This is a genomic window from Thermus sp. KWY1 (assembly GCF_057547025.1).
This window is the reverse complement of record NZ_BAAJPG010000023.1, coordinates 94,299-194,572: the sequence shown is the minus strand read 5'-3', so window position 1 is coordinate 194,572 and position 100,274 is coordinate 94,299. Positions and strand designations below refer to the sequence as shown.

The following is a 100,274-nucleotide window of genomic DNA, read 5'->3' as shown; positions in this document are numbered from 1 at the left end:
GGACCTCGTGGGCCAGGCGCACCCCCTCCCGCAAGGTGGCCACCTTGCCCGCCGCGTAGAAGCCCGCCCCCGCCGCTAGGGCCACCCCTTGGGCGTGAGGGCCTTTCTCCTCCCCCTTTAGGATCCTTTTGGCCAGCTCGGCGTTCTCCACTGGGGAGCCGCCCTTTAGGGCCTCGAGGGGATACGCCTCCAGCCCCACCTCCTCGGGGACCAGGGTGTAGGCTCCCTTCCCCACCTCCACCACCTGGTTCTCCCCCAGGATGAGCTCGTCCGCCCCCTCCCCGTGGACCACCAGCCCCTTGGCCCCCAGGTGCCCCAGGGCCTCGGCCATGGGGGCAAGCCACCGGGGGCTGAAGACCCCAAGGACATACCGGTCGGCCCCCGCAGGGTTGGTGAGGGGGCCCAGGAGGTTGAACACGGTGCGAATACCCAGCTCGGCCCTCACGGGGGCCACATGGCGCATGGCGGGGTGGAAAACCCGGGCGAAGAGGAAACCAAAGCCCAGCGCCTCAATGGCCTCCCCCACCCGCTCGGGGGGAGCCTCCAGGTTGACCCCCAGGGCCTCGAGGAGGTCCGCCGAGCCCGCCCTTGAGCTGGCCGCCCGGTTTCCGTGCTTGGCCACCGCCACCCCTCCCGCCGCCGCCACCAGGGCACCCAGGGTGGAGAGGTTCAAAAGCCCCTTGTGGTCCCCCCCGGTGCCCACGATGTCCAAAAGCGGCCTGCGGCTTACGGGAATGCGCCGGGCCGCCTCCCGCATGGCCCGGGCCATGGCGGCGATCTCCGAGGGGGTCTCCCCCCTCAGGGCCATGGCGGTGAGCACCCCCGCCACCTGCACGGGGGAAAGCTCCCCGGCCATCATGGCCTGCATGAGGCCGTGGGCCTCCTCCTCGGTGAGCACCTCGCCCAAAAGCGCCTTCTTCACTGCCTCCATGGGTCCTCCAGAAAGTTCTTAAGGATGATCTTACCCGCTTCCGTCAGGTAGCTTTCCGGGTGGAACTGCACCCCGTGGGTGGGGTACTGGCGGTGGCGGAAGCCCATCACCGTCCTCTTCCCCGCCTCCTCCACCCAGGCGTTGACCAAGAGGTCTTCCGGCACCTCCTCCACCACCAGGGAGTGGTAGCGGGTGGCGGGGAAGGGATTGGGAAGACCCCGGAAGATGCCGGTGCCGTCGTGGTGGATCTCGCTCACCTTTCCGTGCATGATCACCGGGGCGGGCACCACCCTGCCCCCGAAGGCCATGCCGATGGCCTGGTGCCCCAGGCAGACCCCCAGGATGGGGTAGCGGGGGGCGTAGCGGCCGATCAAGGGCAGGGAAAGCCCAGCCTCCAAGGGGGTGCAGGGACCCGGGCTTATGAGGATGCGGTCGGGATTTAAGGCCTCCACCTCCTCGAGGGCGAACCGGTCGTTCCGCCAGACCACGGGGCTTGCCCCAAGCTCCCCCAGGTACTGGACCAGGTTGTAGGTGAAGCTATCGTAGTTGTCGATCACCAAAACCTTCATAGCCCCTCCTCCGCCATCTCCACCGCCTTCAAAAGGGCCTTCGCCTTGTTCCAGCACTCCTCGTACTCCCTTTCCGGCACCGAGTCCGCCACGATGCCCGCCCCCGCCTGCACGTGCATCCAACCCTTGGCGATCACGAAGGTGCGCAGGGTCAAGGCCACGTCCATGGCCCCGTCGTAGGCCAGATACCCAAAGCTTCCCCCATAGGGTCCCCGGCGGTGGGGCTCCAGCTCCTCGATGATCTCCATGGCCCGGATCTTGGGGGCTCCCGAAACCGTGCCCATGGGGAGGACGCTGGCCAGGGCATCCAAGGGGGTCTTGCCCTCCGCCAACATCCCTTCCACCGTGGACACCAGGTGCATCACATGGGAGTAGTACTCTACGTGCAAGGGCTCCAGGACCCGCACCGTGCCGAAGGCGGAAACCCGGCCGATGTCGTTGCGGGAAAGGTCCAGGAGCATCACGTGCTCGGCCCTTTCCTTCTCGTCCTTTAGAAGCTCCTCCGCAAGCCTTCTATCCTCCTCCTCGTCTCTCCCCCGGGGCCGGGTGCCGGCGATGGGCCTGGTGACCACCTTGCGGCCATCGGAGCGGAGGAGGCTTTCGGGGCTCGCCGAAACCAAGACCACCTCCCCTAGGTCCAGGTAGCCCATGTAAGGGCTAGGGTTCACGCTCCTCAGGGCCCGGTATAGGGCAAAGGGATGCACGGTAAGGGGGGAGGAAAGCCGTAAGGAGAGGACCACCTGGAAGATGTCCCCGGCGCGGATGTACTCCAAAGCCCTTTCCACCGCCCTTAAGTACTCCTCCCGGCTCATGTCGGGCTCAAAGCGGGCCCTCCCCCCCGGCCTTTCCCCCGGCACCCCCGGCAAGGGACCCTTAAGCTTTCTCTCGGCCCAAAGAAGGCGGGCTTCGGCCTCCTCGAGGCCCCGCCCCGGGGCCACCAGGTGCAGGAGGTTTTTCAAGTGGTCAAAGACCGCCACCACCTCAGGCTCCACGAAGAGGAGGTCGGGGAGGCCCAGGTCGTCGGGCTTGAGGGAGGGCAGGCGCTCGTAGTAGCGGATGAGGTCGTAGGCGGCGTACCCCACCACCCCCCCGAAGAAGGGGGGCAGGTCGGGATGCCGCTCCATGGGAGCGTGAACCGCCTCATAAAGGGTGCGCAGGGGATCCCGGGTTTCCACCCTTTCCCCGTTTACGGTGAAAATCCCGTCCTTCAGGCGGAAGGTGCGCCGGGCCCCCACCCCGATGATGGAAAAGCGGCTTTGCCTTCCCCGCTCCACCGACTCCAGAAGAAAGCTCACCGGGGCCTTCTCCGAAAGCTTCAGGTAAGCGGTCACCGGGGTTTCCAGGTCCGCCAAGAGGGTTTTGCGAAAAGGCCTTATGGTTTCCATGCCGCTCCTTACAAAAACCCCGGGGCCTAGCCCCGGGGAAACACGCCCATCCGCCCCCGGGGACCTAACCGGGCCACCAAAGGGCGGGAAGCGGGCTCATGTTCCCAGAATAGCCCAAGCCCCCCCTGGCGTCCAGGGGGAGCCGGGCATCAAGGAAGCCTCAGAACCTTTCGGCCACCGTCTTCATCTGCAGGAAGTGCAGGAGGTAATCAGGCCCCCCGGCCTTGGTGTCGGTGCCGGAAAGGTTGAAGCCGCCGAAGGGCTGTACCCCTACTAGGGCCCCGGTGATCTTGCGGTTGAAGTAGAGGTTCCCCACGTGGAACTCCCGCCTGGCCCTTTCCAGGTGCTCCCGCTTGCGGGAGTAAACCCCACCCGTGAGGCCGTAGACCGTGTTGTTGGCCACCTCGAGGGCCTCCCCGAAGTCCTTTACCCGGATCACGGAAAGCACCGGGCCGAAGATCTCCTCCTGGGCGATTTTGGCCGTGGGGGACACCTCGGTGAAGATGGTGGGAGCGATGAAGTAGCCCTCCCCTTCCAGGCGCTCTCCCCCAAGGACCAGCTGGCCTTCCCCCTTGCCGATCTCGATGTAAGAAAGGATCTTTTTCTCCTGGGCCTTGCTGGCCACAGGGCCCAGGTCGGGGTTCTCCTCGGCCGGGCCCACCACCAGGCGCTCGGCCCGCTTCAGAACCCTTTCCATCAAGGGCTCAAAGGCCTTCTCCGTGACGATGAGCCGGCTTGCTGCCGAGCACTTCTGCCCCTGGAAGCCGTAGGCGGAGATGAGGATGCCCTCGGTGGCCGCGTCAAAATCGGCGGTTTCATCCACGATGATGGCGTCCTTGCCACCGAGCTCCAGGAATACCCGCTTGATCCAGCGCTGGCCCTGGGCCAGCCTGGCGGCTCTTTCGTGGATCCAAAGCCCCACCTCGAGGCTCCCGGTGAAGTTGATGAACCGGGTCCTGGGATGCTCCACCAGATAGGCCCCCACCTCGCTTCCCTTGCCGGGCAGGAAGTTCACCACCCCTGGGGGGAAGCCTGCCTCGTGAAGGATCTCAAAGACCTTGGCGGCGATGACCACCGTGTCCTCCGCGGGCTTGGCCACCACGGTGTTCCCCACCGCCACGGGCCCAGCCAGCATGCCGGTGAAGATGGCGATGGGAAAGTTCCAGGGGGCGATGACCACCCCAGCCCCCAAGGGTATGTAGAAGCTTTCGTTATCCTCCCCGGGGTAGGGCACCACCTCCACGGAGGGGTACTTGTACTTGAGGGCCTGGCGGGCATAGTACTCCAGAAAGTCAATGGCCTCGGCCACCTCGGCGCTGGCCTCGAGCCAGTTCTTGCCGATCTCGTAGACCAAGGTGGCCTCCAGCTCCCGCCGCCTTCTTTTCATGAGGGCCGCCGCCTTTAGGAGGAGGCGGCTCCGGTCCTCCTGGGGCCAGTCCTTCCAGGTTTTAAAGGCCCTCCAGGCCGCCTCCAGGGCGGATTCCGCCTCGGAAGGCCCCGCCTTGGCGGTGCTCCCCACCACCTCGCTCGGGGCCGAGGGGTTTAGGGACTGGATCTTCTCCTGGGTATCCACCCAGGCCCCATCGATGTAGAGGCCATAATGGCGGCCAAACTCGGCCCTGACCCGCCTTAAGGCCTCCCGCATCTCCCGCTTGGCCTCCTCCGTCTGGAAGGTTTCTATGGGCTGGTTGCGGAAAGGTTCCACCGTCATGCCTTACCTCCTTTTTCTTTAGCCTCCTAGGAGGCTCCTTAGCACCAAAAACAGGTTTTCGGGCCGTTCGGCGATGCGCCGGCTTAGGTAGGGGTACCAGTGGTCGCCGTAGGGCACGTAGGCCCGCACGGTATAGCCCTCCTGGGCCAGGCGCCTTTGTTCCTCGGGGCGCACCCCGTAGAGGAGCTGGAACTCAAAGCGGTCCTTGGGGATGCCCATGGCCCCGATGTACCGCTTTACCTCAGCGATGAGCCTGGGATCGTGGGTGGCGAAGGCCACGTAAAGCCCTTCCTTCAGGGCTAGCTTCCCCAGGTGCAAAAACTCGGCGTCGATGAGGCGCTTATCCTGGAAGGCCACCTCCTTGGGCTCCCGGTAGGCTCCCTTCACCAGGCGCAGGTTGGGCCGGTAAGGGAGTAGTTCCCAGAAGTCCTTTTCCGTGCGGAACAGGTAGCTTTGCAAAACCACCCCCACCCCGCTGAAGCCCTCCTCCCGCAAGGCCTTGTAGATGCGCAGGGTGGCCTCCACCCGGGGAGAGTCCTCCATGTCTATCCGCACGAAGACCCCCTTGGGCTCCGCCTCCTTAAGGATTTCCCGAAGAAGTTCTAAAGCCAGGGCCTCGGAGAGGTCCAGCCCAAGCTGGGTAAGCTTTAAGGACACGTATTTGGGCCAGGGGCGCCCGGCCACCGCCCGGATGAGCTCCAGGATCCCCTTCTGGAAAGCGTGGGCCTCCTCCCCGCTTCTCACCATTTCTCCCAGGAGGTCCAAGATGGCGTGGACCCCCTGGGCCTCGAGTCTTTCCGCTACCAAGAGGGCTTCTTCCAAGGTCTCCCCCGCCACATAGCGCCGCACCAGGCTCCTGGCCCGGGTCTTGATGAGGGCCTCCACCTTGGGGTTCCCGGCCACGGAAAGCACCGCCTGCCGATAGAACAAATCCAGGTTCATACCCCTCCTTTCCTAAGCCTGGCCACCACCAGGTCGCGGAACCGGTACACGTGGGCCTCCACCGCCCTCTTAGCCCCTTCGGGGTCCCGCCTCCTCAGGGCCTCGAGGATGGCCTGGTGCTCCTTGCGGGTGGCCTCCTCCTGGGAAAGGGTGGGCAGGGTGCTCCGGACCAGGGCCAGGCTGGAAAGGAGGTCCTCGTAGAGGCGGTAGAGGGTCTTGTTCCCGGAAAGCCGCACCAAGGCCCGGTGGAACTCCAAGTCCCGGCGCATCTGCTCGGGGTAGTCCTCAGGGGGAGCTTCGTCAATGGCTTTAAGGCGGGCCTCGAGGTCGGCAAGCTCCCAAGGGGTGGCCCTAAGGGCTGCCTCCCGTGCCGCCTCCCCTTCCAGAAGGGCCCGCACCCCGTAGACCTCCTCCACCTCCTCCGGGCTGAAGATCCGCACCCTGGCCCCCCGGCCCGGCACCAGCTCCACCAAGCCCTCCTCGGCAAGGCGCATGAGGGCTTCCCGCACGGGGGTGCGGGAAACCCCGAGCTCCTGGGCCAAGAGGGGCTCGGAAAGCCTTTCCCCAGGGGCGAACCGCCCGGAGAGGAGAAGGTCCTTGAGGTGCCGGTACACGGCCTCCCGCACCTGGTTGGGCCGGCGAAAGCCTAGCGTCTGCATCCTGTATACAGGATGCTCCGGCCTGTTCCCGTTGTCAAGAAGGGAGATGGCGGCCAAGGGTGGCCGCCATCCCCGCGAAGATGGGTCTTCCTAGCCCTTTTGGGGCAGGGGCTGGCCGTCCGGACCGTACTTAAAGTAGGAGGGGGGTATGCGCCGGATGAGCTCCTCCACCGCTTTGCTCACCATGACCGCAAGGGCCTTACCCATGGGGGTCTTTTGATACTGGCTTAGGGCCCCGCCCAGGGCAGCCCCGGGTACCAGGGCGCCGAGCAGGCCGCCAAAGTCGGTATCGGAAGCCTCCCCTTCCACGCGGAAAGCGGCCACCACGGCCCCCGTGCGAACATCAACCGCTCGGAAATCCACGGCTACATAGGCCTTCTTCTGGCCGCCCGCCACCGCACCTAATAAACCCCCCAAGAGTCCACCACCCCCACCCCGTGTACCACTAGCATCGGGCTCAAAAGCGGTGATGGTTCCAGTAATCAGGATTTCCGCGCCCTGAAGTTGCTGAACTTGGTTGCCTATACCTGCTTCTTTCTGTAGTTGCTCGAGGACGGACCGTTCATACACGATAAAATGATTGGTGTTAATCAGCGCCGTGGTGAGCATATCAGAAATCCCAGCTCCCACGTCTCCTCGGCTCGTTGAAACCTCTATTCCAAACAGCTTACCCAAAACAGCCGCACCAACCTGAGAAGAATCCACACCGGGTCCACACTTCTCCGCTTTGCACGAAAACGAGGCAACCACGACCTTTGCCCTAGGACCCGTATAGGTGGCATAGGGATTATCCGGTGAAAGTCCCGAGTCTACCTTGGTCGTCACCTGAGGAGCACATGCAGCCAGAAAAAGGACAGCCAGAGAAAGCAAGCCCTTTCGCATAGCGGGGTCACCTCCCTCTCCACCCCCGCTTCTAAGGAGGGTGGCTTAGAAAACTTTAAGAGGCATCAGGTTTTCGCCTTGTTTATTTGCACTTGACAAATGGTACCTTTGTGAGAAAATGAGTGGTTCCATGCCTACCCCAAAATAGCCTTCTTCAGCCACCCCCCAAGCCGCTTCCACCAGGGCCCAAACCGAGCCTCGTACGAGCGGGCGGCCTCCTCGGGGCCAAGGTCCGCCCCCAGTTCCTGGGCCAGGAAGTAGCGGTGGTCCATCACCCATAGGTAAAGATCGGCCTCGGTGCGGCCGGGAAACTCCCGCAGCAAGCCCAGGCGGCGGATGGCCTCTGCTGTGGGCCGGTAAAGGTTTCGGTACCAATCCAACACCCCCTCCTCCCAGGGGATCTCCCTGTCCTCCTCCAAACCCTTGAAGTACCGCCGGGTAGCGATGTGGTCCAGAAGAAGGTCGTAGCGTCCCAAGGTGGTAAAGCGGATCTCGGAGAACTCCTCTGGAGGTATGAGCTCCTTCAGGCGGGTCCTCTCCAGGAAATGGGCGTACTCGGCCTTGAGGATAAGGTCCTTCAAGGTATCCCCGGGTTGCAAGGCCACCGGCACCTCGAGGGCGATCACGTAAGCATCGATGAATTTCTGGCCCGTAGCCTTGGCCAAGGCCACCCGGTGGTTGCCGTCCTTGACGAAGTAGGCCTCCCCCACCTGGTACACCTCGATAGGGGGAAACTCGACCCCTGAAAGCTGGAGAGCCCTGAGGCGCTTCCAGCGCTCCAGGGTATGGGGGGTTCGCGGAAGGAAGTGGCGGTGGAAATCCTCGTAGCGGTCCACCGAACCCACCACCCTGTCCACCTCGATGGATCTAAGCCCAAGGTGATGCTCCCCCCTGGGTCGTAAGGCCAAGACTTCATGGAAGGGAAGGAGGGTATCGGGCTCCCCCTTAAACCGGTGAACCAGCTCCAGGAGTCTAGCCCGCCACTCCAAGCGCTCTGCCTCGTACTCCGCCTGCCAGGATTCCCTCGGTGTGGATCGGTCCATGGTTATGGAAGCGCTCCCACCCCCTCACTCAGGTTAACCCCTCTCGATCAAGAGAAGGTAAGAAACACCCGCAAGTCCAGGTGCGGCTTGCCATGAACCCACCCCCCGGGGTTAGATAAGGCCATGAGTTTATCCCTGCGCGCCCGCGTGGAAAGCGAGCTGGAAAGGTTAAAGCAGGAGGGGCTGTACATCCGCCCCAAGGTCCTCGAGGCTCCCCAGGAACCCGTAACCCGGGTGGAGGGACGGGAAGTGGTGAACCTGGCCTCCAACAACTACCTGGGTTTCGCCAACCACCCCTACCTGAAGGAGAAAGCCCGCCAGTACCTGGAACGGTGGGGGGCGGGAAGCGGAGCCGTGCGCACCATCGCCGGCACCTTCACCTACCACCTTGAGCTGGAAGAAGCCCTGGCCCGCTTCAAGGGCACGGAAAGCGCCTTGGTCCTGCAGTCGGGTTTCACCGCCAACCAGGGGGTGCTGGGAGCCCTGCTCCAGGAGGGGGACCTGGTCTTCTCCGACGAGCTGAACCACGCCAGCATCATCGACGGCCTCCGCCTCACCAAGGCCACCCGTTTGGTCTTTCGCCACGCCGACGTGGCCCACCTGGAGGAACTCCTGAAGGCCCACGACACCGAAGGCCTCAAACTCATCGTCACCGACGGGGTCTTCTCCATGGACGGGGACATCGCTCCCTTGGACCGCATCGTGCCCCTGGCCAAGAAGTACGGGGCGGTGGTCTACGTGGACGATGCTCACGGAAGCGGCGTCCTGGGGGAAAAGGGCAAGGGCACGGTGCACCACTTTGGCTTCCACCAGGACCCCGACGTGATCCAGGTGGCCACCCTCTCCAAGGCCTGGGCGGTGGTTGGGGGATATGCCGCCGGGGCGTTAGAGCTCAAGGACCTCCTCATCAACAAGGCCCGGCCCTTCCTCTTCTCCACCAGCCACCCCCCGGCGGTGGTGGGGGCTTTGCTGGGTGCCTTAGAGCTCATCGAGAAGGAGCCCGAGCGGGTGGAAAGGCTTTGGGAAAACACCCGCTACTTCAAGCAGGAGCTTGCCCGTATGGGCTACGACACCCTAGGAAGCCAGACCCCCATCACCCCGGTACTCTTCGGGGAGGCCCCCTTGGCCTTTGAAGCGAGCCGCCTCCTCCTGGAAGAAGGGGTCTTCGCTGTGGGCATTGGCTTTCCCACGGTGCCCAGGGGGAAAGCCCGAATCCGCAACATTGTCACCGCCGCCCACACCAAGGAGATGCTGGACAAGGCCGTCGAGGCCTACGAGAAAGTCGGCCGTAAGCTTGGGGTGATCCGCTAGGCCGCTTCCCGAAGGACACACCTGGTGGCTTCCTTGCCCCCCCGTACCCTGGGCCGCATCCTCACCCCTCCCTCCTTGGTGGGCTTCATGGTCTCCCTGGCGGAAGCCCCCAAGGGGGGAAGGATCCTCGAGCCCGCCTCAGCCCACGCCCCCTTCCTGCGTGCCTTCCGGGAGGCGCACGGCTCAGGCTATCGCTTCCATGCGGTAGAGGTGGACCCCCTGGCCTTCGACCCTCCCCCCTGGGCGGAAGGCCATGTGGCGGACTTCCTCCTCTGGGAGCCCCACGAAACCTTCCACCTCATCCTGGGGAACCCTCCCTACGGGGCCCTGGGAGCGGGAGCCCGGCTGGACCCAAAGCAGCGGAGGCTTTACCGAAGTCGCTTCGCCACCTGGCACGGGCGCTACAACCTCTACGGGGCCTTCCTGGAGAAGGGGGTGAGGCTCCTCGCTCCCTCGGGGATGCTGGTCTTCGTGGTCCCCGCGGGGTGGATGGTCCTTTCGGAGTTCCGGAAGCTCAGGGCCTTCCTGGCCCGGGAGGGGGAGACGGAGGTCTACTACCTGGGCCGGGCCTTCCCCGGGGTCAAGGTGGTGGCCGCGGTGGTCCGCTTCCGTAAGGGGGGAAGGGGACTAAGGCTTTACGACGCCGAGGGCCCATGGTTCCATAGCCCCGTCCTCCTTCTGGAAGACCCCGCCTGGCAGGGGGAGATGATCCGCTTCCCCGACCCCAAGGCCCTGGAGATGGAAAAGAGAGGGGTGCCCCTGGGGGCGCTTTTCCACCTCCACTTCGCCGCCAGGAGCCCGGAGATCCGATCCCACCCCCTCACCCGCACCGCCCCGGGCCCCGGCCTGGTGCCGGTGCTCACGGGGAGGAACCTGAAGCCGGGGGAGATCGACTACGAAACCCCCTACTCTGGCCTCTACTTCCCCAAGGAGGCCGCGGGGCTCCTCAAGCCCTTCTACGCCACCCCCCACCTGGTGGTGGGGAACACCCGCCACTACCGGGTGGTGGCCGCCTGGGATAAGAGGGCTTATCCCTGGCGGGAGGAGTTCCACCTCCTGCCCAAGGCAGGGGTGAAGGTGGACCCGGAAGGCCTGGTGGCTTACCTGAACGGCCTCGAGGTCCAGGCCTACTACCGGGGGCTTTACCGGGAGGTGGTGCCCCACCTCACCCGGGAGATGCTCTTGCGGATTCCGGTGCCCAGGGATTTGGCCTTGAACCAGGCTCCCTTTGCCGCTAGCGCCCGGTGAGGTAAACGCGAAGGACAAGCCCCACGGCAAAGAGGAGGCCCAAGGCCACAAAGAGCTCCGGGCGCTTGGGAGGCTCCTTCAGGCCTTTGTAGAACCACCCTCCCGGCTCGAGGCCCCCCAGGTAGTGGAGCCCCGCCGCCAAAAGGAGACCGTAAAGGAGGTGCAGGCCATCCTTGGGCCTGAGGCCCGCCAGGAAAAGGGCAAACCCCAGGGCCACCTGCAGGATGGCCACCCAGGCCACCCCCCGCAGGGCCCGAAAGAAGCCCCCGGGCAGGGGCCGAAAAAAACCCTGCAAGCCCACCAAGGCCAAGGCGGGCACCGCCAGGAGGAGCAAAACCCCCAAGGAGGCATGTAGGAAAAGCAAAACCGGCATGGGGCCATGATAAGGCACCCTTCCGGTTCATTTGGGGCAGGGGCCCAAAGCGGAGGGCATCCCGGGCATTATTGGTAATAATACCAATCTCCTCCCCGGGAACACGCGCCCTCTTGGCCCATCCTTAAGGGAAAAGTGCCGCATTCCTTCTGTGGTATACTAAGGGGGTGAGTTACGACGCTTCCGCCATTAAGGTACTCAAAGGCCTAGAGGGGGTACGCCACCGCCCCGCCATGTACATCGGGGGCACGGGGGTGGAGGGGTACCACCACCTCTTCAAGGAAATCCTGGACAACGCCGTGGACGAGGCCCTGGCGGGCTACGCCACGGAGATCGTCACCACCCTCAATCCCGATGGCTCCCTCACCGTGGAGGACAACGGCCGGGGCATCCCCGTGGACCTGATGCCCGAGGAGGGCAAGCCCGCGGTGGAGGTGATCTACACCACCCTGCACTCCGGGGGCAAGTTTGACAGCAGCGCCTACAAGGTCTCAGGGGGCCTCCACGGGGTAGGGGCCAGCGTGGTGAACGCCCTTTCCGAGTGGACGGTGGTGGAGGTGTTCCGGGAGGGAAAGCACCACCGGATCGCCTTCAGCCGGGGCGAGGTCACCGAACCCCTTGCCGTGGTGGGGCCCGCTCCCAAGGGCAAGACCGGCACCCGGGTCACCTTCAAGCCCGATCCCCTCATCTTCGGGAACCAGGCCTTTGACCCCAGCAAGATCAGGGCCCGCCTGCGGGAGGTGAGCTACCTGGTGGCGGGGCTTAGGCTGGTCTTCAAGGACCTAATCCACGGGCGGGAGGACGTCTACCTGGACAAAGGGGGGGTGGCCTCCTTCGCCAAGGCCCTGGCGGAAGGGGAGGAGCTTCTTTACGAAAAGCCCTTCCTCCTCAAGGGGCAGGAGGGGGAGGTGGAGGTGGAGGTGGGCCTCATCCACACCAAGGGGTACAACGCCGAGATCCTCACCTACGCCAACATGATCCCCACCCGGGACGGCGGTACCCACCTCACCGCCTTTAAGAGCGCCTACAGCCGGGCCCTGAACCAGTACGCCAAGAAGGCGGGCCTAAACAAGGAAAAAGGCCCCCAGCCCACCGGGGACGACCTTCTGGAGGGGCTTTATGCCGTGGTAAGCGTGAAGCTACCCCAACCCCAGTTCGAAGGTCAGACCAAGGGGAAGCTTTTAAACCCCGAGGCGGGGAGCGCCGTAAGCCAGGTGGTCTACGAGAAGTTTTTGGAAATCCTCGAGGAGAACCCCCGCATCGCCAAGACCATCTACGAGAAGGCCCTGCGGGCCGCCCAAGCCCGGGAGGCCGCCCGGAAGGCCCGGGAGCTGGTGCGTCGGCAAAACCCCCTGGAGTCCGACGACCTTCCCGGGAAGCTGGCCGACTGCCAGACGGAAAACCCGGAGGAAGCGGAGCTTTTCATCGTGGAGGGGGATTCGGCCGGGGGAAGCGCCAAGCAGGGCCGCGACCGGCGCTTCCAGGCCATCCTGCCCCTTAGGGGCAAGATTCTCAACGTGGAAAAGGCGGGGCTTTCCAAGGCCCTGAAAAACGCCGAGGTGCGGGCCATGGTGGCGGCCATCGGGGTGGGGATCGGGGGTACGGGCGACGAAGCCCACTTTGACCTCGAGGGCCTCCGCTACCACAAGATCATCATCATGACCGACGCCGACGTGGATGGAAGCCACATCCGCACCCTCCTCCTCACCTTCTTCTACCGCTACATGCGGCCCCTGATCGAAAGGGGGCACGTGTACATTGCCCAGCCGCCCCTTTACCGCCTGCAGGTGGGGAAAAAGGTGGAATACCTCTACTCCGACGAGGAGCTTGCCGCCCGCCTGAAGGAGCTGGAGGGGAAAAGCTACGAGGTGCAGCGCTTTAAGGGTCTCGGGGAGATGAACCCCGAGCAGCTTTGGGAAACCACCATGAACCCGGAGAAGCGGGTTTTGAAGAAGGTGGAGCTCCAGGACGCCCTCGAGGCCAGCGAGCTCTTCGAGAAGCTCATGGGACAGGAAGTAGCCCCCAGGAGGGAGTTCATCGAGGAGCACGCCCGCTACGCGGAGCTGGACATCTGACGATGAGGGAAGAATCCCTGGCTCCTTAGCCGAGACCCATTCCGCTCCATGCCCTACCCGCCCGACCACCCCGGGGATTGGCTGGAGAAAGCCACGGCCCTCCTCCTCCAGGAAGGCTGCCTTCTGCTGAAGGCCTACCCTGGGGCCGGAAAGAGCACCCTCTTCCCTCTCCGGCTCTTAAAGGCCTTGCCGGGCAGGATCCTCCTCTTTGAACCCCGGCGGGTGGCGGCCCGGGCCGTGGCGGCCAGGCTTGCGGAAAACCTGGGGGAGCCCCTGGGAAAAACCGTGGGCTACCGTGTGCGGCTGGAGGGCAAGGAAAGCCAGGAAACCCGCCTTTTGGTGATGACGGAGGGCCTGCTTCTCCGTTATCTCCTGGAAAGCCCCCACCTTCCTGGGGTTTCGGCGGTACTCCTGGACGAGGCCCACGAGCGCCATCTGGAGAGCGATCTGGCCCTAGCCCTACTCCTTCGGGTCCAGGCCACCCTAAGGCCCGACCTCAAGATCGCCTTGCTTTCCGCCACCCCCGACGAGGCCTTGGCCGCCTTAGCAGGAAGGGTCCTCGAGGTGGAGGGAGAAAGCCACCCGGTGGAGGTCTTTCACCTGGAAAGGCCTTGGGAAGGCCCGCTGGAACCCCTGGCCGCCCGCTATGCCCGCAAAGCCTTTCTGGAGGGAGAAGGGGATGTTCTGGTCTTCCTTCCGGGGAAAGGGGAGATAGAGCGCACGCAAAGGCTTCTTTCGGATCTTCCCGCCTTCCCCCTCCACGGGGGGTTACCCCTCCAGGAACAGGCCGCCCTGCTCCGGCCTGGACCCAGGAAGATCGTCCTGGCCACGGATGTGGCGGAAACCAGCCTCACCCTTCCCCAGGTGCGTGCCGTGGTGGACTCCGGCCTGGCCAGAAAACCCCGCTTTGACCCCAGAACCGGCCTCACCCGCCTGGCCCTCGTGCGCATCCCCGAGGAATCCGCCAGGCAACGGGCGGGCCGGGCTGGACGCACCGGACCCGGGCGGGTTTACCGCCTTTACCCCAAAGGCCCTTTTCCCCCAAAAAGGCCGGAGATCCTGGAGGCCGACCTCTCCCGGGCCCTCCTGGTGGCCCTGGCCCTGGGCGAGAAGCTGGAAGACCTCCCCCTGCCCACTAAGCCTCCCCGAGGGGCCTTGCAAAGCGCTTGGAACCTCCTGGAACTCCTGGGAGCGGTCCAAGGGCATGGGCTAAGCCCCCTGGGAAGGCGGATCCTCTCCCTCCCCACCCACCCCCGCCTGGCCCGCATGGTGCTGGAAGCGGAAAGGCTGGGCCTTCTCCCCCTGGCGGCCGATCTCTTGGCCCTCCTGGAGGAACGGAATCCCCTGGAGGGGGAGCCGGACCTGATGCTTCATCTAGAAGGCCTCCTCGAGGCCCGGAGGGAAAGGCGGGGTGCCTTTTGGCCCCACGAGCAGGTTTCCGCCCTCTGGCGGGGACGCTTTGGCCTGCTCTTTCCCGAGAGCAACCCCCCTGGCACGATAAAACCCCAGCAAAGCCTTCCGGCTCCGGAAGAAGTGGGCCGGCTCCTCCTGGCCGCCTATCCCGACCGGGTGGCCAAGCGGGTAGCCCCAAAGCGGTACAAGCTCTCCTCCGGGCCCCTTATCCAGCTATCCGGTGACGGCCCCGCCTACCTGGTGGCCCCCTGGGCCGACCTGGGCACCCAGGGAGGAAGGGTTCTTCTTTACGCCCCCCTGGCCGAGGAGGATCTCCTCAAGCGGGCCGAACTGGTCCTTTGGACCGGGTGGGAGGAAGGAAGGCTCCGGGGCTATCTGGAGCAGCGCTACGGTGCCCTGGTGCTGGAACGGGTGGCGGTGGACCCAGGCCCCCCCACGGCCAAGCACCTCGAGGAGGCCTTAAACGGCCAGCTACCCCTCCCCGAGGAGGCCCGGCAGGTCCTCCTGCGCCTCTCCTTCCTCCGAGCCCACGGGATAGAGGTGCCCGAACTCTCGGAGCAAGCCTTGCTTCGCGATCTTTCCTGGCTCCTCCCCTGGACCCAGGGGGTGCGGAAGGTGGAAGACCTCCTGGCCCTGCCCTGGAAGGAGATCCTTTTAAGCCTCCTGGGGGAAAAGCGGGAGCTTCTGGAGAGGCTGGCGCCGGAAAGCCTAGTCCTGCCCTCGGGCAAGCGCAGGCGCCTCACCTACCGGGAAGGGGCCCCACCCCTTCTTTCCCTGCGCATCCAGGAAGCCTTTGGCCTTCGGGAAACCCCCAGGGTGCTGGAAGGCCGGGTAGCGGTGGCGGTGGAGCTCCTTTCCCCCGCGGGCCGTCCGGTCCAGGTGACCCAGGACCTAAAAAGCTTCTGGGAAAACCGCTACCCCGAGGTGCGCCGGGAACTCATGCGCCGCTACCCCAAACACGCCTGGCCGGAGACTCCCTGAAACACCCCCTACCCAAGGTCTCGGGGCTAGGTTTATACTCGGTTTAAGCAAAGGGGGGAAGCCATGGAGCTTTTTCAGGAAGCTTGGGCCCAAGCCTACTGCCGGAAGCTGAACGAAAGCGAGGCCTACAGAAAGGCCGCCGCCACCTGGGAAGGAAGCCTGGCCCTGGCGGTGCGCCCTGACCCCGCCCTGGGGTTCCCCAAGGGGGTGGCCGTGGTGCTGGACCTGTGGCACGGGGCGTGCCGGGGGGTGCAGGTGGTGGAGGGGGAGGCCGAGGCCGACTTCGTCATAGAGGCCGACTTGGCCACCTGGCAGGAGGTGTTGGAGGGCCGCCTCGAGCCCCTCACCGCCTTGATGCGGGGCCTTTTGGAGTTGAAGAAGGGGAGCATCGCCGCCTTGGCCCCTTACGCCCAGGCGGCCCAGGAGCTGGTCAAGGTGGCCCGGGAGGTGGCATGAAGGCCCTGGTCTACCGCGGGCCCTTCCAGGTGGCGGTGGAAGAGGTGCCGGAGCCCAAGCTGGAGGCGGAAACCGACGCCATCGTCCAGGTGGAGCTGGCCGCCATCTGTGGCTCGGACCTGCACATCTACCACGGCAAGATCGCCGGGGTGCTGCCGGGCACCGTCTTGGGCCACGAGTTCGTGGGGCGGGTTGTGGAAAAGGGCCCCCTGGTGCCCTTCCCCCTGGGGGAAAGGGTGGTGGGGAGCTTCCAGGTGGCCTGCGGGGACTGCCCAGCCTGCCGCAAGGGGCAGTACTTCGCCTGCCTGAAAGGAGGGGTCTTTGGCTTCGGCTTGGCCCTGGGCAACCTCCAGGGAGCCCAGGCGGAAAGGGTGCGGGTTCCCTTCGCCCGGCAAAGCCTTTTTGCCATCGGGGACCTGCCCGCGGAGGAAGCCATCCTGGCGGGGGATATCCTCACCACCGCCTACGGGGGCGTAAGGCCCTTCCTCTCCCCTGGGATGAGCGTGGCGGTGGTGGGCTCGGGGCCCGTGGGCCTCATGGCCCAGATGGTGGCCCATGCTCTGGGAGCTGGACAGGTCTACGCCATAGACCCGGAGGAAACCCGCCTGGAAAAGGCCGCGGCCCTGGGAAGCCTGCCCGTCAACCCCAAGGCGGAAGACCCCGTGGCCCGGGTGCGCAAGGAAACCCAGGGCCTGGGGGCGGATCTGGTGGTGGAGGCGGTGGGCGGGGATGGGGAGGCCTTGAAGCTGGCCCTCCGCCTGGCGGGGCCCGGGGGCACCGTGTCCAGCCTCGGGGTGCCCACCGCCGAGAAGCTGGAATACCCTTGGCTGGCTGCTTTCAGCCGGGGCATCACCTTGAAAAGCGCCTTGGCCAACATCCCCCGCTGGATCGAGGAGGTTCTGGCCCTGCAACGAGCGGGAAGGCTTAGGGGTAGCTGGGTGTTCAGCCACCGCCTGCCCCTCGAGGAAGCCCCTGAGGGCTACCGCCTCTTCCACGAGCGGCAGGCCACCAAGGTGGCCCTGGTGCCCTAAAACAAAACCGCCGCCCGCAGGCGGCTTCTTCCTCTGACTTCTTCATTATACCACGGTTTGCCGGTATGTAAAGGGGTATGCAGGAAAACCCGTCCCCAACAGGGCAAAAGACCCCCAGTCACCCTTCCTCATGACCCCAAGGCCAGGGAGTCTAGGGAGCCTTTGGAGTTCCCCTGGAAGAAATCCGTATTAGGGCACAGGCCAGGACAATGTAACCTCGCTCCCGGCCCTCCCCGAAAACTGGGGCTAACCTCGAGGCAAGGCAAAGGAGGTAAAGGCCATGGCCCGGTATCTGGTGGTGGCCCATCGCACGGCCAAAAGCCCCGAGCTGGCCAGGAAGCTGGCCGAGCTTCGAAGCCAAGACCCCGAGGCCCGCTTTGTCCTTCTGGTACCCGCTGTGCCCCCGGCGGGCTGGGTCTATGAGGAGGGCGAGATCCAAAGGCGGGCCAAGGAGGAGGCGGAGGCCGCCAAGGCGGCCCTCGAGGCCCAAGGAATCGCCATAGAGGAGGCCAAGCCCGGGGATGTTTCCCCCATCCTGGCCCTGGAGGAGGAGCTCATGGCCCATCCCGGGGAGTACCAGGCCATCGTCCTGGCCACCCTGCCCCCGGGGCTTTCCCGCTGGCTCCGCCTGGACGTGCACAGCCAGGCGGAGCGCTTCGGCCTGCCCGTGATCCACGTGATCGCCCACTGAGCTCCCGCCTCCTGCGCTTGTTTCTCATCCTGGCCCCGTATACTCGGCCTGGTGCTGGGCCGGTATGTCCTCAAGGAGGTCCTGGTCCCCTACCTGGTGGGGGTCCTGCTTTTCGTGGCCCTCCTCACCTTTGACCTCCTCTCCAGCCTCTCCGGGGTGCTCCTAAGCCGGGGAGCCGGCGTGGAAGCCATCGCCAAGCTCATCCTCTACCGCCTGCCCTGGACCCTAAGCCTGGCCCTTCCCTTGGGCCTGGTCTTCGCCATCTTGGTGGGCCTCGCCCGCCTCATCCGCCAATCGGAGCTGAAGGCCGCTTACGCCGCCGGCGTACCCCCCTGGGCCCTTTTGAAACCCCTGGCGCTTCTGGCCCTTCTGGTGAGCTTCTTCAACCTCCTCAACCTGGCCGAGCTTCGCCCCAAGGCCCTCGAGGCCTACGACCAGCACCTGGCCCGGCTCCTCTACGGGGAAGGAGGCCTAAGCGGGGTGTTGCGCAAGCAGCTTTACGCCGCGGAGGGCCTCGGGGTCTACTACGCAGAGGAGGTGCGGCCCGAGGTGGGGCAAAACCGCCTCTACGGCATCCGGGTGGTGGACGAAAGGGGCCGGATCTACAGCGGCCAGGAAGGAGTCTGGGACAAGGAGGGGTGGCACTTCCGGGGGTACGTCCTGGAGGGGGGAAAACCCAAGCCCTTTGCCGGCACCCTTCCCTTCCCCACCCAGTTCCGCCCCAAGGAAAGCCTGGGCTCCCGCGATCCCTACGACTCCACCACCCTGCGGGAGCTTTGGGAAAGGAGCCGGGTGGAGCCCAGCGCCCGCTTCGCCCTGTACCGCCGGCTTTCGGATGCCCTCGGGGGCTTCTTCCTGGGCTTGGTGGCGGCCGCCTTGGGGCTTTCCTTCCGGGAGGCTGCCTGGGCCTTCCTCAGCATCGTCCTCCTCATCTTCGGCTACTACGTGCTCTGGACCCTGAGCGCCCAGCTGGCCCGCTACGACGTGAACCCCCTCCTGGCCTTCCTCCCCAACGCCTTCTTCGCCGCCTTGGCCCTTTACCTCACCTGGAGGCTCAGATGAAGACCCTGGACCGCTACCTCCTGCGCGAGGTCCTGGCCCACTTCAGCCTGGGGCTTGCGGTCATCGTCCTCCTCTTCCTGGCCGGGGCGGTCTACGAGGTCCTGGCCCCTTTGGTGGCCAAGGGCGCGGATCCCTACACCCTTCTCCTCTACCTCTTCTACCGCACCCCCGAGGCCCTGGTGCGGGGAGCTCCCGTGGCCTACCTCTTCGCTCTACTCTTCCTCCTCTCCCGCCTGGGCGAGGACTCGGAGCTCAAGGCCCTCCTGGCCCTGGGGATAAGGCGGGAACGCGTGCTTTTACCCCTTTTGGGCCTCGGGGCGCTCCTGGCCCTTTTGGGCTTCCTTTTGGGGGAAAGCCTGGTGCCCAAAGCCCTGGCCCAGGGGCAGGACCTCCTTCGCAGGCAGGTGCTGGAACGACCCAGGGCCCTTCTCACCCCGGGCACCACCTTCCAGGACGCCAGGGGCAGGGTGGTCTACGTGGGGGAGGTGGCCCGGGACAGGATCGGAAAGCTTAGAATCCTTTCGCAGGAGGAGGTGGTCCTGGCGGAGGAGGGGAGGTTCCAAGGAGGGGTCTTGCAGGTGGAAAAGGGCTTGAGGGTCACCTACGAGGGGGATAGGCCCAGGACCCTGACCCGCTTTCAAGAGGGGGAGCTGGTCCTCAGGGACCTCACCTTTGAGCCCTGGCAGAACCCGGCCAACCGCATGACCCTAAAGGAGCTCAAGGAGGAGGTGGAAAGGCTGAGGAAAAGCGGGGTTAAGGCGGGCCTCGAGGCCACCACCTACTACCGCCGCTACGCCGAGCCGGCGGCCAGCCTGGTCTTCGCCCTCTTCGCCACGGGACTGGCCTTCTACCTCCTGGGAGGGTCCCGGAGCCTGGGGCTTGTGGGGGTGGCGGTCCTCACCTTCTTCTACTACGCCACCTGGAGCGTGGGGCGGATCATGGGGGAGCAAAACGCCTTGGATCCCATCCTGGCCGCCTGGGGGCCCAACCTGTTCTACGGGATCCTGGGCCTCCTCCTCTTCCTGGGAGGGCGGAGGTGAGCCGGCCCTGGCCTGGAGCTATCCGAAAAGCCACTTTTGGGCTGGCCGCGGTCCTGCTCCTCTTCTCCCTGGCCCTGGCCCAGGAGAAGGTGTTGAGGATCCTGGAGGCGGAAAAGCTGGAGCTAAGGCAGGAAGGAGGGGAGGAGGTCTACGTGCTCACGGGGAACCCCGTGCGCCTGGAGCGGGATGGGGAGGCCATCGAGGCGGGAAGGGCCACCTACTTTCGCACCCGTAAGCTCCTTTTCCTCTCGGAAGGGGTGCGCTACCGGGACCGGGAGGGAAGGCTTGTGGAGGCGGAGGAACTTCAGATCGACCTCTCTGACGAAAGCTTTGACGCCCTCGAGGTGCGCATCGAGGCCAAGGACCTCCTGCTCACCGGCCCCCTTTGCCAGCGGGTGGCAGGGGCCATCCTCCTGGAAAACGGCTACGCCACCCCTTGCGCCTCGTGCGGCCAGGAGGTACCCGACTACGCCTTCCGCGCCCGGGAGATCGTCCTGTACCCAGGGGACCGGGTGGTGGCCCGGGGGGTGGTGGTGCTGGTGCAGGAGAAACCGGTTCTGGAGCTTCCCGTTCTCCTCCTCTTCCTCTCCGAGCGCCGGCCCCGGTTCGAGGTGGGCCAGGACGAAGGGGGCTTTTACCTGAAGGCCGCTTTGCCCTACGTGGCCGACTTCGGCCTGGGATTCACCCTCCTCTCCTACTACCAGGGCCGGGGCTACGGCTTCGGCTTTGACCACTACGGCACCGGGGAGGCCAAGGAGCGCTACTTTTTCCTCCACACTCCCCCGGACACCCTCCAGTACCGGGGGGAGTACGCCCTAAAGCGGCAGGAGTTTTCCCTCAGCGCCCTGGTGGAGCGGGACGATACCCGGGAAAAACTGACCCGCTTCCGCCTCGAGGCCCTCTCCCCCGGCACCCCCACGCCCCAGGACTGGCGCTACACCCTGAGGGTGGAGGGGTTTTTGGACCACGACCCCACCACCCCACCCCCCCGCATCCTCCAGCGCCTGCCCGAGGTGGAGGTCCAAAGCCCCGTGTTCCGGGAAGGTCCTTTTAGCCTGCAGGCAGGCTTCATCCTGGGGCGCTACCTGGCGGAAACCAACCCCCTAAACCGCTCCGCCCGGGCCCTTGGACCCTACGCGGAGGCGGGAAGGGCCCTCCTTTCCCACAGCGAAAGCCTTGCCCTCTCCCCCTGGCCCGGGGCCACCTTCCGGGCCGAGAACCGCTTCCGGGGGTTTTACTACACCACGCAAAACCCCGATGGGGAGCGCGAGCGGCAGGTGGACTGGACCACCTCGGCCAGCCTGCGGCAAAGCCTGGGAGGGTTCAGCGTGGAGGCGGGCTATGCCCGAAGCGTCCAGGAGGGGGAAACCCCCTTTCGGTTTGACGCCTTACCCCAGAGGCGAAGCCACCAGGCCACCTTGGCCCTGGGTTTCCAGGAAAGACCCCTTTCCTTGAGCCTGAAGGCGGGCAGGAACCTGGAGGAGGGAAGGTACCTTCCCCTGGAGGCCCAGGTCCTCCTGCAGGACCAGGGCTACAGCCTCACGGTGGGGCACAAGCGGGGCCTCGAGGGGGAAGGCCCCTTGGAAACCCGCCTCGAGGCGGGCTTCACCCCCTATCCCTTCTCCCTCAAAGCCAGCCTCCGCTTCGACCACCCGAAGGCCCTCTTTGACCCCCTCCTTCTGCAAGCAGGCTACGCCCTTCCCGGAGGAAGCCTCAACCTCACCCACCGTCACGACCTGAACGGCAAGGGAGCCCTCACCACCGACCTCACCTATGCCCTGCGGGAGGGAGTTACAGCCTACACCCTGCAAGGCCGGCGGGACTGGCAGGCGGACACCCTGGCCCTGCAAGGCCAGGCCATCCTCGGTCCGGAAAGCCTCTCCTTGCGGACCACCCTGGATCCCAAGGCCCTGGGCTACGCCCTGGGCTACCGCTTTGGGGCCGTTCCGGGACCCCTATTGGATCTGGAGCTTTCCGGGCGGTACCAGGAGGGCTTCCGGGCCACCAACCTGCGCCTGGGCTTGACCCAGGCCCTCCCCGAGGTGGGCTTCCGCCTAAACGCCAACCTGCACCTGCCCGAGGTGGAGGATAAGGACATCTACCTCAAGGACGCCACCTTCAGCGGCGGCATGGAGCTTTGGAAGCCCGTGCCCTCGGACGAGGCGGGGGAAGGAGCCATCCCCGGGCTTTCCCTCTCGGGAAGCCTCACCTACACCCGGAAGCCGCAAACCCCCGAGGGCTACAGCCTGGCCTTACGCAACTTCGGACCCACCCTCACCTTCCTGGGCAGGGAGAACACCAAGCTCCACCTGGCGGCCCTTCTCACGCAAAACCTTCCCGGAGAACCCCTAAAACCCCGCTTCATCCTGGTCCTGGACCGGTGTTGCTGGGCCATGCGCTTCACCCTGGACGCCGCCAAGGGGAGCGTGGGCCTGGCCTTCCTCTACGGGGGACAGGCGGCAGGGCTTCTCCTTTCCGAGGAGGGCGTAAAGCTGGGAGGTGGCCGGTGAAAAAGCTTTGGCCCTTACCCTTAGCCCTCTTGGGGCTCATCCTGAGCGCCTGCACGGGAAGCCAGGAACCCCCCCTGCCCGCCCTGGTGGCCATGGGAGGGGAGGGGGAGGTGCGCTTCTTCCGGGCCCGGGATCTCCAGGGAGGCACGCCAAACCCCGTGGGCACCTGGACCACCCCGGGCCTCCAGGACCTGGCCCATAGCCAAACCTTCGGGAGGCTCTACCTCCTTTTCCCTAACCGCCTCGAGGCCTACTCCACCCAAGGCTTCACGGAAGACACCGTCCCCCAGCCTTCTCCAACCCCGGTGGCCTTCCCGAACGACGTGGACTGCACCGGGGGGTACCTGCGGCTTGGGCAGAACCGGCTTCTCGCCCACTGCCCAGGGGCAGGAAGAGCCTTCCTCTGGAGCCTGGACGCCTCAGGGAACCTGGAGGAAGCGGACCTCACGGGCCTTCCCTCCGGGGTGCGCCTGGCTCTCTTTTCCCAGGGAACCCTGGACCTCCTGGCCTACATGAGCCCGCAAGCCCTGGGCTACCGCCCCCCCCAGAACCCTTCGGGCACCCCCAGGCTGGAAAAGCCCTTGGACCCCCAGGCGAGCCAAGGACCCTACGACCTTCAGCTGGACCGCCTCCGCGGGCGGCTTTTCGGGCTTGCCGCCACCGCCACCGAGGTGAGGCTCTACACCCTGGAAGGGGATTCCCTCACCAGCCAAAAGGTCTTGGGGGACTTCCCCCAGCCCAGCCATCTGGCCCTGGATCCCGTGGGAGGCATGGCCGTCTACGGCCGGGGGTTCCAGGTGCTCCTGCCCAAGGAATCCTCCGTGCAGCAGGAGTTCCGCACCTATACGGCCGGGCTCGTGGGCCAGGATGGCTACCTTTACCTAGTCCAGGGGCAAACCCTCGACGTCTACGACCTGGTGCCCTCCCCACCCCTCCTCCTGCGCTCCCAAGCCTTGGGGTTCAGCCCCACTTCCCTGGCCTTCATCCCGGTAGAATAAGGCATGCTCCAGGGTAAAGCCTTCTTGGTCACGGGAGCGGGGGGCGCCTTGGCCCGGGCGGTGATCCCCGCCCTGCACCGCGCCGGGGCCCGGCTTTTCCTCTCCGACCCCCGGGAGGAACGGATGGCGGAACGGGCCCGGGCCTACGGGGCCAAGACCTTTGTGGCCGACCTCACCCGGCTGGAGGAGGCCGAGGCCTTGGCCCGCTTCGTGGAGCGGGAGGCTCCCCTTTTCGGGGTGGTGCACACCGTGGGCGGGTTCGCCGCCGGGCGCTTTTTGGACTCGGACCCCGGGCTTTACGACTGGCTTCTGGACCTGAACCTGCGCACCACCTTCAACCTCCTCAAGGCCACCCTGCCCTACCTGGAGGCTCGAGGCGAAGGGTTTTTCGCCGCCATCGCCGCCGGCCCCGCCTGGACGGGGGCCGGCCCAGGAAGGGCCTTATACACCATGGCCAAGACCGCCTTGGCCAGCCTCATCCGCTCCCTCCAGGGGGAGGTGCAGGGGGTGCGCTTCCTCCTCGTCTACCCCATGGGTACCCTGGACACCGAGGCCAACCGGAAGGCCATGCCGGAGGCCGACCCCAGCCGCTGGATCGCCCCGGAACTCATCGCCGAGGCCATCCTCCTGGCCGCCTCCGCCAAGGGCGGAAGGCTTCTGGAGCTCCCCATCTACCCCCCCACCTAGCCCCCAGACAGGCTCCTAGAAAGTCCGCCACAAGGTCCCAGCCGAAGGCCTCCCGTCCGGGAACCCAGCTTTGGTGACACTCGTCCACCACCCCGTAGAGGGCGGCCAGGAGGAGGGCGGGACGGAAATCCCCGAAGGCCGCCCCCAGGAGGAAGCCCAAAAGCCCGTAGGCCAGGAAATGGGCACCCTTGTCCCAGGGATGGGGCAGGCCCATCCCGGTAGCGGGCTGGTCCGAAAGCCACCAGAGTAGCCCCATCTCCCCCAGGGCAAGGAGGGCCGGCACCCAGCGGAACCCTGGCCTACGCACCCTCCGTCTCCACCAGTTCCCAAAGCACCCCGAGGCCAAAGCCGGGGTGGAGGAAGGCCACCCGGTGCCCGCCAAAACCCGGCCGGGGGACCTCGTCGATGAGCCTGGCCCCTGCCGCCTTCAGCCGGGCAAGCTCCTCCTCAATCCGGGAGGTGGCAAAGGCCAGGTGATGAAGCCCAGGACCCCGCTTAGCCAGAAAGCGCCCCACCGGGGTATCCGGCCCCAAGGGGGCGAGGAGCTCCAGAAGGGTTTCCCCTTCCCCCCGGAGCAGGGCCACCCGCACCCCCTGGGCGGCCACCTCCCCTTCCGCCACCACGCCAAAGCCCAAAAGCCCGTAACGGGCCTTGGCCTCCTCTAGGTCCTCCACCGCAATGCCCACGTGGTGTACGCACATGGGAACTATCCTAGCTGCTCCGCCACCCCCTTGGCGGCCAAAAGCCCAGAGAAAAGGCATCCCCCCAAAAAGGTTCCCTCCAGAGCCTTATACCCGTGCATCCCTCCACCGCCAAATCCCGCCACCTCCCCTGCGGCAAAAAGGCCTGGCACGGGCTCCCCTTGGAGGGTAAGGGCCCGCCCCTTGAGGTCGGTTTGAATACCCCCTAGGGTCTTGCGGGTCAGGGTCCAAAGGCGTACCGCCACCAAGGGACCGCCCCTGCCGCCCAGGAAGGGGTGGGGTTTGGCCACGCGGAAGAGCCGATCTCCCAGATAGCGCCGGAATCCCTGGACGGCCAAAAGCTGCGCGTCCTTACAGAAGGGGTTGGAAAGCTCCCGGTCCCTGGCCTTCACCTCCCTTTCCAATCGCACGGGATCCAGGACCCCGGGGGCCAAGGCCTCCATCTTGTGCATCAGCCCGGAAAGGGTTTCATCCACCAAGAAGTCCTTGCCCCGCTGCAAAAAGGCCCTAACCGGACCGGAGGGACCGAAAATCCGATTTCGCACCACGCCCAGCCAGCTCCTCCCGGTAAGGTCCGGATTCTGCTCCGAACCGGACAGGGCAAACTCCTTGGCCAGGGTCCTGAGATCCAAAATGAACCAGCTCCAATCCAATCCCGTGCTCCGCAGATGGCGCAAGGTTTCTAGCGCATCAAAGCCGGGAAAGCAAGGCGGGGGAAGGCGCCTTCCCGTGGCATCCACCCAAAGAGCCGAGGGACCCGGAAGGATGCGGATCCCGTGGTGGCTCCAAATGGGGGCGTGGTTCTCCACTCCCTCGGGGTAGTGCCACATGCGGTCCAGGTTAACAAGGGCAGCCCCAGCCCGCTCCGCCAGGAAAAGACCCGATCCATCCACGTGGTCCGGGACCCCGGAAAGCATCCTCCTTGGGGGTTCCCCCATGCGCCTGGGCCAGAAGCGGCGCACCAAGTCCAGGTTGGCCCCCATACCCCCCGTGGTCAAAACCACCGCCTGGGCTAGGAAGCGAAACTCCCCCTTGGGCTTGCGGCTCGAGGGCGCCCCCCGGGGAACGGTGTCCGGCTCCAGGACAGTCCCCATGACCCCCACCACCCGGCCCTTCTCCAGCAGGACCTCCTCCACACGATGCCGGAGAAAAACCTTAAGCAAACCCCTGTCCTGCAATTCCTGAACCCGCCGCAGGAAGGGCTCCAGGAGCCCCGGCCCCGTCCCCCACACGATGTGAAAGCGGGGAACGGAGTTGCCATGGCCAAGGGCAAGGCCCCCTCCGCGCTCCGCCCAGCCCACCACGGGGAAGAAACGGACTCCTAAGGAGGTAAGCCAGGCCCGCTTCTCGCCGGCGGCGAACTCCAGATAGGCCTCGGCGAAACGCCTGCCCCATGAGTCCGTCTCCCTGTCAAACCCCGCCGCCCCGAACCAGTCCTCCCGAGCGAGCTCCAGGGAGTCCCGGATACCCAGGCGCCGTTGCTCCGGGGAGTCCACCAGGAAAAGCCCCCCGAAGGACCAGTAGGCTTGACCTCCCAGGTAAGGCTCCTGCTCCAGGAGAAAAACCCGCCTACCGGTCCCCGCGATCTCCGTGGCCGCCACCAGTCCGGCCAGTCCACCCCCCACCACGATGGCGTCGGCTTCCATGGTCTGCTTCCCTTTATACCAAGTTCAGGATCCTTTCGGGAAGAGGGCCATGCCCTTTTCCCAGAAATCCTGCCCTCCCCCCAGGGGAAAAGCCCAGGGAAGCTCCCAAAAGGCCGGTTCACCCGGGGCAAAACCCTCTAGTCAGCCGGATCCCGCCCAAGGCTCAGAGATCGTACCAAGGAGGCCTTCCCCGGTAAAGCTCCAGCTCCTGGAAAAGCTCCTCCTTACCCGCCTCCTCGAGGCGGATCACCTGGGGCGGGCAGCTTTCCACACAGGCCCCGCATCCCGTGCAGGCCTCCACCTTGAGCCTTAGGACGTACTCCTCCCCCTCCCGCACCCTGTAGACCGCCTCCGTGGGGCAGACATTGGTGCACACCGGGCAAAGGGTGCATCCCTCCTCCACCCGGATCCTGGGCCAGCGCACCTCGGAAGCCCGCCTGGCCGCCAAAAGGCGCAGGCGAAGCTCCGCCGGCATGCCCTTTTCCTCCTCCGGGGCAGGAAGGGGAAGCTCGGGCACCAGGTCGGCGGCGGTGCGCTTGGCGCTTCCCATAAGGGCCTGGAAAAGTTCCCTCCGCCCCACCTTCTCCCCGGGAAGCTCCCCTTGCAGGACCTCCACCTCCACAGGGTGGTAGCGCTGGGCCTCTTCCACCATCCTTTCCAGGTGCTCGGGTACCGCAGGCCCCCCGATCCTACAGGAGGCGCAATCCCCCCGGGCCAAGACCACCTTCCCGAAACGGCTACCCGCCTCCGCCAAAAGCCCCGGGGTCAGGCGGCCCAGGCACAAGACCTCTTCTCCCTTGCCCTCCGCCTTGGAGCAGCGGATCTGCCCCTTGCCCCGGATCAAGGCCTCCTGGATGCCTCCCAAGGGGTACTCCAGGGCCACCCCAGGGCAGACCCCCGTGCAGAGGCCGCACCCGGTGCAGAGCACCTCGTCCAGCTCCACCCGGAAGCTTTCCAGGCGCACCGCCCCCCTGGGGCAGGCCTGGTAGCAACGGTCGCACCCCCCCACGCTGTTCTTGTAGAGGAGACAACGGGCCTCCGTGTAGCGGGGCCTGGGGTCCGTGGCCTTGAGGAAGGCGTTCAGAAGGTTATCCAAGAAGCCCATTCACGCTCCTAGAAGGTCCTCTATGGCCTTAAGGAAGGCCTCAAACTGCCGGAAGTCCATCTGCTGTTGGTTATCGGAAAGGGCCACCTTGGGGTTGGGGTGGACCTCCACGTGCACCCCATCCGCCCCCACCGCCAAGGCCGCCCGGGCCAAGGGGGCAAGAAGATCCGTGCGCCCGGCGGCGTGGGTCACATCCACCACCACGGGCAGGTGGGTTTCCTGCTTGGCCAAGGCCACGGCGGAGAGGTCCAGGGTGTTTCGCGTCCAGCGCTCAAAGGTGCGGATTCCCCTTTCCACCAGGATGACCTGCTCATTGCCCTGGCTCAGGATGTACTCGGCGGCATAAAACCACTCCTCCATAGTGGCGGAAAGCCCCCTCTTGAGAAGGATGGGCTTACCCGAGCGCCCCACCTCCTTGAGGAGGGCGAAGTTCTGCATGTTCCGGGCCCCGATTTGGAGGATGTCCGCGTACTCCGCCACCACCTCCACGTCCCGGGTATCCATAACCTCGGTGACGAAAACCATACCAAAAGCTTCCGCCGCCTTGCGGCCGAGCTTCAGCCCCTCCACCCCCAGGCCCTGGAAGCCATAGGGGCTGGTCCTGGGCTTGAAGGCCCCGCCCCTTAGGACCTTGACCCCCTTGGCGGAAAGGAAGCGGGCGGTTTCCATCATCTGCTCCTCGGACTCGATGGAGCAGGGCCCGGCGATGAGGAGGGGCTTCTCCCCGAAGACCACCTCCCCCACCCGTACCCGGGTGGGCTCGGGCTTGTGCTTGCGGGAATAGAGGAACTTCTTCTGGTCCTCCCGCTCCTCGAGGTCCAGGCTGGCCTTGAATATCTCCTTGAAAAGCTTTCGGATGGTTTCCGGAGGAAAGGGACCGGGGTTTTCGGCGGTGAGGTAGGCCAGCATCTCCTCCTCTCGCTTGGGGTCGTAGTGGGGCAGGCCGAGCTCGGTCTGGATGCGGCCGATCTCCTGCACCAGCCTTCCCCGTTCGGAGAGGAGGCGCAGGATTTCCCGGTTAACCCGGTCCACCTCCCTACGCAGGGCCAGAATGCGCTCGTCCATGGGCTATTCTATGGGGCAAAGCCCCTTAGGGTGTCAAGCGGCTTCTTCCTTGGGCCTGGCCCGCTCCGCCACCCTGGCCACCAGCACGGAGATCCAGTAAAGGACCAGGAGGGGAATGGTGACGATGGACAGGGACACCACGTCCACCGTGGGGGTGATGAGGGCCGCCAGGCTGAGGAGCAGGACCACGGCGATCCGCCAGTTGCGGGCCAGGAAGGCGGAGGAAAGGATCCCCAGGCGGGCCAGCAAGTAGCTCACCACCGGCATCTCAAAGACCAGGCCCATGACCCCCATCATCATGAGGACCTGGCCCATGTAGCGGCCGATGGAGATCTGCGGGGTGATGACCTCACCCAAAAAGCCCAGGAGGAAGGGTATGGCGAAGGGCAAAAAGCCGTAGTAGGCGAAGAGGGCCCCCAAGGCGAAGCTAAACCCAGCCCCCAGCAAGAAGGGCACCGCCAGCCGCTTCTCGTGCTCGTAAAGCCCCGGGGCGATGAAGGCCCAGACCTGGTAGACGATGAAGGGCAGGGCCAACACCAGCCCCCCGAAGGCCGCCACCTTCAAGGAAACCAAGAAGGGCTCGGTGATGTCCAGGACGATGAGGTTCACCTGGATGTGGTTCTGCTGGGCCGCCAGGTCCAAGGGCCGCTTCAGCCACTCCAGAAGCTGGACCCTAAAACTCCAGGCCACCCCCGTACCCACCACCCAGGCCACCAGGGACCAGAGAATACGGGCCCTGAGCTCCTCCAGGTGCTCAACCAGTGGGGCTTCCTTCAAGCCTTGCGCTCCTCTTGGGGTTCGGAAACCTCAGGGGCCTTGGAGGAAGCCTCGGAAACCGGCTTCTCCCTAGCCAACCTAGCCCCTTCGGGGCCCTTTTCCTCCCGCACGTCCACGCTCTTCTCCAGCTCCTCCCGGATCTCCTGGGCCCCCCGCTTGAACTCCCGGATGCTCTGGCCCAGGGAACGGCCGAGCTCGGGGAGTTTCTTGGGCCCGAAGATGAGGAGGGCCACCACCAGGATCACCAGGATTTCCGGCATGCCCAGGTTCATACCCCCCAGTTTACCACCCGGGCTGAAAGGAAGGTGAAACCCTAGTCCCCCTCCCGCTTGCGCCGGGCGTAGCCCTCGAGGTTCCGCTGCCTCTCCCGCGCTACGGCCAGGGCATCCTCGGGCACATCGTGGGTGATCACGCTCCCCGCCCCCACCATGGCCCCATCCCCCACCCGCACCGGGGCCACCAGCACGCTGTTGGAACCGATGAAGGCTCCCTTGCCGATGAAGGTTCTGTGCTTGCGCTTGCCATCGTAGTTGGCGGTGATGACCCCGGCCCCGATGTTGGTGCCCTCCCCCACCTCGGCATCCCCCAAATAGGCCAGGTGCCCCGCCTTGACCCCGGGGTGGAGGAGGCTATTCTTCACCTCCACGAAGTTGCCCACGTGGGCCCCCTCCCTGAGAACGGCCCCGGGGCGCAGCCGGGCGAAGGGCCCGGCGCCGGCTCCCCTACCGATCACCGCCCCCTGGGCCACGGTGTGGGCCAATACCCGGGCCCCCGGTTCCAGGAGGGTGTCCTCGAGGACCGCATAGGGTCCCACCTCCGCCCCCTCGCCGATTCGGGTCTTGCCCTTAAGCACCACCCCTGGCCAGAGGGTCACGTCCGGGGCCAGCTCCACGCTGGCCTCCAGGTAGATGCTCTCGGGAAGGATCATCCGCACTCCCTTTCGCATCCACTCCCGGCGCAAGGCCGAAAGGAGCACTCCCTCCACCCGGGCGAGTTCCTCCCGGGTGTTCACCCCCAAGGCTTCCTCCGCCACCCCTCTCACCGCCACCACCCTCCGCCCCCTGGCCCGGTAGATGGCGATGAGGTCGGGGAGGTAGTACTCCCGGGCGGCGTTTTCGTTTCGCACCTCCTTGAGGGCCTGGAAGAGGAAGCCGTCAAAGGCATAGGCCCCAGCGTTCACCTCCCGGATGGCCTTGACCTCAGGGGAGGCATCCTTCTCCTCCACACTGCCTAAGATCTCCTCCCCCTGGCGCAGGATGCGGCCGTAGCCGGTGGGGTCAGAAAGCTCCACGGTGAGGAGGGCCATCCCCGCTCCCTCCTCCACCCTTTCCAGAAGGTCCCTTAGGGTTTCCGGGCGAAGAAGGGGCGTATCCCCCTGGGTGACCAGGGTGGGGCCAGGAAAGTCCTTTAACAAGGCCTCCGCCTGCAAAAGGGCGTGGGCGGTGCCGAGCTGTTCTTCCTGCACCGCCACCTCCACCGGATAGGCCTTTAGGACCTCCATCACCTGCTTGGCTCCATGCCCCACCACCACCACCAGCCTTTGGGGTTCCAGGGCCAGGGCCGTTTCCACCGCATAGGCCAGCATGGGCTTGCCCAGAAGGGGATGGAGCACCTTGGGCAGGCGGGATTTCATGCGGGTCCCCTGCCCGGCGGCCAGGATCACATGGGCGTGCATAGGGCTATTTTAGGGCGTGGGCTAGGTGTGGTCCTGGACCACCTCGAGGCCCACCCTCCCCAGCTCCTGCACCAGAGCCCGCACCGCCTCCTTCACCCCCTCGGTGATGAGGGGGCTACCGAAGCGACTAACCCCTGCATAGAGCCCGTGGGCACTCCTCCTCACTTCCAGAAGCAAATCCTGGGTGAGGTCTTCTTCCTCCACGTGGGTGAGCACGTAAAACCCTTCCTCCCCCCGGGCCACCTCCAGAAAGACCGCCACCCCCCCGGGGATGGCCACGGGAGCCTTGGCAAGGGTAAGCTCCTTGGGCAATTCCCCCCTCAACAGCGCATGGGCCACCTCGTACCTCCTTATGGGCGGCCAAGGCGTGGGATCCTCGGCCACCTTGGTGAACACCGCATGGAAGAAGGTCCGGCCCGCCTCCTTCCACTTGAGGGCATACTTGGTGCGCAGGTGGGCCTCCGGGGGCTCCTTAACTTCCACCCGGTAAAGCCCGCTCCGTTTCGCCTCCTCCAGGGCGAAGCGGAAGTACTCCTCGTGGTCGGTGGTGAGGAGGAGGTCCCCACCCTCCTCAAGCCGGGTGGAAAGCCTGCGGAAAAATCCCTCCTGCAAAAGCCGCTTCCGCTGGTGCCGCTTCTTGGGCCAGGGATCGGGGAAGTTGACGATGACCCGCCTTAAGCTCCCCGGCGGCACCAGGTTCCTCAGGGCGAAGGGGCCTTGCCCGTGGTAAAGGCGCACGTTCCCTATGCCCTCGCGCTTCAGGCGCCTATAGGCCCTCAGGACGCTGGCCGCCGAGACCTCAGCCCCCAGGATGAGCCATTCCGGATGGGCCTTGGCAAGCTCCGCGGTGAAGCGCCCGTCGCCAAAGCCCACCTCGAGGACCAAGGGCCCCTCCCGGCCAAAGAGGTCCATCACCCGAGGAGGCCAAAGGGGAAGAAGGGCGGGCCGCACCAGCACGAGGGGGGATTATACGGCCTTTTCAAATCGTTTTCACAGGGGGGCTCTAGGGTGAAGGCAGGAGGTTGGGTTATGGCCCTGTTTGGAAGCCTCAATGCACTGCCCCTCGAGGAGCTCCTCCAGCTTCTCTCCCACAAGGAGGGGGCCCTGGAAATTTGGAACGTGAAGGATATTCCCGCCACCACCCTTTACTTGAAGCCCGGCTATATCCGCTCCATTGACCAGCACGGCAAGCCCCTCGAGGCCCTGGCCGCCAAAGCCACCCTGCAAGCCTTGCTGCAAGCCCGGGAGGGCAGCTTCGAGTTCCTCCCCGGAGCCAAGCCCAAGCACAAGGTGCGCTTGAACTGGCCTGTGGAGAAGGTTCTTCTGAGCACCATTACCCTCCAGGATGAGCTAGAGCGCTACCGCCCGTACTTCCCCCATCCCAAGGCCATCTTCAAGGCTTCCGAGGTGGCCAAGAAGCACATCCCGGAGGAAAGCTTTCTGGCCAAGTCGCTTCCCTACCTGGAAAAGGGGGTGTCCGCAGAAGGCCTCTCCAAGGCCCTTGGCCTACCCCTGGACCTGGTTCGGTTTCACCTCTTCCGCCTGGAGCGGAAAGGGCTGGTGCAACGCACAGGGCAAATGGAGAGCAGCCGCCCAGGGCTTCTGGGCCAGCTACTCAGCGGGGTGAGGCTATGAAACACCCCCAGTTCCCCCATGCAAAAAGGGTGTTGCTGGTAGACGACGAACCCATCCAGCGCCTCCTCCTCATGCGGGCCCTGGAGCCTTTAGGTGTGGAGGTCCAGGAGGCGAGAAACGGGCAAGAGGCCTTGGACCTCCTTAGGGATAGCCTCCCCCATGTGGTGCTCACCGACCTGCATATGCCCATCATGGATGGCCTCGAGCTCACCCGCAGGGTCAAGGCCCTGGACCCCTTGCTTCCCGTCATCCTCCTCACCGCCGATGGGGACCGGGAGGTGCGCCTTAAGGGTATAGAGGCCGGGGCCGACGACTTTCTAAACCGCCCCGTGGATTTGGCGGAGCTCAGGCTTCGGGTCAAGGGCCATCTGGAGCGCCGGAAACTGCAAGAGAAGCTGGAGGACCTGGAAAGGGCCCTTTTTGCCCTGGTGCGGGCGGTGGAGGCCAAGGACGCCTACACCGCAGGCCACGGGGAAAGGGTGGCCCAGTACGCCCTCTGGACCGCGGAGGAACTTGGGGCGAAGCCCGAGGAGCTCGAGGACCTCCACATGGGAGCGCTTCTTCACGACGTGGGCAAGATCGGCATCCCCGACCACATCTTGCGGGGAGACTACGCCCTCACGGAGCACGAGTGGCGCCTTATCCGGGAGCACCCGGTGAAGGGAGACGAGATCATCCGGCCCCTAAGGGCCTACACCCGCTTAAAACCCTACGTGCGCTGGCACCACGAGAAGCTGGATGGCTCCGGCTACCCCGACGGCCTAACCCAGATACCCCTCTTGGTGCAGGCGGTGACCGCCGCCGACATCTACGATGCCCTGACCAGCGTGCGCACCTACCGTAAGGTAGCCCGGCCCGAGGAAGCCTTGCAGGCCCTGGAAAACGAGGTGCGCCAAGGACGCCTGGACCGGGAGGTGGTCCGGGCGTTTAAAAGCGCCCTCCTTCGCAACCGGGCCCTGCGAACCGCCTAAAAGCCGTACTCCTCCCAGCGGGAGTCCACCAGGGCTTTGATCCGGGCATCCATAAGGATGCGCTCGGGCCAGGTGCGGGCAAAGCCCTCCTGGGGCAGCTTGCGGGTGCCGTCCAGCACCAAGACGGGGCCCTCCACCCCCTCCATCACCCGGGCATCCCGCTCCGGATCTATGTTGTTAAGCACAGCCCAAAGAAGCTCCTCGGGGGTAAGGAGGATGTCGTGGTCTGCCAGGAGCATCAAGCGTATGCCAGCGCTTTGCGGGGTCTTGAGGAGCCTTTCCGCCAGGGCCAGGGCCTGGCCTGGCCTCTCCTTGCCCAAGGTAACCCCCCAGATGCCCGGCCACTGCCTTTGGGCCTGGGCCTCCGGGTCCTGGGGAAGCTCGGCATGGACCCTGGGGGTGAAGGGTACCTCCCCCCCCTCTTCGGGAAGCTTACGGGTACCATCCACAAGAAGCTTCCCACCGAAGGCGAAGCTCCTTGAGCTATGGTCCAGCACATCCATGGGCCCCCGAAGGAGGAGGGTATCCCGCCCGGGCAGGGCATGCTTGAGGGCTTCCAAAAGGGTTTGAAACCCCGGCCTCACCGGAACATCCCCATCCACGGCCACGATCACCTTGGCGAACATCATCTGCCCAAGCCCCAGCATCCCGTAGGCCACCTTGTAGGCCTGGCCCGGATAGGCCTTGCGCAAGGCCACGTTCACCCAGTTGTGGGCCACCCCTTCCGGGGGCATGTGGTAGTCCACCACCTCGGGAAGGATGAGGCGCAAAGGCGGCAGGAAAAGGCGCTCGGAAGCCTCGATAAGGTAGGCGTCCTCCATGGGAGGTACCCCCACGATGGTGGCGGGGTAGATGGCCCTTTTCCGGTGGGTAATGGCGGTCACGTGGAAGCGGGGATAGAGATCCACGGGGGTGTAGAAGCCCGTGTGGTCCCCAAAGGGACCCTCCTCCACCAGGGGCTCTTCCGGGTCAATGTAGCCCTCCAGCACGAACTCCGCCTCGGCGGGGACAGGAAGGTCCACGGTGACGCCCCGGGCGAGCTCCACGGGAGCACCCCGCAGGAATCCCGCCAGGTGGAACTCGCTTACCCCGGGAAGAGGGGGCAAAGGGGCGGTGGCGGCGTAGGTGAGGATGGGATCCCCCCCCAGGGCCACGGCCACCTCCAGCTTTTTCCCCAGCTTTCTGGCCTTTTCCAGGTGCTGGCGGCCCACCTTGTGGAGCTGCCAGTGCATGGCCGTGCTCCTTTTGTCCAGAACCTGCATGCGGTACATGCCCACGTTGAGCTCCCCGGTCTCCGGGTCCTTGGTGATCACCAGGGGTAGGGTGAGGAAGGGCCCTCCGTCCAAGGGCCAGCACTTCAGGATGGGAAGGCGGAAGAGGTCCACTGCCTCTCCCTTGAGAATCACCTCCTGCACCGGGGCCCTCCCCACCCATCTGGGGAAAAACCCTCTAAGAAGGGGAAGCTTGGGAAGAAGGCCCATGAGGGCGGAGATCCCCCCCCTTCCCGGCTTCAACTCCAGCAAGCGGGCCACCTTCTCAGAAAGCTCGTCCAGGTCCCGAACCCCCAGGGCGAAGGCGGTGCGCTCCCGGGTGCCGAAGAGGCCGATGGCCACAGGGAAGTCCTTACCCACCACCCTTTCAAAAAGGAGGGCAGGACCCCCCGTTTTCACCATGCGGTCGGCAATCTCCGTGATCTCCAGCTCGCTGGAAACGGGCACCCTTATTCGCTTGAGCTCCCCCCGCCTCTCCAGGGCTTGGAGGTAGGCCTCGAGGTTCCTAAACACCCTCAAGCTTACCCAAAGGACCAAGGGAGAGGGGATTTCCCCCTACACTTCCAACACCAGGTGCTCTATCCGGTGGGCCCTCGGAGTCCCGTGGACCAGGATGGCCTCGAGCCTCACCGGGAGATCGTCCCGACCCAGGAGATAGCGGGCGCTTTTCAGCAGGCGCTCCACTTTCCTCGGGGTAATGGCCTCCAAAGGGGTTCCAAACGCCCCTGAGCTCCTTTGCTTGACCTCCACCAGCACGTAAATCCCGTCCTTTTCCAGAAACAGGTCCACCTCCCCAAAGGGGGTGCGGCGGTTGCGGCCAAGAAGCCGGTAGCCCCGCTCAAGAAGGTAGGCGAGCGCCAGGTCCTCGGCCCAGCCTCCTTTCACGCCTTCCTCCCCAAACCAGGGAACCCTCAGGGGGCCCACTCCTGGAAGAGCTCCCCGTCCAGGTAAAGGCGGAAGTGGGCCTCCCCCACCGCTTCGTAGGTACCCGAAACCCTCAGGCCCTCACGGCCTTCCCCCTCGTAAACCAGGTGCTCCCCCCGGTCGTCCACCAGCACCAGGCGCACCTGGCGTCCTTCCACCTCCGGGGGCAGGTTGAGGGCCAGGGTCACGGTACGGGCCTCGCGCTTAGGGGCAGGCGGAGGGCTCAAAGCCCCCACCCGCACCTCTCCCCTTGCCGCCACCCTCAGGCGCACCCCGCTTCCTGGGGGCATGGGGGTGCCGGGGGCGGGCTCCTGGGCCAGCACCGTGCCGGGCGGAGCCCCGGAGGGCACCTCCTCCACCTGGACCTGCAGGCCCATGGCGTTCAGGAGGAAAAGCGCCTCCTTTTGGCTTAAACCCGTGAGCTGGGGAAGGGGCACCGTGGGACCCAGGGAAGCACCCCGGGAAACCAGAAGCCGCACCGGGGCCCCAGGAGGCAGGGGAGTGCCAGGAGGTGGGTCGCTGGCCAGGACCGTGCCCAGGGGCTCTGGGCTTTCCACCTGGGCCACCCCGGCCAGGCGGTAGCCCAGCTCGGAGAGCCGGGCTTCCGCCTCCTCCTGGCGAAGTCCCTTGAGCTCGGGCAGAGGGTTCAGCCGGGCCTGGTTAAGGGTGAGGCGCACGGTGCGCCCCGCCCTAAGGCGGGTTCCCGGGGGAGGCTCCTGGGCCAGCACCACCTCCTTGGGCTTGGCCGGGTCGTTTCCCTCCACCACCTCCAGCCTGAGCCCCGTATCCTTCAAAAGGAGAAAGGCCTCCCGGGCGGTTTTGCCCACCAGGTTCGGCACAGCGTACTCCGGGGGATTGAAGTAGCGGTAAACCCCTTGGGAAAAAAGCCATAGCCCCAGGAGGAAGAGGAGAAGGCCCGGGGCTACCCCTAGAAAGAAGCCCGGCTGGAGGCGGGAAGGACCCCGGGCCAAGGCCCGCCTGCTAGACCCCAGGGGCCAGGGGGAAAGATAGGCCACCCCTTCCTCGGCCATGGCCAGATGCTCCGGGCCAAAACCCAAGGGAGCCAGGGCCTCGAGGGCAGCCTGGGGCGGAGCCTTACGGGCCAGGGGACGTTCCGGAAAAAAGGCGTAGTAGCGCCCGGGCTTGGCGGAAACCACCGCCTCCACAAGCCCGAGCTCCTCTAGGCGTTTGATGGCCGCCCGGTACCGGTAAAAGCGCTCCTTGTCCTCGGGGGTGCGCACCTGGAAAAAGAAAACCACCCCGCCCTCCACCCGATAAAGGGTGATCCCCTCTTTCTCCTCGAGGGTCTCCAGCACCGGGTAGCGGTCGTCCAAGATCATGCGCCGCCGATTATACCTTGCCTTCTCTCCTCCGTTCCCGACCCATATACTCTAAAAGGTATGTGGGACGTTCTCGTGGTAGGCGGCGGCCCCTCGGGTCTTTCCGCGGCCCTTTTCCTCGCCAGGGCCGGGCTTAAGGTCCTGGTGCTGGACGGGGGCCATTCCAAGATCGCCCAGGTGAGCCGGGTTCCCAACTACCCTGGCCTGCTGGACGAACCCTCGGGCGAGGAGCTTCTAGAGAGGCTCAAAGAGCACGCCCGCCGCTACGGGGCAGAGATCCAAAGGGGCGTGGTCAAGGGGGTGCGGGACCTGGGAGGGGTCTTTGAAGTGGAAACCGAGGAGGGCGTGGTGGAAGCGGAAAGGCTTCTCCTCTGCACCCACAAAGACCCCACCCTGCCCTCCCTCCTGGGCCTTACCCGCAAGGGAGTCCACATAGAAACCGACGAGGCCGGCCGTACCAGCTATCCCAGGGTCTACGCCGCCGGGGTGGCCCGGGGCAAGGTGCCGGGCCACGCCATCGTGAGCGCAGGGGACGGAGCCTACGTGGCCATCCACTTGATCTCCGACCTGCGGGGAGAGCCCTACAAGGACCACGCCACGTGATGCCCTTTTTCGCCATATCGGCAAAAGTCTAAATAGCACGGGCCAGGGATTGGCCGGGCCCCCCACCCTGGCAAAACCAGGGTGGGGCGGCGCTACACTGGCCTACCCGCCATCATGAAGCTGGCCGTCATCCCCCCGTCCACCACCAGAATGGCCCCGGTGATGAAGCTGGCCTTCTCCGAGGCCAGGAAAAGCACTGCCTCCGCCACTTCCTCGGGCTGGCCCAGCCTCCTCAGGGCGTGAAGGTCCTCCCAGTCCCGGCGGGTCCTCTCCGGGTCCTCGGAAAGAGCGATGGCCTCCAGCACCGCCTCCGTGGCGATGGCCCCCGGGGCCACGGCGTTCACCCGGATGCCCAAGGGAGCCAGGTCCAGGGCCAGGGAACGGGTGAGGTTGACCAGCCCTCCCTTGGAGGCGTTGTAGGCGGCGTTTTCCTGCTCGGCGAAAAGCCCCTGGACACTGGCCACGTTCACGATGGCCCCCCCGCCCACCTTGGCCATCTCCCTGGCCGCCAGGGCGGAGAGGTGCATGGGAGCGGTGAGGTTCACCTCCAGAACCCTTCGCCACTCGGGGAGCTTCACGGTCAGGGCCGACCCTGGGGCGCTGATGGCTGCGTTATTGACCAGCACGTCCACCCGCCCCAGGGCATGGGCTGCCTCCTCCACGAAGCGCACCCGGTCCCTTTCCTCGGCCAGGTCCGCCTGCACGAAGAAGCCTCCGATCTCCTCCGCCACCCCCCGCCCCTGGGGATGCAGATCGCAAAGGGCCACCAGGGCCCCTTCCCGGGCGAAAGCCCGGGCGATAGCCCGGCCGATACCCCGGGCCGCTCCCGTCACCAGGATTCCCTTTCCCTCAAAAAGCCCCATGGCCTTAGCTTACGAGGCTTGGATCCAAGGCCGCGGCCACCTTTTCCTTGGGCAGGCTTCCCTGGACCACCTCCTTTCCCCCGCCCTTGGCCCCAAGGGCCTTAAGCCTTTCCAAAACCTCCTGCCGGCCGGGGCCCAGGGCGGCGAAGCGACCCTCGGGGGAAAGGAGCAAAAAGGTCTTCTCGCTCCAGGAAAGAAGCCTCTTGGCCAGGTCCCCCAGGACGGGAGCCGGCACCAGGAGCACCCGCTCCTCGAGGGCCCGGGGCAGGAGGGCCTCCACCAAAGCCTCCTTAAGCTCCAGGTTCTCGCCCTTTAGGGCGTACACCTCCTCCTGAAGCCGGCGCACGGGTTTTTCCAGCTCCAGGGGGCTGGTGGAGAAGGAAAGGGCCAGACGGGAAAGCAGAGCGTGCTTGGCGTGGTAATCCTCCAAAGCCTCCCACCCCGCCATGAAGTACACCCGGCTTCCCCCCTTGTACCGCTCCCACTTCAGGACCTTGATGGGGCCCGCCTGGGCACTGGTCCTCAGATGGGTGCCCCCGCAGGCCGCCAGGTCAAAGTCCCCGATCCGCACCAAGCGCACCTGGCCCTGAACCTTGGGAGGCCGCCTTAAAGGGTAACGGGCAAGCTCCTCCTCAGAAACCCAAAAGGCCTCTATGGGGTAGTCCGCGTACACGGCGAAGTTGGCCAGGGCCTCCGCCTCCTGGAGCTTGGCCTCCTCCACTTCCTCCTCGAGGTCCACGGTGGAAACCGGGCTATCCAGGCTCACGGCAACGGTGTGGTACCCCCCGGCCCTGAGGAGGGCCTGGGAAAGAATGTGCTGGGCGGTGTGGCGCTGCATGTGGCGAAACCGCCGGTTCCAGTCGATCTCTCCCTCCACCTCCGCTCCCTCGGGGATGGGGGCGTCCACACGGTGCACCACATCCCCGAAGGCCTTGGCCTCCTCAAAGACGTAAAGCACCCGCACCTGGCCAAACTCCCCTTTCAGCACCCCCGTGTCCGCAGGTTGCCCCCCGGACTCCGGGTAAAAGAGGGTTTGAGAAAGCACGACATGGTGGCCCTTCTCATCGCTCCAAGCCCGCACCACCCGGGCTTGGAAGCGGGTGGCGTAGCTGTCCTCCTGGTAAAGCCTCATGCCCTTTAGAATAAAGAGGATGGCACCCCTGGACTGGGAGGAATGGGCAAGATGGCACGCGCAAGCCCAGCATACCCTGGCCTCCGGGAAGCGGGACCTGGAGGAAGGGGACTACGACTGGGCCAGCTTTAAGGCCCACCAGGCAGGGGAATACGCCCTTAAGGGCCTGCTACGGGGACTAGGACAGCCCGCCTTTGGTCACGCCCTGATCCGCCTGCTCCAGGCGCTGAAGGAAGCGGGCCATGAGGTCCCCGAAGCCTTGGAAGAAAAGGCGCGCACCTTAGACGCCCATTACATTCCCGCCCGCTATCCCGATGCCTACCCCGAGGGAAGCCCCTACGAGTACTACACGCGGGCCCGGGCTGAGGAGGCCCTAAGGGCAGCCGAGGCCGTTCTGAAATGGGCAGAGGAGGTTTGGCGTGGCCTCGAAAGCCCTTAGGCTGCGAATGGCCGCCTGGGAGTTCCTCCTGAAAGAGGCCCGAGCCTACGCCGCAAGGGTGCGGGAAACCCTGGGAGAGGCCCGGGTTTACCTTTATGGCTCGGTGGCCCGGGGTAGCTTCAACCTGGAAAGCGACATAGACCTCCTGGTGGTCTCCCCCCATCTGCCGAAAGACCCCTTAGAGCGCTTCCTCCTCCTCCAAGGCCTTAACCCCGGACGGGTGGAGGCCAAGGGCCTAACCCCGGAGGAGTTCGCCCAGGCCATGGCCAAGGGGGCCCTGTGGTGGCTGGAAGGAGCCTTGGAGCTATGAGGGGGGAAAGGCTCGACAAGCTCCTGGCCCGCCTGGGCCTGGGAAGCCGTAAGAAGGTGGCCCGCCTGGTGCGAAGCGGCCAGGTGCAGGTGGAAGGCCAGGTGGTCAGGGACCCAGCCTTTCACGTGCCCCCAGGTGCCCGCCTCGAGGTGGGCGGTGAACCCCTTGTCTTGCGGCGCCACCACCACATCCTCCTGCACAAGCCGGCGGGGTACGTGACCAGCCGGAGGGAAGGCCCTTCGGTCTACGCTCTCCTGGAAGGCTTTCCCACCCGGGACCTCTCCCCGGTGGGCCGCCTGGACAAGGACACGGAAGGGCTTCTCCTCTTCACCACCGACGGCGAGCTCCTCCACCGCCTCACCCATCCCCGGCACAAGGTGGAAAAACGCTACCTGGTCCATCTGGAACGCCCCGCCACAAGGGAGGACCGGGAGGCCTTTAGAGAGGGCCTGGTTCTAGAGGGCACGCGGCTTCTTCCTGCAGAGCTCTCCTGGGACCAAGACCCCACCCGGGTGGAGCTGGTCCTGAGGGAAGGGCGCTTTCACCAGGTAAAGCGCATGTTCCAGGCTCGAGGGAACCGTGTCCTCTACCTGAAGCGGCTCTCCCTGGGCCCCCTCACCCTAGGGGACCTCCCCGTAGGACAGGCCCGCTACCTCTCCCAAGAGGAGGAGGAAGCCCTGTACCGGGTGGTGGGGCTTTTCACAGACCTTTAACAGAACACGTGATAGATTGCCCCCATGCTTCGGCGATTCGCCTGGACGCTGGCCCTGGGCCTTGCCCTGGCCCAGGGTAGCACCACCCCTGATTCCTCCCCTATCACCGCCATCCTGGTCCTGGAAGAGGACGTCATTGAAGATGGTCAGATTCTCAGCTATGTAGGTAGCCAACCCTATCCTGTGGCCACGGAGAAGGAGCTGAGAGTCCTCATCAAAAAGCTGGCCCGTGAACCCAAAAGGCCCCGCTTCATCCTGCAGGATGGGCGCTGGCGGGGGGTGGAGAAAAAAGGGCTCGCCTTTGACGAGGCCGAGGTTCTGGCCGCCTATCGCGAGGCTCTGGCCAACGGGCGCAAAAGCTTCCGCCTGCCCGTGCGCTACCTCCCGCCCACCCCAAGCCTCAAGGACCTCTACGCCCTGGGAATCCGGGAGCACCTGGCCACCGGGGAAACGGACTTCCGGGGTTCCAGCCGGGAGCGTGCCCACAACCTGCTCCTTGCCTCCAGCAAGCTGGACGGCCTCTTGATCCCCCCGGGCACCTTCTCCTTCAATCAGGCCCTGGGGCCCATCACCGAGGAAGAAGGATACAAGGAAGCCTTCGTCATCGTGGGGGACCGCACGGAGCAGGGGGTGGGGGGCGGGGTCTGCCAGGTTTCCACCACCTTGTTCCGGGCGTTTTTCCTGGCCGGGCTACCCATAAAGGAGCGCCACGCCCACAGTTACCAAGTGGCCTACTACAAGCCCACGGGCCTGGACGCCGCGGTGATCCAGCCCTACAAGGACCTCAAGGCGGTGAACGACACCCCGGGGCACATCCTGGTGCAGCGCTCCGTGGTGGGCACCCGGCTCCGCTTTCACCTCTTCGGCACCAAGGACCGGGAGGTGCGCTGGGAAGGCCCCTTCATCTCCGATAGGAAGCCTCCCTTACCCCCCCGGGAGATCCCGGACCCCTCCTTGCCCCCTGGCGTGCGCAAACAGGTGGACTTCGCCGCGGAAGGTGCCCGGGTGGAGGTGAGGCGCACCGTGCGCTACCGGGACGGCCGGGTGCTGGAGAACAAAGTGGTGAGCGTGTACAGGCCCTGGGGTGCCGTGTACCTGGTAGGGCCTACCCCACCTCCAGAAGCACCACCCGCTCCACCGGCACAAGGCGGTGGGGCTCCGTAACCCGGGCGGCCTCCCCCCTTTTTAGGTGCAGGTACTGGCCTTGGGGCAGGTCAATGACCAACTCCCCCTCCAGAACCAGGTAAAAGGCCATATCCTGGCGTTCTTCTTCCCCCACCAGGGTATAACCCCGCACCGGCACGCCGGGCACCTCCACCCTCCCCTCCCGGGCCAGGCGCAGGAGGTGGAGCTTGAAGCTTTCCATCAGGTAACCGCCTCCTTCCTGGCGCGGCCCTTCTTCATGCGTAGCTTGAAGATGGCCCGCTGGGCCAGCCTGGCCGCTTCCGGGGAAAGGACTTCCCCAAGGGCCAAGGCCTCCACCACCTGGCGCTCTTCCGGGGTGAGTTCCCCAAGGAAGGGTTTCAGCTCCTCCCAGTCCTTGGGCGGTTTGGGTGAGGAAGCTTCCTGAACCTTCGCCTTGGCCTTCGCCCCAGTGCGGCTTTCTCCTGCCCTAGCGGCCTTGCGGCGGGATGACCTCCTGCCCCTGGAAGCCGAATCCCCTGACGAGGAGGCAGCCCGGCTGGAAGCTTTGGGAGGAGGAACCAGCTTGGGGTCGTGAACCGGGCAGGCAGGGTTCATGCAGGCTCCTTCCCCCTTCTTCACCAAGGGCCAGCCGCAGGAGGGGCAGGTCTGGTCCAGAAGGGGATAGAAGGAAAGGAAATCGCAGGCGTTGTTCTCGCACTTGTAGTAGGGCTTACCCCGGCGGCTTCGCTTCTCGAGGACCTGGCTTCCACACTTAGGGCAAGCATGCCCGGTGGGCTCGCCATCGTCCCGGGTGTAATCGCACTCGGGGTAGCCGGAGCAGGCGATGAAGCTGCCATACCGGCCCTCCTTGCGCACCAGGGGTCTTCCGCACTTGGGGCAGACTTCCCCGATGGGCTCGGCCTCCTTTTTCCTTTCCAAGGGCTCGGTGTAGGTGCACTCCGGGTAGCCCGTGCACCCCAGAAACTGGCCGAACCGGCTTACCTTCAGCTCCAAAGGCCTCCCGCACCGGGGACAGGTCTTCTTGGGCACCTGGGAAAGCTCCCCCAGAAAGGGCTCGTAGAACTCCCACACCACCTTGGGCCAGGGGGCTTTCCCCTCCTCCACCTGGTCCAGGCGGTCCTCCATGCGGGCGGTGAACTCATAGGCCACCACCTGAGGGAAGCGCTCCTTGAGGTAGTGGGTCACCTGGCGGCCCAGGGGGGTGGGCAGCAGGGTGCGCCCCTTGCGCACCATGTACCCCCGCTTTTCCAGGGTTTCCAGGGTGGGAGCATAAGTGGAGGGACGCCCGATGCCAAGCTCCTCCATGGTCTTCACCAGGGTGGCGTCCGTGTACCGGGGCGGGGGCTCGGTAAAGTGCTGCTGGGCCTTGACCTCCAAAAGCTCCGCCCCTGTGCCCTCCGCCACCGGGGGCAAGGGAGGTTCCGCCTCCGCCTCTTGGCCCTCATTTACCGCCTGCGCCACCCCCCCTTCATCCCCCCGGCCCCAGGCCTTCAGGTACCCCTCAAACTTAAGGACCGAGCCCGAGGCGCGGAAGGTGAAACGGGGCTTCTCCCCCTCATCTTTGAGAAGCACTACCGTCTGGTCGTAGAGGGCATCCCGCATCTGGCTGGCGACGAAACGCCGCCAGATGAGGTCGTAAAGGCGATACTCCTCGTCGGAAAGGTACTTCCTCACGCTATCGGGAGTGCGCCGCACGTCGGTGGGGCGGATGGCCTCGTGGGCGTCCTGCACCCCCTCCTTGCGGTTCCGGTAAACCCTGGGGCCTTCCGGCAGGTACTCGAGGCCAAAGATCCTTTGAATAACCTCCCGGGCCGCTTGTAAGGCCTCCGGGGAAACCCGCACCGAGTCGGTGCGCATGTAGGTGATGAGGCCCACCGTCCCCTCGGGAAGGTCCACGCCCTCGTAGAGGCGCTGGGCGATGCGCATGGTGCGGCTTGCGGTGTAGCCCAGGCGGCTGCTGGCCGCCTGCTGCAGGGTGGAGGTGGTGAAAGGAGGCGGGGGGGATTTGCGGCGCTCCTTGGTTTCCACCTGGACCACGCGGTAGGACCGCCCCTTGACCTCCTCGGCCAAGGCCTTGGCCTGGGCCTCATTCGCCAGGTGGAGCTTCCCCTCCTTCTCCCCCTGGCCGGTCCAAAGCCGCTTACCCTCCACCTCATAGAAGCTTGCGGGAAGGGTTCGGTCCTGGCCCAGGGTGAAAACCCCCTCCAGGGTCCAGTACTCCTCCGGGCGGAAGGCCTCGATCTCCTCCTCCCGCTCCACCAAAAGCCGCAGGGCCACGCTCTGGACCCTTCCCGCGGAGAGGGCCCGCTTGCGGAACTCCAGGGAAAGAAGAGGAGAAAGGTTATAGCCCACCAGACGATCCAGGACCCTCCGGGCCTGCTGGGCATCCACCAGGTTCTGGTCTATGGGCCTAGGGTTCTGCACCGCCTGCCGCACCACCCTGGGCGTGATCTCGTGGAACTCCACCCTTAGGGGCTCCCTGGGATCGCGGCCCAGAAGCCTCGCCACATGCCAGCCGATGGCCTCCCCCTCCCGGTCGGGGTCGGTGGCGATGAGAAGGCGCTTGCCCTTTGCAGCCCGCTTCAACGCCTCCATCACGGGCTTCTTGTCCTTTTTCACCTCGTAAGTGGGGGCGAAGTCCCGCTCCACATCCACCCCGAGCTCCCGTTCCGGCAGGTCGGCCACGTGCCCTAAACTCGCCCGCACCTCATAGCCGGGCCCCAGCATCTTTTGGATGCTCCTGGCCTTGGCGGGGGATTCCACCACCACCAGGGTTCGCGCCTCTAAACCTCGCACGGAATCACTTGCAGCCGGCGCGCCCTTTGCCCTCGAGGAACCTGCGGTCCTTGCCCTTGGCATCGCCCCCCATTTAGGAGCCTTAAAGGGAGCTTGTCAAGATAGAAGACCATTTCGCCAGCGGCAAGGCTTTTACCCAAAAGGAAAGATTAGCGTCTATTACCCGCTGATTTAAGCGTTTTCGCATATGAAGCCCAGTCCGCCTAAGTGATCGCTCGATCTTTCACAACTTTTTGACAAGGGCCTCATACCTTGGCCTGCGGGAGGTAGAGATGTACGCAAAGCATCGGTTCCTCATAACTCTAGCCAGCCTTATCTTCTTGGCCCTAGCCGTAGCCCTGGCCCAGGCCCTGACCCTGGACCTTAAGCCCTACCTGGTCAAGGTGGTGGAGGGCAAGGAAACCTTTGAGGAAAATCCCCTGGGGGTCAAGCCCGGGGACATCCTGGAGTGGCGCCTGGTGGCGGAAAACCGCTCCCAGGGCCCCTTGCGCCAGGTGGCCTTGGTGATTCCCATTCCCAAGGAAACCCATTACCTGGAGGGTAGCGCCAAGCCCCTCACCCTTAACGGAGTCACCATCCGCCCGGAGTTCAGCTTTGACGGGGGAAAGAGCTTCAGCTTTCCCCCGCTCAAGAAAAAGGTCCGGGTGGTGGAAAACGGAAAGGAGGTAGAGAAGGAAGTGGAAGTGAAGCCAGAGGAGTACACCCATGCAAGGTGGGTAGTCCCTGAGGTACCCAAGGGAGCTAAGGTTCAAGTGTCCTTGCGAACGGTAGTTAGGTAAAGGAGGTAAAGCATGAAGGGAATCGGAACAAAACTTATAGCCCTGGTCCTGGCCCTGGTCCTTGGGCTGGCCTTGGCTGCGGGTACCCCAGCGGGCACCGCCATCCAGAACCAGGCCAGCGCCAGCTACATTGACTCGGCTGGCCAACCCAGGACCACCACGTCCAACCTGGTCACCACCATCGTCCAGCAGGTCTACAGCTTCACCATCACGCCGGATGGTACGACAAGTGCCCCTGGCCAGATCCGCAACGCTGTTCCCGGCGGGCAGGTGCTCTTCCAGTACACGGTCACCAACACCGGTAACGGCATCGACACCATCAATCTGAGCACCGCCCAGGATACCGGCGATAACTTTGATCTCACCAACATCCTCATCTATCGGGACACCAACTGCAACGGCAACGTGGACGCCGGCGAGCCTCAGGTAACCAGCGTCACCCTGGCCGCGGACACCTCGGCCTGCGTGATCGTGGCCGCCACGGTGCCCAGCACCGCCCAGAACGGCCACTACGGCAACCTGAACCTGGCGGGCACTTCCCAGGGCAATAACACTGTCACCGACAACAACAACTGGGCCCGGGCGGTGGCCACCACCCAGGCGGCCCTGACCGCCTTCAAGGCGGCAAACCCCTCCGGAAACGTCCAGCCCGGCAACACCATCACCTACACCATCTCCGGCAGCAATACGGGCGGTAGCGCCGCCTACGGGATCCCGGTCACCGTGGACGGCACCTCCAAGACGGGCATCCTGATTGAGGACACCATTCCCTCGGGCCTCACCGTGACCCAGATGCCCACGGGCTCCGCGGGGGCCGGAAGCATCCGCTACATTTACTACAACGGCACCAGCTGGGTGACCCTTGATTCCAGCATGCTTCCCATCACCGGCAACGGCACCAAGAAGATCGGCATGCTGATTGAGGGTACGGGTGCCTTCTTCCCTCAGGGAGCCGGGTACACCTTCTCCTTCCAGGCCACGGTGCCCAGCAACGCTCCTGCTGGCACCTCCTACACCAACACCGCCACGGTGAAGTTTGACGCCGATAACGATAACGATGCCAACGACCCCGGCGAAACCGTAAGCACCAACTCCACCACCAACACCGTGGCCGCCCAATACAGCGTCAAGGTGGGTCCCTACCAGTTCCCCTTGGGTTCCGCCACAGGCTCCTACCCTGCCGGAGGCTACACGGTCAGCCGCAGTGGGGACCAGCAGACCATTGCTTCCGCCTATAGCGGCACCACCGTCATCTTCCGGCACACCTTGCGGAACACCGGCAACACCACCGATAGCTTCTCCCTCTCCTTCTCCGGACAACCTTCGGGCTGGACCTGCCAGCTGGTGGCCGATGACCTCACCACACCTATTTCCGGGCCTGTGGGACCTCTCGCCAGCGGCAGCGACTTCAACTTCGCCCTCAGGTGCTCCATCCCCGCCAACTACACCAGCAGCACCGCGGTTAACATCACCGTGACCGCCACCAGCCAGGGCGATCCATCCCAATCCGACACCACCACAGACACCGTGAGCCAGGTGACCTTGGGGTATGCGGTAGACCTGGCACGGCAAGGGGCTTCTAACGATAGCGATCCTTCCAACGACAACCCCACTGGCCAGACCGCCAACCCCGGCCAGACCGTCTACTTCCCCCTGGAGCTCACCAACACCGGCCAGAACACCGACACCTACAACCTGAGCGGCACAGTGCCCACGGGCTGGAGTGTGGTCTTCTACCCCGACACCAACTGCGATGGCACCCCTGATGGTGCCCCCGTCACCAACGTGGGCCCGGTCAACCCCGGCCAGACGGTGTGCTTCGTGGCGGCGGTGAGCGTGCCAGAAGGGACGGCTCCGGGTAGCAACAACGTGACCTTCACCGCCACCAGCACCACCAACTCCAGCGTCCAAGACACGGTTTCCACCACTGTCACGGTCAACGTGGTGGCCCAGGTTCTCCTTGACCCCGACCGGAACGGCACCGTGACCAGCCCCGGCACCATCCAGTACACCCACACCCTCCTCAACAACTCTAACGCCCCGGCCACGTGCTCCATCTCCGGCAACGGAGGCTCTTTCGGCTGGACCTACCAGTACTCCACGGACGGCACCACCTGGTCCAACAACCTGCCCAACCCGCCCGGCATCTCTGTTCCTGCTAACGGCGGAACCGTCACCATCTACGTGCGGGTGACCGTGCCGGCGGGTCAGCCCATCGGCCGAGTGGATGTGAACACCGTCACCGCCACCTGCCAGGTGGGTAGCACCACTGCCACGGACACCGCCACGGAGACCACCACCATCGTGGGCGGGGAGCTCCGGCTGGAGAAGGAGGTGGATAAGACCACCGCTTACCCGGGCGAGACGCTCACCTACAACGTCACCGCCACCAACATCGGCACCGGCAACCTGACCCAGGTCATCGTCACCGACCCCTTGCCCGCCTACACCAACTTCGTGAGCGTCTCCGCCACCATTATCGGCTTCCCCACGGGCGCCCAGGTGCTCTACTCCACGAACGGCACCACCTGGAGCACCACGGCTCCCACCTCCTTGCCCGCAGGCGGAAGCATCTACGTGGCAGTGGACACGGACTCGGACAACACCATCACCAGCGCCGACATCATGCCACCCGGTGCCAGAATCATCATCACCTTCCGGGTGCAGGTGCAGTAAACCCTCTTCCCCCGCCCCGGGGCTTCCCGGGGCGGGGCCCCCTAAGGGGGGAAGCCAAAAACAGAAGAAGCGCTTTCAAACGAGGCTTTTAGAAGGATTTTCACACCGGGGCCTGAGGATAAGGGAGGTGAAGGCAAGGATGAGGGAAAAGGTGAAAAGGCTAATCACAATAACCCCGATCCTCGGGGTTATCGTTGGTTTTTTCACCTTTGCCTTCGCCATGACCCCGGCGGGCACGGTAATCCGCAACCAGGCCACGGCCCTGGTGGGCAACGAACGTTACCTCTCCAACGTGGTGGAAACCGTGGTCCGGCCCCTTTGCCTTCCCTCCCTCACCCCCAACGGCACCCCCACTACCCCAGGCCAGGAAGCCGGTATAAGCCCTGGCGGCTACGCCTATCTGCCCTACGTCTTGACCAACGCCGGGAATGACGCCTTCACCTTCTCCCTTTCCCTTGTCCCGGGCCCCCGCGATTGGGACCCGGCGGAGATGGCCATTTTCCCCGACCAAAACGCCGATGGGCTTCCCGATAACTCCACTCCTCTCACCCAAGCCACCCTGGCCATGGGCGAGATCCTCCGCCTGGTGGTGGGCATAAGGGCACCCGCCTCCGCCACGGGAAGCCTGCTTCTGACCCCGGTGGCCCGCTGCCCAAACGGCCAGGAAGATGCCGAGAACTACGCCCGGATTACCGTCACCACGGGACCAGCCCTTTCCGTGGAAAAGCAGATGCCCCCAAGCGCCCTTCCGGGAGAGGAGATCCCGGTCCTGCTCCAGGTGCGTAACCTGGGAACCGCCACGGCCCACACGGTAACCCTGCTGGACCAGCCCCTCCCCCTTCCCTTTGTTCCCGGCAGCGCCCAGGCTCCTAAGGGCCGGGTGGAGTATTACGACGGCACCACCTGGCAGCAAACTGAGCCCCAGGTGGTGAAGGGAGTCCGCCTGGTGCTGGACCGGCTCTTGGTGGGAGAGGAAGCCACCCTCACCTTCCGCCTGAAGGTACCCCCGGGCACTCCACCGGGCCAGGTGGAAAACCTGGCCCGGGCGGAAGGCCCAGGAGGTCCGGCGGAGGGAAGGGCTGCCCTAGAGATCCTCCCCATCTACCAGCACCACCTGGGCCCCCTGGGTAACCCCAGGGCCCTTCCCGGTGGAGAGGGCTCCACGAACGACCGGCAAGAAGCCCAGGGTCTGGCAGGCCAACCCTTTTGCTTTGCCCATACCCTGGAAAATGCGGGCACGGTGCAGGATGCCTACGACCTCCGCGTGGAGGGCCTCCCTGAAGGCCTAGGCTACTGGTTTACGGGAATGGACCGTAGCCCCCTGACCCCACCCCTGGTCCTGGGACCTGGGGAGCAGATGGACTTCAGGGTTTGCTACCTTCCCCAGGAAGCGGGTACCTTCCAAGCCCGGGTGGTAGCCCTCTCCCAGGCTACCGGAGCCAGGAACACCACGGTGGACCTCTTGCATCTCCTCCCGGCCAACGCCCTGGGTCTTGTGAAGGAAGCGGATCCCGCTCCAGGCACTACCTTGAAACCTGGGGATGTGATCACCTACACCCTGCGCATTCAAAACGCCTTCGCTTCTCTTTCCCAGGTGGCGGTGGAGGATGCTTTAAGCCCCCATGTGGAGTTCGTTTCCGCCTCTCATGGAGGAGTGTACGAGGCCCAAGCCCACAAGGTGGTATGGACCTTTGCTTCCCTTCCTCAGGGAGAAACCCTCCTTATCCTGAAGGTGCGGGTGCGGGCCAACACTCCCGACGATAGCCTGGTGGCAAACACCTTCCTGCTTAGGTCCCAGGAAACCCCCAATCCCCTCACCTCCAACCCGGTAACCCATCCGGTCTTTAGTGTGAACCTTCTTCTTCGCAAGGAAGTGAGTCCGAAGGAAGCCGTGGTGGGCGATCTTCTCACCTACCGCCTCACCCTGGAAAATCCCTCGTCCGCAAGCCTTACCGTACGCATCACCGACACGCCACCCCCGGGAACCCGCTACGAGCCCGGCACCGCCCTCTTCTTCCCCGAATGCCAGGGAGGTGGGGAAGCCCTCGAGCCCCGGCGGGAGAACGGAAGCCTTGTGTGGGAAAACCTCTCCTTACCCGGCAAGGGCAAGCTCTGCCTGACCTATAAGCTCCGCCTTCTTCCTGGAGCACCTAAGGAACTGGTCAACACCGCCCAGGCCCTGGGGGTGAGCGGAAACGGGGCGGCCACCGCCAGCGGCAAAGCCCAGGCCCTGACTCTCCTAAAGCCCGGGCCCTTCGCCCTGGGGGGGATGCTCCTGGGCCGGGTCTTCCTGGATATGGATGGGGACGGCACCTTTGGACCCCAGGACCTTCCGCTTCCAGGGGCAAGAATCCTCCTTTCCAACGGCGTGCAGGCCCTCACGGATAGCGCTGGCCGGTACGCTTTCCGGGACCTCGAGGGCCTCCATCAAGTGATGCTGGATCCCGCCTCGGCTCCCTTCCCCCCGCTTCCCATGCCGGAAAACCTCGGGGAGGGGTACCGCAAGCGCGCCGTGGTCCAGGGCCTCACCGTGGTGGACTTCCCCTTAAGGCCTCCCAGGGGCTCAGTCCAGGTTTTCCGGAACACCACCTTGCGCCTGGGCCCCTTCTCGGTGGAGAAGAGAATCGTGCAGGTGGGGGACCGGCTTTTTGTGGAACTCCGCCTCAAAAGCCCCGAGCCCCTCCCCGAACTCACCCTCACCGATCCTTTGCCCGATGGAGGGGCCAAAACCTTTTCGTTTGCGGAGTTTAAAGGGGAAGAGGTCCTGGTATACGAGCTGGAAAAGGCCGTGCTGACCGACCCTGAGGTGCGGTGGAGGTACCCATGACGAGGCGAGGAGGCACCTGGAAACTGCTCCTGGGCATGGTCCTTTGGGCCCTGGCCCTTTTCCCATGGGCCAAGGCCCAAAGAAATCTTCCCCAAGTGGAGCTTAAGGCCACCTTGGTGGGCACGGGGCTGGAATGGGAGCTGGACCGCCTCGAGGTCTGGCTGGTTCCCGTGGCCGAGGAAGGGCGGATCGCCCTTTTCTCCCCGGGGTTTGACCCCGAGGACTACCGAAGCGCCCTTAAGGGCAAGGAGGAACTTGGGGATGAACGCTACGACCGGGGCCAGGGGAAGGTCAAGGCCACCTACGAGCTCCACCGGGAAGGCACCCTGCTCAGGCGGGTGGAGTTTGGAGTGGAACCCCACCGGGAGGTGGAGCTTTTCCTGGGGAAACTGGTCCCGGGCCAGGTCTACCGCCTGGTGGCCCGGTTTGAGGGCCTGGGCAAGAACGCTTTCGTGCTGCGGGCCGAGGGCTTCAAGGTCTATTTGGATCCCCAGGCCTATGTGGTGGACATGGCCCCCCATGGAGCAGGCCTCACCCTCCGCCAGCTTCCCGGCCAGCAGGGAACCTTTGTGGAGCTTCTCGCCCTAAGGGTGCCAGAGGACGCCCTTCCCCTCAGCGTGCGCTTTTACGATGAGGACGGCCCCGAAGAGCTCCGCTCCCGGGTGGTCCTGCCCAACGGCACCCTCGAGGAGCGCCCCGTGTCCGGTGACCGGGAATGGAGTTCCTACACCCTCAGGCTCCCCGGCCTCACCCGCTTCCTCTTCACCCAGCCCCCCACCGCCCGGCAGTACTCCAACACCCTGGCCTTCCAGGTGCCCGGATGTTTGCAAGCCGAGGCCGCCTTACCCGGGGGGGAAAGAGGTTTGCGTAGGCAAGAGGGAGGCTTCTCCCTGGTACCCCCAGGCCCCAGGAAGGTAAAGGTGGTGGATCCCGAGGGGAATCCCCTGGACCTGACGCCCACCCTTACCCCGGAAGGTTTGGCTACCCTGGCCCTGCCCCAGGGCTACCGTCTACTGGAAGTGCGCACCCAAGGGGCGGTGAAAACCCTGGAGGGAGGTCGGGTCCTTTTCGGCTGCCCTGGAGGGGAGGCCACCTATGTGGTGGAAATACCCCCGGCCCAGCTCAGGGTGCGGGTCCTCCTCGCCCTGCTCACGGGGGAACGGCCCGGGGAAGGTCTTCTGGAGGTAAGGGGAGAGGCGAAACGGGTGGAAGGGGAGGCTCTTTTCACCCTGGCACCCGGGACGTATCCCCTCGCCCTTCGGGTGGAAGGCGCCAAGGTGGAAGGACCCAGCCAGGTCACCCTTGCCCCGGGAGAGAAACGGGAGGTGGTCTTTAGCCTCTTCCCCCAGGTGAACCTCACCCTCACCCCCGAGACCCAGCGCCAGAGGGAAGGAGAGGTAGCCCGGGTGGTCCTGGAAGCCACCACCTCCTACCCTGGCCTCCTCCCCGGGGAACTCTCCCTGGAGCTTCCCGAGGACCTGGAGGCCCTGACCCCCACCCGCATCACCGGCCCCCTCAGCAAGGACCGTCCCTTGCGGCTTACGGTGGACCTCAAGGGTCCCAAGGGCACCTACGTGGTTAAGGGAAGGCTCCAGCCCCATGGCCTCGAGGCTTCCGGGCAGGTGGAGTTCTTCCGGCAGGCCACCTTCACCCTGCACAAGGAGGCCCTCACCCCCAAGGTGGCCCAGGGGGAGGAAGCCCGCTTCCGCCTCACGGTGGTGAACCGAGGGGACGAGGCCGGCTGGGTAATCCTGAGGGATCCTGGCGGGGCGGGCCTCGAGGGGCCGAAGCTGGAAGAGCGCATCTACCTGGAGGCCCAAACAGGCAAAAGCTACGAGGTAGCCTTCCGGGCCACGGGGGAGGGCCTTTTGGTGAACCGGGCCGAACTCCTTTCCCAGCAAGGGGAGGTGCTGACCCGGACCGAGGCGTCTGTGGAGGTCCTCCTGCCCAAGCCCGCCCTGGCCCGGGAGCTCCCTTTCCAGCGCTATCTGCCGGGGGAGGAGGTACGGCACCGCCTGGTGGTGCGCAACCTGGGCGAGGCTCCCATGCGCTACATCCTGGAGGACACCTGCCCGGACTTCCTGGAACCCCGGGAGGCCCGGTTTGAAGGAATCCTGCCCCCAGGTGGGGAGAGGGTGCACACCTACACGGCCAAGGTGCGCTTCGGGCCGGAGGCCCAGGGCACCTGCCGGGCCACCCTGCACACCTCACGGGGCAATCCCACGGCGGAGGCTTCCGTGGCCCGTGTCCTCCTCTCCTTGAAGAAGGAAGCCCTTCCCGCCCGGGTGCTGGAGGGGAACAAGGCTGCCTTTCTCCTCACCGTGACCAACCCCGCCGACCACGCTGTGCGCATCCGCCTCCTGGACACCCTCCCCAAGGGCCTGCCCATGGAGGCCCTGGATAGGGAGCTTGCCCTCGAGGCCGGGGAAACCCGCATCCTTGAGCTTCCCGTGGAAGCGGTGCCCGCCGGGGTCTGGGTCAACCGGGCAAGCGCCTTCCTGGGGGACTCCCCGGTGGCCTTCCCCGCCGAGGCCACCCTGGCCGGGCTACCCCTATTGATCCCCGAGCGCATCTCCGAGGTGCGCCTGCCCTACCAGGTGCAGGCCGCCCAGGGGGAGGGACTCCTCCTGGCCTTCCCCCTTCCCCCGGGAGCCCAGTACATCCCGGGTAGCGCCCGGCACCAGGAGCTTCCCCTGGAAGACCCCCTGGTCTACGAGCAAGAGGGGGCCCAGACCCTATACTGGAGGCTTCCCTTTGCCCAAAAGGGCGAGGTGCGCTTCCTGCTGAAGCACGAAAGGGCCCTGCCCCCCATGGGCAAGCCGGGCCTTACCCTCCTCTCCGGGGGCAGGGAGGTGGCCCTGGAGGGTAGGGCAACCCTGGAGGAGTACCGCAAGGCCAAACCCCTGGCCACCTCCCGGTCCGGGGTGATCCGCCAGCCCCAAGACGGCCAGGTTTTCCGGGACCGGGATGCCATCACCGTGGTCCTGGAAGCCCCCTTGGGCCCCCTCACCCTCAAGGTGAACGGGCAGGTGGTGGGCCAGGATCGCCTGGGCAAGGCGGAGCTGGACGAGGGCCAGGGCTGGCAGCGCCTGGAGTACTACGGGGTGCCCCTGGCCGTGGGGAGGAACCTCCTGGAGGTGGAGGGCGTGGCCCAGGACCGGGTGGAGGTCTTTCGCACGGGAAACCCCGTCAGGCTCAGGCTCTCCCTCCTGGAAGGAAAGGCGGATGGCCGCACCCCCATCCGGGTGAGGGTGGAGGCCCTGGACGAAAACGGGCTTCCCTCCGGGTTCGGCCCCATCACGGTGGAAACCGATCTAGATCCCTTGAACCCGGATGCCTTCCTGGAGATCTCCGGCTACCAGATCCTCCTCAAGGATGGCCGGGCAGAGCTTCTCCTTAAGCCCCTATCCGCCCCCCGGGAGTTCACGGTGCGGGCCGAGTTCAACCGCATAGAAGCCAAGGAGCGCTTCTTCCCCGGGGAAAGGAGGGAAGGGCTTTGGCTTGCCCAGGGAAGCGTGGGGGTGGCCTTAAAGGAGATATCCCAGGGGCTTAGCCTGGAAAACCTCCGCCTTTTTAGCCTGGCCCGAGCCTATGCCGAGGGCCCGGTGATGGGAGGCCAGGGCCAGCTGGCCCTGGACACCGCAGGCGGGCTTGCCGGGAAACTGACCCCGGAGCGCTTCCCCGTCACCGGGGCAGCCACCGAGGCCAAGCGTCCCCTCACCTCCGACGACCCCATCGCCTTCCGCTACGACCAGGCGGAGTTCTCCATCGCTTACGAACGGGCTCCCCTGGGAGCAGCCCTGCCCGAGGCCACCGCCCTCCGCTTCGCCACCCGGGGAGCCACGCGCCTGGAAGGCTTCCTGGGCCTCCTGCCCTGGGCACGGGTACAGGAACGGATAACCCCCGACGGCACCTCGTACTACCGTCTCTCCCAGCCTCCCAAGCCCGGCTCCGTAAGCCTCATCCTGGTGGAAGGGGCCCGGGAAACCCGCCTGGTGGAGGGCAAGGACTACGTGGTGGACGATCTGGGGAACATCCAGCTTTCCCGGCCCCTCTTCCCCACCACCCCGAGCCTGGCTCCCGTGTACCTCCTGGCGGAATACGCCCCGGTGAGCGCCCCCCGGGATCTCCTGGCCTACGGCCTGGGTGCTACCTATGAGGAAGGAGGCTTCCGTTTCGGGGTTTCCGCCGCCTACCTGGGCTCCTGGCGGTATGGCCTGGAAGCGGGCTACGCCCAGGGGTCGGACCGCCTGGGTCTCAGCGCCGGCTACGCCGAGGGCCGCTTCCGCCTGGCCTTTGGGGCCGATGCCCGCCTGGGGGCCTTCCGCCTCCAGGGGGACCTGCGCACGGAGGATATCGCCCAGGGCCTCGCCGCCCTCCAGGGCCAGGCCCGGCTGGCCTACGAGGAAGGCTCCCTGGGCGTGGCCCTGGAGCACACCACCCCCGCCCAGGTCACGGGCGCAGCCCGTAACTTGACCGCCCTCCTCCTGGAGTACCGGCCCAAGCCCTTCACCGTGGGAGCCGGCCTCGGCTACATGTGGAATGAGGCGGCCTGGGCCTTCCTGGGGCGGGCGGGGTACGAGGAAGCTGGGGCCAAGGTCCTCCTCACCCACAGCCAGGCCTTCGGGCTCAGCAAGGCCATAAGCCGGCTGGAAGCCACCTTGCCCCTGGACCCCAACCTTTCCCTGGAGGCAGGGCTGGCCTACCCGTGGGGCGAGGGGCTGTCCGGCACCCTGGGCCTGCGGCAAAGGCTCGCTGGGGCCAACCTCTCCCTTTCCTACCAGCTTCCCACCGCCAGCGGGGAGGGGAACCGGGCTCGCTTCGGTGTGGAAGCACCCTTGCCCCTCACGGACACCCTAAGCCTCAACCTCACCGCCGGAATGGAGCGGAACTTGAACACGGGCACCGGCACCGCCGCCTTTGGCCTCGCCGCCCGGTACAAAACCGAAACCCTCTCCGCCACCCTAGGGGGTGAGGTTTCCCTGGGCCAGGAAACCAAGCTGGTATTCAAAGGCGGTGCGGCGGGAAGCCTGGACGAGGAAAACACCCTGTCCGTGGACGGTCTTTACCAGGTCCTGCCCAAGCCCGAGGGCCGCTTCACCGTGGCCTACGCCCTCTTCGCCTCCCAGATGAACCTCCTCACCTACCACCGCATCCTCCTGGGGAACGAGCCTCTCCTGGAAGGCGAACTCATCTCCGCTTACCACCAGCCTGGCTTCCAAATCAGGCCTGGCCTTGCCTACCGCATCAAGCCCCAGGACCCCCTGGCCAACACCTACCAGTTCGGATTAGGAGCCAACCTCTACCTCACGGAACGCTTTGGCCTGGGTGGGGCTGGCTACTACGTGTTCCAGCCCGGCACGGGCCAGGGCCGCTTCGCTTACAGCGTGGAGGGAAGCCTGAGGGTGCTGGATGGCCTCTGGTTCAACCTGGGGTACAGCTTCGGGGAAACCCTCCTGCAACCCGAAGGCCTCTACCTGCGCCTGGATTTCTTTGGGGGTAGCCGATGAGGTACGTGCGTCTTGGTTTGGTTCTCTCTATCCTTTCCTTTTTAGGTCTAGCCCAAGCCCAAGTGGTGCGTTCCTTCCAGGAGGCTTTCCGGGTGGAAACCACCGGAGACATTCTCATCGTGGGCAACACGCTGATGACATGTAGCGACGGTTGCAACCCTAATGATCAAAGCCTAAGTAACAATCGCCCAATGGCGTTTGTGGATTTTGACAACGACTCCTCCACCTCCAACTCCTCCAGTAGCTTCCTGAGCCTTCCCTCGGGAGCCCAGGTTCTGTGGGCTGGCCTCTATTGGGGCGCACGGGCCGATCCCAACAGCGCTAATCGCTCCCAAATCCGGATAAGGCCCCCTGGTTCTCCAACATACCAAACCGTGACCGCAGATTGGATTGCAACCATAACCAACCAAGGTGACACCACTAGTCGCCCCTATGCGGCCTTTAAGGACGTCACCTCCCTGGTGCAAAGCGCTGGATCTGGGGAATACTGGGTCGCCAACATCACTGGCCTCACGGGCAATAATGGGTTAGGTTACTACGCTGGCTGGAGTCTGGTGGTGGCCTACCAGCATCCGGCTGAGCCCTTCCGCCGCCTCCAGGTTTTCCACGGGCTAGCCAGCGTCAACAGTACCAATAACGTAACCATCACGGTTTCCGGGCTGCTCACGCCACTGGTAGGCACCGTGGAAGCCCGGGTAGGTGCAGTGTCCTGGGAAGGAGACGGAGGCATTACCGGCGATTCCTTCCAGATCAAGCCCACCGCCAGCCTCACCTGGTCCAATCTCTCTGACGCCGTTAATCCATCCAATAACTTCTTTAACTCCACTATCAGCCGCTTAGGCCAACATTACACCAACCGCACGCCATCCTACCGTAACACCTTTGCCCTTGATGCCGATGTGGTTCCGTACAACGGCTTACCCAACGGAACCACCTCGGTGGATCTGCGTTTCACCTCCACTCAGGACGCCTACTTCCCCCAGGTCCTCACCTTCGCCATCAACCTGTACCTCCCCGACTTGGTTACCACCTTCCAAAAAAGCTACAATGACCCAAATGGGGGCCAGGTGGTGGTGGGAGATGAGCTGGAGTTCGAAATCAGTTTCCAGAACACGGGTACGGATGGGGCCAACAACGTGGTGCTTACCGATCCCATTCCCCCGGGTACCCAGTACGTGCCGGGTAGTCTCCAGGTGGTTCAAAACGCCGCCAGCGCTCCCACCGGCACGTTCACTGACGCGAGTGGCGACGACATCGCCGAGTACAGCCCATCATGTCCAGAACATGGGGGTTCCCCTTGCGTACGGTTCCGGCTTGGTTCCGGAGCCAATGCCTCTCAGGGTGGTGTAATCCTCCCTGGGGAAGGAGCCAGGGTGCGCTTCCGGGTACAGGTGTTGCCGCAGGCCGCCGGCCAGACCATAACCAACACGGCTCAGATTTCCTACAACTCCTTGACCCTGGGCACGAGTTTCAGCAAAACCGCTTCCGTCAGTGCCTCTGTGAGTATCCCCTACCCTCCCACCCTCAACAAGGTTTTTTCCCCAGCTTCTATCCCTCCAAGCAGCACCAGCCTTCTTACCATCACCCTTGCCAACCCCAACCCCACCCCTGCCACCCTCACCGCCAATCTGGTGGACAGCCTCCCTGCGGGGCTGGTGGTGGCCAGCCCGGCCTCTGCCAGCACCACCTGCCCAGGAGGCAGCGTGAGCGCCACCCCAGGCGGCACCAGCATCACCCTCTCTAGCGGCGCACAAATCCCCGCGGGTGGCGCCTGCACGGTAACCGTCCAGGTGACCGGCAGCACCCCGGGCAGTTACACCAACACCCTGCCCCAGGGAGCCCTAAAGACAAACCTGGGGGAGAACCAAAACCCGGCCACTGCCACCCTAACCGTGGAAGGCTATACCCTTTCTGGATCCCTTTACCACGACCTCGAGCCCGATGGCCTCAAAGGCCCAAGCGAGGACTGGTCCACGGGAACCACACTCTACGTGAACCTGGTGCAAGGGGGTAGCGTGGTGGCCTCGGCAACCGTGAACCCTGGCACTGGTGCCTTCTCCTTCCAAGGCGTACCCCCAGGAAGCTACTCCCTGGTGGTGGCCACCTCCCCGGGTAGCACCGCCCCCCAAGCTCCTTCGGGTTGGCGCTTCATCAACCCCGGGAATGGCGAGCGGCAAATAGGGGTGACTGGCCACCTGCAAGGCCTGGATTTCGGTCTTTTCCATGGGGGAGTGGTCCAGGGCCAGGTCTTCTGGGATGACGGCTTTCAGGGAGGCAATCCCAACAACGCCCTACAGGATGGGGGGGAACTAGGGGTGGGTGGGGTTACAGTCACCGCCACGGATGGCAACAACACCCGCACCGCCCCCACCGATGGCCATGGCTTCTACCGCCTCTACATCCCCGCCTCTTGGGGACAGGTGACCCTCTTCCATCCCCTTCGCCCCGCCACCGGTTGGAACGACGGCAGCACCCCCACCCAGGTGGCGGACTGGAACCAGGCCACTACCCCCACCTCCCCAGGGGCCACCCTCCAGCTAGGCCCCGCTCCTCTTCTTGCCGGCTACACCTGGGTCCGCAACTTCGGCTCGGTGCGGGATAGCCGCTTCTATCCCGATGCCTCCGGCCAAACCTCTTCCCCCGGCGTCTACACCTTTAGCCACTGGTACCGGCCAGGAACCTTAGGCACCGTCACCCTCTCCCCCCTCGCCCCAAGCCCCCGCTACACCTACCAGGTCCGGGTGGATCTGGACTGCAACGGCTCCTTCGGTCCAGGGGAAGACTGGGCCTCCTTCCCCTACACCTTTACCGTGGGCACCGCCTGGCCCCGGGAAGCCGATGGCGGCCTCAGGGCCTGTGCCCTCGAGGTCCGAGCCCTGGTGCCCGCCGGGGAACCCGCAGGAGCCATGGACATCGCCCTGGTGGAAGCCAGGCTCACCTGGGCAGCAAACCCCAGCGTCCAGGAACCCGACACCCTCACGGATACCCTTCACGTGGTGGGAGGTGAGGTCCGCCTGGAAAAACGGGTGCGCAATATTTCCCAAAACACCCCCTTCGCCACCACCGCCCAGGGCAAACCCAACGAGGTCCTGGAGTACTGCATCGCCTACCGCAACCTGGGAACCCAGCCCGTCAGCAACTTCGTCCTCAGCGACCCCATCCCCTTCTTCACCGAAGCCCTCACCACCGTGGCCGACTACGGCAACAAGGCCATCCAGTGGACCCACGGAAGCGCCACCCAGCACCTCACCGCACAAACCGGGGATGACGCCGGGGAAATCGCAAGCGGCCTTGTAAGGGTTCTGGTGGGCACCGTGGGGCCAGGGGAGATGGGAGAGGTGTGCTACCGGGTGAGGATCCGCTAGGCGAGAACGCGCCTATTCCTTGGAGCCGGGCGCAACACCAGGATAAGCCCTGGGCAGAAGCCTCCTCTCCCACGCCGCTTTCAAAAGCTCCTCCCGAAAGTCGGGGTGGGCCACCTCAATAAGGGCCAGGGCCCTCTCCCTTAGGGAGCGGCCGAAGAGTTCGGCGATGCCCCACTCGGTGACCACGTAGTGCACATCGGCCCGGGTGGTGACCACCCCGGCCCCCGGCTTCAAGTAGGGAACAATGCGGCTTTGCCCCTTGGCGGTGGAGGGCAGGGCGATGATGGGCTTGCCCCCCTCGCTCCGGGCTGCCCCGCGGATGAAGTCCAGCTGGCCGCCGAAGCCCGAGTAGATGCGGGTGCCGATGGAGTCCGCCACCACCTGGCCGGTGAGGTCCACCTCGATGGCGGAGTTGATGGCCACCATCTTGCGGTTCTGGGCCACCACGAAGGGATCGTTCACGTAGTCCGCGGGGTGGAGTTCAAAGAGGGGGTTGTCGTGGACGAAGCGGTAGAGCCGTTCCGAGCCCAGGACAAAGGTGCCGATCACCTTGCCGGGGTGGAGGGTCTTGCGGGCCCCGGTGATGAGGCCTTTTTCAAAGGCCTCGAGGACCCCATCGGAGATCATCTCCGTGTGGATGCCCAAGTCCCGCCTGCCCTCGAGGCTGGCCAGCACGGCATCGGGAATGGCCCCGATGCCCATCTGCAAGGTGGCCCCATCCTCAATGAGGCTCGCCACATGCTCCCCGATCCTCCGCTCCACCTCGCCAAAGCCCTCCCGCTTCAGCTCGGGCAGGGGCCAGTCCAGCTCCACGATGGCGGTGAAGCGGGAGACGTGGACGAAGGTATCCCCCAGGGTTCTCGGCATCCTGGGGTTCACCATGGCGATCACGATGGGAGCCGCCTCGAGGGCCGCCTTGGTGGCGATCACCTCCACCCCCAGGGAGCAGAAGCCGTGCTCGTCGGGTGGGGAAACCTGGACGATGGCGGCATCCAGGGGAAGGATGCTCCTTTTGAAAAGCCACGGCACCTGGTGGAGCATGATGGGCACGTAGTCGGCCCGGCCCTGGTTCACCGCCTCCCGGTCGGTGGGCCCCACGAAGAGGGAGCGGCGCCGGAAGTGGCCCTCCATCTCCGGGGAGGCAAAGGGATCCTCCCCCATCTGCAGGAGGTGCACCAGTTCCACGCTCTCCAGCTCCTCCTTGCGGGCGGCCAGGGCCTTCAGGATGGGGGTAGGGGTGGCGGCGTTTCCGGAAACGAAGACCCGCATCCCGGATCGGATGAGGGTGACGGCATCCTCGGGGGAAGTCAGCTTCTTGCGGTAGCTCATTCCAGGTGGCCTCCTTTCTGGCCCAGGAGGAGGTAAGCCCCTTGCCGGAGCTCGGGAACCCCCAAGGGATCCTCCTCCACCTCCAGGAGAAAGGGCAAAAGGGTGGCGGTGAGGGCGTGGCTGCTGGTACGGGGCACCAGGGCGGGAACGTTGGGGAGGCAGAAATGGGTGATGCCCATCTCCTGGTACACCCCCACCCGGCTGGTTTCCGCAATCCCCCCCTGGTCGATGGCGAAATCCAGGAGCACGGCCCCCGGGCGCATGCGAGAGAGCAGGGCCCGGCTTAGGAGGAAGGGGGCCCTCTCCCCAGGCACCGCCACCGCCCCCACCAGGACGTCGGCAAAGGCGGCGTACCGCTCCAGCCGGCTTTGGGTGATGAGGGCGGCAACCGCCCCCTTGGCCTCCTTGGAGGCTTCCTCCAGGGCGGAAAGCTCCTTGTCCAGGAGGTAGACCGAGGCCCCCATTCCCAAAAAGGAGCGGGCCGCCGCCCTTCCCAAAACCCCCGCCCCCAGGATGACCACATCCGCAGGGGGAATCCCCGGCAGCCCGGAAAGAAGCACCCCGGGACCAAAGGGAGCCTCCAGAAGCCTCCCGGCGATCTGGGGGGCCAGGCGGCCTGCGATCTCGCTCATGGCCTTGAGCACGGGGCGCCTCCCCCCGGCTCCGATGAGTTCGTAGCCGATGGCGGTCAAACCCTTTTCCGCCATGGCCTCCACCAGGGAAGATTCCGCCACCGCCAGGTGCATGAAGGCCATGATGGTGGCTCCGGGCCGGAGCAAGGCGATCTCCTCGAGGGTGGGCCTTCCCACCTTCAAGACCACCTCCCCACGGCCAAAGGCTTCCTCCCGGCTCACCAGCCGGGCCCCGGCCTCCTCGTAGGCCCCATCGGGGAAGCCCGCCCGCTCCCCCGCCCCCCGCTCCACATAGACCCGGTGGCCCCTCTCCACCAGCTCCCGCACCCCTTGGGGGGTAAGGGCCACCCGCCCCTCCCGCACCTCCCCGAAGGGGGGTTGGGTCTTGACCACGCCTTGCTCCTTGGGTAGGCCAAACTCCATACCCGCCTCCTCGCCTCGAGCTTAAGGCCCGGCCTCAGGGCGGATGTCCTTTTCCTTCTCATGAAATCCCACCCTAGGCTTTTTTCGTGGATACCTTCGCCGACTGGCTCTTCGTGGCCCTCTGGGGGGCGGGGGTGCTCCTTACCCTGGTGCCCTTCGTCCCCGCCACCCTCCTGATCCTGGCGGCTGCCCTCCTCCACGAGGCCCTGGTGGGCTTCCGGGAGCTTTCCCTGGGCCTGTGGCTGGCCCTGGGGGTTCTGGCCCTTCTGGCCATGAGCCTGGACAACCTCGCCACCCTCCTGGGAGCCAGAAGGTACGGGGCCGGGCGGGCAGGGCTATGGGGAGCGTTTTTGGGAGGGGTTTTGGGCCTCTTCCTGGGGGTGGTGGGGGTTTTGGTGCTCCCCTTTGTGCTGGCCTGGCTCTTTGAGTACCTTTCGGGCCGGAAACCCGAGGAGGCCCTAAGGGCAGCCTGGGGCACCCTGGTGGGCCTCATGGGGGGCGTGGTGGCCAAGGCGATCGTCCACGTGGCCATGGGGATCCTGGTGATCCGGGCCATCTTCTGATGCCACCCCAACCTGGCCAAACCAGGTTAGGGGCCCCCGGCGGTACTACCCCAGAGCAAGGTATGCTTTTCCCCATGGACCTGGTCTTCGTCACCCGCGAGGGGTGCGGCCTTTGCGAAAAGGCGGAAAGGGCCCTCTGGACCCTGGGAATACCCTATGTGCGCCGGGATGTGGACCAAGACCCCGGGCTTTTCCGCCTCTACACCTTCCGGGTACCCGTGCTCCTCCTGGGGGAAGAGGTGCTTTTGGAAGGAGCCTTTGGGGAGAAAGACCTGCTGGCCCTTGTGGAGCGCTGGCAGGAGTCCAAGGGAGGTGAGGCATGAACCCCACCATGATCCAGATCGGCCCCTTGCGCATCCAGTGGTACGGCTTCCTCCTGACCCTGACCATCTTCATCGGCTTTGAGCTGGCCAAGCGCAGGCTTAGGGCCTGGGGGTTGGATGCGGAGAAGTTTGAGGTGGTGGCCTTCTGGGCAGTCATCTTCGGGGTGGTGGGGGCCCGGCTGGGCTACGTGCTCACCTCCCCCGGCTACTTCCTGCAAAACCCCGTGGAGGTCCTGTACATCTGGCACGGGGGCCTCTCCTTCCACGGGGCCATTCTGGGCGGGGCTTTGGTCTTCTTCTACTTCCATAAGCGGAAGGGCTACCCCCTCTGGCCCTACCTGGACGCCGCCACCCCGGGGGTGGCCTTGGGCATCATCGCCGGCAGGATCGGGAACCTGATGAATGGCTCGGACACCGTGGGGCGCCTCACCTCCTTGCCCATCGGCTTCACCTGGCCGGAGTGGGCCAAGGGCTTCCCGGGAATCTGCCCCGGCATAGAGGACATCTCCCAGGTGTACCGGTGCGCGGAGCTCCTCCGGGGCCCCGTGCACCTCACCCAGATCTACGGGGCCCTGGTGGGCCTCATCCTTCTGCCCCTCTCCTACTACTGGCTTCGCAAAAAGCCTTTTTACGGGTATGCCTTCTGGAACTTCATCCTCTGGTACAGCGTGCTCCGCTCGGTCCTCGAGGAGCCCTTCCGGCTGAACCCCCTGTGGCTCCCCGTGTACCGCAATGACGAGCTGGGCATCGGCCTCTTCACCGCCACCCAGGTGGTGAGCCTGCCCCTCATCCTCCTTTCCTGGTACATGCTGCGGCGCCTGGGCCGGTAAGATAAGCCCATGGTGCTTCCCCCCCGCAAGGACTCGTTGAAGTGGGGCACCTACCCTGAGGACGTCCTGCCCCTTTGGGTGGCGGACATGGACTTCCCCGTGGCCGAGCCCATCCAGAGGGCCATACGGGAAAGGGCCGAGGGCTTTTTGGGCTACCCGCCCCGGGATGGGGACCCGGAGCTCAAGGCCCTCATCCTGGAACAAACGGGCTTAGAAGGGGAGGTGGCCTTCATGCCCGGGGTGGTGGTGGGGCTCTATGGGGCGGTGGCCGCCTTCACCGCCCCCGGGCAGGGGGTCCTGACCCAGGTCCCCATATACCCCCCGTTTCTGGCCGCCATACGCCAGCAAAGGCGCACGGTTCTGGCCAACCCCTTACGGGAAACGGAGGAGGGGTACAGGCTGGACCTCGAGGGCCTGGAGCGCCTGGCCTACGCCAGCAGGCTCCTCCTCTTCTGCCACCCGCAAAACCCCACGGGAAGGGTCTACAGCGAGGAGGAGCTTTCCGCCCTGGCCGCCATCGCCCGCAAGCACGACCTCATCGTGGTTTCCGATGAGCTCCACGCCCCTTTGACCTACGAGAAGCCCCACGTGCCCCTGGCCCGCTTCCTCCCCGAGCGCACCCTCACCCTGCTGGGCCCGGGAAAGGCTTACAACCTGGCTGGGCTGCCCATAGGGGCGGTGGTGGGGCCTAGGCCCCTGGTGGAGGCCTTGAAGCGCCACCTACCCCACACTTTTCCCAACGTGTTGGCCATGGCCGCCTGGAAGGCCGCCCTGCTGGAGGCTGGACCCTGGCTTCGGGAAACCCTAGCCCGGCTCAAGGCCAACCGCGACCGGGTGGCGGCCTGGGCCAAGGAGGTGGGCCTCGGGCACTTCGCTCCGGAGGGCACCTACCTGGCCTGGTTCAAAACCCCCATTCCCCAGGCGGCCTCCTTCTTCCTCAAGGAGGCCCGGGTGGCCCTGAACCCCGGGGAAAACTTCGGGGAAGGATACGACCGCTACGTGCGCCTCAACTTCGCCACCTACCCCGAGGTGCTGGAGGAAGCCCTGAAGCGCCTTGCCGAGGCCCTAAAGAAAGTGTAAACCCCCCGGGGAACGTCCCCGGGGGGAAGGAGCTTCCGGGCTTACTGGACCACCTCGATGGGGATCCGCTTGGCCCGGGCCTCGGCCACCTTGGGCAGGGTGAGACGCAGGATCCCGTGGCGGAACTCCGCCTTGGCCTGGGAGGCATCCACCTCCACGGGGAGGGAGAAGGTGCGCACAAAGGAGCCGTGAGGGATCTCCTGCAGGTAGTAGCGGCGCACCTTAACCTCCTCGGCAGGCTTCACCTGGCCCCGTACGGTGAGCTTGCTCCCCTCGAGGCTCACCTCCAGGTCCTCGGGAGCCAGGCCCGGCACCGCCATCTCCAGGACCAAGGCCTCGTCGGTCTCGTAGAGGTCGGCCGGAGCCACGTAGGTGGCCACGGGCCGGGCAAAGTCGCCCAGAACCTCCTCAAAGAGCCGGTTGGCCTCCTCCAGGAGGGAGAAAGGACCCCAGGTACGGAAGGGAGTGATCTCCGCAGGACGCACATCCCTACGAACCAGGGCCATACCTATCACCTCCTTTTTCACTTATATCACCTGCGCGCCTTCTTGTCAAGTACCTTTAGGCTTATGCGCCTACCCCTGCGCCCCCTATAATCAAGGGCATGGAGATCCCTCCTGAGGCCGTCTTGGTGGACACCCGGCCCAGGGCTGCCTACGAGGCAGGCCACCTGCCAGGCGCCCGCCACCTGGATCTTTCCGCCCCCAGGCTCCGCCTGCGGGAAGAGGCGGAGCTCAAGGCCCTCGAGGCCGGCCTCACCGACCTCTTCCAGGAACTTGGCTTAAGAAGCCCGGTGGTCCTCTACGACGAGGGGCTCACCAGCCGCCTTTGCCGCACGGCCTTCTTCCTGGGCCTCGGGGGGCTAGAGGTGGAGCTTTGGACGGAGGGCTGGGAACCCTACGCCACCGAACGGGAAGAGCCCAAGCCCGAGCGCTCGGATACCCTAGCCCGCCTCCGGCGGGACTGGCTCCTCACCGCGGACGAGGCGGCCAGGCACCCTCTTCTTTTGGATGTGCGAAGCCCCGAGGAATATCAGGGCAAGGTCCACCCCCCCTGCTGCCCCAAGGGGGGACGGATCCCGGGGAGCCGGAATGCCCCCCTGGAGCTTTTCCTGGAGCCGGATAAGGTGCTAAAGCAACTCGGCCTGGAGCCGGGACAGGAGGTGGGGGTCTACTGCCACTCCGGGGCTCGGAGCGCCGTGGCCTTCTTCGTGCTGAGAAGCCTCGGGGTGCGGGCCAGGAACTACCTGGGCTCCATGCACGAGTGGTTAGGGGAGGGCCTTCCCACCGAGCCATGAGGGTGTACGGCTTAAGCGTGGGCCCTCTCCAGGAAAACACCTACCTGGTGGAGGGGAAGGAAGGAGCGGTGCTCATAGACCCCGGGGACGAGGCGGAAAGGATCCTGGCCCTTTTGGAGTCCACGGGGTTAACCCCCAAGGCCATCCTCCTCACCCACGCCCACTTCGACCACGTGGGAGCGGTGGCCCCCTTGGTGGAGGCCCTGTCCCTGCCGGTCTTCCTCCACCCCTTGGACCTTCCCCTTTACCGGCATGCGGCGGAGGTGGCCCGCATGTGGGGCCTCGCCATCCCCGACCCTCCCCTCCCGGTAGAGCCTCTGGAAGAGGGGCAGGTCCTTTACGGCTTCACCGTCTGGCACCTTCCCGGCCATAGCCCCGGCCATGTGGCCTTCATCCATCCCGGCGAGGCCGGGGAACCCCCCCGGGTCCTTTCCGGGGATCTCCTCTTCCAAGGGAGCATCGGCCGCTACGACCTGCCAGGGGCAAGCCGGGAGGACCTTTTCCGCTCCTTAAAGCGCCTCCTCACCCTGCCCCCTCAGACGGAGGTCTACCCGGGGCATGGACCCAGCACCACCCTGGCCCTCGAGGCCAAGACCAACCCCTTCCTCCTCGGGTTAGAATGGGAAACGTGAACGGGGCGGATGCTCCCCACAGGGGACAGCTTGAGGCGCTCAAGGCTCTTTATGACCTGCAGGAAAAGGACCTGGAGATAGACCGATTGCAAAAGGAGGCGGAAACCCTTCCCGAGGACCTGGTTTCCGTGAAGGCCCAGGTGGAGGCCCTGGAAGACCGGCTTGCCGACCTCCTGGAGCGCCAGGCAGAGCTCCGCAAGGAGTACAACCGCCACAGCCTGGACATCGAGGACCTCACCGCCAAGGAAAAGCAGGCGGAGGCCGAGCAGCGCCAGGCCCAAAGCGCCCGCGAGCAGACCCAGTACGAAAACCGCATCCAGCAGATCAAGGACCGCATCAAGGAGCTCCTGGAGCTTTCCACCCCCATCATGGAGGCCATGGAGAACCTGGAAAACGAGATCCAGGAGGTGGAAGCTCAGCTGGCGGCCTTAAGGCCCCGCCTGGAAGAACTCTTGGAGGCCAACCGGGTGCGGGTGGAGGCCCTAAAGGCCGAGATTGCCGTCAGGCTGGAGGAACGCTCCCTGATGGCCCAGGCCATCCCTGCCCCTGTCCTGAAGGAGTACGAGGCCATCCGCCGGGCCCGGAAGGGCACCGGTATCGCCCGCATGCACCGCCAGGGCCAGGTCTTCCGTTGCGAGGGGTGCAACGTGGTCCTGCCCACCCACGTGGCGCAAAAGGTGGTACAGGGGCAGCTGGTGCGCTGCCCCTCCTGCGGCCGGCTTCTCTGGAAGGGGGAAGGTTAGGCCAGGCGGGCCTCGAGGGTAATCTCCTTCACCGCCCCCAGGGCCCGGGAGACCGGGCATCCTTCCTTGGCCGCCTGGGCGATCTCCTGGAACTTCTCTGGGGTTATCCCCGGCACCTCCGCCTCGGTGATGAGCTCAATCCGGGTGATGGTGGCCTTCCCCTCCACCATCTCCAGGTGCACCCGGGCCTCGGTGGAAACCCGCTTGGGGGGAAACCCCTCCCGTTCCAGCGAGGCCGCCAGGGCCATGGAGAAGCACCCCGCATGGGCGGCGGCGATGAGCTCCTCGGGGTTGGTCCCCGGCCCCTCCTCAAAGCGGGAGGGGAAGGAATAGGGTCCCTCAAAGGCCTGGCTTTGCAGCCGCATCAACCCCTTACCGCTCCGCAAACCTCCCTCCCATACCGCATTGGCCCTTCTTACCGGCATAGGTTTACCTCCAGTGCCAGAATACCTGGCACCTTGGGGAAGCTCCAGTGAGAAAAGGCACTTTTCCCAAGCCCCCGGGGTTTGACGAAGGGGGACGGGTAGCCCACACTAAAGGCGTGCTCTTCCTCTTCGTGGACGGCCTGGGCCTGGGGGAGGCCTTGGAGGACCTCTTCCCCCTTCTTTTGGAGCTTTCCCCCAGGGCCCTGGACGCCACCTTGGGGGTGGAGGGCTTGCCCCAGTCGGGCACGGGCCAGACCACGCTCCTCACCGGGGTCAACGCCGCCAGGCTCCTAGGCCACCACCAGGGGCCTTTCCCGAGCCCCAGGCTCAGGCCCCTTCTCCGGCAAAGCCTTTACGCCTGGGCTAAGGAAGCCGGCCTCAGGGTCCTCCACGCCAACGCCTACCGCCCGGAATACCTGAAGCGAGCCACGGGGGGAAGGAGGCTTATGCTTTCCGCCTTTGCCCAGGCGGCCCTCCTGGCAGGCCTCCCCCTTCTGCCCTTGGGCCATTCCCTGGCACTCCCTCCCGCCTTCTGGGAGGATCCCCACGAGGTGGGGGCCAGAATGGCGGCCTTGACCCGAAGTTTCGACCTGGTGGTCCTGGAGTACTGGGCCCTGGACCTGGCCGCCCACCGCCATCCGGATACCCTTCCCGAGCGCTTCCGCGAGCTCTCCCTGTTCCTGAAGGGCTTCCTGGAGGAAGGGGGCACCCTCCTCCTCACCTCCGACCACGGGAATGCCGAGGAGCCCTGGCACCCCAAGCACACCCGAAACCCCGTACCCCTGGTTTATACCGGGGAAACCCCCTTCTGGCCGCAGGACCTGGTGGGGGTGTTTTCCTGGCTGCAAGTGATTATCACTTCTAAACTTGCAAAATCCGACCGGAATACTTGACTTTAATCCCCCCTTGGGGTAAAGTCCCCAGGCAGAGGGCGCCCTCGCCCCGGGGAACCCCTGGGGATGCAGGAAGGAGGCAAGATGCAGCTTAGAAGGTTCATACCCCTGATCGGCCTTGTGGCTTTAGGACTGGCCTTCGCCCAGCAGCAGACCCTAACCCTCTACTCCGGGCGGGGGCAGAGCCTGGTGGAACCCTTGGTGAAGCAGTTCCAGGCGGAAACGGGTATCCGGGTCCAGGTGCGCTACGGCACCGACGCCCAGATCCTGGCGGCCCTGCAGGAGGAAGGAAGCCGTTCCCCGGCGGATGTCTTCTGGGCCAACACCGCGGGCGCCCTGGGCCAGGCGGCCAGCAAAGGCCTCTTAAGGCCTCTGGGGGACACCCTCCTTAGGCAACCCGTGGCCTTCGTGCCCGCCTCCAAGGCCTGGGTGCCGGTGACCCTGCGCCTGAGGGTGCTGGCCTATAACCCCCAGAAGCTTAAGCCGGAAGAGCTTCCCGCAAGCATCCTGGACCTCCCCCGCTTCGCCCAGGAAAAGGGCCTGGTGGGCAGGGTGGGCTGGACCCCCACCTACTCCAGCTTCCAGGACATGGTGGCGGGGATGATCGCCCTCTACGGGGAAGGCAGGACCCGGGAATGGCTTTCCGCCATGAAGGCCCTAAACCCCAAGAGCTACGCCTCCAACCCGGCCATGCTGGACGCCATCCGCGCCGGGGAGATCGACCTCGGCTCCACCAACCATTACTACGTGGTGCGCTTCCGCCGGGCCGGGTACAACCTGGGGCTCCACTACTTTAAGGATGGGGACGTCGGCAACCTGGCCTTGGTCACGGGAGCGGGCATCCTCAAGACCTCCAAGAACCTGGTGGCCGCAAACCGCTTCCTCACCTACCTGCTCTCCCCCAAGGGGCAGCAGTACTTCGCGGGCACCGTGGGGGAATACCCCTTGGTCAAGGGAGTGGTGGCCGATGCCCACCTCCTGCCCCTCGAGGAGGCCCTGGCGAAAAGCCCCAAGCTGGACTTTGAGAGGCTCCCCCTGGACCAGGCCCTAAGGCTCCTAAGGGAACTGGGGATTCTCTAGGACCACCCCCTCCCCCCGGATCCGGGGGCGAGCGCCGAAGCCGAAGATGACCAGCGCAAGAAGGCTCCACCAACTTCCCGGGCTCCTGCCCTTCCTGGTGCCCGCCCTCCTCACGGGGGGCGGGGTGGCCCTTCCCCTCCTCTACCTAGCCTTAAGGGCCCTCGAGGCCGATCCCGAAACCCTTCGGGATATCCTCCTTCGCCCCAAGAACCTGGAGCTGGTGAAGAACACCCTTTCCCTCCTCCTCGGGGTCCTCCTTTTCACCACCCTCATCGCCCTGCCCCTGGCCTTCCTCACCACCCGCACCGACCTCAAGGGGAAGCGCCTCTTCTCCATCCTCCTCACCCTGCCCCTGGCCATTCCCGGCTACGTGGGAGCCTACGTGATCCTTTCGGCCACGGGGCCCGGGGGGGTCCTCCCCCTGCCGCGCCTCGAGGGGTACTGGGGGGCGCTTCTGGTCCTCTCCCTCATCACCTACCCCTACCTCTTTCTGGGTTTGCGGGCTGCTTTTTTGGGGCTGGACCCCAGCTTGGAGGAAGCCGCCCGAACCCTGGGGGTGGGACCCTTAAGGGCCTTTTTCCAAGTGGTCTTCCCGCAACTTCTCCCCGCCCTCCTCTCGGGTTACCTGGTGGTGGGCCTCCACGTCCTGGGGGATTTCGGCACCGTGAGCCTCCTTCGCTACGAAACCTTCTCCTACGCCATTTACCTTCAGTACAGCGCCGCCTTTGACCGGGTGTACGCCGCCTGGCTGGCCCTTTTCCTCCTCCTCTTCACCGGAGGGCTTCTCCTTTTGGAAGGCGCCTTCCTCCGCCGCCTCAGCCTGGCCCGCACGGGAAAGGGCAGCGGGAAAAAGGCCAGGTCCGTGCGCCTGGGCAGGTTCACCCCCTGGGCTTACCTCCTACTCCTCCTCCCCGTCCTCCTGGCCCTGGTCCTTCCCCTCTATGCCCTTTTCCACCTGGCAAGCCGCTTTCCCCGGGAACACCTCACCGGGCTTTGGGAAGCCCTCTCCCACTCCGCCATGGCCGCCATCCCCGCCTCCTTTCTGGCGGTGGGCATGGCCCTGCCCATCGCCTACCTGGCGGTGCGCTACCCCTCGCCGGCCTCCCGCTTCCTGGAAAGGCTGGGCTATCTGGGCTACACCATCCCCCCTTTGGCCTTCGCCCTGGCCTGGATCTTCTTCAGCCTGAAAAGCCTTCCCTTCCTCTACGGCACCCTGCCCCTCCTCATCCTGGTTTTGGCCTTCCACTTCCTGGCCGAGGGCCTGGGGCCGGTGCGGGGGGCGCTTTACCAGGTGCCAAGGCGCCTCGAGGAGGCAGCCAGGACCCTGGGGGACACCCCGGCGCGGGCCTTCTTCCGCGTCACCTTTCCCCTCCTCTGGCGGGGAGCGGTGGCGGGAGGGGCCTTGGCCTTCATCGGGGCGGTGAAGGAGCTTCCCATCACCCTCCTCCTCGCCCCCATGGGGTACAGCACCCTTTCCACCCGGGTTTTCGGCTACACTCAGGAAGCCATGTTCGCCGAGGCCGCCCCCTTTGCCCTAGCCATCGCCCTCCTCTCGGCGGCCTTTGTGGGGGTGTTGCTTTGGAGCGAGCGCCGCTTCTAATCCTGGAAGGCATCGTCAAGCGCTTCGGGGAGCACGAGGTGCTTAAGGGAATCGACCTCGAGGTCTTTCCCGGGGAGATCCTGGCCCTTTTGGGGCCCTCGGGCTGCGGCAAGACCACCCTCCTCAGGGTGGTGGCCGGGTTGGAAAACCCGGAGGCAGGGCGGATTTTCCTGGAGGGCAAGGAGATCACCTCCCTGCCCCCGGAAAAGCGGGGCATCGGCTTTGTCTTCCAGGACTACGCCCTTTTCCCCCACCTCACCGCCTTGGGCAACGTGGCCTTCGGCCTTAAGGGGAAAGACCGCTACGAGAAGGCCAAGAAGGCCCTGGAGCGGGTGGGCATGACCCTTTTCCAGGACCGCAAGCCCGGGGAGCTTTCCGGAGGGCAGCAGCAGCGCATCGCCCTGGCCCGGGCCCTGGCCCCGGGCCCGAAGCTGGTCCTCTTGGACGAACCCTTTTCCAGCCTGGACGCCAGCCTCAAGGCCAGCACCCGGGAGGAGGTGCGCAAGATCCTCAAGGAAACGGGCACCACTGCCCTTTTGGTCACCCACGACCAGGAGGAGGCCCTCTCCTTCGCCGACCGCCTGGGGGTGATGCGGGGAGGAAGGCTAGAGCAGGTGGGTACCCCCGAGGAGGTCTACCTCAAGCCCAAGACCCCCTTCGTGGCCCAGTTTTTGGGGCGCACCAACCTGCTTTCGGGGGAGGGATTCGGCCGGTATGCGGAAACGTGCCTGGGCCCTGTGCCCCTGGCGGAGCCCGCCCACGGACCCCTTCTCCTCTCCCTGCGCCCCGAGGCCCTAAGGCTTCTTCCCCCCGAAACCCCGGAGGGTGCCCTGGGACAGGTGCTGGCCCGGGAGTTCAAGGGGCACGACCTCACCTACCGGGTGCGTCTCTTCTCCCCGGAGAAGGAGATCCTGGTGCAGGAGGGACCGGAAAGCCCCTTCCGCGTGGGGGACCGGGTGCGGCTTAAGGTGGTGGGAAAGGGCGTGGCCCTCGAGGGGCATCCCTCCAAGGCCCCGGTGGGTGCGGATTAAGCTGGGCCCGTGCGCCGCATCCTGATCCTCACCGAGTACGACGGCACCCATTTCGCCGGGCTTCAGCGCCAGCGACCGGGCCTGCGCACCGTGCAGGGCGAGCTGGAAAGGATTTTGCCGGAAATCGGGGCCCTGCCCAAAGCGGTGGCCGCAGGCCGCACGGACGCCGGGGTGCATGCCCTGGCCATGCCTTTCCACTTTGACCTCTTAAGCAGGATTCCCACGGAGAGGATCCCCGAGGCCTTGAACCGCCTTCTCCCCGAGGACCTAAAGGTGATCGCCGCCAAGGAGGTGGCCCCAGACTTCCATGCCCGCAAGGACGCCCTTTGGCGGGCTTACCTTTACCGCATCCTCCTTAGGCCCCACCCCTCTCCTCTCCTCCGCCACCGGGCCCTTTGGATCCGCCACTCCCTGGACCTCGCCGCCATGCGGGAAGCCCTCGCCCACCTCCCGGGCCGGCACAGCTTCCTGGGCTTCGCCAAGGAGGAGGTGCGGGCAGGGGAAAGGGAGCTTTACGAGGCCCGCATGGAGGAGGTGGAAGGGGAAGCAGGTAGGGAGCTTCGCTTCTACTTCCGGGGCCAAAGCTTTCTGAGGGGCCAGGTGCGGGGGATGGTGGGAACCCTCCTCGAGGTGGGTCTGGGCAAGCGCTCCCCGGAGAGCATCCGGCTCATCCTGCAAACCCAGGACCGGGGCCAAGCGGGCCCCTCGGCGCCGCCCCAGGGGTTATATTTCCTCGAGGCCGCCTATCCCCCGGAAAAGCTATCCCCTCGGTAGACCGGGGGCCCCACCCTGGCAAAGCCAGGGTGGGGTGGCATCAGAGACGGCTCCTCGGGTCCAAAGCATCCCGAAGCCCATCCCCCAGGTAGTTAAAGGCCAAGACGGTGATGAAGATCATGAACCCCGGGGGCAGGGCCAGCCAAGGAGCGGTGAAGATATACTCCTGGGCATTGGTGAGCATGTTGCCCCAGGTGGCCACCGGGGGCTGGATGCCAAAGCCCAGGAAGGAAAGGGCCGCCTCCACCAAAATGGCCCCGCCGATCTGCAAGGTGGCCTGCACGATGAGGGGAGCCAGGGTGTTGGGCACCAAATGCCGGAACATGATCCTGGCATCGCTGGCCCCCAGGGCCTGGGCGGCGGTGGCGTAGTCCTGCTCCCTTAGGGAAAGGATGTTCCCCCGCACCAGCCGGGCTGTGCCCAGCCAGCCGAAGAGCACCAGGATGGTGATGATGATGAAAACGCTGGCCGCATCGCCGAAGACTCCCTGGGCCCACTGCCCCACCTTCACCCCGGGGTCGCGCAACAAGGCGGAAAGCACCAGAAGAAGGGGCAGGGTGGGAATGGTGAGCATGAAGTCGATAAGGCGGCTTATGGCCACGTCCAAATCCAGGCGGATCTCCCCCTTAAGCCCATACCAGGCAGCCCAGAGCACCAGAGCCAAGACAAGGCCAAAGCCCAGGTAACTCCCCACGCTTCCCGTCTGGATTCCATCCTCGGCCAAGGCCCAGGCGATGGAAAGGGCCAGGTACAAGACCCCGTAGTAGAGGAACCAGGAGAACACCCGCCACAGGGCAAAGCTCCAGGGATAAAACCCTTCCCGCTCCCGCCTTAAAGGCCCCAGGTAGAACCGCAGGGGCCGGCCCGAGAAGTACCCCGCCAGGGTGCCCATGATGGTACCCAGGATGACGCTGGAAAAAGCCACGGCGAAGCCCACCAAAAGGGAGATCCGGGAACCGTAGATGATGCGGGAAAGCACATCCCGGCCCAGGTCATCGGTGCCCAGAAGGTGCTCCCGGGAAGGGGGATTGAAGTAGTACTGGCCCACATCCTCGCCCGTGGGCTGGGCGGTGGGGTCATAGGGAGCGATCCAGGGAGCAAAGATGGCCATGAGGATCAGCAGGAGGATCACCACCAATCCAGCCATGGCCATCTTGTGCCGCCGTAAGCGGCGCCAGAAAAGGCCGAAGAAGGTCCGGGGCTTGGCTTTCAAAGCTTGCGTTGCCATGATGCACCTCTAGCTGTAGCGGATGCGGGGGTCCACCACCGCATAGGCCAGGTCCGCCAGCAAGTTGAAAAGCGCCGTCATCAAGGCCAGGAAGGCCAGGGCCGCCATGGCCACGTTGTAGTCCTTCTCCACCAGGGCGTCAAAGATGGCCCGCCCCATGCCAGGGTAGCTGAAAATGGTCTCGGTGATGGTGGCCCCGCCCAATACCCCGGGGATGGCCAGACCCACCAGGGTCACGATGGGAATAAGAGCGTTCCTGAGGGCATGCTTGTAGAGCACCACCCGCTCGGCCAAGCCCTTGGCCCGGGCGGTGCGGATGTAGTCCTGGGAAAGCACCTCCAGCAAGGAAGCCCGCATGAACCGGGTCCACTCCGCCATCTGCAAGGAGGAAAGGGCGATGACCGGCAGGATGAGGTGCCAGGCCCATTGCCCCAGGAAGTACCAAAAGCTTATCGCCCCCGAGCGCACATCCTCCCAGAGCACCCCGGGCACCCCCCCGGTGGGGAAACGGGGGAAGCCCGGGATGTGGTCGGGTAACCAGATGGCGAAGAGGTAAAGGAGCAGGATGCCCAGGAAGAAGACGGGCATGGAAAACCCCACGAAGGAGAAAAAGGTGATGACGTAATCCGCCAGGGAGTACTGGCGCACGGCGGAAAAAACGCCCACGGGGATGGCCACCACCAGGGCCAGGGTCAGGGCCAAGCCGGAGAGGATCAGGGTCTTAGGCAAGCGCTGCACGAAGATGTACTCCGCCGCAGGGATGCCGTAGGTACGGCTGTAGCCAAGATCCCCCCGCACCGCCCGGGAAAGCCACTTGAAGTAGCGGATATGGAGGGGCTGGTCCAGGCCGTAAGCCCGCTTCAAGGCCTCAAACTGCTCGGCGGTCATGCGGGGGTTCTGCCGCTTCAGTTCCTCCAAAGGATCCCCGGGCTGCAAGGCCAGCAGGGCGTAGATCACCACGCTGGCGGCAAGGAGCAAGGGGATCATCTGCAAAAGCCTGCGCACCGTGTAGGCAAACACCTTTGTACCTCCTGTTTTTCAGCCCCAAAAAGCCCGCTGGGCTAAAAGCCCAGCGGGCATCACTATACAACCCAGGCTACTTGACGGAAAGGGCGTACTTCGCCTGGTCCCACTTCTTCACGGCGCCGCGGCTTTCCCAGCCGATCTCCCAAGCGTTCCAGCCGGGGTAACCGTAGCCGCCCGCATAGGCGCTGGCCACGTAGTTGACCAGGCCCTTGCGCACCACATAGGGGTTGGCCCGGAAGTAGAGGGGCAGGGCGGGAAGCTCCTGCGCCCAGATCTCCTGGGCCCTCCAGAAGAGTTGCTTCCGCTTGGCCTCGTCGAACTCCAGGACGCCCTGGCTGGTGAGGCGGTCAAACTCGTCGTTCCGCCAGCCGCCGATGTTCTGCCCCTGGTAGTTGTTCTCCTTGGTGGGCACCATGATGGCCCCGGTGTTCAGGTTCCTGTACTGGAAGAGGGAGCCATCCTCCGCCAGGTTGGAAACCCAGGCGAACTCGAACATCCCGGTCCACTTGCACTCGCTGGCCCGCTGGATGTAGTCGTCGGCGAAGACCACGGCGCTGGGGGCGTTGTTGATCTTGACGGCGATGCCGATCTTCTTCAGGTCCTCGGCGAAGAACTGCTGGGTGCGCTCGCGGATGGCGTTGCCCGCGGTGGTCACGTACTCGATCTCAAAGCGCACGGTGCGCCCGCCCACGGTGCGCTGGAGGATGCCATCCGGACCCTTCCGCCAGCCCATCTGCGCCAGGAGGGCCTCGGCTTTCCTGAGGTCGAACTCGTACTTCTTGACGTTGGGGTTGAAGAGAGGGTTGACGGGGGCGATCCAGGTGTGGGCCACGGGCTGGAGGCCGTCAAAGAAGGCCTTTACCAGCCCTTCCCGGTTCAGGGCGTGCAGGATGGCCTGGCGGGTGCGCACATCGTCCAGGCCTAGGTCCTTCACCTGCTGGCAGTTAGAGAACTTGTTGATGTCGATGTGCTCCCAGATGGCCCCGGGCACGAACCAGATGTCAAAGCGGCCGGGGGCGCGGGAGGTGAGCTGCCGGCTACGGCCCTGATCAAAGGTGAGGGAAACGCTGGAGGTGGCGTCGATGGAACCGCCGATCACCGCCACCAGGAGGGAGTTGGTGTTCTGGATGAAGCGGTAGACCACCCTCTGCACGTACCTGCTCTCCCCGCCCTCGGGCTTGATGGGGAAGTTGGGGTTCCGCTCCATCTCGATGGAGTTCCCCGGCACCCAGCGCTTCAGCTTGAAGGCCCCCGAGTAGACCATGGCTCCCCGGTTTAGGGCCTGGGGAGTGGCGAACTTGAGGAAGAAGTTGCGGTAGAGCTCGTTGAGCTTCTCCGCATCCTTGTCGGGGTCCAGGCCCCGGGCCGCCGCCTTCACCTTCTCCCACTCGGGCCCCATGATGTGCTTGGGAGCATAGCCGATGGGGGAGCCGTAGGTGCCGCCGTAGGTGTCGTAGTAGTAGGCGGGCTCAAAGGTAACGGTGAAGTTCCGGGCATCCTTTACCTTTAGGCTTACCCGCTCCCAGTAGTCGGGGTTCAGGACGGGCATCCCCTTGGCCTTGCCCACCTCAAAGTAGAACTGCACGTCCTCGGTGGTGATGGGCTTGCCGTCGGACCAGCGAGCATCGGGGCGGATGGTGAGGTCCATCTCCAGCCGCTTCTTGCCCCCGCCGATGTCCGTCACCCGCAAGCGCCCGTTCTGCTGGGTGGGCACCTCGGTGGCCAGAACGGGGAAGTTCTGGCTGTCGGCGTTGAAGCCGATAAAGGGAGCAAAGAGGTACCCCTCGATCTCGGTCTTAATAGCCTGGTTGGAGATGACGTTGAGAAAGTCCCCCGCCAGCACCCGGGGCTCCTGGGAAGCCCCGATCACCAGGCTGTTGTCCTGAGGCCCCGCCAGGGCCAGGCCCAGGGCGGTTAAACCGAGTACAGCCAGCTTGCCTACTTTTCTCATACGGCCTCCTTTCGTGGTTGCGGCACTATCTTAGTGGCCGAGGCTATTATACGGCGCCTCCCATGAAGGTCAATGGGAAAAAGGTTAAAGGGGCCCAGGATCTGGGCCCCCAAAAGGCGCTCAAAAGAGGCAATTAGTGGCCGCAGGTGCGGGCCTCCCCTTCCTGGTCCTTGGTGCGGAAGGAGTGGCCGCAACCGCAGGTGCTGGCGGCGTTGGGGTTGTGCACGGTGAACCCGCCGCCCATGAGGCTTTCCACCCAGTCGATCTCCGAGCCCACCAGGTAGGGCAGGGACATGGGGTCCACCACCAAGCGCACCCCGTGCATCTCCACGAGGGTATCCCCCTCGAGCTCCCTCTCGTCCACGGCCATGCCGTACTGGAAGCCCGAGCACCCGCCGGACTTGATGTAGACCCGGATGGCCGCATGCTCCTTGCCATAACGGGCCAGGATCTCCTTAGCCTTCTCCGCCGCCAAGGGGGTAATGCGGATGACCGCCTCCTGCGTCTCGACCATCTTCCAAACCTCCCTACCCCTAACGTAGCACGTCAGGGGTACGAAAAGGTGAGGTGGGTTCCAAGGGGTAGCATGGGAACGTGGAGCTCACCCGCGTGCAGGAAATCCTCAGGGAAGAGAGGCTGGATGCTTGGCTCCTCCTCTCCTTTGGCCGGAGCAATCCCTTGGCCCTCGAGGTGCTTGCCCTCACCCACCTTCACCTAACCCGCCGCTTTGCCTACCTCATCCCCCGGGAAGGGGAACCCCTGCTCCTCTGCCACGCCATAGAGGAAAGCCTCTTTCCCTCCCTTCCCGGGAAAAGGCGCACCTACCACACCTGGCGAGGGTACCTGGAAGCCCTTTCGGAGCTTTTGGAGGGGCTAAGGCGCATCGCCTTGGAGTACGTGCCGGGAGGGCTTATCCCCTACCTGTCCCGGGTGGACGGGGGCAGTTTGGACCTTCTCAGGGGAATGGGCCTCGAGCTCACCTCCTCCTGGCCCTTGCTTCTCCTCTTCCAGACCTGGGAGGAGGAGAAGCTAAAAAGCCACCGCCGGGCAGCCGAGGGCCTGGTGGCCGCCAAGGACCGGGCCTTAGCCTTCCTGCGCCAAAACCCTGGGTCCACGGAACAGGCGGTACAGGCCATCTTGATCCAGGCCCTGGAGGAACGGGACCTGGTCTTCGACCACCCCCCCATGGTGGCCTTCGGCCAAAACGCCGCCAACCCCCACCATGCGCCCACGGACAAGGCCCTCGAGGAGGGAGAAGTGGTGCTTTTGGACCTCTGGGCCAAGGAAAAAGGAGGGGTCTACGCCGACATCACCTGGATGGCCGGCCTAAGGCCTCCCGAGGCCGCCCACCAAGCCTTCCAGGCTGTGGTCAAGGCCCGGGATGAGGCCATCCGCTTCGTGGCCGAGGCCTACCGAAAAGGGCGCTACCCCAAGGGCTTCGAGGTGGACCGGGTGGCCCGGGGCCTTTTGGAAGGGGAGGGCTACGGCGCCTACATCCGCCACCGCACGGGGCACAACCTGGGGGAGGAGGTCCACGGCTCAGGTCCCCACCTGGATGACCTGGAAACCCACGACTTCCGCCCCTTGGTGCCGGGCCTCGCCTTCACCGTGGAGCCCGGGCTTTACCTGCCTGGCTTCGGGGTGCGCACCGAGGTGAACGTCTACCTGCACCCCACGGGTCCGGAGGTCACCACTCCCTTGCAGGAAGCCCTTACCCTCCTTTAAGTAGCCCCTTCGGGGCTGACCTAAGTAGCCCCCTTCGGGGCCAGCTTGGGCATACCCCTCTCCCGTGGTATCTTGGGGAACGGCATGGACCGCCCCCTCCTGATCTTCTCCGGCCAGTCCAACAAACCCCTGGCCCAAGCCATCGCCGAGGCCCTAGGCCTGCCCTTGGGCAAAAGCACCACCCAGCGTTTCGCCAACGACAACCTCTTCGTGCGCTTCGAGGAAAGCCTGAGGGAAGGGGATGTCTTCATCGTCCAGTCCCTGACCCCTCCGGTGCAGGACCACCTCATGGAGCTCCTCATGATGGTGGACGCCGCCAAGGGAGCCAGCGCCGCCAGGGTCACGGCGGTCATCCCCTACTTCTCCTACGCCCGTAGCGACAAGAAGGACGCCCCCCGCATCTCCATCGCCGCCCGGCTCATCGCCGACCTCCTCCAGACCGCCGGGGCCGACCGGGTCCTCACCATGACCCTGCACTCCCCCCAGGTCCACGGCTTCTTCAAGGTGCCCGTGGACCACCTTTCCGCCGAGCCCGTCATCGCCAACCACTTCGCCACCCGGGTGGACCTGGAAAATGCCGTGGTGGTGGCCCCGGATGCCGGCGACCTTAAGAGGGCCAGCTCCCTGGCCCGGCGCCTCCGCCTTCCCCTGGCCTTCATCGACAAGGAACGGGTATCCGACACCGAGGTGCGGGTGCGGATGCTGGTGGGGGAGGTGAAGGGGAAAACCGCCTTGATCGTGGACGACGAGATCTCCACCGCCGGAAGCCTGGTGGAGGCAGTAGAAGCCCTCTTGCAGGCCGGGGCCAGGGAAGTCTACGCCGCCGCCACCCACGGGGTCTATGTGGGCCCGGCCCTGGAGCGCATCGCCCAAAGCCCGGTCAAGGAGGTGGCCGCCACCGACACCTGCCCTCCCAAGGAGGGTCCCAAGCTCAAGACCCTCCCCGTGGCCCCCATCTTCGCCGAGGCCATCTGGCGCATCCACCGGGGAGAGTCGGTGTCCAGCCTGTTCACCTGAGGGAAGCGGGATGCGGAAAGAAGCCTTCACCCTGGCGGGGCAAAGCGTGCTGGCTCACATCCCCGAGCGCCCGAGGGCCCTCCTCCTGGCCCTCCACGGGCTTCAGGGCTCGAGGGAACACATCCTTTCCCTCCTCCCGGGGTATGCGGAAAAAGGCTTCCTCCTCCTGGCCTTTGACGCCCCCCGGCACGGGAAACGGGAGGGCCCACCCCCTTCCTCCAAAAGCCCCAGGTATGTGGAGGAGGTGTACCAGGTGGCCCTGGCCTTCGCCGAGGAAGCCAGGGAAGTGGCCCAGGAGGCCAGGGAGCGCTTCGGCCTACCCCTTTTCCTGGCGGGGGGGAGCCTGGGGGCCTTTGTGGTGCACCTGCTTCTTTCCCAGGGGTTCCGGGCGGAAGGGGCCCTGGCCTTCATCGGAAGCGGCTTTCCCATGAAGCTTCCCCAGGGTCAGGAGGTAAGGGACCCTCGAGTCCTGGCCCTTTACCAAACCCCTCCCGCCCAGAGGGGGGAAGCCTATGGCGGTGTGCCCCTCCTCCACCTCCACGGCACCAAGGACCTGATCGTGCCCCTTTCCCGCATGGAGAAAACCGTGGAGGCCTTGAGGCCCCACTACCCCGAAGGCCGCTTAGCCTGGTTTGTGGAGGAAGGAGCCGGGCACACCATCACCCCCCTGATGGCCCGGATGGGGCTGGCCTTTTTGGAGGCGTGGCTTGATCCTGGAAGGCCTTAAGGGGTATAGGGGCTACCCTGGGGGCTTCAGGGCCTACGCCCAAGCCTTCCCCACGGTGGAGCTTTCCTGGTGGCACCGGGTGGGGGACAAAAGGACCATAAGCCGCTTGAGGAGCCTGGCCCCGGCGGGATTCCGCTTCAGCGTCTTTGGCCACAAGCACTTCTCCTTCCAACCCTCAGGGGAGGAGAGGCGTACCTTAAGGCGTTTCTTAAGGCGGTTTGGGCTATTCGGCGAGAAAAGGGGGGCGGTGCGGATTGCAGTCCCCGAGGGCCTGGACCCCACCCAACTGGCCCGCTGGCTGGACCTTTTGGAGGAGGTCTTGAAAGAAGTGGGCCCGGTACCCCTTGCCTTTCAAGCCGAGGAGGCCTTGCATCCCCCTCTCAAAGAACGGGGCTATGCCCTGGTAAACCAAACGGGAGGCCCTTTCCTCTACCTGGTGGACCCGGAGGAGATCCCCAGGGAAGGCGAGGGGTACCTTTACCGGAGCCCCACCTCTTCCCAAGCCGCCCCTTCCGCCCTACACTCAAGGGCGGAGGTTGAACGGGATTGAAAACCGCCAGGCGCTTTTCCCCCAAGGAGGCTGAGGAGATCTACCTGGTGCCCTACTGGGGGGCGGGGTTCTTCCGGGTAGGGCGGGACGGGGAGCTGGAGGTAACCCCCCTGGGTCCAGAAGGCCCTTCCGCTTCCCTTTTGGAGATCGTGGAAGCCCTCAGGGACGAGGGGCGGCCCCTGCCCCTGGTGCTCCGCTTCCCCCAGATCCTCGAGGCCCGGGTGCGGGAGCTGAACGAGGCCTTTCGCAGGGCCATGGAAAAGTACGGCTATACGGGAGGCTACCGCGGGGTCTACCCCGTGAAGGTGAACCAGCGCCGGCTGGTGCTGGAAACCGTGGCCAAGGCGGGGAGGCCCTACCACTATGGCCTCGAGGCGGGAAGCAAGGCGGAACTCGCCCTGATCCTGGCCCAGGACCTTTCCCCGGAAGCCCTCATCACCACCAACGGCTTCAAGGACGACGACTTCATCCGCCTGGCCCTAATGGGAAGGAAGCTTTCCCGGAACGTGGTCATCACCCTGGAGAAGTTCGCTGAGCTCCCCCGGGTGATCCGCATTTCCAAGGAGCTGGGCGTGCGGCCCAAGCTGGGCATCCGCTACAAGCTGAAGGCCAAAGGGGCCGGGCAGTGGGAAGCCAGCGGCGGGGAAAACGCCAAGTTCGGCCTCACCACCCCGGAGATCATCCGGGCGGTGGAGATCCTGAAGGAAGAAGACCTCCTGGACACCCTGGTGATGGTCCACGCCCACATCGGCAGCCAGGTGACGGACATCCGCAAGATCAAGGCGGCGGTGCGGGAGGCAGCCCAGACCTATGTGCAGCTGAGGAAGCTCGGGGCTCCCCTCCAGTACCTGAACCTGGGCGGGGGCCTGGCCGTGGACTACGACGGCTCCAAGACCAACTTCTACGCCTCCGCCAACTACACCCTTCCCGAGTACGCCGAGGACCTGGTCTACGTGACCAAGGAGGTGGTGGAGGCCCAGGGGGAGCCCCATCCCATCCTGGTCACGGAGTCGGGCCGGGCGGTGACCGCGTACCATGAGGTCTTGGTCCTCGAGGTCATCGACGTGATCACCCCCCCGGGGGAGACCCGGCCTGCTTCCCCGCCCGCGGAGGCCCACCCCCTGGTCAAGGAGCTTTGGGAGAGCCTGGAAAACCTCTCCCCCAAGAACTTCCGCGAGGTCTACCACGACGCCTTCGCCGACAAGGAAACCCTGCAGACCCTTTACGACCTGGGGCTCGTGTCCCTGCAGGACCGCGCCCTGGCGGAGGAGATCTTCTACCACATCGCCCGGCGGGTCTACGCCATCGTGCGGGAACTGCCCTACGCTCCCGATGAGTTTGAGGATCTGGAGAAGCTCTTGGCCGACAAGCTGGTCTGCAACTTTTCCATCTTTCAAAGCCTTCCCGACGCCTGGGCCATCCACCAGCTCTTCCCCATCGTCCCCCTAAGCCGCCTTAACGAGCCCCCCACCCGCCAGGCTACCCTGGTGGACATCTCCTGCGACTCCGACGGCAAGATAGACCGCTTCATCGACCTGCATGATGTGCGCCAGAGCCTGCCTGTCCACCCCATCCGCCCGGGGGAGGACTACTACCTGGGGGTCTTCCTGGTGGGAGGCTACCAGGACGTGTTGGGCAGCAACCACAACCTCTTCGGCCAGGTGGGGGAGGCCCACGTGGTGGTGGACGAGGAAGGGTTTGCCATAGAGCGTTTCGTCCCCGGGGAGACCGCGGAAAAGGTCATCGAGAAGATGGGCTTCACCGCCCGGGAGCTCTTCCTGGGCGTGGAGCGCCTGGTGCGGCAAAGCCGCCTCTCCCCCGTGGAAAAGGGCGCCTTCCTGGAGCGATACATGCGGGAGCTCCAGGGCTACACCTACCTGGAAGACTGAAGGCCCGTTAAGGATCCGTTAAGGGGGGTGGGGTCATCCTGGGGGCATGGCCCGGGCACGAAGCCCCTATACTGGAACTAACTTGTACCCTACCCTCGAGCTCCTGGATCCCTTGCATCCCTTAAGGCGCAGGATGGCCTTATGGCTCCTGCCCCTCGGGGCCCTTCTGGCCCTGGTGGCCTTTGCCGCCTCGAGGGCCGTGGGCCTGGACCCAGTGGACCGCTTCTTCCTTCCCCTCCTGGCCCTGGGCTTTTCCCTCCTGGCCTTGGCCCTATGGCGCCTTCCCCGCACCAGCTCCTGGGTTCTTCCCCTGGCCCACGGTCTCGTGGCCACGTACCTCCTTGCCACCCTGGCCTTCCAGCTCCTTATAGCCCCGAATCCCCTGGGCCTATCCCCCGCCGCCCACTGGGTTCCCTTCGTGTACTTCAGTAGCTTCCTCTTTTTCCGAACCCAACAGGCGGTACGCCTGGCCCTTCTTTACCTCCTCACCCTCTTCCTCCTCTCCCTCCTGGGAGCTTTCCGCGGCCACTTCCACGCGGAGCACCTCAATGCCCTGGCCCAGTTCTTCGGGGCCAACCTGGCCTACGTAAGCCTTCTCTACATGCTGGTTCGGATCAGGGAAGGCTACCTCGAGGCCCGGCTGGATGCCTACACCGACCCCCTCACCGGGCTCAGGAACCGGCGCTACCTGGATCTCGTCCTGGAAAGGGAGCTCTTCCACGTCCAGCGCTACCGCCGGCCCCTATCCCTTTTGGTTCTGGATCTGGACAACTTCAAGCGGATCAACGATACCCACGGCCACCCGGTGGGGGACCGGGTGCTCAAAGCCTTGGCCCGCTGCCTGGAGGAGCACATCCGGCAAAGCGACCGGGCGGTGCGCCTCGGGGGGGAGGAGTTCGCCGTCCTCCTTGCGGAAACCCCCTTGGCCCAGGCGGTGCGGATGGCAAGCCGGCTCCGGCAAGCGGTGGCCGCCTTGAGGGTTTTCCCGGCGGAGGGGATTTCTGTCAGCATCGGCGTGGCCGAGGCCCGCCCCGAAGACTCCCCCCTTTCCCTCCTCAAGCGGGCCGACGACGCCCTTTACCAGGCCAAGCGCCGGGGGAAAAACCGGGTGGAGGTGGGTTAAACCCACCCCTCCCCACCGGGGCCCCCAGGGTGGGGTGGCCTTAGAGGCCTGCTTCCCGCCTCAAGGCCTCCACCCGGTCGGTTTCCTCCCAGGGGAAGCCTGCACGGCCGAAGTGGCCGTAGGCGCTGGTGGGGGTGTAGATGGGACGGAGGAGGTCCAGCTCCTCGATGATGGCCAAGGGCCTGGGGTCAAAGACCCGCTTCACGATCTCCGTGAGCTTTTCATCGGGCAAGGCCCCGGTGCCGAAGGTTTCCACCCGCAAGGAAACGGGCCTGGCCTTGCCGATGGCGTAGGCCAGCTCCACCAGGGCCCGCCGGGCCAGGCCTGCCGCCACCAGGTTCTTGGCCATGTAGCGGGCGTAGTAGCTGGCGGAACGGTCCACCTTGGTGGGGTCCTTGCCGCTGAAGGCTCCGCCTCCGTGGGGCACCGCTCCCCCGTAGGTGTCCACGATGATCTTGCGCCCGGTGAGCCCGGTGTCCGCATGGGGCCCCCCCAGGATGAACCGGCCCGAGGGGTTGATGAGGTACTCCGTTTCCCCTTCCTTCAGGTACTCGGGGGGGATGGCCTGGCGCACCACCTCCCGGATCAGGTCCTCGCGAAGCTGGTCCTGCTCCACCTCCGGGGAATGCTGAGCGGAGACCACCACCGTTTTCACGTAAAGGGGCCGGTCCCCCTCGTAGACCACGGTGACCTGGGCCTTGCCGTCGGGGCGCAGATAGGGAAGAAGCCCCGTCTTGCGCACCTCCGCCAGGCGCATGGTGAGGCGGTGGGCCAGGGTGATGGGTAGCGGCATGAGCTCCGGGGTTTCGTCGGTGGCGTAGCCGAACATGAGGCCCTGATCCCCCGCGCCCGTGCGGTCCAGAGGATCCGTGGACTTGAGAACCCGCCACTCGTAGGAGAGGTTGACCCCGCCCGCGATGTCCGGGGACTGCTCGTCGATGGCGGTGAGGACCGCACAGGTGTCGGCGTCAAAGCCGTACTTGGCCCGGGTGTAGCCCACCTCCCTCACCGTCTTGCGAACCAGGCCGGGGATATCCACATACCCCTCGGTGGAGATCTCTCCCGCCACGAACACCAGCCCGGTGGTGACCAGGGTTTCCGCCGCCACCCGGGCTTTCTTATCCTGGGCGATCAGGGCGTCCAGGATGGCGTCGGAGATCCGGTCCGCCAGCTTATCCGGGTGCCCTTCCGTGACCGACTCGGACGTGACCAGCCTCAACTTGCGCACCTCCCTTGCCCCCCACCGGGGCAACCCTGATAGTATAGCACCCCCCCTTTTCCGTCCAGGGTATGATGGCGGCTCGTGAAGGACCCTAGGCGGCCCATCGGCGTCTTTGACTCGGGGGTAGGGGGGCTTACGGTGCTTTCCGCTTTGCGCCGGGCCCTGCCCCAGGAGGATTTCCTCTATTTCGGCGACACCGCCCGGGTACCCTACGGCAGTAAACCCCTTTCCATGGTGCGGCGCTTTGCCTGGGAGATCGCGGGGTTTTTGCTCCGGCAAGGGGTCAAGGCCATCGTGGTGGCCTGCAACACCGCAAGCTCCGCGGCCCTTCCCGATCTGGCCGAGGATCTTTCGGTGCCCGTCTTCGGGGTGCTGGAACCCGTGGCCAAGGCCGCACGAGGGTACGGCAAGGTGGGCCTCATCGGCACCCAGGCCACGGTGGAAAGCCGGGCCTACGAGCGCTACGTGGGGGTTTCGTGGGCCAGGGCCTGTCCCCTCTTCGTGCCCTTGGTGGAGGAAGGGCTTTGGGATGACCCCGTGGCCCTCTTGGTGGCCCGGCACTACCTCGAGGACGCCCCCCAGGACCTCGAGGCCCTGATCCTGGGCTGCACCCACTACCCCTTCCTGAAGGGTACTCTGGCCAAGGTCCTGCCTGGAGTGAGGCTCATCGATTCCGCTGAGGCCACGGCGGAAGCGGTAGCCAAAGCCCTAAAGGAGGAGGGGCTTTTAAACCCCGAGGGCCAAGGGCGGGTGGTGCACTTCGTCACGGGGGACCCGGAAAGCTACCGGAACCTGGCGGAGCGCCTGGGGGTAAGGGTGGAGGAGCTAAAGCAGGTCAGCCTGGAGGAGCTTTGATGGCCAAGAAGCCCCTGATCGACCAGCTTCACCACGAGGATGCCTGGCGGCTTTTCCGCATCCTGGCGGAGTTCGTGGAGGGGTTTGAAACCCTTTCGGAGATAGAGGTCCCCCTGGTTTCCGTCTTCGGCTCGGCCCGCTTCGGGGAAGGCCACCCCGCCTACGCCCTGGGCTACCGGCTGGGAAGGGCATTAGCGGAAGCAGGCTTCGGGGTGGTGACGGGCGGCGGGGGTGGGGTCATGGAAGCCGTGAACCGAGGGGCCTTTGAGGCAGGTGGGGTGAGCGTGGGCCTGAACATCGAGCTTCCCCACGAGCAGAAGCCCAATCCCTACCAGACCCATACCCTCACCCTGCGCTATTTCTTCGTGCGCAAGGTGCTTTTCGTGCGCTACGCCCACGCCTTCGTCTTCCTGCCCGGGGGGTTCGGCACCCTGGACGAGCTCTCCGAGGTCCTGGTCCTCATCCAGACGGAGAAGGTTCACCCCTTCCCCGTCTTCGCCTTGGACCGGGGGTACTGGCAAGGGCTTCTTAGCTGGATGGAATCCCTGAAAGAACAAGGGGCCATCGATCCCAAAGACCTTGCCCTCCTCACCCCATTGGATTCCCCGGAGGAAGTGGTCCAGGCCCTTAAGGGAGTATCCTAGAAGGGATGCGCCTGGTCTTGGCCACCAGCAACCCCGGGAAGGTGCGGGAGCTTAGGGAGGGCCTGGCTCCTCTGGGCTGGACCCTTCTTTCCCTGGCCGACTTTCCCCTGCGCATGCCCAAGGAGGAGGGTTCCACCTTCCTGGAAAACGCCCTCCTCAAGGCCGCCTACGTGGCCAAGGCCACAGGCCTTCCCGCCCTGGCGGATGACTCGGGCCTCGAGGTGCCCGCCCTAGGGGGGGAACCCGGGGTCTACTCCGCCCGCTACGGGGGAAGGGAAACCGACCGGGAGCGGAACGTCTACCTTCTGGAGAGGATGCGCTACCTCAAGGGGGAGGAGCGCAAGGCCCGCTTCGTGGCGGTCCTGGTCCTGGCCTACCCCGATGGGCATGTGGAAACCTACGAGGGACAGGTGGAGGGGTACATCCTCGAGGCTCCCCGGGGGGAAGGAGGCTTTGGGTACGACCCCCTCTTCTACGTGCCCGAGGCGGGTAAGACCTTCGCGGAGATGACCCTGGAGGAAAAGGCCCGCTACTCCCACCGGGGCCAGGCCATAAAGGCCCTCCTCAAAGCCTACGAGCAGGGTCCCCCTCCCCGGGAGATCTCCCAGCTGGAATGAGCCCGGCCTTTCCATGAACCTCCTTTCGCCCCACATCGCCCTTTACCGCCTTTACGACCTGGCGGACGAGATCGACCTCTCCCGCCTGGCCACCCCCAGGCTTCGCCTCTCCCGGCCCCGGCTGGGGGCGGTGCGCTTTGAAAACCCCCCGGCGCAGCTGGAGCTTGGGGTGAGGAGCGTGGAGGGGATCTCCGGCCTCCTCACCGCCCGGCTCTACGAGTTTGGGGTGGCCTCCCTTTCCTTCCGGGTGCACCTGGGGGAGAAGGTGCCCTGGGAAGCTTTTCTGGAAAAGGCCCTGGCCTTGCCCGAGCTTCCCTTCTGGGAAGGGTTTTTTCTGGCGGAGCTGGCGGCTCTCGAACCTTACCTGCAAGGCGCCCTCCTCCACCCCGAGGAAAAGCGCCTGAGCGAGGAGTTCACCGTCTACCACGCCCTGGGGATAGAAGGGGAAAAGGCCCACGCCCCCCCTGTGGACCTCACCCCCCTTTGGATGGGGGCCAAGGAGGAGTTCGCCCCCGAGGTCAGGCGGGAGATGGAGCGCTACCGCTACAGCTACTCCACCGAGGACCTGGCCCTTTTGGGGTTTGACCGGGTCTTCATCCTGGACTCGGAGGGCATCTGGGACGTGGCCGATCTGGTGGAGTTCGTGCACGCCCAGCTTCTGGAGCTTTCCTACTACGACGGGGTCCTCACCCAGGAGCTGGAGGCCGTGCCCCAGGTGCTCAGGCACCGGGGCCTTTGGGGCTACGGGAAGCTTCAGCGCTTAAGGCGGCGCCTCATGGCCCGGCATGGGGAGATCGCCGACGTGCGGGCCCGGATGGAGGGGGCCTTGCGCATCACCGAGGATCTCTTCTACGCCAAGATCTACCGGGCCGCCTTGGAGCTTTACGGGGCCCACGAGCTGGAGCGGAGCCTGGAGGAAAAGCTCAGGGTCCTCGAGGCCACCTACGAGATGGTCACCGAGGAGGTGGTGCACCTAAGAAGCCAGGCGGTGGAGGTGGGGATCCTGGCCCTCATCGCCTTTGAGGTGGTGCGGGCCCTCTATTAGGGGGGACTTGCGTCCTGGGAAAGTAGGAGTATACTCAGCCTGCAGGGCGCGGAAAAAAAGCTAAGCGGAAACGCTACCACGCGCCCGGAGGTGGGATATGAAACGAGCACTGGCAGCACTGGCCCTCGGGCTTTCCCTGGCCCTTGCCCAGGGGAAGATCACGGTGTGGACCCACTTTGGCGGCCCCGAGCTGGAGTGGCTCAAGGCCCAAGCCCAGGCCTACGAGAAGACCTCCGGCACCAAGGTGGAGGTGGTGGAGGTTCCCTTCGGGGACATCAAGCAGAAGTTCATCCTGGGGGCACCCCAGGGGCAGGCGGCGGACCTGGTGGTCTCCATCCCCCACGACTGGCTGGGGGAGATGGCCCAGGCCGGGGTGCTGGAGCCCATGGGCAAGTACGTGACGCAAAGCTACCTCTCTGATCTGCAAAGCGTGGCGGTGGAGGCCTTCACCTTCGGGGGCAAGCTCATGGGCCTTCCCGCCTTCGCCGAGAGCGTGGCCCTCATCTACAACAAGAAGTACGTAAAAGAACCCCCCAAGACCTGGGAGGAGTTCCTGGCCCTGGCCCAGAAGCTCACCACCGGTTCCACCTTCGGCTTCCTGTATAACATCGGCGACCCCTACTTCAACTTCGGCTTCTTCCGGGCCTTTGGAGCGGACAACGTCTTCGCCAAGGACGCCAAGGGCAATCTGGACCCCTCCAAGCTCTTGATAGGCGGGGAAGTAGGGGAAAAGGCTTTAGGGTTCATCAAGGACCTCCGCTTCCGCTACAACCTGGTGCCCGAAGGGGTGGACTACGGCGTGGCGGACGGAGCCTTCAAGGACGGGGCTTTGGCCATGATCATCAACGGCCCCTGGGCCCTGGGCGACTACAAGAAGGCCAAGATCGACTTCGGCATCGCCCCCTTCCCCACCCCGCCCGGGGCCAAAAACCCCTGGGGCCCCTTCTTGGGGGTGCAGGGAGTGGTGGTGAACGCCTACTCCAAGAACAAGACCGCCGCGGTCAACTTCGCCAAGACCCTGGTCACCGGCAAGAACCTGGTTTCCTTCAACCAGGCGGGTGGCCGCATCCCCGTGTCCAAGAGCGCCGCCAAGACCCTGGAGAAGGATCCTGTGGTGGCGGGCTTTTCCAAGGTCTTCGCCCTGGGCACCCCCATGCCCAACATCCCCGAGATGGGCAAGGTATGGGGTCCGTGGGCCAACGCCATCAACTTGGCCATCCAGCGGCCCGACTCCAACTTGAAGAAGATCGTGGAGGACATGGTGGCCGAGATCAGGAAGGGCATCGGCAGGTAACACCATCCCACCCGGGCTTTGCCCGGGTGGGGACCCTGGAACACACCGCGTAGCGGAAATGCACACGTATGCGGGCCCCCCACGGGATCTCCTTCCCCCGTGGGGGGCGTATCTTTAAGCCATGAAACACCCTCCTGGCCTTAAGGGTTTTCTCCTGGCCCTGTCCTTGCTTTTGGGCCTCCTGATCCTGTCCACAGGGGTGGGCATCCTGGGGTATCTGGCCCTCGAGGCCTACCTGGCCCCTCCAGGCTGGACCATCCTGGTCCTGGCCCTTCTGGTGCTGGTGCCGGGGGCCATCCTGGTGGGACGCCTTTTTCCCTGGCTGACCGACTGGTACTACTTCCTCCCCGCCCTCTCCTTTCTTTTGGTCTTCACCCTCTACCCCATCGCCCTCACGGTTTACCTGGCCTTCACCGACTACTCGGGGGCCCGAAGCGGCTTCCCAGACCGCTCCACGGAAACCCGGGTGGTGGCACATCAAGGGCCACAGCTTCTTCTGGAGGAAGCCGTAGAGGAAGCCCTTCGTTGCCGTCCCTGCGCAGGGGAAACCGTGGAGGTGTATGCCGAGGGGCACCGCCTGCGGGCCAGGATCCTCGAGGCTGAGGGAAACACCTTGGTCCTAGACCGCATCCCGCCCTTTCAGGCCGCCTTTGTGGCGAAGGTGAATGCCTTCCGCTTCGTGGGCCTTAGAAACTTCAGCTTCATCCTCTCCCAAGCCAGCAAGGCCCTTTTCCCCGTCTTCGCCTGGAACGTGGCCTTCGCCTTAAGCACCGTGCTCCTCAATGCCCTCTTGGGCCTCATACTGGGCCTTGTTCTCAACAACAAAGCCTTAAAGCTAAGGAACTTCTACCGCACGGTGCTCATCATCTCCTGGGCCCTTCCGGGGGTGATCACCGTGCAGGTCTTCGTGGCCCTCCTCAACTACAACTTTGGGGCCATCAACCGCCTCCTAGGGGTCCTGGGCATCTACCCCATCCCCTGGCTCAACGACCCCGACTGGGCCAAGGTGGCCATCCTCCTGGTGAACCTGTGGCTTGGCTTCCCCTACATGATGACCGCCACCTTGGGGGCTCTTTCCACCATCCCCGACGAGCTCTACGAGGCCGCCAAGGTGGACGGGGCCACTCCCTGGCAGGCTCTATGGGGCATCACCCTGCCCCTTCTGGAAAAACCCATGGTGCCCATCCTCCTCTCCTCCTTCGCCTTCAACTTCAACAACTTCTATATCATCTACCTCCTTACCGGCGGAGGCCCCGCCCAGGAAGGCCGCTTGGCCACGGCCCAGGCCACGGACATCCTCATCTCCTGGGCCTACAAGACCGCCTTCAGCGCCGAGGGGCAGTCCGCCTACGGCCTGGGGGCGGCCATCAGCCTCCTCATCTTTGCCATCACCGTGGCCATCAGCCTGGTGAACTTCCGCATCACCGGGGCCCTAAGGGAGGTGAGGTAGGTGCGGCGGCTTCTGGCCTTCCTCCTCGTGGGCCTCGCCCTTTACGGGGTCTATTGGTTTGCCCTAAACCGGCTCTTTGACGTAGGCTCCTACCGCAAGCAGGTGGCCTTCGGCAGCGTTTTCGTGCCCTATGGCTGGGCCTATGCCCTGGGCATCCTTTTGGGTCTGGTCCTCCTGCTTCTCCTTTACAGCGTGATTCACACCGCCTTGGCCAACCGCATCCAGGGGCGCAAACGAAGCCCCTGGCCCTTTTTCTGGCAGGGGGTGACCCACCTCTTCCTCTGGATCCTGATCCTGTTGGTCTACTACCCCGTGGTGCAGGTGGTGGCCGCCAGCTTTGACCCCACCAACAACCTCTTCAGCTTCCGCAGGCCGGACACGGGGTTTCTCCTTTTGGACGCCAAGGTCATCCCCTACGTGCCCGAGCCCTCCTTGGAAAACTACGCCAAGCTGGTGGAGGGGGTGGTGCTTTACCCCTACCAGGTGGGCCTTCTCCTCCTCGGGGGGCTCGCCCTCCTGGGTGTGGCCCTCATCGGCCTCCTGAGGCGGCTTTTAACCCCGGAAGAATGGATGGACTTCTGGCAGGGAAGGCTCCTCCTCCTCCTGGCCCTGGCGGTCTTCGCCTTGGCCCTCACCCTTTCCCCCAGGCAGTTCACCGGACAGGGAACCGAGGCCAAGTTTCTGCTCTGGGTGCGCAACACCTTCCTCATCTCCGGGCTTACGGGACTCCTCGCCGTGTTGCTCACCGCCACCGCGGGCTACGCCTTCGCCCGCTTCCGCCACCTGCCCGGCCGCTACCCCGTGCTCCTCTTCTTCATCTTCGTGCAGATGTTCCCCGGATTTCTGGCCTTGGTGGCCATCTACTACCTCCTTTCCCGGCTGAACCTCTTGAACACCTTTACCGGGCTCGTGCTGGCCTACTCCGGGGGGATCATCAGCTTCGGCACCTGGGTGTACAAGGGGTACCTGGAAAGCATCAGCCCGAGCCTCGAGGAGGCGGCCATGGTGGACGGGGCCACTAAGTGGCAGGTCTTTACCAGGATCCTCCTCCCCCTTTCCGCCCCCATGTTCGTCTTCATCTTCCTTCTCCAGTTCGTGGGCACCTACTCGGAGTTCGTCCTGGCCAACCTGGTCCTCACGGGGGTGGAAAGCTGGAACGTGGGTGTGGGGCTTCGGAGCTTCACCACCGGCCAGTTCCAGACCAAGTGGGGGATCTTCGCCGCCGCCAGCGTCCTCGGTTCCCTGCCCATCCTCTTCCTCTTCTACGGCTTCCAGCAGTACTTCGTTTCCGGGTACACCGCAGGAGCGGTGAAGGAGTAGCCCTATGGCCCACTACCACGACCTCGAGCACATCCATCCCCCTCTGCCCGAGCTGGGGGAGGAGGTGACCCTCCACCTGGAAACCGAGGCCAAGGAAGGGCTCCTCCTTTACGAAAAGGACGGGGAGATCCACAAAAAACCCATGGAACGGGCCAAGGGGGGCCTAAGGGTGCGGGTTTCCGTGCACGCAAGCCCCTTTCGCTACTGCTTCCTCCTGCCCGAGGGCTTCTTGGGCAGCCACGGCCTGGAAAAAACCCTTCCCCGCTACGACCGTTTCTTCCACCTCCTGGCGGGATCCCTTCCCCCCTGGTGGGCCCTGGGCACCGTCTATTACCAGATCTTCCCCGACCGCTTCCGCCAGGGGCGCCCGGAGCTTTCCCCTAAAGACGGGGAATGGCTTCTCATGGGCAGGCCCATCCGCAAGAAGGCCTGGAACGAACCCCCGGGCCCGGAGGGATCGTGGGAGTTCTACGGAGGAGACCTCTTTGGCATCCTGGAAGCCCTCCCCTACCTGGAGGCCTTGGGGGTGGAAACCCTCTACCTAACCCCCATCTTCCAAAGCCCAAGCAGCCACCGCTACGACACGGAAGACTACCTGCGGGTGGACCCCCACCTGGGAGGAGAGGAGGCCCTGGAAGCCCTCTTCCAGGCTTTGGAAAAGAGGGGTATGCGCCTGGTGCTGGATGGCGTCTTCAACCATGTGGGGGCCACCCACCCTTGGTTTCAAAGGGCCCTAAAGAACCTGGCAAGCCCGGAACGGAGCATGTTCACCTTTTACCCCGATGGCTCCTACGCCGCCTTCTGGGGGGTCAAGTCCATGCCCAAGCTGGACTATGCCTCCCCCCTCACCCAGGAGCGCTTCGTCCACGGTAAAAAGGCTCCCATCCGCTACTGGATGCGCCTGGCCCACGGCTTCCGGCTGGATGTGGCCCACTCCATCGGGGAAGGGGGGACCAACCGCAAGAACGCCCGCTGGCTTCGCGCCTTGGCCCGGGCTGCTAAGGAGGAAAGACCCGAGGCCATAGTATTCGGGGAACTTTCCTACGACGCCACCCCCACCCTAAGGGCCCATACCCTGGATGGGGCCATGCACTATGCGGGCTTCGCCCACCCCGTGATGGAGTGGCTTTCTGGAAGGGATGTGCACGGAAGGCCCGTCCACCTGGATGCCCAGGAGACCTGGCAAGTCCTCTGGGACCACTACCAGGCCCTGCCCGTGCAGCTTCGGCACAGCATGTACACCCTCCTCTCCTCCCACGACATCCCCCGCGCCCTTTGGCGGCTTAAGGGGGATGTGGAACGGTTCAAGCTGGCCTATGCCCTCCTCTTCGCCTTCCCGGGAAGCCCCGCCATCTATTACGGGGACGAGGTGGGCCTTTCCCAACCCAACCCCTACGCAAAGTGGCAAGGGGATCCCTACTGCCGGGCCCCCTTCCCCTGGAACGAAAGCGCATGGAACCTTGAGGTCTTGACCCTTATCCGCAGGCTGGTAAAGCTCAAGCGCACCCACCCTGCCCTCCGCCTGGGAGGGCTTCTTCCCTTAGAGGCCGGCAAAGAGGTGCTGGCCTTCAAAAGGCGGTACCGAGGCCAGGAGGTCTGGGCCTTCTTCGCCCCGGAAGGGACAAGGCTCACCCTTCCCCCTGGAATAGACCTCGTTGCCGAGAAGGAAGTGGCGGGGGAGGTGGAAACCTCCTTCCTGTTATTCCAACCCGTATAATGCAAGCCAGATGCGGCTCAAAAGTTTCAATAGAAGGGTGAGGCGGGTTGGGAGCACCGACGCCAAGCCAGGGGAAGGCATCCAGGATGCAGCCCCCCTTCAAGCCCAGGCTGGGGGAAGGGTCTCCTCAGAAGAGTTATTGGCCCAGATGGAAGCGCTAAAGGGGGAAAACCCCAAGGACCCTGGCTTCCATAGGCGGGTCATCGCTCTGGTTCAAGAAGCCTATGCCCGTTGGAATAGCCTCCCCCAGGAACAAAAACAGGCCATCCTTGCCTCTCTTACCACCTTGCTCTCCCTCCTGCCTTGGGGGCGGCTCGGACGGGTAGGGTTGCTCTTGAGGAAGGCTTTAGGCCCTGGGGGACAGCTTGCCCTTGCCGCCCTGCTCCGCCTCCTGAAGCGTTAGGGTCCAAGAGCTATACTGGGCTTTTGTGCGGGATGTCCTCGAGGTCCTGGAGTTCCCCAAGGTCCGCGCCCTCCTTGCGGAAAGGGCCAAGACCCCCTTGGGGCGAAGGCTGGCCTTGGCCCTTGCCCCCCTCTCCCAGGAGGAGGCGGAAAGGCGCCACCAGCTAACCCAGGAGGCCTTAGCCTATCCCTACACTCTTCCCGAGGCGGGAACCCTCGAGGAGGCCTACCAAAAGGCCCAAGGCGGGGCCAGGCTTTCGGGCCTCGAGCTCCTAAAAGGAGCCCAGGCCCTTGAGGAGGCCATAGCCCTCAAGGAGGAGCTTCTTCCCCTACAAAACCTCCTGAGCCAGGTGGCGGCGGGCATCGGGGACCACGGGGCCTTCCTCACCAAGGTCAGGAAAGCCCTGGACGAGGAAGGAGCCGTGCGGGATGAGGCAAGCCCCAAGCTTTTCGCCATCCGCCGGGAACTCAAGCCCTTACGCCAGCAGATCCTGGACAAACTCTACGCCCTTATGGACCGCCACCCCGAGGCGATCCAGGACCGGTTCGTCACCCTGCGCCGCGAGCGCTACTGCATCCCCGTGCGCGCGGGGATGGCCCAAAGGATCCCCGGCCTTCTCCTGGATGAGTCCGAGTCCGGGGCCACCCTTTTCATAGAGCCCCTTTCCGTGGTGAAGCTGAACAACCGCCTCCAGGCCCTGCGCCTTCAGGAGGAGGAGGAGGTAAACCGCATCCTACGGGAGCTTTCCGAAGCCCTGGCGGCCGATGAGGAAATGCCCGGCACCCTTGAGGCCCTGGGCCTCCTGGACCTCGTCCAGGCCCAGGCGAGCCTGGCCCGGGATTTCGGGCTTAGCCGGCCCCGCTTCGGGGAAGCCTACGAGCTTTTCCAAGCCTTCCACCCCCTCATCCCCAATCCCGTCCCCAACTCCCTGGCCCTGGACGGGGAAAGGCGCCTCATCCTCATCTCCGGCCCCAACATGGGGGGAAAGACGGCCCTCCTAAAAACCCTGGGCCTTGCGGTGCTCATGGCCCAGTCGGGGCTTTTCGTGGCGGCCAAGAAGGCCACCTTGGCCTGGCCCGACAGGGTCTTCGCCGACATCGGCGACGAGCAATCCCTTCAGGAAAACCTTTCCACCTTCGCCGGGCACTTAAGCAGGCTCAAGGAGATGCTGGAAAGCGCCACGGCCCAAAGCCTGGTCCTCATCGACGAGCTGGGTAGCGGCACCGACCCCGAGGAGGGAGCCGCCCTTTCCCAGGCCATCCTGGAAGCCCTCCTGGAAAAAGGGGTCAAGGGCCTGGTCACCACCCACCTCTCCCCCCTGAAGGCCTTCGCCCAGGGGCGAACGGGCATCCAAAACGCCTCCATGCGCTTTGACCTGGAGGGCCTGCGCCCCACCTACGAGCTGGTCCTGGGGGTGCCTGGGCGGAGCTACGCCCTGGCCATCGCCAGGAGGCTTTCCCTGCCCGAGGCGGTGCTGAAGCGGGCGGAAAGCCTTCTGCCCCAAGGGGGAAGGCTGGAAGCCCTCCTGGAGGAGCTGGAGGCGGAAAGGTTACGCCTGGAGGAGGAAAGAAGCCAGCTCCTCTCCCAGATGGCCCAGGTGGAGGCCTTAAGGAAGCGGCTAGAGGAGCGGGAAGCCCGTTTTGAGGAGGAGCGGCAGGAAAGGCTCAAGGCCCTGGAGGAGGAGGTCCGCCAGAAGCTCCTAAAGGTGGAGGCCGAGCTCAAAGCCCTCAAGGAAAAGGCCAAAACCCAGGGGAAAAAGGACGCCCTGCGGGAGCTTTTGGCCCTGAGGGAAAGGTATGCCAGGGCCACGCCCAAGGGGGCCTTGGAGGTGCCTAGGGGCCTCGAGGCGGGACAGATGGTGGAGATCCCCTCCCTGAGGCGTCAGGGAAGGCTTCTGGAGCTAAGGGGAGAGGAAGCCCTGGTCCAGGTGGGGCCGGTGAAGATGACGGTGAAGGCCAAGGAACTTACCCCCCTTAAGGCCCAGGAAACCCCAAAGGCCATCGGCCTAAAACCGCGAAGGGAGGTGAAGGAGGTGGACCTCAGGGGGCTTACCGTGGAGGAAGCCCTCCTGGAGGTGGACTCCGCCCTGGAGGAGGCCCGCGCCTTGGGCCTCACCACCCTGCGCCTCCTTCACGGCAAGGGTACCGGAGCCCTAAGGCAGGCTATCCGCGAGGCCCTAAGGCGGGACAAACGGGTGGAAACCTTCGCCGACGCCCCTCCCCACGAGGGCGGGCACGGGGTCACGGTGGTGGTGCTGAAAGGCTAGAAGGAGCGGCCTTCCAGGGCCTCTATGCGCTCTCGGATGACCGGGGGCAAAGGAGCAGGCCTGCCTCCTTCCAGCCAAACCTGGACCGTCTTGCCCCGGGCGGCCTCCTCCCCCCCGGCCAGGAGGAGGTACTCCATGTCAAAGCTGCTCCGCCCGATGCGCACCACCCGCACCCCCACCTCCACGGGATCCTCGAGGAGGATGGGCTTCAGGAAATCCACCTCCGCCCGGGCCAGGATGAAATGCCCCTTCTCCACCCAGTCCCTTTCCAATCTCTGGAAGTAGGCGGCGCGGGCCACCTCAAAGTAGGTGAGGTAGACCGCGTTGTTCACATGCCCCAGGGCATCCAGGTCGCGGAAGCGCACCTGTATGGGTACGGATACGGGAAAACCCTCCACGAAGCCAGAGTATACCAGGGCTGACCCGTGGGTCAGGTATAGTGGGGCCATGGAAACCACGTGGGATCTAACTCCCCTTTTCCCCGACCTGGAAAGCCCCGAGTTCCAGGCAGCCTGGGAAGGCGTGAGGAAGCGGATTGGCCAGCTCAAGGAGCAGGTGGACCAACAAGCCCCTCTAAAGGAGGTCCTGGCCTCCCTGGACGCCCTTTTGGAGGAATCCACTCCCCTTTGGGCCTACCTCTACGCCCGCTTCACCGCCGACACCACCGACGAGGCCGCCTTGGCCAAGCTCTCCGAGCTGGAGGTGCTTTTCCTGGACTTCGCCCGCCTAAGGCCCCGCCTCACCCGCTACCTGGCCCTGCAGGACCCGGAGGAGGCAGGGCCTTACCGCATCCTGGTGGAGGAGGCCCGGGAGGAAGCCCTGCACATGATGCCCGAAGGGGAGGAGGTCCTGGCGGCGGAGCTATCCCTCTCCGGGCGCCAGGCCTGGTCCAAGCTCCACGAGAACCTCACCAGCCAGATCACCGCGGTGGTGGACGGGGAGGAGTTGCCCATCACCCAGGTGCGGAACCTCTACTTCCGCCCCGAGGAGGAGGTACGCAAGAAGGCCTACCAGGCGGAGCTCAAAGCCTGGGAAGGCCACGAGGTGCCCCTGGCCTACGCCCTAAACGGGGTCAAGGGGGAAGCCTCGGTCCTGAACCGCAGGCGGGGGTACCGGGATGACCTCGAGCCCAGCCTGCACCGAAACCGCATCACCCGGAAGGCCCTCATGGCCCTCCTGGAAGCGGTGCGGGAAAGCCTTCCCCTCTTCCACCGCTACTACCTTCTGAAGGCCAAGGCTCTGGGCAAGGAAAGGCTGGACTGGTGGGACCTCTTTGCCCCCATCGGAAAGGGCCGGCGCTGGAGCCTGGAGGAGGCCCGGGACTTCATCCGGGAAAAGCTCGCCACCCTGGTCCCGAACGCCGCTAAAGTGGCGGAAACCGCATTCCAAGAGCGCTGGATGGACCTCCTGCCCCGCAAGGGCAAGATTGGCGGGGCTTACTGCATGGGAAGGGGCGGGGGCAAAAGCCTCATCCTGGCCAACTACGAGGAAAGCTTTGAGTCGGTTTCCACCCTGGCCCACGAGCTGGGCCACGCCTACCACAACTTTGCCCTGGCCCGGGTGCCCGCCAGCCTACGGGAGGTGCCCATGACCCTGGCGGAGACCGCCAGCATCATGAACGAAACCCTGGTGGTGGAGGCGGCCCTTAAGGAAGTATCCCCGGAAGAGGGGCTTCTGATCCTGGACGCCTACCTGCAAGGAGCCGCCCAGGTGGTGGTGGACATCTACAGCCGCTTCCTCTTTGAGTCCTGGGTCTTTGAGGGAAGGAAGGCCCGGGAGCTTTCCCCCAGGGAGTTCAAGGAGCTCATGCTGAAGGCCCAGAAGGAGGCCTACGGGGAGGTCCTCGCCACCCACCACCCCTACATGTGGGCGGTGAAGGGGCACTACTACGGCTCCGACTTCTACAACTACCCCTACACCTTCGGCCTCCTTTTCGGCCTGGCCGTGTACCAGGAGGCCAAGGAGGACCCGGGCTTTGCCGGGCGCTACGAAGAGCTTCTGGCCACCTCGGGCATGTACCGGGCCAAGGAGCTGGCGGCCCGCTACGGCTTTGACCTGGAAAGCCCCGCCTTCTGGCGAAAGGGGTTTGCGGTTCTGGCCGAGAAGGTGGAGGAGCTGGAGAGGAGGCTTGCCTAGCCCAGCCGGGCGCCTTCCTGACCTTCCCCTGACCTGGGGAAGGTTAGGTTTATAGGATGCGCCTTTTGGTTCTTTGCACCCACAACTCCGCCCGCAGCCAGATGGCGGAGGGCTGGCTCCGGCACTGGGCCAGGGAAATGGGAGTGG

At 65.1% G+C, this 100,274-nt stretch carries 88 protein-coding genes; 53 read left to right on the top strand and 35 right to left on the bottom strand.

The window, feature by feature from the left end; all coding sequences use genetic code 11:
- The 8 genes from trpD to AC27GT_RS07575 all read right to left on the bottom strand — a co-directional run.
- A partial coding sequence (gene trpD, locus AC27GT_RS07610) for an anthranilate phosphoribosyltransferase (protein ID WP_487223878.1) occupies nt 1-931 on the bottom strand: 931 nt, incomplete at its 3' end.
- Nucleotides 919-1,500 (bottom strand): anthranilate synthase component II, encoded by a 582-nt coding sequence (locus AC27GT_RS07605; protein WP_487223877.1) that lies wholly within the window; start codon nt 1,498-1,500, stop codon nt 919-921. The genes AC27GT_RS07605 and trpD, both read right to left, overlap by 13 nt.
- Nucleotides 1,497-2,885 carry an anthranilate synthase component I gene (gene trpE, locus AC27GT_RS07600; RefSeq protein ID WP_015718127.1) on the bottom strand — a complete coding sequence of 463 codons (1,389 nt, stop codon included), beginning with the start codon at nt 2,883-2,885 and terminating at the stop codon, nt 1,497-1,499. The genes AC27GT_RS07605 and trpE overlap by 4 nt, the downstream gene beginning before the upstream one ends.
- A gap of 160 nt (nt 2,886-3,045) precedes the next feature.
- Nucleotides 3,046-4,596 carry an L-glutamate gamma-semialdehyde dehydrogenase gene (gene pruA, locus AC27GT_RS07595; protein WP_487223876.1) on the bottom strand — a complete coding sequence of 517 codons (1,551 nt, stop codon included), beginning with the start codon at nt 4,594-4,596 and terminating at the stop codon, nt 3,046-3,048.
- Nucleotides 4,597-4,614: 18 nt separating this feature from the next.
- Nucleotides 4,615-5,538, bottom strand: a complete 924-nt coding sequence (locus AC27GT_RS07590) for a proline dehydrogenase (RefSeq protein ID WP_054392409.1) — start codon at nt 5,536-5,538, stop codon at nt 4,615-4,617.
- Nucleotides 5,535-6,197: a GntR family transcriptional regulator gene (locus AC27GT_RS07585; protein WP_038028404.1), complete on the bottom strand. Its 663-nt coding sequence runs from the start codon at nt 6,195-6,197 to the stop codon at nt 5,535-5,537. Before AC27GT_RS07585 ends, AC27GT_RS07590 begins: the two co-directional genes overlap by 4 nt.
- Nucleotides 6,198-6,287: 90 nt before the next feature.
- A complete protein-coding gene (locus tag AC27GT_RS07580) occupies nt 6,288-7,079 on the bottom strand; it encodes a CsgG/HfaB family protein (protein ID WP_028494490.1) in 792 nt (263 codons plus the stop codon).
- 134 nt (nt 7,080-7,213) lie between these two features.
- The gene (locus AC27GT_RS07575; RefSeq protein ID WP_054392407.1) at nt 7,214-8,122 is read right to left on the bottom strand and encodes a DUF4032 domain-containing protein; all 909 of its coding nucleotides are present in this window, start codon (nt 8,120-8,122) and stop codon (nt 7,214-7,216) included.
- A gap of 123 nt (nt 8,123-8,245) precedes the next feature.
- Here AC27GT_RS07575 and AC27GT_RS07570 point away from each other — a divergent pair, with 123 nt between their 5' ends.
- Entirely contained in the window at nt 8,246-9,433 is a 1,188-nt protein-coding gene (locus AC27GT_RS07570; protein ID WP_487223875.1) for a glycine C-acetyltransferase, read from the top strand.
- An 87-nt stretch (nt 9,434-9,520) separates the two neighbouring features.
- Nucleotides 9,521-10,681: a TaqI-like C-terminal specificity domain-containing protein gene (locus AC27GT_RS07565; protein WP_487223940.1), complete on the top strand. Its 1,161-nt coding sequence runs from the start codon at nt 9,521-9,523 to the stop codon at nt 10,679-10,681.
- On the opposite strand, the gene AC27GT_RS07560 is transcribed toward AC27GT_RS07565, so the two are convergent.
- On the bottom strand, nt 10,668-11,054 hold the full coding sequence (locus AC27GT_RS07560) for a hypothetical protein (RefSeq protein WP_487223874.1): 387 nt from the start codon (nt 11,052-11,054) through the stop codon (nt 10,668-10,670). The genes AC27GT_RS07565 and AC27GT_RS07560 overlap by 14 nt on opposite strands.
- Before the next feature lie 167 nt (nt 11,055-11,221).
- On the opposite strand from AC27GT_RS07560, the gene AC27GT_RS07555 reads away from it, so the two are divergent.
- From AC27GT_RS07555 to AC27GT_RS07510, 10 genes are all read left to right on the top strand, one after another.
- Nucleotides 11,222-13,129: a DNA topoisomerase subunit B gene (locus tag AC27GT_RS07555; RefSeq protein WP_015718136.1), complete on the top strand. Its 1,908-nt coding sequence runs from the start codon at nt 11,222-11,224 to the stop codon at nt 13,127-13,129.
- A gap of 48 nt (nt 13,130-13,177) precedes the next feature.
- A complete protein-coding gene (gene hrpB, locus AC27GT_RS07550) occupies nt 13,178-15,523 on the top strand; it encodes an ATP-dependent helicase HrpB (protein ID WP_487223873.1) in 2,346 nt (781 codons plus the stop codon).
- A 63-nt stretch (nt 15,524-15,586) separates the two neighbouring features.
- A complete protein-coding gene (locus AC27GT_RS07545; RefSeq protein ID WP_487223872.1) occupies nt 15,587-15,979 on the top strand; it encodes an SCP2 sterol-binding domain-containing protein in 393 nt (130 codons plus the stop codon).
- The gene (locus tag AC27GT_RS07540) at nt 15,976-17,010 is read left to right on the top strand and encodes an alcohol dehydrogenase family protein (RefSeq protein ID WP_487223871.1); all 1,035 of its coding nucleotides are present in this window, start codon (nt 15,976-15,978) and stop codon (nt 17,008-17,010) included. The genes AC27GT_RS07545 and AC27GT_RS07540 overlap by 4 nt, the downstream gene beginning before the upstream one ends.
- A gap of 280 nt (nt 17,011-17,290) precedes the next feature.
- On the top strand, nt 17,291-17,701 hold the full coding sequence (locus tag AC27GT_RS07535; protein WP_487223870.1) for a hypothetical protein: 411 nt from the start codon (nt 17,291-17,293) through the stop codon (nt 17,699-17,701).
- A 51-nt stretch (nt 17,702-17,752) separates the two neighbouring features.
- On the top strand, nt 17,753-18,763 hold the full coding sequence (locus tag AC27GT_RS07530) for an LptF/LptG family permease (protein ID WP_487223869.1): 1,011 nt from the start codon (nt 17,753-17,755) through the stop codon (nt 18,761-18,763).
- Nucleotides 18,760-19,803 carry an LptF/LptG family permease gene (locus AC27GT_RS07525; RefSeq protein WP_015718142.1) on the top strand — a complete coding sequence of 348 codons (1,044 nt, stop codon included), beginning with the start codon at nt 18,760-18,762 and terminating at the stop codon, nt 19,801-19,803. The genes AC27GT_RS07530 and AC27GT_RS07525 overlap by 4 nt, the downstream gene beginning before the upstream one ends.
- Complete coding sequence (locus AC27GT_RS07520) at nt 19,800-22,313, top strand: LPS-assembly protein LptD (protein WP_487223868.1); 2,514 nt, start codon at nt 19,800-19,802, stop codon at nt 22,311-22,313. Before AC27GT_RS07525 ends, AC27GT_RS07520 begins: the two co-directional genes overlap by 4 nt.
- Nucleotides 22,310-23,311 (top strand): hypothetical protein, encoded by a 1,002-nt coding sequence (locus tag AC27GT_RS07515; RefSeq protein WP_487223867.1) that lies wholly within the window; start codon nt 22,310-22,312, stop codon nt 23,309-23,311. Before AC27GT_RS07520 ends, AC27GT_RS07515 begins: the two co-directional genes overlap by 4 nt.
- A gap of 3 nt (nt 23,312-23,314) precedes the next feature.
- The gene (locus AC27GT_RS07510; RefSeq protein ID WP_054392401.1) at nt 23,315-23,998 is read left to right on the top strand and encodes an SDR family NAD(P)-dependent oxidoreductase; all 684 of its coding nucleotides are present in this window, start codon (nt 23,315-23,317) and stop codon (nt 23,996-23,998) included.
- Here the strand turns inward: AC27GT_RS07510 and AC27GT_RS07505 are convergent.
- The 9 genes from AC27GT_RS07505 to trmB all read right to left on the bottom strand — a co-directional run bounded on the left by AC27GT_RS07505 (nt 23,919) and on the right by trmB (nt 31,924).
- Complete coding sequence (locus AC27GT_RS07505) at nt 23,919-24,254, bottom strand: VanZ family protein (protein WP_487223939.1); 336 nt, start codon at nt 24,252-24,254, stop codon at nt 23,919-23,921. The two genes, AC27GT_RS07510 and AC27GT_RS07505, sit on opposite strands and share 80 nt — an antisense overlap.
- Nucleotides 24,255-24,297: 43 nt before the next feature.
- Entirely contained in the window at nt 24,298-24,699 is a 402-nt protein-coding gene (mce, locus tag AC27GT_RS07500) for a methylmalonyl-CoA epimerase (protein WP_487223866.1), read from the bottom strand.
- Between the two features lie 5 nt (nt 24,700-24,704).
- Complete coding sequence (locus tag AC27GT_RS07495) at nt 24,705-26,345, bottom strand: FAD-binding dehydrogenase (RefSeq protein ID WP_487223865.1); 1,641 nt, start codon at nt 26,343-26,345, stop codon at nt 24,705-24,707.
- Nucleotides 26,346-26,508: 163 nt separating this feature from the next.
- Nucleotides 26,509-27,450: a 4Fe-4S dicluster domain-containing protein gene (locus AC27GT_RS07490; protein ID WP_487223864.1), complete on the bottom strand. Its 942-nt coding sequence runs from the start codon at nt 27,448-27,450 to the stop codon at nt 26,509-26,511.
- Nucleotides 27,451-28,515, bottom strand: coding sequence for a bifunctional 3-deoxy-7-phosphoheptulonate synthase/chorismate mutase (locus tag AC27GT_RS07485; protein WP_487223863.1), 1,065 nt, complete (start codon nt 28,513-28,515; stop codon nt 27,451-27,453).
- 33 nt (nt 28,516-28,548) lie between these two features.
- Nucleotides 28,549-29,292, bottom strand: a complete 744-nt coding sequence (gene tatC, locus AC27GT_RS07480) for a twin-arginine translocase subunit TatC (RefSeq protein WP_015718150.1) — start codon at nt 29,290-29,292, stop codon at nt 28,549-28,551.
- Nucleotides 29,289-29,564 carry a TatA/E family twin arginine-targeting protein translocase gene (locus tag AC27GT_RS07475; protein ID WP_015718151.1) on the bottom strand — a complete coding sequence of 92 codons (276 nt, stop codon included), beginning with the start codon at nt 29,562-29,564 and terminating at the stop codon, nt 29,289-29,291. Before AC27GT_RS07475 ends, tatC begins: the two co-directional genes overlap by 4 nt.
- Nucleotides 29,565-29,605: 41 nt before the next feature.
- Nucleotides 29,606-30,967 carry a bifunctional UDP-N-acetylglucosamine diphosphorylase/glucosamine-1-phosphate N-acetyltransferase GlmU gene (gene glmU, locus AC27GT_RS07470; RefSeq protein WP_487223862.1) on the bottom strand — a complete coding sequence of 454 codons (1,362 nt, stop codon included), beginning with the start codon at nt 30,965-30,967 and terminating at the stop codon, nt 29,606-29,608.
- Between the two features lie 21 nt (nt 30,968-30,988).
- A complete protein-coding gene (gene trmB / locus AC27GT_RS07465; RefSeq protein WP_487223861.1) occupies nt 30,989-31,924 on the bottom strand; it encodes a tRNA (guanosine(46)-N7)-methyltransferase TrmB in 936 nt (311 codons plus the stop codon).
- A gap of 72 nt (nt 31,925-31,996) precedes the next feature.
- On the opposite strand from trmB, the gene AC27GT_RS07460 reads away from it, so the two are divergent.
- Both AC27GT_RS07460 and AC27GT_RS07455 read left to right on the top strand, forming a co-directional pair.
- Entirely contained in the window at nt 31,997-32,602 is a 606-nt protein-coding gene (locus AC27GT_RS07460) for a DUF4388 domain-containing protein (protein WP_487223860.1), read from the top strand.
- Nucleotides 32,599-33,573, top strand: coding sequence for an HD-GYP domain-containing protein (locus AC27GT_RS07455; protein WP_487223859.1), 975 nt, complete (start codon nt 32,599-32,601; stop codon nt 33,571-33,573). The genes AC27GT_RS07460 and AC27GT_RS07455 overlap by 4 nt, the downstream gene beginning before the upstream one ends.
- Here the strand turns inward: AC27GT_RS07455 and AC27GT_RS07450 are convergent.
- Genes AC27GT_RS07450 through AC27GT_RS07440 form a run of 3 tightly spaced genes read right to left on the bottom strand, consistent with a single transcriptional unit; the run spans nt 33,570 to nt 37,108 of the window.
- Nucleotides 33,570-35,357 (bottom strand): menaquinone biosynthesis decarboxylase, encoded by a 1,788-nt coding sequence (locus AC27GT_RS07450; RefSeq protein WP_487223858.1) that lies wholly within the window; start codon nt 35,355-35,357, stop codon nt 33,570-33,572. The two genes, AC27GT_RS07455 and AC27GT_RS07450, sit on opposite strands and share 4 nt — an antisense overlap.
- 42 nt (nt 35,358-35,399) lie before the next feature.
- Entirely contained in the window at nt 35,400-35,729 is a 330-nt protein-coding gene (locus tag AC27GT_RS07445) for a YraN family protein (protein WP_487223857.1), read from the bottom strand.
- 26 nt (nt 35,730-35,755) lie between these two features.
- A complete protein-coding gene (locus tag AC27GT_RS07440; protein ID WP_487223856.1) occupies nt 35,756-37,108 on the bottom strand; it encodes a PASTA domain-containing protein in 1,353 nt (450 codons plus the stop codon).
- 60 nt (nt 37,109-37,168) lie between these two features.
- Here AC27GT_RS07440 and AC27GT_RS07435 point away from each other — a divergent pair, with 60 nt between their 5' ends.
- Nucleotides 37,169-37,711, top strand: coding sequence for an NAD(P)/FAD-dependent oxidoreductase (locus tag AC27GT_RS07435; protein WP_038070492.1), 543 nt, complete (start codon nt 37,169-37,171; stop codon nt 37,709-37,711).
- A 92-nt stretch (nt 37,712-37,803) separates the two neighbouring features.
- On the opposite strand, the gene AC27GT_RS07430 is transcribed toward AC27GT_RS07435, so the two are convergent.
- Nucleotides 37,804-38,574 (bottom strand): SDR family NAD(P)-dependent oxidoreductase, encoded by a 771-nt coding sequence (locus AC27GT_RS07430; RefSeq protein WP_487223855.1) that lies wholly within the window; start codon nt 38,572-38,574, stop codon nt 37,804-37,806.
- A gap of 4 nt (nt 38,575-38,578) precedes the next feature.
- The gene (locus tag AC27GT_RS07425; RefSeq protein WP_487223854.1) at nt 38,579-39,706 is read right to left on the bottom strand and encodes an alanyl-tRNA editing protein; all 1,128 of its coding nucleotides are present in this window, start codon (nt 39,704-39,706) and stop codon (nt 38,579-38,581) included.
- A gap of 19 nt (nt 39,707-39,725) precedes the next feature.
- Here AC27GT_RS07425 and AC27GT_RS07420 point away from each other — a divergent pair, with 19 nt between their 5' ends.
- Genes AC27GT_RS07420 through AC27GT_RS07405 form a run of 4 tightly spaced genes read left to right on the top strand, consistent with a single transcriptional unit; the run spans nt 39,726 to nt 42,332 of the window.
- Nucleotides 39,726-40,145, top strand: a complete 420-nt coding sequence (locus tag AC27GT_RS07420; protein ID WP_487223853.1) for a HEPN domain-containing protein — start codon at nt 39,726-39,728, stop codon at nt 40,143-40,145.
- Nucleotides 40,126-40,455 (top strand): nucleotidyltransferase domain-containing protein, encoded by a 330-nt coding sequence (locus AC27GT_RS07415; RefSeq protein ID WP_487223852.1) that lies wholly within the window; start codon nt 40,126-40,128, stop codon nt 40,453-40,455. Before AC27GT_RS07420 ends, AC27GT_RS07415 begins: the two co-directional genes overlap by 20 nt.
- Complete coding sequence (locus tag AC27GT_RS07410; protein ID WP_487223851.1) at nt 40,452-41,168, top strand: pseudouridine synthase; 717 nt, start codon at nt 40,452-40,454, stop codon at nt 41,166-41,168. The genes AC27GT_RS07415 and AC27GT_RS07410 overlap by 4 nt, the downstream gene beginning before the upstream one ends.
- Nucleotides 41,169-41,192: 24 nt before the next feature.
- Complete coding sequence (locus AC27GT_RS07405; protein WP_487223850.1) at nt 41,193-42,332, top strand: VanW family protein; 1,140 nt, start codon at nt 41,193-41,195, stop codon at nt 42,330-42,332.
- Here the strand turns inward: AC27GT_RS07405 and AC27GT_RS07400 are convergent.
- Both AC27GT_RS07400 and topA read right to left on the bottom strand, forming a co-directional pair.
- Nucleotides 42,274-42,534 carry a hypothetical protein gene (locus AC27GT_RS07400; protein ID WP_487223849.1) on the bottom strand — a complete coding sequence of 87 codons (261 nt, stop codon included), beginning with the start codon at nt 42,532-42,534 and terminating at the stop codon, nt 42,274-42,276. The two genes, AC27GT_RS07405 and AC27GT_RS07400, sit on opposite strands and share 59 nt — an antisense overlap.
- On the bottom strand, nt 42,534-45,083 hold the full coding sequence (topA, locus tag AC27GT_RS07395; RefSeq protein ID WP_487223938.1) for a type I DNA topoisomerase: 2,550 nt from the start codon (nt 45,081-45,083) through the stop codon (nt 42,534-42,536). The genes AC27GT_RS07400 and topA overlap by 1 nt, the downstream gene beginning before the upstream one ends.
- A gap of 299 nt (nt 45,084-45,382) precedes the next feature.
- On the opposite strand from topA, the gene AC27GT_RS07390 reads away from it, so the two are divergent.
- The 5 genes from AC27GT_RS07390 (at nt 45,383) to AC27GT_RS07370 (ending at nt 60,267) form a co-directional block, all read left to right on the top strand.
- On the top strand, nt 45,383-45,889 hold the full coding sequence (locus tag AC27GT_RS07390; RefSeq protein WP_487223848.1) for a hypothetical protein: 507 nt from the start codon (nt 45,383-45,385) through the stop codon (nt 45,887-45,889).
- Between the two features lie 12 nt (nt 45,890-45,901).
- On the top strand, nt 45,902-48,565 hold the full coding sequence (locus AC27GT_RS07385) for an NEW3 domain-containing protein (RefSeq protein ID WP_487223847.1): 2,664 nt from the start codon (nt 45,902-45,904) through the stop codon (nt 48,563-48,565).
- Nucleotides 48,566-48,716: 151 nt separating this feature from the next.
- Complete coding sequence (locus AC27GT_RS07380) at nt 48,717-51,392, top strand: DUF7927 domain-containing protein (RefSeq protein ID WP_487223846.1); 2,676 nt, start codon at nt 48,717-48,719, stop codon at nt 51,390-51,392.
- Nucleotides 51,389-56,902 (top strand): hypothetical protein, encoded by a 5,514-nt coding sequence (locus tag AC27GT_RS07375; protein ID WP_487223845.1) that lies wholly within the window; start codon nt 51,389-51,391, stop codon nt 56,900-56,902. Before AC27GT_RS07380 ends, AC27GT_RS07375 begins: the two co-directional genes overlap by 4 nt.
- 461 nt (nt 56,903-57,363) lie before the next feature.
- Nucleotides 57,364-60,267, top strand: coding sequence for a DUF7933 domain-containing protein (locus AC27GT_RS07370; protein WP_487223844.1), 2,904 nt, complete (start codon nt 57,364-57,366; stop codon nt 60,265-60,267).
- Nucleotides 60,268-60,279: 12 nt separating this feature from the next.
- Here AC27GT_RS07370 and AC27GT_RS07365 read toward each other — a convergent pair whose 3' ends face one another.
- Together AC27GT_RS07365 and AC27GT_RS07360 are read right to left on the bottom strand one after the other, a co-directional pair.
- Nucleotides 60,280-61,596, bottom strand: a complete 1,317-nt coding sequence (locus tag AC27GT_RS07365; protein WP_487223843.1) for an acetyl-CoA hydrolase/transferase family protein — start codon at nt 61,594-61,596, stop codon at nt 60,280-60,282.
- Nucleotides 61,593-62,651, bottom strand: a complete 1,059-nt coding sequence (locus AC27GT_RS07360; protein WP_487223842.1) for an alanine dehydrogenase — start codon at nt 62,649-62,651, stop codon at nt 61,593-61,595. Before AC27GT_RS07360 ends, AC27GT_RS07365 begins: the two co-directional genes overlap by 4 nt.
- A gap of 86 nt (nt 62,652-62,737) precedes the next feature.
- On the opposite strand from AC27GT_RS07360, the gene AC27GT_RS07355 reads away from it, so the two are divergent.
- The 4 genes from AC27GT_RS07355 to AC27GT_RS07340 all read left to right on the top strand — a co-directional run bounded on the left by AC27GT_RS07355 (nt 62,738) and on the right by AC27GT_RS07340 (nt 65,447).
- The gene (locus AC27GT_RS07355) at nt 62,738-63,214 is read left to right on the top strand and encodes a DUF456 domain-containing protein (RefSeq protein ID WP_487223841.1); all 477 of its coding nucleotides are present in this window, start codon (nt 62,738-62,740) and stop codon (nt 63,212-63,214) included.
- Nucleotides 63,215-63,276: 62 nt separating this feature from the next.
- The gene (locus AC27GT_RS07350) at nt 63,277-63,537 is read left to right on the top strand and encodes a glutaredoxin family protein (RefSeq protein WP_126169685.1); all 261 of its coding nucleotides are present in this window, start codon (nt 63,277-63,279) and stop codon (nt 63,535-63,537) included.
- Between the two features lie 8 nt (nt 63,538-63,545).
- Nucleotides 63,546-64,367, top strand: coding sequence for a prolipoprotein diacylglyceryl transferase (gene lgt / locus AC27GT_RS07345; RefSeq protein ID WP_487223937.1), 822 nt, complete (start codon nt 63,546-63,548; stop codon nt 64,365-64,367).
- A gap of 9 nt (nt 64,368-64,376) precedes the next feature.
- Nucleotides 64,377-65,447 (top strand): cystathionine beta-lyase, encoded by a 1,071-nt coding sequence (locus AC27GT_RS07340; protein ID WP_487223840.1) that lies wholly within the window; start codon nt 64,377-64,379, stop codon nt 65,445-65,447.
- Nucleotides 65,448-65,488: 41 nt separating this feature from the next.
- On the opposite strand, the gene AC27GT_RS07335 is transcribed toward AC27GT_RS07340, so the two are convergent.
- Entirely contained in the window at nt 65,489-65,953 is a 465-nt protein-coding gene (locus AC27GT_RS07335) for an Hsp20/alpha crystallin family protein (RefSeq protein WP_487223839.1), read from the bottom strand.
- 98 nt (nt 65,954-66,051) lie between these two features.
- Between AC27GT_RS07335 and AC27GT_RS07330 the strand changes: the two genes are divergently transcribed.
- The 3 genes from AC27GT_RS07330 to AC27GT_RS07320 are packed head-to-tail and all read left to right on the top strand — an operon-like array spanning nt 66,052 to nt 68,119.
- The gene (locus AC27GT_RS07330; protein ID WP_015718173.1) at nt 66,052-66,744 is read left to right on the top strand and encodes a sulfurtransferase; all 693 of its coding nucleotides are present in this window, start codon (nt 66,052-66,054) and stop codon (nt 66,742-66,744) included.
- Nucleotides 66,741-67,376 (top strand): MBL fold metallo-hydrolase, encoded by a 636-nt coding sequence (locus AC27GT_RS07325; protein ID WP_487223838.1) that lies wholly within the window; start codon nt 66,741-66,743, stop codon nt 67,374-67,376. Before AC27GT_RS07330 ends, AC27GT_RS07325 begins: the two co-directional genes overlap by 4 nt.
- Nucleotides 67,364-68,119, top strand: coding sequence for a zinc ribbon domain-containing protein (locus tag AC27GT_RS07320; RefSeq protein WP_487223837.1), 756 nt, complete (start codon nt 67,364-67,366; stop codon nt 68,117-68,119). Before AC27GT_RS07325 ends, AC27GT_RS07320 begins: the two co-directional genes overlap by 13 nt.
- On the opposite strand, the gene AC27GT_RS07315 is transcribed toward AC27GT_RS07320, so the two are convergent.
- Entirely contained in the window at nt 68,116-68,544 is a 429-nt protein-coding gene (locus tag AC27GT_RS07315) for an OsmC family protein (protein ID WP_487223836.1), read from the bottom strand. The genes AC27GT_RS07320 and AC27GT_RS07315 overlap by 4 nt on opposite strands.
- A 116-nt stretch (nt 68,545-68,660) precedes the next feature.
- Here AC27GT_RS07315 and AC27GT_RS07310 point away from each other — a divergent pair, with 116 nt between their 5' ends.
- The 5 genes from AC27GT_RS07310 (at nt 68,661) to truA (ending at nt 73,922) form a co-directional block, all read left to right on the top strand.
- Nucleotides 68,661-69,437 carry a metalloenzyme gene (locus AC27GT_RS07310; RefSeq protein ID WP_487223936.1) on the top strand — a complete coding sequence of 259 codons (777 nt, stop codon included), beginning with the start codon at nt 68,661-68,663 and terminating at the stop codon, nt 69,435-69,437.
- An 84-nt stretch (nt 69,438-69,521) separates the two neighbouring features.
- Nucleotides 69,522-70,517: an iron ABC transporter substrate-binding protein gene (locus AC27GT_RS07305; RefSeq protein ID WP_487223835.1), complete on the top strand. Its 996-nt coding sequence runs from the start codon at nt 69,522-69,524 to the stop codon at nt 70,515-70,517.
- 46 nt (nt 70,518-70,563) lie between these two features.
- Nucleotides 70,564-72,117, top strand: a complete 1,554-nt coding sequence (locus tag AC27GT_RS07300; RefSeq protein ID WP_487223834.1) for an ABC transporter permease — start codon at nt 70,564-70,566, stop codon at nt 72,115-72,117.
- Nucleotides 72,096-73,148 carry an ABC transporter ATP-binding protein gene (locus AC27GT_RS07295; protein WP_487223833.1) on the top strand — a complete coding sequence of 351 codons (1,053 nt, stop codon included), beginning with the start codon at nt 72,096-72,098 and terminating at the stop codon, nt 73,146-73,148. Before AC27GT_RS07300 ends, AC27GT_RS07295 begins: the two co-directional genes overlap by 22 nt.
- 9 nt (nt 73,149-73,157) lie before the next feature.
- Nucleotides 73,158-73,922, top strand: a complete 765-nt coding sequence (gene truA, locus AC27GT_RS07290) for a tRNA pseudouridine(38-40) synthase TruA (RefSeq protein ID WP_487223832.1) — start codon at nt 73,158-73,160, stop codon at nt 73,920-73,922.
- Nucleotides 73,923-73,962: 40 nt separating this feature from the next.
- Here truA and AC27GT_RS07285 read toward each other — a convergent pair whose 3' ends face one another.
- The 4 genes from AC27GT_RS07285 to erpA form a co-directional block, all read right to left on the bottom strand.
- Nucleotides 73,963-75,150, bottom strand: coding sequence for an ABC transporter permease (locus tag AC27GT_RS07285; RefSeq protein WP_487223831.1), 1,188 nt, complete (start codon nt 75,148-75,150; stop codon nt 73,963-73,965).
- Between the two features lie 9 nt (nt 75,151-75,159).
- Nucleotides 75,160-76,170: an ABC transporter permease gene (locus tag AC27GT_RS07280; RefSeq protein WP_487223830.1), complete on the bottom strand. Its 1,011-nt coding sequence runs from the start codon at nt 76,168-76,170 to the stop codon at nt 75,160-75,162.
- A gap of 76 nt (nt 76,171-76,246) precedes the next feature.
- Nucleotides 76,247-78,127 (bottom strand): peptide ABC transporter substrate-binding protein, encoded by a 1,881-nt coding sequence (locus tag AC27GT_RS07275; protein WP_487223829.1) that lies wholly within the window; start codon nt 78,125-78,127, stop codon nt 76,247-76,249.
- Nucleotides 78,128-78,260: 133 nt separating this feature from the next.
- Entirely contained in the window at nt 78,261-78,641 is a 381-nt protein-coding gene (gene erpA, locus AC27GT_RS07270; RefSeq protein WP_015718186.1) for an iron-sulfur cluster insertion protein ErpA, read from the bottom strand.
- Nucleotides 78,642-78,721: 80 nt separating this feature from the next.
- Here erpA and AC27GT_RS07265 point away from each other — a divergent pair, with 80 nt between their 5' ends.
- The 6 genes from AC27GT_RS07265 to AC27GT_RS07240 all read left to right on the top strand — a co-directional run bounded on the left by AC27GT_RS07265 (nt 78,722) and on the right by AC27GT_RS07240 (nt 85,158).
- Nucleotides 78,722-79,852, top strand: a complete 1,131-nt coding sequence (locus AC27GT_RS07265) for a M24 family metallopeptidase (RefSeq protein ID WP_487223828.1) — start codon at nt 78,722-78,724, stop codon at nt 79,850-79,852.
- 84 nt (nt 79,853-79,936) lie between these two features.
- Nucleotides 79,937-80,869 (top strand): ribose-phosphate diphosphokinase, encoded by a 933-nt coding sequence (locus AC27GT_RS07260; RefSeq protein ID WP_487223827.1) that lies wholly within the window; start codon nt 79,937-79,939, stop codon nt 80,867-80,869.
- A gap of 10 nt (nt 80,870-80,879) precedes the next feature.
- Nucleotides 80,880-81,596 (top strand): alpha/beta hydrolase, encoded by a 717-nt coding sequence (locus AC27GT_RS07255; RefSeq protein WP_487223826.1) that lies wholly within the window; start codon nt 80,880-80,882, stop codon nt 81,594-81,596.
- Entirely contained in the window at nt 81,577-82,146 is a 570-nt protein-coding gene (locus AC27GT_RS07250) for a DUF72 domain-containing protein (protein ID WP_487223825.1), read from the top strand. The genes AC27GT_RS07255 and AC27GT_RS07250 overlap by 20 nt, the downstream gene beginning before the upstream one ends.
- On the top strand, nt 82,143-84,035 hold the full coding sequence (gene speA, locus AC27GT_RS07245; protein ID WP_487223824.1) for a biosynthetic arginine decarboxylase: 1,893 nt from the start codon (nt 82,143-82,145) through the stop codon (nt 84,033-84,035). The genes AC27GT_RS07250 and speA overlap by 4 nt, the downstream gene beginning before the upstream one ends.
- Nucleotides 84,036-84,081: 46 nt before the next feature.
- A complete protein-coding gene (locus AC27GT_RS07240) occupies nt 84,082-85,158 on the top strand; it encodes a GGDEF domain-containing protein (protein ID WP_487223823.1) in 1,077 nt (358 codons plus the stop codon).
- A gap of 40 nt (nt 85,159-85,198) precedes the next feature.
- Here the strand turns inward: AC27GT_RS07240 and metK are convergent, their stop codons facing one another.
- Entirely contained in the window at nt 85,199-86,377 is a 1,179-nt protein-coding gene (gene metK / locus AC27GT_RS07235; RefSeq protein WP_015718193.1) for a methionine adenosyltransferase, read from the bottom strand.
- Between the two features lie 84 nt (nt 86,378-86,461).
- Between metK and murI the strand changes: the two genes are divergently transcribed.
- The 10 genes from murI (at nt 86,462) to AC27GT_RS07185 (ending at nt 97,991) form a co-directional block, all read left to right on the top strand.
- Nucleotides 86,462-87,235 (top strand): glutamate racemase, encoded by a 774-nt coding sequence (gene murI / locus AC27GT_RS07230; protein ID WP_487223822.1) that lies wholly within the window; start codon nt 86,462-86,464, stop codon nt 87,233-87,235.
- Nucleotides 87,235-87,879 (top strand): LOG family protein, encoded by a 645-nt coding sequence (locus AC27GT_RS07225; RefSeq protein WP_487223821.1) that lies wholly within the window; start codon nt 87,235-87,237, stop codon nt 87,877-87,879. The genes murI and AC27GT_RS07225 overlap by 1 nt, the downstream gene beginning before the upstream one ends.
- A 5-nt stretch (nt 87,880-87,884) precedes the next feature.
- Entirely contained in the window at nt 87,885-88,496 is a 612-nt protein-coding gene (locus AC27GT_RS07220; protein WP_487223820.1) for an XTP/dITP diphosphatase, read from the top strand.
- A gap of 13 nt (nt 88,497-88,509) precedes the next feature.
- Complete coding sequence (locus tag AC27GT_RS07215) at nt 88,510-89,541, top strand: RMD1 family protein (protein ID WP_487223819.1); 1,032 nt, start codon at nt 88,510-88,512, stop codon at nt 89,539-89,541.
- A gap of 97 nt (nt 89,542-89,638) precedes the next feature.
- Nucleotides 89,639-90,835 (top strand): sugar ABC transporter substrate-binding protein, encoded by a 1,197-nt coding sequence (locus tag AC27GT_RS07210; RefSeq protein WP_487223818.1) that lies wholly within the window; start codon nt 89,639-89,641, stop codon nt 90,833-90,835.
- A gap of 121 nt (nt 90,836-90,956) precedes the next feature.
- Entirely contained in the window at nt 90,957-92,285 is a 1,329-nt protein-coding gene (locus AC27GT_RS07205) for an ABC transporter permease subunit (RefSeq protein WP_219760167.1), read from the top strand.
- Nucleotides 92,286-93,605 carry a sugar ABC transporter permease gene (locus AC27GT_RS07200; RefSeq protein ID WP_219760169.1) on the top strand — a complete coding sequence of 440 codons (1,320 nt, stop codon included), beginning with the start codon at nt 92,286-92,288 and terminating at the stop codon, nt 93,603-93,605. It abuts the gene before it with no gap.
- 4 nt (nt 93,606-93,609) lie between these two features.
- Nucleotides 93,610-95,322 carry a glycoside hydrolase family 13 protein gene (locus AC27GT_RS07195; protein ID WP_487223817.1) on the top strand — a complete coding sequence of 571 codons (1,713 nt, stop codon included), beginning with the start codon at nt 93,610-93,612 and terminating at the stop codon, nt 95,320-95,322.
- Nucleotides 95,323-95,332: 10 nt separating this feature from the next.
- Nucleotides 95,333-95,725 (top strand): hypothetical protein, encoded by a 393-nt coding sequence (locus AC27GT_RS07190; protein ID WP_487223816.1) that lies wholly within the window; start codon nt 95,333-95,335, stop codon nt 95,723-95,725.
- Nucleotides 95,726-95,750: 25 nt separating this feature from the next.
- Nucleotides 95,751-97,991: an endonuclease MutS2 gene (locus AC27GT_RS07185; protein WP_219760172.1), complete on the top strand. Its 2,241-nt coding sequence runs from the start codon at nt 95,751-95,753 to the stop codon at nt 97,989-97,991.
- On the opposite strand, the gene AC27GT_RS07180 is transcribed toward AC27GT_RS07185, so the two are convergent.
- Complete coding sequence (locus AC27GT_RS07180) at nt 97,988-98,389, bottom strand: acyl-CoA thioesterase (protein ID WP_487223815.1); 402 nt, start codon at nt 98,387-98,389, stop codon at nt 97,988-97,990. The genes AC27GT_RS07185 and AC27GT_RS07180 overlap by 4 nt on opposite strands.
- Before the next feature lie 49 nt (nt 98,390-98,438).
- Here AC27GT_RS07180 and AC27GT_RS07175 point away from each other — a divergent pair, with 49 nt between their 5' ends.
- Nucleotides 98,439-100,127 carry a M3 family oligoendopeptidase gene (locus tag AC27GT_RS07175; RefSeq protein ID WP_487223814.1) on the top strand — a complete coding sequence of 563 codons (1,689 nt, stop codon included), beginning with the start codon at nt 98,439-98,441 and terminating at the stop codon, nt 100,125-100,127.
- The last annotated feature ends 147 nt before the right edge of the window (nt 100,128-100,274 follow it).

Excerpts from the sequence above, each read along its gene's own strand:
- AC27GT_RS07605 (WP_487223877.1), bottom strand. The coding sequence starts at position 1,500 with ATGAAGGTTTTGGTGATCGACAACTACGATAGCTTCACCTACAACCTG.
- trpE (WP_015718127.1), bottom strand. The coding sequence starts at position 2,885 with ATGGAAACCATAAGGCCTTTTCGCAAAACCCTCTTGGCGGACCTGGAA.
- pruA (WP_487223876.1), bottom strand. The coding sequence starts at position 4,596 with ATGACGGTGGAACCTTTCCGCAACCAGCCCATAGAAACCTTCCAGACG.
- AC27GT_RS07590 (WP_054392409.1), bottom strand. The coding sequence starts at position 5,538 with ATGAACCTGGATTTGTTCTATCGGCAGGCGGTGCTTTCCGTGGCCGGG.
- AC27GT_RS07585 (WP_038028404.1), bottom strand. The coding sequence starts at position 6,197 with ATGCAGACGCTAGGCTTTCGCCGGCCCAACCAGGTGCGGGAGGCCGTG.
- AC27GT_RS07580 (WP_028494490.1), bottom strand. The coding sequence starts at position 7,079 with ATGCGAAAGGGCTTGCTTTCTCTGGCTGTCCTTTTTCTGGCTGCATGT.
- AC27GT_RS07575 (WP_054392407.1), bottom strand. The coding sequence starts at position 8,122 with ATGGACCGATCCACACCGAGGGAATCCTGGCAGGCGGAGTACGAGGCA.
- AC27GT_RS07570 (WP_487223875.1), top strand. The coding sequence starts at position 8,246 with ATGAGTTTATCCCTGCGCGCCCGCGTGGAAAGCGAGCTGGAAAGGTTA.
- AC27GT_RS07565 (WP_487223940.1), top strand. The coding sequence starts at position 9,521 with ATGGTCTCCCTGGCGGAAGCCCCCAAGGGGGGAAGGATCCTCGAGCCC.
- AC27GT_RS07560 (WP_487223874.1), bottom strand. The coding sequence starts at position 11,054 with ATGCCGGTTTTGCTTTTCCTACATGCCTCCTTGGGGGTTTTGCTCCTC.
- hrpB (WP_487223873.1), top strand. The coding sequence starts at position 13,178 with ATGCCCTACCCGCCCGACCACCCCGGGGATTGGCTGGAGAAAGCCACG.
- AC27GT_RS07545 (WP_487223872.1), top strand. The coding sequence starts at position 15,587 with ATGGAGCTTTTTCAGGAAGCTTGGGCCCAAGCCTACTGCCGGAAGCTG.
- AC27GT_RS07540 (WP_487223871.1), top strand. The coding sequence starts at position 15,976 with ATGAAGGCCCTGGTCTACCGCGGGCCCTTCCAGGTGGCGGTGGAAGAG.
- AC27GT_RS07535 (WP_487223870.1), top strand. The coding sequence starts at position 17,291 with ATGGCCCGGTATCTGGTGGTGGCCCATCGCACGGCCAAAAGCCCCGAG.
- AC27GT_RS07525 (WP_015718142.1), top strand. The coding sequence starts at position 18,760 with ATGAAGACCCTGGACCGCTACCTCCTGCGCGAGGTCCTGGCCCACTTC.
- AC27GT_RS07510 (WP_054392401.1), top strand. The coding sequence starts at position 23,315 with ATGCTCCAGGGTAAAGCCTTCTTGGTCACGGGAGCGGGGGGCGCCTTG.
- AC27GT_RS07505 (WP_487223939.1), bottom strand. The coding sequence starts at position 24,254 with ATGGGGCTACTCTGGTGGCTTTCGGACCAGCCCGCTACCGGGATGGGC.
- mce (WP_487223866.1), bottom strand. The coding sequence starts at position 24,699 with ATGTGCGTACACCACGTGGGCATTGCGGTGGAGGACCTAGAGGAGGCC.
- AC27GT_RS07495 (WP_487223865.1), bottom strand. The coding sequence starts at position 26,345 with ATGGAAGCCGACGCCATCGTGGTGGGGGGTGGACTGGCCGGACTGGTG.
- AC27GT_RS07490 (WP_487223864.1), bottom strand. The coding sequence starts at position 27,450 with ATGGGCTTCTTGGATAACCTTCTGAACGCCTTCCTCAAGGCCACGGAC.
- AC27GT_RS07485 (WP_487223863.1), bottom strand. The coding sequence starts at position 28,515 with ATGGACGAGCGCATTCTGGCCCTGCGTAGGGAGGTGGACCGGGTTAAC.
- AC27GT_RS07475 (WP_015718151.1), bottom strand. The coding sequence starts at position 29,564 with ATGAACCTGGGCATGCCGGAAATCCTGGTGATCCTGGTGGTGGCCCTC.
- glmU (WP_487223862.1), bottom strand. The coding sequence starts at position 30,967 with ATGCACGCCCATGTGATCCTGGCCGCCGGGCAGGGGACCCGCATGAAA.
- AC27GT_RS07460 (WP_487223860.1), top strand. The coding sequence starts at position 31,997 with ATGGCCCTGTTTGGAAGCCTCAATGCACTGCCCCTCGAGGAGCTCCTC.
- AC27GT_RS07455 (WP_487223859.1), top strand. The coding sequence starts at position 32,599 with ATGAAACACCCCCAGTTCCCCCATGCAAAAAGGGTGTTGCTGGTAGAC.
- AC27GT_RS07440 (WP_487223856.1), bottom strand. The coding sequence starts at position 37,108 with ATGATCTTGGACGACCGCTACCCGGTGCTGGAGACCCTCGAGGAGAAA.
- AC27GT_RS07435 (WP_038070492.1), top strand. The coding sequence starts at position 37,169 with ATGTGGGACGTTCTCGTGGTAGGCGGCGGCCCCTCGGGTCTTTCCGCG.
- AC27GT_RS07430 (WP_487223855.1), bottom strand. The coding sequence starts at position 38,574 with ATGGGGCTTTTTGAGGGAAAGGGAATCCTGGTGACGGGAGCGGCCCGG.
- AC27GT_RS07425 (WP_487223854.1), bottom strand. The coding sequence starts at position 39,706 with ATGAGGCTTTACCAGGAGGACAGCTACGCCACCCGCTTCCAAGCCCGG.
- AC27GT_RS07420 (WP_487223853.1), top strand. The coding sequence starts at position 39,726 with ATGGCACCCCTGGACTGGGAGGAATGGGCAAGATGGCACGCGCAAGCC.
- AC27GT_RS07410 (WP_487223851.1), top strand. The coding sequence starts at position 40,452 with ATGAGGGGGGAAAGGCTCGACAAGCTCCTGGCCCGCCTGGGCCTGGGA.
- AC27GT_RS07405 (WP_487223850.1), top strand. The coding sequence starts at position 41,193 with ATGCTTCGGCGATTCGCCTGGACGCTGGCCCTGGGCCTTGCCCTGGCC.
- AC27GT_RS07400 (WP_487223849.1), bottom strand. The coding sequence starts at position 42,534 with ATGGAAAGCTTCAAGCTCCACCTCCTGCGCCTGGCCCGGGAGGGGAGG.
- AC27GT_RS07390 (WP_487223848.1), top strand. The coding sequence starts at position 45,383 with ATGTACGCAAAGCATCGGTTCCTCATAACTCTAGCCAGCCTTATCTTC.
- AC27GT_RS07385 (WP_487223847.1), top strand. The coding sequence starts at position 45,902 with ATGAAGGGAATCGGAACAAAACTTATAGCCCTGGTCCTGGCCCTGGTC.
- AC27GT_RS07375 (WP_487223845.1), top strand. The coding sequence starts at position 51,389 with ATGACGAGGCGAGGAGGCACCTGGAAACTGCTCCTGGGCATGGTCCTT.
- AC27GT_RS07365 (WP_487223843.1), bottom strand. The coding sequence starts at position 61,596 with ATGAGCTACCGCAAGAAGCTGACTTCCCCCGAGGATGCCGTCACCCTC.
- AC27GT_RS07360 (WP_487223842.1), bottom strand. The coding sequence starts at position 62,651 with ATGGAGTTTGGCCTACCCAAGGAGCAAGGCGTGGTCAAGACCCAACCC.
- AC27GT_RS07350 (WP_126169685.1), top strand. The coding sequence starts at position 63,277 with ATGCTTTTCCCCATGGACCTGGTCTTCGTCACCCGCGAGGGGTGCGGC.
- lgt (WP_487223937.1), top strand. The coding sequence starts at position 63,546 with ATGATCCAGATCGGCCCCTTGCGCATCCAGTGGTACGGCTTCCTCCTG.
- AC27GT_RS07340 (WP_487223840.1), top strand. The coding sequence starts at position 64,377 with ATGGTGCTTCCCCCCCGCAAGGACTCGTTGAAGTGGGGCACCTACCCT.
- AC27GT_RS07335 (WP_487223839.1), bottom strand. The coding sequence starts at position 65,953 with ATGGCCCTGGTTCGTAGGGATGTGCGTCCTGCGGAGATCACTCCCTTC.
- AC27GT_RS07330 (WP_015718173.1), top strand. The coding sequence starts at position 66,052 with ATGGAGATCCCTCCTGAGGCCGTCTTGGTGGACACCCGGCCCAGGGCT.
- AC27GT_RS07325 (WP_487223838.1), top strand. The coding sequence starts at position 66,741 with ATGAGGGTGTACGGCTTAAGCGTGGGCCCTCTCCAGGAAAACACCTAC.
- AC27GT_RS07320 (WP_487223837.1), top strand. The coding sequence starts at position 67,364 with ATGGGAAACGTGAACGGGGCGGATGCTCCCCACAGGGGACAGCTTGAG.
- AC27GT_RS07315 (WP_487223836.1), bottom strand. The coding sequence starts at position 68,544 with ATGCCGGTAAGAAGGGCCAATGCGGTATGGGAGGGAGGTTTGCGGAGC.
- AC27GT_RS07305 (WP_487223835.1), top strand. The coding sequence starts at position 69,522 with ATGCAGCTTAGAAGGTTCATACCCCTGATCGGCCTTGTGGCTTTAGGA.
- AC27GT_RS07300 (WP_487223834.1), top strand. The coding sequence starts at position 70,564 with ATGACCAGCGCAAGAAGGCTCCACCAACTTCCCGGGCTCCTGCCCTTC.
- AC27GT_RS07285 (WP_487223831.1), bottom strand. The coding sequence starts at position 75,150 with ATGGCAACGCAAGCTTTGAAAGCCAAGCCCCGGACCTTCTTCGGCCTT.
- AC27GT_RS07275 (WP_487223829.1), bottom strand. The coding sequence starts at position 78,127 with ATGAGAAAAGTAGGCAAGCTGGCTGTACTCGGTTTAACCGCCCTGGGC.
- erpA (WP_015718186.1), bottom strand. The coding sequence starts at position 78,641 with ATGGTCGAGACGCAGGAGGCGGTCATCCGCATTACCCCCTTGGCGGCG.
- AC27GT_RS07260 (WP_487223827.1), top strand. The coding sequence starts at position 79,937 with ATGGACCGCCCCCTCCTGATCTTCTCCGGCCAGTCCAACAAACCCCTG.
- AC27GT_RS07255 (WP_487223826.1), top strand. The coding sequence starts at position 80,880 with ATGCGGAAAGAAGCCTTCACCCTGGCGGGGCAAAGCGTGCTGGCTCAC.
- AC27GT_RS07240 (WP_487223823.1), top strand. The coding sequence starts at position 84,082 with ATGGCCCGGGCACGAAGCCCCTATACTGGAACTAACTTGTACCCTACC.
- AC27GT_RS07225 (WP_487223821.1), top strand. The coding sequence starts at position 87,235 with ATGGCCAAGAAGCCCCTGATCGACCAGCTTCACCACGAGGATGCCTGG.
- AC27GT_RS07220 (WP_487223820.1), top strand. The coding sequence starts at position 87,885 with ATGCGCCTGGTCTTGGCCACCAGCAACCCCGGGAAGGTGCGGGAGCTT.
- AC27GT_RS07215 (WP_487223819.1), top strand. The coding sequence starts at position 88,510 with ATGAACCTCCTTTCGCCCCACATCGCCCTTTACCGCCTTTACGACCTG.
- AC27GT_RS07210 (WP_487223818.1), top strand. The coding sequence starts at position 89,639 with ATGAAACGAGCACTGGCAGCACTGGCCCTCGGGCTTTCCCTGGCCCTT.
- AC27GT_RS07205 (WP_219760167.1), top strand. The coding sequence starts at position 90,957 with ATGAAACACCCTCCTGGCCTTAAGGGTTTTCTCCTGGCCCTGTCCTTG.
- AC27GT_RS07195 (WP_487223817.1), top strand. The coding sequence starts at position 93,610 with ATGGCCCACTACCACGACCTCGAGCACATCCATCCCCCTCTGCCCGAG.
- AC27GT_RS07190 (WP_487223816.1), top strand. The coding sequence starts at position 95,333 with ATGCGGCTCAAAAGTTTCAATAGAAGGGTGAGGCGGGTTGGGAGCACC.
- AC27GT_RS07175 (WP_487223814.1), top strand. The coding sequence starts at position 98,439 with ATGGAAACCACGTGGGATCTAACTCCCCTTTTCCCCGACCTGGAAAGC.